The 110,724-nt window shown below is 67.6% G+C and carries 111 protein-coding genes and 1 other RNA gene (2 of these 112 only partly in view); 52 read left to right on the forward strand and 60 right to left on the reverse strand.

From position 1 onward, the window contains the following. The 4 genes in view from ABL843_RS09030 to ABL843_RS09045 are tightly spaced (at most 33 nt apart) and all read left to right on the forward strand, a layout consistent with a single transcriptional unit that may run on beyond the window. Positions 1-871, forward strand: partial view of an AAA family ATPase gene (locus tag ABL843_RS09030; RefSeq protein WP_126022900.1) — the 3' portion only. Its footprint begins 20 nt before the window's first position; the window shows 871 of its 891 coding nt (coding positions 21-891); its start codon lies off the left edge, out of view; the stop codon is at positions 869-871. Between the two features lie 7 nt (positions 872-878). Then, the gene (locus ABL843_RS09035) at positions 879-2,099 is read left to right on the forward strand and encodes a vWA domain-containing protein (protein ID WP_418119631.1); all 1,221 of its coding nucleotides are present in this window, start codon (positions 879-881) and stop codon (positions 2,097-2,099) included. Positions 2,100-2,132: 33 nt separating this feature from the next. Beyond that, positions 2,133-2,798 (forward strand): CoxG family protein, encoded by a 666-nt coding sequence (locus tag ABL843_RS09040; protein ID WP_418119632.1) that lies wholly within the window; start codon positions 2,133-2,135, stop codon positions 2,796-2,798. Between the two features lie 17 nt (positions 2,799-2,815). Then, on the forward strand, positions 2,816-3,838 hold the full coding sequence (locus ABL843_RS09045) for an XdhC family protein (protein WP_126022903.1): 1,023 nt from the start codon (positions 2,816-2,818) through the stop codon (positions 3,836-3,838). A gap of 22 nt (positions 3,839-3,860) precedes the next feature. Here ABL843_RS09045 and mnhG read toward each other — a convergent pair whose 3' ends face one another. From mnhG to gyrA, 21 genes are all read right to left on the reverse strand, one after another. Beyond that, on the reverse strand, positions 3,861-4,244 hold the full coding sequence (gene mnhG, locus ABL843_RS09050; protein WP_126022904.1) for a monovalent cation/H(+) antiporter subunit G: 384 nt from the start codon (positions 4,242-4,244) through the stop codon (positions 3,861-3,863). Beyond that, complete coding sequence (locus ABL843_RS09055; RefSeq protein ID WP_019654754.1) at positions 4,241-4,519, reverse strand: K+/H+ antiporter subunit F; 279 nt, start codon at positions 4,517-4,519, stop codon at positions 4,241-4,243. The genes mnhG and ABL843_RS09055 overlap by 4 nt, the downstream gene beginning before the upstream one ends. After that, the gene (locus tag ABL843_RS09060) at positions 4,516-5,007 is read right to left on the reverse strand and encodes a Na+/H+ antiporter subunit E (RefSeq protein ID WP_184635779.1); all 492 of its coding nucleotides are present in this window, start codon (positions 5,005-5,007) and stop codon (positions 4,516-4,518) included. The genes ABL843_RS09055 and ABL843_RS09060 overlap by 4 nt, the downstream gene beginning before the upstream one ends. Next, positions 5,004-6,689, reverse strand: coding sequence for a monovalent cation/H+ antiporter subunit D (locus ABL843_RS09065; protein WP_418120453.1), 1,686 nt, complete (start codon positions 6,687-6,689; stop codon positions 5,004-5,006). The genes ABL843_RS09060 and ABL843_RS09065 overlap by 4 nt, the downstream gene beginning before the upstream one ends. A 41-nt stretch (positions 6,690-6,730) precedes the next feature. Continuing rightward, entirely contained in the window at positions 6,731-7,081 is a 351-nt protein-coding gene (locus tag ABL843_RS09070) for a Na+/H+ antiporter subunit C (protein WP_093236787.1), read from the reverse strand. After that, positions 7,081-10,029 carry a monovalent cation/H+ antiporter subunit A gene (locus tag ABL843_RS09075; protein WP_418119633.1) on the reverse strand — a complete coding sequence of 983 codons (2,949 nt, stop codon included), beginning with the start codon at positions 10,027-10,029 and terminating at the stop codon, positions 7,081-7,083. Before ABL843_RS09075 ends, ABL843_RS09070 begins: the two co-directional genes overlap by 1 nt. An 87-nt stretch (positions 10,030-10,116) precedes the next feature. Continuing rightward, positions 10,117-10,494, reverse strand: a complete 378-nt coding sequence (crcB, locus tag ABL843_RS09080; RefSeq protein ID WP_369659046.1) for a fluoride efflux transporter CrcB — start codon at positions 10,492-10,494, stop codon at positions 10,117-10,119. Positions 10,495-10,534: 40 nt separating this feature from the next. Then, complete coding sequence (locus tag ABL843_RS09085) at positions 10,535-11,848, reverse strand: TRAP transporter large permease (RefSeq protein WP_369659045.1); 1,314 nt, start codon at positions 11,846-11,848, stop codon at positions 10,535-10,537. Between the two features lie 25 nt (positions 11,849-11,873). Then, positions 11,874-12,407 (reverse strand): TRAP transporter small permease, encoded by a 534-nt coding sequence (locus ABL843_RS09090; protein ID WP_369659044.1) that lies wholly within the window; start codon positions 12,405-12,407, stop codon positions 11,874-11,876. Positions 12,408-12,410: 3 nt separating this feature from the next. Further along, complete coding sequence (locus ABL843_RS09095) at positions 12,411-13,379, reverse strand: TRAP transporter substrate-binding protein (RefSeq protein ID WP_184635791.1); 969 nt, start codon at positions 13,377-13,379, stop codon at positions 12,411-12,413. A gap of 154 nt (positions 13,380-13,533) precedes the next feature. Further along, complete coding sequence (locus tag ABL843_RS09100; RefSeq protein WP_418119634.1) at positions 13,534-13,857, reverse strand: ComEA family DNA-binding protein; 324 nt, start codon at positions 13,855-13,857, stop codon at positions 13,534-13,536. A 137-nt stretch (positions 13,858-13,994) separates the two neighbouring features. Beyond that, positions 13,995-15,164 carry a lipopolysaccharide assembly protein LapB gene (lapB, locus tag ABL843_RS09105; protein WP_418119635.1) on the reverse strand — a complete coding sequence of 390 codons (1,170 nt, stop codon included), beginning with the start codon at positions 15,162-15,164 and terminating at the stop codon, positions 13,995-13,997. Then, a complete protein-coding gene (locus ABL843_RS09110) occupies positions 15,154-15,507 on the reverse strand; it encodes a LapA family protein (RefSeq protein ID WP_369659043.1) in 354 nt (117 codons plus the stop codon). Before ABL843_RS09110 ends, lapB begins: the two co-directional genes overlap by 11 nt. Positions 15,508-15,564: 57 nt before the next feature. Then, positions 15,565-15,891: an integration host factor subunit beta gene (locus tag ABL843_RS09115; protein ID WP_126022915.1), complete on the reverse strand. Its 327-nt coding sequence runs from the start codon at positions 15,889-15,891 to the stop codon at positions 15,565-15,567. Positions 15,892-15,969: 78 nt separating this feature from the next. Next, complete coding sequence (gene rpsA, locus ABL843_RS09120; protein ID WP_019654767.1) at positions 15,970-17,658, reverse strand: 30S ribosomal protein S1; 1,689 nt, start codon at positions 17,656-17,658, stop codon at positions 15,970-15,972. Between the two features lie 229 nt (positions 17,659-17,887). Beyond that, the gene (locus tag ABL843_RS09125) at positions 17,888-19,900 is read right to left on the reverse strand and encodes a bifunctional 3-phosphoshikimate 1-carboxyvinyltransferase/cytidylate kinase (protein WP_418119636.1); all 2,013 of its coding nucleotides are present in this window, start codon (positions 19,898-19,900) and stop codon (positions 17,888-17,890) included. A 1-nt stretch (position 19,901) separates the two neighbouring features. After that, a complete protein-coding gene (locus ABL843_RS09130; RefSeq protein ID WP_126022917.1) occupies positions 19,902-20,792 on the reverse strand; it encodes a prephenate dehydrogenase in 891 nt (296 codons plus the stop codon). A 26-nt stretch (positions 20,793-20,818) separates the two neighbouring features. Further along, positions 20,819-21,943: a prephenate dehydratase gene (gene pheA / locus ABL843_RS09135; RefSeq protein ID WP_418119637.1), complete on the reverse strand. Its 1,125-nt coding sequence runs from the start codon at positions 21,941-21,943 to the stop codon at positions 20,819-20,821. A 24-nt stretch (positions 21,944-21,967) separates the two neighbouring features. Continuing rightward, on the reverse strand, positions 21,968-23,035 hold the full coding sequence (gene serC / locus ABL843_RS09140) for a 3-phosphoserine/phosphohydroxythreonine transaminase (protein WP_418120454.1): 1,068 nt from the start codon (positions 23,033-23,035) through the stop codon (positions 21,968-21,970). 70 nt (positions 23,036-23,105) lie between these two features. Continuing rightward, a complete protein-coding gene (locus ABL843_RS09145) occupies positions 23,106-23,687 on the reverse strand; it encodes a DUF2059 domain-containing protein (RefSeq protein ID WP_126022920.1) in 582 nt (193 codons plus the stop codon). Further along, positions 23,684-26,329, reverse strand: a complete 2,646-nt coding sequence (gene gyrA / locus ABL843_RS09150; RefSeq protein WP_418119638.1) for a DNA gyrase subunit A — start codon at positions 26,327-26,329, stop codon at positions 23,684-23,686. The genes ABL843_RS09145 and gyrA overlap by 4 nt, the downstream gene beginning before the upstream one ends. 224 nt (positions 26,330-26,553) lie before the next feature. On the opposite strand from gyrA, the gene ompA reads away from it, so the two are divergent. From ompA to ssrA, 4 genes are all read left to right on the forward strand, one after another. Beyond that, on the forward strand, positions 26,554-27,204 hold the full coding sequence (ompA, locus tag ABL843_RS09155) for an outer membrane protein OmpA (protein ID WP_126022922.1): 651 nt from the start codon (positions 26,554-26,556) through the stop codon (positions 27,202-27,204). Between the two features lie 128 nt (positions 27,205-27,332). After that, a complete protein-coding gene (gene ubiG / locus ABL843_RS09160; protein WP_418119639.1) occupies positions 27,333-28,052 on the forward strand; it encodes a bifunctional 2-polyprenyl-6-hydroxyphenol methylase/3-demethylubiquinol 3-O-methyltransferase UbiG in 720 nt (239 codons plus the stop codon). Continuing rightward, entirely contained in the window at positions 28,049-28,717 is a 669-nt protein-coding gene (locus tag ABL843_RS09165) for an HAD family hydrolase (protein ID WP_418119640.1), read from the forward strand. Before ubiG ends, ABL843_RS09165 begins: the two co-directional genes overlap by 4 nt. A gap of 14 nt (positions 28,718-28,731) precedes the next feature. After that, positions 28,732-29,116: a transfer-messenger RNA gene (ssrA, locus tag ABL843_RS09170) on the forward strand. A gap of 207 nt (positions 29,117-29,323) precedes the next feature. Here ssrA and ABL843_RS09175 read toward each other — a convergent pair. After that, entirely contained in the window at positions 29,324-30,124 is an 801-nt protein-coding gene (locus ABL843_RS09175; RefSeq protein WP_418119641.1) for an IclR family transcriptional regulator, read from the reverse strand. 194 nt (positions 30,125-30,318) lie between these two features. On the opposite strand from ABL843_RS09175, the gene ABL843_RS09180 reads away from it, so the two are divergent. From ABL843_RS09180 to ABL843_RS09205, 6 genes are all read left to right on the forward strand, one after another. Then, entirely contained in the window at positions 30,319-31,278 is a 960-nt protein-coding gene (locus ABL843_RS09180) for a tripartite tricarboxylate transporter substrate binding protein (RefSeq protein ID WP_126024641.1), read from the forward strand. Positions 31,279-31,313: 35 nt separating this feature from the next. After that, a complete protein-coding gene (locus tag ABL843_RS09185) occupies positions 31,314-32,105 on the forward strand; it encodes an enoyl-CoA hydratase/isomerase family protein (protein WP_418119642.1) in 792 nt (263 codons plus the stop codon). Positions 32,106-32,109: 4 nt separating this feature from the next. After that, positions 32,110-34,218 (forward strand): acetate--CoA ligase family protein, encoded by a 2,109-nt coding sequence (locus tag ABL843_RS09190; RefSeq protein ID WP_418119643.1) that lies wholly within the window; start codon positions 32,110-32,112, stop codon positions 34,216-34,218. Positions 34,219-34,282: 64 nt separating this feature from the next. Next, positions 34,283-35,620 carry an MmgE/PrpD family protein gene (locus ABL843_RS09195; protein WP_418119644.1) on the forward strand — a complete coding sequence of 446 codons (1,338 nt, stop codon included), beginning with the start codon at positions 34,283-34,285 and terminating at the stop codon, positions 35,618-35,620. A gap of 244 nt (positions 35,621-35,864) precedes the next feature. Next, positions 35,865-36,734, forward strand: a complete 870-nt coding sequence (locus tag ABL843_RS09200; RefSeq protein ID WP_418119645.1) for an alpha/beta fold hydrolase — start codon at positions 35,865-35,867, stop codon at positions 36,732-36,734. A 67-nt stretch (positions 36,735-36,801) separates the two neighbouring features. Beyond that, positions 36,802-37,785, forward strand: a complete 984-nt coding sequence (locus ABL843_RS09205) for a Bug family tripartite tricarboxylate transporter substrate binding protein (RefSeq protein WP_418119646.1) — start codon at positions 36,802-36,804, stop codon at positions 37,783-37,785. A gap of 3 nt (positions 37,786-37,788) precedes the next feature. On the opposite strand, the gene ABL843_RS09210 is transcribed toward ABL843_RS09205, so the two are convergent. Beyond that, a complete protein-coding gene (locus ABL843_RS09210) occupies positions 37,789-38,709 on the reverse strand; it encodes a LysR substrate-binding domain-containing protein (RefSeq protein WP_369659034.1) in 921 nt (306 codons plus the stop codon). A gap of 102 nt (positions 38,710-38,811) precedes the next feature. Here ABL843_RS09210 and ABL843_RS09215 point away from each other — a divergent pair, with 102 nt between their 5' ends. The 5 genes from ABL843_RS09215 to ABL843_RS09235 all read left to right on the forward strand — a co-directional run bounded on the left by ABL843_RS09215 (position 38,812) and on the right by ABL843_RS09235 (position 42,717). Continuing rightward, positions 38,812-39,609: an SDR family NAD(P)-dependent oxidoreductase gene (locus ABL843_RS09215; RefSeq protein WP_418119647.1), complete on the forward strand. Its 798-nt coding sequence runs from the start codon at positions 38,812-38,814 to the stop codon at positions 39,607-39,609. Between the two features lie 31 nt (positions 39,610-39,640). Further along, entirely contained in the window at positions 39,641-40,603 is a 963-nt protein-coding gene (locus tag ABL843_RS09220) for a Bug family tripartite tricarboxylate transporter substrate binding protein (protein WP_418119648.1), read from the forward strand. Then, positions 40,603-41,142 carry a carboxymuconolactone decarboxylase family protein gene (locus ABL843_RS09225; RefSeq protein WP_184635819.1) on the forward strand — a complete coding sequence of 180 codons (540 nt, stop codon included), beginning with the start codon at positions 40,603-40,605 and terminating at the stop codon, positions 41,140-41,142. The genes ABL843_RS09220 and ABL843_RS09225 overlap by 1 nt, the downstream gene beginning before the upstream one ends. A gap of 8 nt (positions 41,143-41,150) precedes the next feature. Next, positions 41,151-42,050, forward strand: a complete 900-nt coding sequence (locus ABL843_RS09230) for an amidohydrolase family protein (RefSeq protein ID WP_369659031.1) — start codon at positions 41,151-41,153, stop codon at positions 42,048-42,050. 136 nt (positions 42,051-42,186) lie between these two features. After that, positions 42,187-42,717 (forward strand): hypothetical protein, encoded by a 531-nt coding sequence (locus ABL843_RS09235; protein WP_418119649.1) that lies wholly within the window; start codon positions 42,187-42,189, stop codon positions 42,715-42,717. Between the two features lie 147 nt (positions 42,718-42,864). Here ABL843_RS09235 and ABL843_RS09240 read toward each other — a convergent pair whose 3' ends face one another. The 7 genes from ABL843_RS09240 to ABL843_RS09270 all read right to left on the reverse strand — a co-directional run bounded on the left by ABL843_RS09240 (position 42,865) and on the right by ABL843_RS09270 (position 48,528). After that, on the reverse strand, positions 42,865-43,656 hold the full coding sequence (locus ABL843_RS09240; RefSeq protein ID WP_418119650.1) for an SDR family NAD(P)-dependent oxidoreductase: 792 nt from the start codon (positions 43,654-43,656) through the stop codon (positions 42,865-42,867). Then, complete coding sequence (locus ABL843_RS09245) at positions 43,653-44,162, reverse strand: nuclear transport factor 2 family protein (protein ID WP_184635827.1); 510 nt, start codon at positions 44,160-44,162, stop codon at positions 43,653-43,655. The genes ABL843_RS09240 and ABL843_RS09245 overlap by 4 nt, the downstream gene beginning before the upstream one ends. Positions 44,163-44,234: 72 nt before the next feature. Continuing rightward, the gene (locus ABL843_RS09250) at positions 44,235-45,092 is read right to left on the reverse strand and encodes an SDR family NAD(P)-dependent oxidoreductase (protein WP_418119651.1); all 858 of its coding nucleotides are present in this window, start codon (positions 45,090-45,092) and stop codon (positions 44,235-44,237) included. Continuing rightward, complete coding sequence (locus ABL843_RS09255) at positions 45,089-46,063, reverse strand: Bug family tripartite tricarboxylate transporter substrate binding protein (protein ID WP_369659026.1); 975 nt, start codon at positions 46,061-46,063, stop codon at positions 45,089-45,091. Before ABL843_RS09255 ends, ABL843_RS09250 begins: the two co-directional genes overlap by 4 nt. Positions 46,064-46,077: 14 nt before the next feature. After that, a complete protein-coding gene (locus ABL843_RS09260; RefSeq protein WP_418119652.1) occupies positions 46,078-46,650 on the reverse strand; it encodes a carboxymuconolactone decarboxylase family protein in 573 nt (190 codons plus the stop codon). 7 nt (positions 46,651-46,657) lie between these two features. Further along, positions 46,658-47,656, reverse strand: coding sequence for a Bug family tripartite tricarboxylate transporter substrate binding protein (locus ABL843_RS09265; protein ID WP_418119653.1), 999 nt, complete (start codon positions 47,654-47,656; stop codon positions 46,658-46,660). Positions 47,657-47,664: 8 nt separating this feature from the next. Then, a complete protein-coding gene (locus ABL843_RS09270; protein WP_418119654.1) occupies positions 47,665-48,528 on the reverse strand; it encodes an SDR family NAD(P)-dependent oxidoreductase in 864 nt (287 codons plus the stop codon). Between the two features lie 145 nt (positions 48,529-48,673). Here ABL843_RS09270 and ABL843_RS09275 point away from each other — a divergent pair, with 145 nt between their 5' ends. Further along, positions 48,674-49,696, forward strand: coding sequence for a substrate-binding domain-containing protein (locus ABL843_RS09275; RefSeq protein WP_418119655.1), 1,023 nt, complete (start codon positions 48,674-48,676; stop codon positions 49,694-49,696). Here the strand turns inward: ABL843_RS09275 and ABL843_RS09280 are convergent. The 6 genes from ABL843_RS09280 to ABL843_RS09305 form a co-directional block, all read right to left on the reverse strand. Next, entirely contained in the window at positions 49,651-50,616 is a 966-nt protein-coding gene (locus ABL843_RS09280) for an NAD(P)H-dependent flavin oxidoreductase (RefSeq protein ID WP_418119656.1), read from the reverse strand. The two genes, ABL843_RS09275 and ABL843_RS09280, sit on opposite strands and share 46 nt — an antisense overlap. After that, entirely contained in the window at positions 50,613-51,617 is a 1,005-nt protein-coding gene (locus ABL843_RS09285; RefSeq protein ID WP_418119657.1) for an NAD(P)H-dependent flavin oxidoreductase, read from the reverse strand. Before ABL843_RS09285 ends, ABL843_RS09280 begins: the two co-directional genes overlap by 4 nt. Continuing rightward, positions 51,614-52,720: a CaiB/BaiF CoA transferase family protein gene (locus ABL843_RS09290; protein WP_418119658.1), complete on the reverse strand. Its 1,107-nt coding sequence runs from the start codon at positions 52,718-52,720 to the stop codon at positions 51,614-51,616. Before ABL843_RS09290 ends, ABL843_RS09285 begins: the two co-directional genes overlap by 4 nt. Next, positions 52,717-54,840, reverse strand: coding sequence for an acetate--CoA ligase family protein (locus ABL843_RS09295; protein WP_418119659.1), 2,124 nt, complete (start codon positions 54,838-54,840; stop codon positions 52,717-52,719). Before ABL843_RS09295 ends, ABL843_RS09290 begins: the two co-directional genes overlap by 4 nt. Positions 54,841-54,861: 21 nt before the next feature. Beyond that, positions 54,862-55,980 carry an acyl-CoA dehydrogenase family protein gene (locus tag ABL843_RS09300; RefSeq protein ID WP_418120455.1) on the reverse strand — a complete coding sequence of 373 codons (1,119 nt, stop codon included), beginning with the start codon at positions 55,978-55,980 and terminating at the stop codon, positions 54,862-54,864. Positions 55,981-56,045: 65 nt separating this feature from the next. After that, entirely contained in the window at positions 56,046-56,906 is an 861-nt protein-coding gene (locus ABL843_RS09305; RefSeq protein WP_418119660.1) for an IclR family transcriptional regulator, read from the reverse strand. Positions 56,907-57,097: 191 nt separating this feature from the next. Between ABL843_RS09305 and ABL843_RS09310 the strand changes: the two genes are divergently transcribed. From ABL843_RS09310 to ABL843_RS09330, 5 genes are read left to right on the forward strand one after another with little or no spacing between them, the layout of a single operon-like run. Beyond that, positions 57,098-58,084, forward strand: coding sequence for a Bug family tripartite tricarboxylate transporter substrate binding protein (locus tag ABL843_RS09310; protein WP_184635847.1), 987 nt, complete (start codon positions 57,098-57,100; stop codon positions 58,082-58,084). 57 nt (positions 58,085-58,141) lie between these two features. Continuing rightward, entirely contained in the window at positions 58,142-58,570 is a 429-nt protein-coding gene (locus ABL843_RS09315) for a Zn-ribbon domain-containing OB-fold protein (protein ID WP_418119661.1), read from the forward strand. Continuing rightward, complete coding sequence (locus tag ABL843_RS09320) at positions 58,567-59,721, forward strand: thiolase family protein (RefSeq protein WP_418119662.1); 1,155 nt, start codon at positions 58,567-58,569, stop codon at positions 59,719-59,721. Before ABL843_RS09315 ends, ABL843_RS09320 begins: the two co-directional genes overlap by 4 nt. 27 nt (positions 59,722-59,748) lie before the next feature. After that, positions 59,749-60,570: an enoyl-CoA hydratase/isomerase family protein gene (locus ABL843_RS09325; RefSeq protein ID WP_418119663.1), complete on the forward strand. Its 822-nt coding sequence runs from the start codon at positions 59,749-59,751 to the stop codon at positions 60,568-60,570. Between the two features lie 57 nt (positions 60,571-60,627). Beyond that, positions 60,628-61,443 carry an SDR family NAD(P)-dependent oxidoreductase gene (locus ABL843_RS09330; RefSeq protein WP_418119664.1) on the forward strand — a complete coding sequence of 272 codons (816 nt, stop codon included), beginning with the start codon at positions 60,628-60,630 and terminating at the stop codon, positions 61,441-61,443. A 39-nt stretch (positions 61,444-61,482) separates the two neighbouring features. Here ABL843_RS09330 and ABL843_RS09335 read toward each other — a convergent pair whose 3' ends face one another. From ABL843_RS09335 to ABL843_RS09345, 3 genes are all read right to left on the reverse strand, one after another. Continuing rightward, complete coding sequence (locus tag ABL843_RS09335) at positions 61,483-62,739, reverse strand: serine hydrolase domain-containing protein (RefSeq protein ID WP_418119665.1); 1,257 nt, start codon at positions 62,737-62,739, stop codon at positions 61,483-61,485. 110 nt (positions 62,740-62,849) lie between these two features. Continuing rightward, positions 62,850-63,893 (reverse strand): helix-turn-helix transcriptional regulator, encoded by a 1,044-nt coding sequence (locus ABL843_RS09340; RefSeq protein ID WP_126024521.1) that lies wholly within the window; start codon positions 63,891-63,893, stop codon positions 62,850-62,852. A gap of 102 nt (positions 63,894-63,995) precedes the next feature. Then, the gene (locus ABL843_RS09345) at positions 63,996-64,655 is read right to left on the reverse strand and encodes a hypothetical protein (protein ID WP_418119666.1); all 660 of its coding nucleotides are present in this window, start codon (positions 64,653-64,655) and stop codon (positions 63,996-63,998) included. 154 nt (positions 64,656-64,809) lie between these two features. On the opposite strand from ABL843_RS09345, the gene ABL843_RS09350 reads away from it, so the two are divergent. After that, complete coding sequence (locus tag ABL843_RS09350; protein ID WP_418119667.1) at positions 64,810-67,203, forward strand: DNA polymerase II; 2,394 nt, start codon at positions 64,810-64,812, stop codon at positions 67,201-67,203. 90 nt (positions 67,204-67,293) lie between these two features. Here ABL843_RS09350 and ABL843_RS09355 read toward each other — a convergent pair whose 3' ends face one another. The 3 genes from ABL843_RS09355 to ABL843_RS09365 form a co-directional block, all read right to left on the reverse strand. Then, positions 67,294-67,545 (reverse strand): hypothetical protein, encoded by a 252-nt coding sequence (locus tag ABL843_RS09355; protein WP_126024524.1) that lies wholly within the window; start codon positions 67,543-67,545, stop codon positions 67,294-67,296. 39 nt (positions 67,546-67,584) lie between these two features. Further along, positions 67,585-67,719 carry a hypothetical protein gene (locus ABL843_RS09360; RefSeq protein WP_256228313.1) on the reverse strand — a complete coding sequence of 45 codons (135 nt, stop codon included), beginning with the start codon at positions 67,717-67,719 and terminating at the stop codon, positions 67,585-67,587. 81 nt (positions 67,720-67,800) lie between these two features. Then, positions 67,801-68,076 (reverse strand): hypothetical protein, encoded by a 276-nt coding sequence (locus ABL843_RS09365; RefSeq protein WP_126024525.1) that lies wholly within the window; start codon positions 68,074-68,076, stop codon positions 67,801-67,803. Positions 68,077-68,452: 376 nt separating this feature from the next. Here ABL843_RS09365 and ABL843_RS09370 point away from each other — a divergent pair, with 376 nt between their 5' ends. The 12 genes from ABL843_RS09370 (at position 68,453) to ntrC (ending at position 82,225) form a co-directional block, all read left to right on the forward strand. Then, positions 68,453-70,048, forward strand: a complete 1,596-nt coding sequence (locus ABL843_RS09370; protein WP_418119668.1) for a methyltransferase regulatory domain-containing protein — start codon at positions 68,453-68,455, stop codon at positions 70,046-70,048. Positions 70,049-70,110: 62 nt separating this feature from the next. Continuing rightward, positions 70,111-71,847, forward strand: coding sequence for a gamma-glutamyltransferase (gene ggt / locus ABL843_RS09375; RefSeq protein WP_418119669.1), 1,737 nt, complete (start codon positions 70,111-70,113; stop codon positions 71,845-71,847). A 60-nt stretch (positions 71,848-71,907) separates the two neighbouring features. Next, complete coding sequence (locus ABL843_RS09380) at positions 71,908-72,657, forward strand: pseudouridine synthase (protein WP_126024528.1); 750 nt, start codon at positions 71,908-71,910, stop codon at positions 72,655-72,657. Positions 72,658-72,769: 112 nt separating this feature from the next. Next, the gene (locus tag ABL843_RS09385) at positions 72,770-73,774 is read left to right on the forward strand and encodes a YncE family protein (protein ID WP_126024529.1); all 1,005 of its coding nucleotides are present in this window, start codon (positions 72,770-72,772) and stop codon (positions 73,772-73,774) included. Then, a complete protein-coding gene (locus tag ABL843_RS09390) occupies positions 73,758-74,579 on the forward strand; it encodes a polysaccharide deacetylase family protein (RefSeq protein ID WP_418119670.1) in 822 nt (273 codons plus the stop codon). The genes ABL843_RS09385 and ABL843_RS09390 overlap by 17 nt, the downstream gene beginning before the upstream one ends. A gap of 27 nt (positions 74,580-74,606) precedes the next feature. Beyond that, positions 74,607-75,581, forward strand: coding sequence for a sterol desaturase family protein (locus ABL843_RS09395; RefSeq protein ID WP_418119671.1), 975 nt, complete (start codon positions 74,607-74,609; stop codon positions 75,579-75,581). Positions 75,582-75,631: 50 nt separating this feature from the next. After that, positions 75,632-76,519, forward strand: a complete 888-nt coding sequence (locus tag ABL843_RS09400) for an EI24 domain-containing protein (protein WP_418119672.1) — start codon at positions 75,632-75,634, stop codon at positions 76,517-76,519. Then, positions 76,516-77,316: a competence/damage-inducible protein A gene (locus ABL843_RS09405; protein WP_369659004.1), complete on the forward strand. Its 801-nt coding sequence runs from the start codon at positions 76,516-76,518 to the stop codon at positions 77,314-77,316. The genes ABL843_RS09400 and ABL843_RS09405 overlap by 4 nt, the downstream gene beginning before the upstream one ends. A gap of 146 nt (positions 77,317-77,462) precedes the next feature. After that, entirely contained in the window at positions 77,463-78,878 is a 1,416-nt protein-coding gene (gene glnA, locus ABL843_RS09410; protein ID WP_126024534.1) for a type I glutamate--ammonia ligase, read from the forward strand. 164 nt (positions 78,879-79,042) lie between these two features. Next, on the forward strand, positions 79,043-79,558 hold the full coding sequence (locus tag ABL843_RS09415) for a hypothetical protein (protein ID WP_184635873.1): 516 nt from the start codon (positions 79,043-79,045) through the stop codon (positions 79,556-79,558). Positions 79,559-79,564: 6 nt separating this feature from the next. Further along, the gene (gene glnL / locus ABL843_RS09420) at positions 79,565-80,644 is read left to right on the forward strand and encodes a nitrogen regulation protein NR(II) (RefSeq protein ID WP_126024536.1); all 1,080 of its coding nucleotides are present in this window, start codon (positions 79,565-79,567) and stop codon (positions 80,642-80,644) included. Positions 80,645-80,671: 27 nt separating this feature from the next. Further along, positions 80,672-82,225 carry a nitrogen regulation protein NR(I) gene (gene ntrC, locus ABL843_RS09425; RefSeq protein ID WP_418119673.1) on the forward strand — a complete coding sequence of 518 codons (1,554 nt, stop codon included), beginning with the start codon at positions 80,672-80,674 and terminating at the stop codon, positions 82,223-82,225. A 45-nt stretch (positions 82,226-82,270) separates the two neighbouring features. On the opposite strand, the gene ABL843_RS09430 is transcribed toward ntrC, so the two are convergent. Further along, positions 82,271-82,786 carry a hypothetical protein gene (locus tag ABL843_RS09430; protein WP_184635877.1) on the reverse strand — a complete coding sequence of 172 codons (516 nt, stop codon included), beginning with the start codon at positions 82,784-82,786 and terminating at the stop codon, positions 82,271-82,273. A gap of 3 nt (positions 82,787-82,789) precedes the next feature. Then, positions 82,790-83,575: an exodeoxyribonuclease III gene (gene xth / locus ABL843_RS09435; protein WP_184635879.1), complete on the reverse strand. Its 786-nt coding sequence runs from the start codon at positions 83,573-83,575 to the stop codon at positions 82,790-82,792. Positions 83,576-83,883: 308 nt separating this feature from the next. Here xth and ABL843_RS09440 point away from each other — a divergent pair, with 308 nt between their 5' ends. Both ABL843_RS09440 and ABL843_RS09445 read left to right on the forward strand, forming a co-directional pair. Continuing rightward, positions 83,884-84,966, forward strand: coding sequence for a hypothetical protein (locus ABL843_RS09440; protein ID WP_418119674.1), 1,083 nt, complete (start codon positions 83,884-83,886; stop codon positions 84,964-84,966). Between the two features lie 279 nt (positions 84,967-85,245). Continuing rightward, entirely contained in the window at positions 85,246-86,343 is a 1,098-nt protein-coding gene (locus tag ABL843_RS09445; RefSeq protein WP_418119675.1) for an ABC transporter substrate-binding protein, read from the forward strand. A 9-nt stretch (positions 86,344-86,352) separates the two neighbouring features. On the opposite strand, the gene ABL843_RS09450 is transcribed toward ABL843_RS09445, so the two are convergent. After that, positions 86,353-87,246 carry a LysR family transcriptional regulator gene (locus ABL843_RS09450; protein WP_418119676.1) on the reverse strand — a complete coding sequence of 298 codons (894 nt, stop codon included), beginning with the start codon at positions 87,244-87,246 and terminating at the stop codon, positions 86,353-86,355. A 92-nt stretch (positions 87,247-87,338) separates the two neighbouring features. Between ABL843_RS09450 and ABL843_RS09455 the strand changes: the two genes are divergently transcribed. Both ABL843_RS09455 and ABL843_RS09460 read left to right on the forward strand, forming a co-directional pair. Further along, entirely contained in the window at positions 87,339-88,127 is a 789-nt protein-coding gene (locus tag ABL843_RS09455; protein ID WP_418119677.1) for a class II aldolase/adducin family protein, read from the forward strand. A 27-nt stretch (positions 88,128-88,154) separates the two neighbouring features. Further along, positions 88,155-89,132, forward strand: coding sequence for a Bug family tripartite tricarboxylate transporter substrate binding protein (locus ABL843_RS09460; RefSeq protein ID WP_369658949.1), 978 nt, complete (start codon positions 88,155-88,157; stop codon positions 89,130-89,132). A gap of 98 nt (positions 89,133-89,230) precedes the next feature. Here ABL843_RS09460 and ABL843_RS09465 read toward each other — a convergent pair whose 3' ends face one another. The 7 genes from ABL843_RS09465 to ABL843_RS09495 form a co-directional block, all read right to left on the reverse strand. After that, complete coding sequence (locus tag ABL843_RS09465; RefSeq protein WP_418119678.1) at positions 89,231-90,289, reverse strand: MBL fold metallo-hydrolase; 1,059 nt, start codon at positions 90,287-90,289, stop codon at positions 89,231-89,233. Positions 90,290-90,464: 175 nt separating this feature from the next. Next, a complete protein-coding gene (locus ABL843_RS09470; protein WP_418119679.1) occupies positions 90,465-91,457 on the reverse strand; it encodes a zinc-dependent alcohol dehydrogenase family protein in 993 nt (330 codons plus the stop codon). Between the two features lie 41 nt (positions 91,458-91,498). Further along, positions 91,499-92,077 carry an amino acid synthesis family protein gene (locus tag ABL843_RS09475; RefSeq protein WP_418119680.1) on the reverse strand — a complete coding sequence of 193 codons (579 nt, stop codon included), beginning with the start codon at positions 92,075-92,077 and terminating at the stop codon, positions 91,499-91,501. 7 nt (positions 92,078-92,084) lie between these two features. Continuing rightward, a complete protein-coding gene (locus tag ABL843_RS09480; RefSeq protein ID WP_418119681.1) occupies positions 92,085-93,053 on the reverse strand; it encodes a Bug family tripartite tricarboxylate transporter substrate binding protein in 969 nt (322 codons plus the stop codon). 149 nt (positions 93,054-93,202) lie between these two features. Beyond that, on the reverse strand, positions 93,203-94,066 hold the full coding sequence (locus ABL843_RS09485; protein ID WP_418119682.1) for a fumarylacetoacetate hydrolase family protein: 864 nt from the start codon (positions 94,064-94,066) through the stop codon (positions 93,203-93,205). Positions 94,067-94,119: 53 nt separating this feature from the next. Next, positions 94,120-94,671: a VOC family protein gene (locus tag ABL843_RS09490; protein ID WP_126024564.1), complete on the reverse strand. Its 552-nt coding sequence runs from the start codon at positions 94,669-94,671 to the stop codon at positions 94,120-94,122. Positions 94,672-94,731: 60 nt separating this feature from the next. Then, positions 94,732-95,448 (reverse strand): GntR family transcriptional regulator, encoded by a 717-nt coding sequence (locus ABL843_RS09495; protein ID WP_418119683.1) that lies wholly within the window; start codon positions 95,446-95,448, stop codon positions 94,732-94,734. A gap of 125 nt (positions 95,449-95,573) precedes the next feature. Between ABL843_RS09495 and ABL843_RS09500 the strand changes: the two genes are divergently transcribed. Together ABL843_RS09500 and ABL843_RS09505 are read left to right on the forward strand one after the other, a co-directional pair. Further along, on the forward strand, positions 95,574-96,083 hold the full coding sequence (locus tag ABL843_RS09500) for an NADPH-dependent FMN reductase (RefSeq protein WP_418119684.1): 510 nt from the start codon (positions 95,574-95,576) through the stop codon (positions 96,081-96,083). Positions 96,084-96,139: 56 nt separating this feature from the next. After that, on the forward strand, positions 96,140-97,786 hold the full coding sequence (locus tag ABL843_RS09505; protein WP_418119685.1) for a phospholipase D family protein: 1,647 nt from the start codon (positions 96,140-96,142) through the stop codon (positions 97,784-97,786). Here ABL843_RS09505 and ABL843_RS09510 read toward each other — a convergent pair. The 3 genes from ABL843_RS09510 to ABL843_RS09520 all read right to left on the reverse strand — a co-directional run bounded on the left by ABL843_RS09510 (position 97,783) and on the right by ABL843_RS09520 (position 99,538). Next, positions 97,783-98,202, reverse strand: a complete 420-nt coding sequence (locus ABL843_RS09510; RefSeq protein ID WP_418119686.1) for a low affinity iron permease family protein — start codon at positions 98,200-98,202, stop codon at positions 97,783-97,785. The genes ABL843_RS09505 and ABL843_RS09510 overlap by 4 nt on opposite strands. A 147-nt stretch (positions 98,203-98,349) precedes the next feature. Then, positions 98,350-98,919 carry a hemerythrin domain-containing protein gene (locus ABL843_RS09515; RefSeq protein ID WP_221297386.1) on the reverse strand — a complete coding sequence of 190 codons (570 nt, stop codon included), beginning with the start codon at positions 98,917-98,919 and terminating at the stop codon, positions 98,350-98,352. A 127-nt stretch (positions 98,920-99,046) separates the two neighbouring features. Beyond that, positions 99,047-99,538: a hemerythrin domain-containing protein gene (locus ABL843_RS09520; RefSeq protein ID WP_184635907.1), complete on the reverse strand. Its 492-nt coding sequence runs from the start codon at positions 99,536-99,538 to the stop codon at positions 99,047-99,049. Between the two features lie 317 nt (positions 99,539-99,855). Here ABL843_RS09520 and ABL843_RS09525 point away from each other — a divergent pair, with 317 nt between their 5' ends. The 4 genes from ABL843_RS09525 to ABL843_RS09540 all read left to right on the forward strand — a co-directional run bounded on the left by ABL843_RS09525 (position 99,856) and on the right by ABL843_RS09540 (position 101,815). Continuing rightward, a complete protein-coding gene (locus tag ABL843_RS09525; RefSeq protein WP_126024569.1) occupies positions 99,856-100,191 on the forward strand; it encodes a hypothetical protein in 336 nt (111 codons plus the stop codon). A gap of 53 nt (positions 100,192-100,244) precedes the next feature. After that, the gene (locus tag ABL843_RS09530) at positions 100,245-100,682 is read left to right on the forward strand and encodes an Hsp20/alpha crystallin family protein (protein WP_418119687.1); all 438 of its coding nucleotides are present in this window, start codon (positions 100,245-100,247) and stop codon (positions 100,680-100,682) included. Between the two features lie 19 nt (positions 100,683-100,701). Then, positions 100,702-101,112, forward strand: a complete 411-nt coding sequence (locus ABL843_RS09535; RefSeq protein WP_418119688.1) for an Hsp20/alpha crystallin family protein — start codon at positions 100,702-100,704, stop codon at positions 101,110-101,112. A 214-nt stretch (positions 101,113-101,326) separates the two neighbouring features. Then, positions 101,327-101,815, forward strand: a complete 489-nt coding sequence (locus ABL843_RS09540) for a ferritin-like domain-containing protein (protein WP_418119689.1) — start codon at positions 101,327-101,329, stop codon at positions 101,813-101,815. 69 nt (positions 101,816-101,884) lie between these two features. Here the strand turns inward: ABL843_RS09540 and ABL843_RS09545 are convergent, their stop codons facing one another. From ABL843_RS09545 to ABL843_RS09560, 4 genes are all read right to left on the reverse strand, one after another. Beyond that, positions 101,885-103,693, reverse strand: coding sequence for a thiamine pyrophosphate-requiring protein (locus tag ABL843_RS09545; protein ID WP_418119690.1), 1,809 nt, complete (start codon positions 103,691-103,693; stop codon positions 101,885-101,887). 9 nt (positions 103,694-103,702) lie between these two features. After that, positions 103,703-104,467 carry an SDR family NAD(P)-dependent oxidoreductase gene (locus tag ABL843_RS09550; RefSeq protein ID WP_126024574.1) on the reverse strand — a complete coding sequence of 255 codons (765 nt, stop codon included), beginning with the start codon at positions 104,465-104,467 and terminating at the stop codon, positions 103,703-103,705. Between the two features lie 185 nt (positions 104,468-104,652). Beyond that, positions 104,653-105,051 carry a VOC family protein gene (locus ABL843_RS09555; protein WP_418119691.1) on the reverse strand — a complete coding sequence of 133 codons (399 nt, stop codon included), beginning with the start codon at positions 105,049-105,051 and terminating at the stop codon, positions 104,653-104,655. A gap of 37 nt (positions 105,052-105,088) precedes the next feature. Then, positions 105,089-105,427, reverse strand: coding sequence for a PRC-barrel domain-containing protein (locus ABL843_RS09560; RefSeq protein ID WP_369658932.1), 339 nt, complete (start codon positions 105,425-105,427; stop codon positions 105,089-105,091). 294 nt (positions 105,428-105,721) lie between these two features. Between ABL843_RS09560 and ABL843_RS09565 the strand changes: the two genes are divergently transcribed. Genes ABL843_RS09565 through ABL843_RS09580 form a run of 4 tightly spaced genes read left to right on the forward strand, consistent with a single transcriptional unit; the run spans position 105,722 to position 108,814 of the window. Then, complete coding sequence (locus tag ABL843_RS09565) at positions 105,722-106,735, forward strand: acyl-CoA dehydrogenase (protein WP_418119692.1); 1,014 nt, start codon at positions 105,722-105,724, stop codon at positions 106,733-106,735. Further along, positions 106,723-107,481, forward strand: coding sequence for a PIG-L deacetylase family protein (locus tag ABL843_RS09570; protein WP_369658930.1), 759 nt, complete (start codon positions 106,723-106,725; stop codon positions 107,479-107,481). Before ABL843_RS09565 ends, ABL843_RS09570 begins: the two co-directional genes overlap by 13 nt. Further along, a complete protein-coding gene (locus ABL843_RS09575) occupies positions 107,478-108,083 on the forward strand; it encodes a class I SAM-dependent DNA methyltransferase (protein WP_418119693.1) in 606 nt (201 codons plus the stop codon). Before ABL843_RS09570 ends, ABL843_RS09575 begins: the two co-directional genes overlap by 4 nt. Beyond that, positions 108,080-108,814: a glycosyltransferase gene (locus ABL843_RS09580; protein WP_418119694.1), complete on the forward strand. Its 735-nt coding sequence runs from the start codon at positions 108,080-108,082 to the stop codon at positions 108,812-108,814. Before ABL843_RS09575 ends, ABL843_RS09580 begins: the two co-directional genes overlap by 4 nt. A gap of 38 nt (positions 108,815-108,852) precedes the next feature. Here ABL843_RS09580 and ABL843_RS09585 read toward each other — a convergent pair whose 3' ends face one another. Continuing rightward, a protein-coding gene (locus tag ABL843_RS09585) for a PAS domain S-box protein (RefSeq protein WP_418119695.1) crosses the window boundary here: on the reverse strand, positions 108,853-110,724 show its 3' portion. Its footprint extends 78 nt past the window's final position; 1,872 of the gene's 1,950 nt are visible here — the last part of the coding sequence; the start codon falls outside the window, past its right edge; its stop codon occupies positions 108,853-108,855.

A 110,724-nucleotide genomic window follows, 5' to 3' on the forward strand; every position in this document is an offset into this window, starting at 1 on the left:
CACCCTCTCCGCCGGACTCATGGAGGCCGGCTACTTCGCCGACCGGCGCCTGGCCACGGCCGTGTTCCTTGCGCTCAAGCTGCAGCGTCCGCTGCTGCTCGAAGGCGAGCCCGGCGTCGGCAAGACCGAGCTGGCGAAGGCGCTGTCGGTCGCGCTGGGCCGCGAACTGCTGCGCCTGCAGTGCTACGACGGCCTGGAGCAGCGCGAGGCGCTCTACGAATGGAACTACGCGGCGCAGCTGCTGCACATGCGCGCGGCCGAGGCCACTGGCGCGGCCCGTGACGTGGAAGCCGAGGTCTACCAGCCGCACTACCTGATCCGCCGCCCGCTGCTGCAGGCGCTGCAGACGCCGCTGCCCGGCGCCGTGCTGTTGATCGACGAGGTAGACCGCGCCGACGAGCCTTTCGAGGCCTTCCTGCTTGAGTATCTGGGCGAGTACCAGGTCAGCATTCCCGAGCTGGGCACCGTGCGCGCGGTGGTGCCGCCCGTCACCATCCTCACAAGCAATCGCACGCGCGAGCTCAACGACGCGGTCAAGCGCCGCTGCCTCTACCACTGGCTCGACTACCCCGAGCGCGAACGCGAACTGGCCATCGTGCGCGCGCAGGTGCCGCAAGCTGGCGAGAAGCTGTCGGCCCAGGTGGCGGCCTTCGTCGCACGGCTGCGCGAGACGCCCTTCGCCAATGCCTTCCAGCGTGCGCCGGGCATCGCCGAGAGCGTCGAATGGGCGAGGGCGCTGATCGCGCTCGACACGGTGGAGCTCGATCCCGAAGTGGTGGTCGACACCGCCGGCATCCTCTTCAAGCAGCGCGACGACGTGGCCGCGCTTACGCAGGAGCTGGCGTCGGACCTGCTCAAGCCCGAGGCGTGATCGACCGATGGCCAGCACCGGCGTCCAGCAACTCGGCGACGTCCGCAGCGGCAAGCTCGCGGGCAACATCGCCGCCTTCGGCCGGGCGCTGCGCCGGGCGGGTGTTCGCACCGACGCCATGCGCATTGCGCTGGCGGCAGAGGCCGCCACGCTGGTGGGCGTCGAAGACAAGCTCGACCTGAGCGCGGCCATGGAGGCGGTGATGGTCAGCCGCGAGCAGGACCGCATGGTGTTCCGCGAACTCTTCGACGCATGGTTCCGCGACCCGGAGCTGGCCAACAAGCTGCTCGCCCAGATGCTGCCGAGCGCCGAAGGCAAGGCCGAGCCGTCGAAGCGGCGCCCGCGCGTGCGCGAAGCCCTCAGTGCGCCGCGCGCACTCGCCAAGCCTGTGGAGCCGGCCAGGCCCGATCGCGAGATCGAATTCGATGCCGCCATGACGTCCAGCGACCGGCAGCGCCTGCAGCATGCCGACTTCAACGCGCTCGGCGCCGCCGAATACCGGCTGGTGGAGCGGCTCGCGCGCGACATCCGCCTGCCCATTCCCGAGCTGCCGTCGCGCCGCCTGCGGCCTGCCGGCGATGCGGGCCGCCAGCATGCGCGCATGCACTGGCCGGGCGTGCTGCACGAGGCGGCGCGCACGGGCGGTGAGATCCTGCGCCTGCCACGTCTGGCCCGGCGCGAGCGGCCGTTGCCGCTGCTGGTGCTGGTCGATGTCTCGGGCTCGATGGAGCGCTATGCGCGCCTGCTGCTGGCCTTTCTGCATGCCGCAACGCGGCGTGCCGGCCGCCGCGACGTGTTTGCCTTCGGCACCCGGCTGACCGACCTGACGCCTGCCTTCCGGCTGGCCGACACCGACGCGATGCTGGGCGCCGCCAGCCTCGCCATCGACGATTTCGCCGGCGGCACGCGCTTCGGCGCCTCGCTGGCCGAGCTGCGCCGCGCCCACGCCCGCCGGCTGACCGGCCGCCGCACGCTGGTGCTGGTGATCAGCGACGGCCTGGACACCGGCGAGCCCTCCGTGCTGGAGCATGAGCTGCTGTGGCTCAAGCGCCATTCGCGCCGCCTGCTGTGGCTCAACCCGCTGCTGCGCTTCGAGGGCTACGCCCCTCTGGCGCGTGGGGCCGCCGTATTGCACCGGCAAGCGGACGCGATGCTGGCGGTTCACAATCTCAGCGCACTCGAACAGCTCGCAGCGAGCCTGGCCGCCCTGATGCGGTCCGGCCGCTAGCGGCGCCGGGAAGGAAGACAAAGGAAACCCACCATGGAAATGCTCGGAAACCGACGCCTGGGCGTCACCCAACAACAGGCCTGGGACGCGCTCAACGACCCCGAAACGCTGAAGAAGTGCATCCCCGGCTGCGACAAGTTCGAGTTGGTGGGCGACAACCAGTACAGCGTCGCGCTCGCGGTCAAGATCGGCCCGGTCTCGGCCAAGTTCAACGGAAAGGTGCTGCTGTCCGACATCGTGGCGCCCGACGGCTACAAGCTCACCTTCGAGGGGCAGGGCGGCGTGGCAGGCTTCGCGAAGGGATCTTCGAGCGTCACGCTCAAGCCGCTCGCCACCGAAGCGGCGGCCTCCCCTGCGGGTGATGCCACCGCGCACGAGGCCGGTGCGGCAACTCCACCAGCCGCCACGTCCGCAGGCTGCGAACTCGACTACACCGTGCAGGCCCAGGTCGGCGGCAAGATCGCCCAATTGGGCCAGCGCCTGATCGATGGCGCTGCCAAGTCCACAGCCGACGATTTCTTCAAGCGCTTCGAAGCCGAGATGCAGAGCCGCTACGGTCCTCCCCCGGCGGCCGCCGCTGAAGGCACCGAGGCGCCTGCCGAGAAGAGCGGGATGATGTCCGGCCTCATGAAGAAGATCGGCCTCGGCAAGAAGGACGACAAGGACGCGCCCTCCGCACCCGGCGGCGACCCGGCCTGAACCCGGGCTGCAGCGACATGGAAAACCTCGACGTCATGGTGCTTCGCACGCTGCGCGACTGGCGGCGTGCCGGCAAGCGCGCGCTGCTGGCGACGGTGGTGCGCACCTGGGGCTCGTCGCCCCGGCCGGTGGGCTCGATCATGGCCCTGGCGGAAGACGGCGCGGTGGTGGGCTCGGTCTCCGGCGGCTGCATCGAGGACGACCTCATCGCGCGCTACAGCCATGCCCACGGCAAGGCCGAAGACGTGCCGCTGGGCGCGCCTCCGGCCCTGGTGAAGTACGGCATCACCGCCGACGAGGCGCACCGATTCGGGCTGCCCTGCGGCGGCACGCTGGAGCTGCTGCTCGAATACGCTCCCGACGCCGGCTCGCTCGAGCTGCTGGTGGCGCAGCTGGAGCAGGGCAAGCTCATGCAGCGCACCGTGACGCTCGCCACCGGCGCGGTGCGCATCGCCGAGGCGACCGCGCCCGACGAGCTCGCGGTGAACGACACCGAACTGACGAACACCTTCGGCCCCGAATACCGCATGCTGCTGATCGGCGCCGGCCAGCTCGCCGAGTACCTCGCCACCATGGCCAAGTTCAGCGGCTTCGCGGTGACCTTGTGCGACCCGCGCGCCGAGTACCGCACCGCATGGTCGCTGCCCGGCGTGCACATCACGACCGAGATGCCCGATGACGCCGTGATTGCCTTCAGGCCCGACCGCCGCAGTTGCGTGGTCGCGCTCACGCACGACCCGAAGCTCGACGACCTCGCGCTGCTGGAGGCGCTGCAAAGCGAGGCCTTCTATGTCGGCGCCATCGGCTCGCGGCGCAATGCCGACGCCCGGCGCGACCGCATGATCGAGCACTTCGACCAGACCGAGGAATCGCTCGCGCGGCTGCGCGGGCCCATCGGCATCTACATCGGCAGCAAGACGCCGCCGGAGATCGCGGTGAGCGTGATGGCGGAGATCCTCGCGGTGAAGAACGCGGTGACGCTGCCGCGCGAGGTCGAGGTGGCGCGCGCCAAGGAGATGCAGCAGCTGCTGCCGACCTGAGGCGTCCGGCCCGGCCAGCCGCTCAGCCGTGGTAAGGCGGGATCGGCCCCTGGTCCGAAGGCGCGGGCGGCGGCACCTCGCCGTGCTTCTGCCGCTCGCGGAACAGCGCGGCGCGCATCAGGAAGATGGTGGTGACCGGCGTGGTGAGCGCCACGAACAGCACGATCAGCACCGCGTGCATGAAGAGGCTGTGGCCCTGCGCCGAGAAGTAGACGATGGTGGCGACCGTCATCGACCACACGCCGCCGGTGGCGCCCAGCGTGGGCGCGTGGATGCGGCGGAAGAAAGTGGGCAGGCGCACCAGCCCGAAGGAGCCGATCGCGGCGAAGGCAGCGCCCAGCACCGCGAAGACCGCGGTGACGATCTCGGCCCAAAGCGGCAGCGGACCCGCGATGAAGTCGTTCATTCGATCACCTCCCCGCGCAGCAGGAACTTGGCCATCGCCGTGGAGCTGACGAAGCCGAAGAGCGCGATCAGCATCGCGGCGGCGAAGTAGACGTCGCTCGCGTAGACGATGCCCAGCACGAGCATCATCAGCATGCCGTTGATGTAGAGGCAGTCCAGCGCCATCACGCGGTCTTGCGCGGAAGGGCCGATCAAAAGGCGCGCGACGGCGCACAGCATCGCCACCGCCAGCAGGAACAGCGCGAACTTGAGCGACCAGAAAAGGATGGGCGTCATGATTCGAAGATCTCCATCAGCGGACGTTCGTAGCGGCTCTTGATCTGCGCGATGAAGGCGGCTTCGTCGTCGAGATCGAACACGTGGATCAGCAGGGTGCTGCGGTCGAAGGCCACCTCGCCCCAGGCGGTGCCGGGCGTCAGGCACATGATCATCGAGAGCACAGCGAGGCCGTTGGGGTCGCGCATGTCCAGCGGTATGCGCAGGAAGCTTGCCTGGATGTTCTCGCTGCGGCGCGTGAGCAGCGCACGCGCCACCGCGAACACCGACACCGACATGTCGTAGAGCACGACGCCGCACAGCCGCAGCGCCACCCCCGGCCGGCGCATGCGCACCGTGGCCGGCCGCAGGCCCTTGGTCAGCAGCGGCACGGCAATGGCGAGCAGCACGCCCGACAGCAGGGTGCTCGCCTCGAGCGACTGGTTGAGCAGCAGCCAGATGACGAACAGTGCGAGCGACAGCGGCGGGGAGGGGATCAGGCGTTTCATTGCGCGCCTGCCTTTCCTTCGGCATTTGCTTCGGTCTTTGCGGCGGGCGCCGGGTTCGGCACCTGCCGCGCCTCCATCACCGCTGCGCGGTAGGCCGTGGGCGTGCGCAGGCCCTCGGCGGTGGCCTGCGCGTGGCGCAGCACCGGCTCTGCCCAGACCGTGAGCGCGATGCAAGCGACGATGAGGCCGGCCACCGGCAGCACTTCGAGCGCGGGCAGCGATGGCAGGTTGCCGTGCGGCTGGGTCCAGAAATGGCGGATGCCGGTGCGGCTCAGCGCGATCAGCGCGAGGAAGCCCGAGGCGATCAGCAGCACCAGGAAGGTCCAGCCGGCGGTGCCGATGGCGCCGCCGCTGTTCATCAGGCCCGAGAGCATCGCGAACTTGCCGACGAAGCCCGACAGCGGCGGCAGGCCGGTGAGCAGCAGCGTGCAGATCATGAAGCTCAGGCCGAGGAAGGCAACGCCCGCCGGTATGGCGCGGCCGTAGAGCGCCTGCGCGTCGTCGTCGAGGTTCACGTCGCTCAGCGCGCTCAGGTCTTCGGCCAGGAAAGGCGCGGTGCCCGCGACCTCGTGCGGCGCCACGCTCATGCCGGCGTTGCGCCAGCGCTCGATCATGTCGGTCAGCAGGAAGAAGGCGCTCACCGCGAGCGTGGAGCTCAGCAGGTAGAAGAGCGCGCCGGCCCACACGGCCGGCTGCCCCAGGCCCACCGCGGCGAGAAGCGTGCCGGCCGACATCAGCACGCTGAAGCCCGCGAGGTTGGACAGCCGCTGCGTGCCGAGGATGCCCAGGGCCGCCACGAAGAGCGTGGCGATGCCCGCGCCCACCAGCACCGGCTGGCCGAAGGCGGCCGAGGCGCCGGTATCGGGCGCGAAGAGCACCGTCCAGAGGCGCAGCACGGTGTAGACGCCCAGCTTGGTCAGCAGCGCGAACACCGCGCCTACCGGCGACACCGCGGCGCTGTAGGCCGGCACCAGCCAGAAGTTCAGGGGCCAGGCGCCCGCCTTGGCGAAGAAGGCGGTGAAGAGGATGGCCGTGGCTGCGTGCACCAGCCCGCGGTCGCCCGGCGAGAGCTCGGCGATGCGCAGCCCCAGGTCGGCCATGTTGAGCGTGCCGGTCACGCCGTAGAGGATGGCCGCGCCGATCAGGAACAGCGAAGAGGCCGCGAGGTTGATTGCGATGTAGTGCAGCCCCGCCTGCACCCGCAGCCGCCCCGAGCCGTGCAGCAGCAGGCCGTAGGAGGCCGCGAGCATCACCTCGAAGAACACGAACAGGTTGAACAGGTCGCCCGTGAGGAAGGCACCGTTCAGGCCCATGAGCTGCAGCTGCAGCAGCGGATGGAAGTGCACGCCCGCGCGGTCCCAGCGCGAGGTGGAGTAGATCGACGCGGCGAAGGCGATCACGCCGGTGAGCGCCACCATCATGGTCGAGAGCCGGTCGGCCACCAGCACGATGCCGAAGGGCGCGCGCCAGTTGCCCGGCAGGTAGACGCCGATGGAGCCGGGGCCGCCGCCGGTGTCGGGCGCGTTCACCCAGCGCAGCAGCGCCAGCGCGGCCAGCAGGCCGACCAGGCCCGAGACCACGCTCAGCGCCGACTTGGCGCGCCGGCGGTTCTCGCCCAGCAGCAGCATGAGCGCGGCCGTGAGCATGGGCACGAGGATCGGCACCGCCACCAGGTGCGGCATGCTGAACTCCAGCAGCTGATCGAGCAGATGAAAGACCTCTTTCACTCCGCCTCCTGCCGTTCTTCACCGTCCACGTGGTCGGTGCCGGTGAGGCCGCGCGAGGCGAGCATCACGACGAGGAAGAGCGCCGTCATCGCGAAGCCGATCACGATTGCGGTGAGCACCAGCGCCTGCGGCATCGGGTCGGCCGTGTTGGCCAGCGTGGCAGTGAGGCCCTTGATGAGCACCGGCTCGCTGTCGACCTTGAGCCGGCCCATGCTGAAGATGAACAGGTTGACCGCGTAAGAGATCAGCGTCAAGCCCATGATGACCTGGAAGGTGCGCGGGCGCAGCAGCATGTAGACGCCCGAGCCGGTGAGCACGCCGATGGCGAGTGCGAGCACGATTTCCATCAGCCGGCTCCTCCCTCGGAGGTGGCGGCGGAGGTCGCCTCGGCCTCTTTTTCTTTTTGCTCGTCAGCCCAGCGGTGGCTTCGTATCGACTGGTGGGCCAGCGCGGTCAGGATCAGCATGGTGGCGCCGAGCACCAGCGCGAACACGCCGGTGTCGAAGAAGAGGGCGCTGGGCACGTGCACTTCGCCCAGCAGCGGCAGGTGCAGGTGCGCGGTGTGCGTGGTGAGGAAGGGGTAGCCGAAGAACACCGCCCCGGCACCCGTGGCCAGCGCCAGCAGCAGGCCGATGGCGATCCAGCGGCGCGGGTAGATGCGCAGGTGCTCTTCCACCCACTCGGTGCCCGAGACGATGAACTGCAGCACCAGCGCCACCGACATCACCAGCCCCGCGACGAAGCCGCCGCCCGGCGCGTTGTGCCCGCGCATGAAGAAGTAGACCGACACCAGCACCGAGACCGGCAGCAGCAGGCGCACCAGCACGGCCGGCACCATCAGGTAGCCGACGGCGGTGTCCTTGGCGCGGCGCGGGTTCAGCAGGTCGCTGCTGCCGTCGTCGGCCTGCAGCCGCTGCTGGATCGGCAGCGCCATCGATTCGATCGCCGGGCGGAAGCGCCGCAGCAGCGCATACACCGTGAGCGCGACGATGCCCAGCACGGTGATCTCGCCGAAGGTGTCGAAGCCGCGGAAGTCGACCAGCATCACGTTGACCACGTTGGTGCCGCCGCCCTCGGTGAGCGCGCGTTCTAGGAAGAAGGGCGAGATGCTCTGCGGGAAGGTGCGCGTCATCATGGCCCAGGCCAGCGCGGCCATGCCGCTGCCGGCGATGGCCGCGATCAGCAGGTCGCGCCCGCGCCGGCCCCAGGGCTTGAGCCGTGCGCGCGCGGGCTGCACCACGTCCTTGCTGCGCATCGGCAGCCAGCGCAGGCCCAGCAGGATCAGCACCGTGGTCACGGCCTCGACCACCAGCTGCGTCAGCGCGAGGTCGGGCGCCGAGAACCAGATGTAGGTGACGCACGAGACCAGCCCCGCTCCCGCGGCCAGCATCAGCGCCGCCAGCCGGTGGAACTTGGCCTGCCAGGCGGCGGCGACCGCGCAGGTGCCGCCGATGAGCCATGTCATCGCGAACATCGGCGAGAAGGGCAGCAGCTCGCGCGTGCCGGGCGCGGCGGGCGTGAGCTGCAGGGAGGCGGTCGCGCCCGCCACCGCCACGACCACCAGCAGCAGCAACTGCCACTGCATGCGCTTGGTGCCGAAGAGGCGGCGGCTGCGCCGGCCGGCCTCGCTCAGCAGCGCGATGATGTGCTCGAAGATGACCTGGCCGTCGAAGCGGTGCAGCAGCGGCGTGTGTTCGAGGCCACCGCGCGCGCGCTGGCGGCGATGCAGCAGGTACAGCGCGGCGCCGCCCGCCAGCGCCACGAAGCTCATCAAGAGCGGAAGATTGAAGCCGTGCCACACGGCCAGGCTGTACTCGGGCAGCGTGCCGCCGACCACCGGAGTGGCCGCGGCCGCGAGCATCGGGCCGACCGACCAGGCCGGCGCCACACCCACCACCAGGCAAAGCAGCACGAGCAGCTCGACCGGCACGCGCATCCAGTGCGGCGGCTCGTGCGGGTGCCTGGGCACCTCGTCGCCACAGGGCGGGCCGAAGAACACGTCGAACACGAAGCGCGCCGAGTACGCCACGCTGAAGATGCCCGCCAGCGTGGCGATCAGCGGCAGGCTGAAGTCGACCCACGGCGTGGCCTGGATGAACACAGTCTCCGCGAAGAACATCTCCTTCGAGAGGAAGCCGTTGAGCAGCGGCACGCCGGCCATCGAGGCGCTGGCGATGATGGCCAGCGTGCCGGTGATGGGCATGAGCCGCATCAGGCCGCTGAGCTTGCGGATGTCGCGCGTGCCGGTCTCGTGGTCGATGATGCCGGCCGCCATGAAGAGCGACGCCTTGAAGGTGGCGTGGTTCATCACATGGAAGACCGCCGCCACGGCAGCGAGCGGGCTGTTCAGGCCCAGCAGCAGCGTGATGAGCCCGAGGTGCGAGATGGTCGAGTAGGCCAGCAGCGCCTTCAGGTCGCGCTGGAACATCGCGATGAAGCCGCCGAGCAGCAGCGTGATGGCGCCTGCGCCGCCGACCATCCAGAACCACTGCTCGGTGCCCGAGAGCACGGGCCACAGCCGCGCCATCAGGAACACGCCCAGCTTCACCATGGTGGCCGAGTGCAGGTAGGCCGACACCGGCGTGGGCGCGGCCATGGCGCGCGGCAGCCAGAAGTGGAAGGGGAACTGCGCGCTCTTGGTGAAGGCGCCCAGCAATATCAGCGTGAGCGCGACGGGGTAGAGCGAGTGCGCGCGGATGAGATCACCCGAGGCGAGCACCTTGTCGAGCTCGTAGCTGCCGGTGATGCGCCCCAGCACCAGCACGCCGGCCAGCAGACACAGACCTCCCGCGCCGGTGACCGTGAGCGCCATGCGCGCGCCGCGTCGCGCGTCGCGGCGGTGGTGCCAGTAGCCGATCAGCAGGAAGGAGAACAGGCTGGTGAGCTCCCAGAACAGCACCATCTGGATCAGGTTGCCCGAGAGCACCACGCCCATCATCGCGCCCATGAATGCCAGGAAGAACGAGAAGAAGCGCGGCACCGGGTCGGAGGCCGACATGTAGTAGCGCGCGTACAGCACCACCAATGCGCCGATGCCCAGCACCAGCATGCAGAACAGCCATGCGAAGCCGTCCATGCGGAACACGAGGTTCAGGCCCAGGGCCGGCAGCCATTCGATCTGCTGGCGCAGCACGCCGCCGTGCGCGATCTGCGGGAAGAACCATGCGGCCTGGATGGCGCAGCCCAGCGCGACCAGCCCCGCGAGTGTCGACTCCCTGTTGCGCGCGTTGGAAGGCATCAACGCGGCCAGCACGCTGGCGATGAAGGGGAGGGCGACGAGAAAGACCAGGGGCATTGGGGTCGATTCTATCGGCGGGCCCTATGGAAAGCCTTATCTATAACCGCAAGACATAAGGCTGATTTAGCGCAGTTTTCATCTGGTTCAGGATGAAAGCGCCTGCACCGTGCGAAGGCCGAGCCAGGTCATGCACAGCGAGCCGCCCAGGTGCAGCGCGATCGTGCCTATCGCGAGGCCGAAGCGGCCGGTGGTCAGCATGCCCACGACTTCGGCCGAGAAGCTGGAGAAGGTGGTGAGCGTGCCGAGGAAGCCGGTGATCACCATCAGCCGCCAGGCCGGGTTGATGTCCGGAAGGGCGCTGAAGACGGCGATGGCCACGCCGATGAGGTAGCCGCCGATCAGGTTCACCGCCAGCGTGCCCCAGGGCAGGATGCCGCCGGGGCTGAGCCAGAGGGCGAAGCCCCAGCGCATGAGGGCGCCGACGCAGGCGGCGAGGCAGATGACGATGACGTTCAGCAGCATGGCAGCGATTATCCGCACGCTGCCGGCGGGGCCGGCAAGGCTACTTCTCGCGGCCCATCACGAGGTCGGGCAGGATCGTCACGATGCTCGGGAACAGCGTGATCAGCACGATGCACAGCACCAGGCAGAAGAAGAACGGGATCGCCGCCTTCGCGATCACGTTGCTGTCCTTGCCCGTCATGTTCTGCAGCACGAAGAGGTTGAAGCCCACCGGCGGCGTGACCTCGGCGATCTCGACCAGCAGTACGATGAAGATGCCGAACCAGATCAGGTCGAAGCCCGCCTTCTGGATCATCGGCAGCACCACCGCGCTGGTGAGCACGATCATCGAGATGCCGTCCAGCGCGGTACCCAGCACCAGATACACCAGCACCAGCGCGCCGATCAACGCGTAGGGCGAAAGGTGCATGCTGTCGACCCATTCCGCCAGCTCGCGCGGGATGCCGGTGAAGGCCATCGTCTTGGTGAGGAAGGCCGCGCCGGCCAGGATGAACATGATCATGCAGCTGGTGCGCGTGGCGCCCATGATGCCGTCCTTGAAGTTCTTCCATGTGAGGCTGCGGCCCCAGGCCGCGATGGCCAGCGAGCCCAGCACGCCGAAGGCCGCGCACTCGGTGGCGGTGGCCCAGCCGGCCACCAGCACCCAGACGATGAAGACGATCAGCAGCGAGCAGGGAATGAGGTTGCCCGAGAGGCGGATCTTCTCCATGAAGGTGGTCGGCGGATCGGCTGGCGGCACCTGGCCCGGATTGCGCAGGCTCCACCAGCCGATGTAGCCCGAGAACAGCAGCATCAGCAGGAAGCCCGGCAGGAAGCCGGCCAGGAAGATGCGAATGATCGACGCGTCGGCCGCCACCGCGTACACCACCATGGTGATCGACGGCGGAATCAGGATTCCCAGCGTGCCGGCGGTCGCCAGCGAGCCGATGGCCAGCTTCTCGTTGTAGCCGCGGCGCTTGAGCTCGGGCAGCGCCACCTTGGCGATGGTCGCGCAGGTGGCGGCCGACGAGCCCGAGACAGAGCCGAACACGCCGCATCCGAGGATGGTGGTGTGCATCAGCCGGCCGGGCACGCGATTGAGCCAGGGGCGCAGGCCCTCGAACATCTCCTCGCTGAGCTTGGTGCGAAACAGGATCTCGCCCATCCATATGAAAAGCGGCAGCGCCGCCAGCTCCCAGCTCGCGTTGCTCTCCCAGAAGGCCGAGAACAGGTTCTTGCCCGGCAGCGTGTTGGTGAAGAAGGCCTGGCCGACCCAGCCGACGATGGCCAGTGTCATCGCGATCCACACCCCGCCCGCCAGGAGCAGCAGCATGATCGCGAGCAGCAGCGCGCCCATCCAGAGGTTTTCGAACATCGGGTGTCTTTGTTGCTGTTGTCGTTCAGACGTCGGAGGAGAAGTCGCCCGCCGCGTGGCGCTCCTCGATGGCGCGCTGGTAGCTGGGCTTGTCGCCGCGCACCACGCCGACCAGTTCGTCGATCATGGCGATCAGCAGCAACCAGCAGCCGATCACGAAGGTCGACTGCGGAATCCAGATCGGAATGACCACGAGGCCGGTCGCCATCTCGGCGAACTCGTAGCTCTCGTAGGTGAAGCTGGTGGCCCAGTAGGTGAGATAGGCCACCGACACCGCGGCCACCAGCAGGCAGCTCACGTCGAGCACCCGCCGCATCTTCGGCGACACCGCTTCGAGCAGCAGCGTCACGCGCACGAAGTCGCCGTGGCGGAAGGCGTGCGCCATCGCGAAGAACGCGGCGGCGGCGCACAGCCAGGCCACCACGTCATTGAGCCCGCTCACGTGCCAGTTCATCTGCCGGCCCACGCCGGCCAGGATCATCAGCACGAAGATCAGGAACACGCAGAGCGCGCCGAGCGCGCCTGCACCGTCGTACAGGCGGTCTAGAAAGCGCCGCATGGTCTACTTTTTCTTGTAGGCATCGACGATCGCGGCGCCGTCCGCGCCAGCCACCTTCAGCCAGTCGGCCTGCATGATGCCGCCGACCTGGCGCATGTCGGCGTCGAGCTTGGGCGAAGGCTTGTGGATCTTCATGCCGCGCTCGGCGAGCAGGCGCTTGTATTCCTCGTTCTTCTCCTGCGCCACCTTCCACCCGCGGGCTTCGGCATCGGCCGCGGCCTTGGCGACGGCGGCCTTGGTAGCGGCGTCGAGCGCGTCGTAGGCCTTGGCGTTCACCAGGATCGCGTTCTTGGGGATCCAGGCCTGCGTGTCGTAGAAGTTCTTGATGTGCTCGTAGGTCTTGGTGTCGTAGCCGGTGGAGCCCGAACTCATGTAGCTCTCGATCACGCCGGTGGCCATGGCTGCACTGAGCTCGGCCTGCTGGATCTGCACCGGCTGGGCGCCGATGAGCTCGGCGATCTTGGCAGTGGCGGGGCTGTAGGCGCGCCACTTGATGCCGCGCAGGTCGGCCACCGAGCCGATCTCCTTCTTGGTGTAGATGCCCTGCGGCGCCCACGGCACCACGAACAGCACCTTGATGCCCTGGGCCGAGAGCAGCTTCTCCATGGCGGGCTTCGATGCGTCGTAGAGCTTGCGGGCCTCGGGGTAGGTGGTGGCGAGGAAGGGCACGCCGTCGAGCGCGTAGATCGGGTTCTCGTTGGCGAAGTTGGCCAGCAGGATCTCGCCGGCCTGCGCCTGGCCGCTCTGCACCGCGCGCTTGATTTCGGGCGCCTTGAACAGCGAAGCGTTGGCATGCACCGTGATCTTCACCTTGCCGCCCGTGGCCGCGTCCACGTCCTTTGCGAACTGCGTGATGTTTTCCGTGTGGTAGTTGGTGGCCGGGTAGGCCGTGGGCAGGTCCCACTTGGTCTGGGCGAAGGCCGCGGCGCCGAGGGTGAGGCCCGCGAGGGCAATGCCGAACTTGTGATTCATTGACTCTCTCCGGAATGTGTTGAAAGCAAAACGAAAGGAAGCTTACGTGCAAATTCCGGACCACTTCCTGAGGCATTTCCCTGCCATCTCCTTGCCATGGCACCCATGAAAAAGCCGCCCGTAGGCGGCTTTGCATATTGCTACCGAAGCGGAATCAGGGCTTGGCGGCCTTGGTCGGAGCCTTCGCATCCTTCGATGCGGCGGGTGCCGCATCGCCGAAGCTCTTGCCGTTGACCGTGAGACCGTCGGCCGACAGCTTGGCCGCCTTCTTCTCCTTCACGCCCTTCACACGCTGCATGAAGTCGGGCCAGTCCTTGAATTCGCCCTCCTTGCGCGCCTCGAGGATGCGCTTGGACATCGACGGGCCGACGCCCTTGATACCATCGAGATCGGCTTCGGTGCCCTTGTTGACATCGACGGCCGCGGACGCGGCGATCGCGAACAGCATGGCGGTGGTGGCCAGGATCTTCTTGAACATGATTTGAGAACTCCCTCTATTCGTTGATGAATGACAGCCGACGGAATCGTCGGCCCGCGCTCAACGAGGTATGTGAAGAGGGCGTTGACGCATGAAGGCTCGACAAGCCTCCATGTGACCATTGTTCAGAAACGTGATCAGAGTTCTTCGACGCGGCGCGGCGGATAGCTGTCCCATGCCTGGCAGCCGGGGCAGTGCCAGAAGTACTGGTGCGCCTCGAAGCCGCAGGCCGCGCAGCGGTAGCGCATGAGCGGCCGCGTGGCCTGGTCGAGCGCGCGCTGCACCTGTGGATGGAACTGCTCGTGCTCGAAGCGTTCGCCCGCGAGCCAGCGCGAGGCCGCCACCAGCGAGGGCTGCTGCGCGAGGTGCGCGATATAGCCGTCGCGCGGCGTAGGGTTCGGTTCTTCGGCGGAGGCGCTCGGCTTGCCGCCGAGCGCCATCAGCGCTTCGAGCACGTCGATGGAGGGCGACTCGACATAGCGACGCTGCAGCAGTTCGAGCGCGTCGGCTTCGCGGTGCGCGGCCATGGCGGCTTGCTGCAGCGTGGCGGCGTACAGCGGCAGCGCCAGCGGCGAGGTCTCGCTCAGGGCCGCGAGCGTGTCGAAGGCTGCGTTCGCCTCGCCCTTGCGCAGTTGCAGGTTGGCGGTGTCGATGGCCGGGCGCGGTGCCTGCGGTGCCAGTTCGACGGCCTGCGCCAGCAGCTTTCCAGCGCCGGGCAGGTCGCCTGCTGCCACGCGCTCGGTCGCCTGCTCGCAGAGGTGATGCGCGCGGCGCGTGCTGTAGCTGGCCTGGTCGGACTCGTCGAGCTTCTGCGCCACATCGGCTGCCTGGGCCCATTCGCGCGAGCGTTCGTAGATGGCCAGCAGCGCGAGCCGGGCCTCGTTCTCGTAGCGCGTGCCCTCGAGCTTCTGCAGCGCGGCCTCTGCGCGGTCGAGCAGGCCGGCGCGAAGGAAGTCCTGCGCGAGCGCGTGCTGCGCGCGTTCGCGGTCGCTGCGGCTCAGGTCGCCGCGGCCCAGCAGGTGCTCGTGCACGCGCACCGCGCGCTGGTACTCGCCGCGGCGGCGGAACAGGTTGCCGAGCGCGAAGTGCAGTTCCTGGGTGTCGGGGTCGTTCTGCACGGCCTCGATGAAGGCGTCGATGGCCTGGTCCTGCTGCTCGTTGAGCAGGAAGTTGAGGCCGCGGAAATAGGCCTTGGGTGCCTGGCGGTTCTCGAGCTTGAGTTGCCGGATGTCGAAGCGCGATGCGAGCCAGCCCAGCACGAAGGCGACGGGCAGGCTGATCAGCAGCCAGCTGGGATCAAAGTCCATGTTGACGTGCGGCGGGAAGGTCGGTGGTGGCGATGGCCGGAGCGGCAGACGTTGCCATGGCTGCGGTCGTTGCAACGGTGGCCGGTGTCGAGGGGGGCTGGACGGCTTCGCCCGCGGAAGGCGCCTGGGCCGCTGCGACCCGGTGCTTCCACCAGCCTGGCAGCATGCCCAGCGCCCCTACCACGAGGCCGCCCGCGAAGGCTGCGAGCACGACCAGCACCAGCGGCGCGCGCCAGTAGGTACCGAAGAAGAAGTAGACGGTCGCGTCGTGCTGGTTGTTCAGCGCGAAGGCGAAGAGCGTAAAAAAAATGGCTGCCTTGAGCAGCCACAGGAGGTATTTCATAGCCGTTCCCGTTGCCGGGAGCATTCTACGTTTGCGGGCATTCCGATGGTCCGCGCGTCAGGCCTTTCGGCTCTTGGCTTCCTTGCCCGCGTCGAGTTCGGCCGTCTTTGCGTCGACGGCTTCGCGCAGCGCCTTGCCGGGCTTGAAGTGCGGCACCCGCTTCTCGGGGATCTGCACGCTCTCGCCCGAGCGCGGGTTGCGGCCGATGCGCGGCGGGCGCCGGTTGACCGAGAAGCTGCCGAAGCCGCGGATCTCGATGCGGTGGCCGCGTACCAGCGCGTCGCTCATGGCGTCGAGGATGGTCTTGACGGCGTATTCGGCGTCGCGGTGCGTGAGCTGTGCAAAGCGGGCTGCGAGTTCTTCGACGAGGTCCGAGCGTGTCATAGGCCAAACATAAACGAAAAACGTGGGCGAAAAAAAAGACAGAGCGGCCCCAGGGCCTGCTCTGTCTTCCGGCTCAGCTTACTTGCTGTCGTTGTTGTCCAGCTTGGCGCGCAGCAGTGCGCCCAGGCTGGTCGTGCCCGCGTTCTCGCGTGCCGACTGCTGGCTCAGGCTGGCCATGGCGCCTTGCTCGTCGACCATGTCCTTCTGCTTGATGGACAGCTGGATGTTGCGGGTCTTGCGATCCACGTTCACGACGATGGCCGTGACTTCGTCGCCTTCCTTCAGCACGTTGCGGGCATCTTCGACGCGGTCGCGCGAGATTTCCGAAGCACGCAGGTAGCCGACGATGTCTTCGCCGAGGTCGATCTCAGCGCCGCGGGCGTCGACCGTCTTGACCTTGCCGGTCACGATCTGGCCCTTGTCGTTCACCGTGGTGAAGGTGGTGAACGGGTCGCTGTCGAGCTGCTTGATGCCCAGCGAGATGCGCTCGCGGTCGACGTCGACAGCCAGCACGATCGCTTCGACTTCCTGGCCCTTCTTGTAGTTGCGAACGGCGGTTTCGCCGGCTTCGTTCCACGAGAGGTCGGACAGGTGAACCAGGCCGTCGATGCCGGCAGCCAGACCCACGAACACGCCGAAGTCGGTGATCGACTTGATCGGGCCCTTGACGCGGTCGCCGCGCTTGGTGTTCTGCGCGAATTCCTGCCACGGGTTGGCCTTGCATTGCTTCATGCCCAGGCTGATGCGGCGCTTGTCTTCGTCGATTTCCAGGACCATGACTTCGACTTCGTCGCCCAGCGAGACGATCTTGTTCGGAGCGATGTTCTTGTTGGTCCAGTCCATTTCGGAGACGTGCACCAGGCCTTCGATGCCGGGCTCGAGCTCGACGAACGCGCCGTAGTCGGCGATGTTCGTGACCTTGCCGAACAGGCGGGTGCCTTGCGGGTAGCGGCGCGAAACGCCCATCCACGGGTCGTCGCCCATCTGCTTCAGACCCAGCGACACGCGGTTCTTCTCGGTGTCGAACTTGAGGATCTTGGCGGTGATTTCCTGGCCGGCCTGAACGACTTCGCTCGGGTGGCGCACGCGACGCCATGCCATGTCGGTGATGTGCAGCAGGCCGTCGATGCCGCCGAGGTCCACGAACGCACCGTATTCGGTGATGTTCTTGACCACGCCGCGCACCACTGCGCCTTCCTTCAGCGTTTCCATCAGCTTGGCGCGTTCTTCGCCCATGCTGGCTTCGACCACGGCGCGGCGCGACAGCACGACGTTGTTGCGCTTGCGGTCCAGCTTGATGACCTTGAATTCGAGGGTCTTGTTCTCGTAGGGGGTCAGGTCCTTGATCGGACGCGTGTCGATCAGCGAGCCCGGCAGGAATGCGCGGATGCCGTTGACCAGGACGGTCAGGCCGCCCTTGACCTTGCCGCTGGTGGTGCCGGTGACGAAGTCGCCCGATTCCAGCGCCTTCTCGAGGGCCAGCCACGAAGCCAGACGCTTGGCGGTGTCGCGCGAGAGGATGGTGTCGCCGTAGCCGTTTTCAACGCTGCCGATGGCAACGGAAACGAAGTCGCCGGCCTGCACTTCGAGTTCGCCCTTGTCGTTCTTGAACTCTTCGATCGGCACGTACGCTTCGGACTTCAGGCCGGCGTTGACGACGACGTGGTTGTGTTCCACGCGAACGACTTCGGCGGTGATGACCTCGCCCGTGCGCATTTCGGAACGCTTCAGGGACTCTTCGAACAGATCGGCAAAAGATTCAGACATTTATGTTTCCTTCCGTCAGGCAGGGTTGGCAGGCGTTCTTGCGAAATTGCGTGCGGCTGCTGTGGGTCTGTAGACGGCGGTTGGGTGGGCGTGAGCCCGGTTGGTTGAACAACCAGCAGGCCGGTGCGCTGTCGCGCGGAAGGAGCCTGCTGGAGCGGTATGCGCCTACGGATATTCCGTCGGGCGCCAGCTTTTCAAGCGGACCTGAAAGGCTGTGACTTCAGGCCGATCAAGCGTGCTTGAACGGCTGAATCTGCTGCCACCAGTCCAACACCGTGTCGATCGATTGCTCGATGGACAACTGCGAGTTGTCGAGGTGGCGGGCGTCCTGCGCCGGCTTCAGGGGGGCGACGCTGCGGGACGAATCCCTGGCGTCACGGGCCTCCAAGTCGGAGCGAAGACTGTCGAGTGTAGTCGAAATTCCCTTTGAAATCAACTGCTTATGCCGCCGTTCGGCGCGCTGGGCGGCGCTGGCGGTCAGGAAGACCTTGAGCGCGGCGTCGGGGAAGATCACCGTGCCCATGTCGCGGCCGTCGGCCACCAGACCCGGCAGCTGGCGGAAACGCTGCTGCAGGGCCAGCAGCGCCTCGCGCACGGCCGGCAGCGCGGAGACGCGGGAGGCGTCCATGCCGGCGGCTTCGGTGCGGATCTCGTCGCTCACGTCCTCGCCATCCAGAAGCACCTTGCCTTCGGTGAACTGCAGGGGCAGGGCGGCGGCCAGGGCCGCAACTTCGGCCTCGTGCTGCGCGTCGGCGCTCAGGCCGGCGCGGCGCACCGCGAGGCCTGTCACCCGGTAGAGCGAGCCCGAATCGAGGTAGTGGTAGCCCAGCAGGCGCGCCACCTCGGCGGCCAGCGTGCCCTTGCCGGAGGCGGTCGGGCCGTCGATGCAGATCACCGGCACCTCGGCGGCCTCGGCCACGGAGAACAGCGTCTCGAAGTAGTCGGGAAAGGTCTTGGCGACGCAGTGCGGATCGAGGATGCGCACCGGCACGCCCGCCGGATTGAACGCCGCCAGCGAGAAGCACATGGCCACCCGGTGGTCGTCGTAGGTCCGGATGCTCGCCGGGAGCCAGCCGGCCTGCGCCAGCGGATGCACCCGGATGAAATCGGGCCCCGCCTCGACCGTGGCGCCGAGCTTGCGCAGCTCGTTGGCCATGGCGTCGATGCGGTCGGTTTCCTTCACGCGCCAGCTCGCGATGTTGCGCAGCGTGGTCGGGCCGTCGGCGTAGAGCGCCATCACGGCCAGCGTCATCGCGGCGTCCGGAATGTGGTTGGCGTCGATGTCGATGGCCTTGAGCGGCCAGGCGCCGCGACGGATCTCGAGCCAGTTCGGCCCGCTGTCGACCAGCGCGCCCATCTGGCGGGCGGCGTCGATGAAGCGGATGTCGCCCTGGATCGAATCGGCGCCCACGCCTTCGATGCGGATGCCGTCCTTGCCGGAAACGCCGGTGGCGATGGCGCCAAGCGCGATGAAGTAGCTGGCGGACGAGGCATCCGCCTCCACGTGGATCTCGCCCGGCGAGCTGTAACGGCTGCCGGCCGGGATGGTGAAGCGCTCCCAGCCGTCGCGATGGACCTGGATGCCGAAGCGCGCCAGCAGGTTCAGCGTGATCTCGATGTACGGCTTGGAGATCAGCTCGCCGACCACCTCGATCACGATGTCGTTGGCCGCGGCCAACGGCAACCCCAGCAGCAGGGCGGTGAGGAACTGGCTCGACACGTCGCCGCGCACGCGGATCGGAGCGTCGAGCGCCAGGTCGCCGTGCGGCACTGGATGGATGCGCAGCGGCGGATAGCCGGGGTTGCCGAGGTAGTCGATGCGGCAGCCGAGCTGCGTTAGCGCGTCGACGAGGTCGCCGATGGGGCGCTCGTGCATGCGCGGAACGCCGCTGAGTTCGAATTCGCCGCCCAGCAGCGACAGCGCGGCCGTCAGCGGGCGCATCGCCGTGCCGGCATTGCCGAGGAAAAGGGGCAGCAGCGCCTCGCTGGGCTTCAGCTGTCCGCCGAGGCCGGTGATGCGCAGCGTACTGCCGGCCGGATCGACGCCGCAGCCCAGGGCGCGCAGCGCGTCGAGCATCACGCGGGTGTCGTCGGAATCCAGCAGGTCGTGGATGGTGGTGGTGCCGCTGGCCAGTGCTGCCAGCAGCAGCACGCGGTTCGAAATGCTCTTGGAACCCGGCAGCTGGACCGTGCCGGCCGCGCCCGCGAGGGGAGGGAGGTCGAGGAAAGCCGTCGAGAACATCTCAGTTGTCCTGCTGCTGCGACGAGGTGTCGGTGGCCGGTTTCCAGGCCGCCCGGGTCTTGCTGGCGGCGGCGATCGACAGTTCGAGGCCCTGCAGATCGCTAGCGGTCATCATCGCCTCGAAGTCGTCCAGGGCCTTGCGGAAGGCGCGCGACTGTTCGAGCACATGCTCCCGGTTGGCCAGCAGCACGTCGCGCCACATGACCGGATCGCTCGCGGCGATGCGCGAGAAGTCGCGAAAACCCGGACCGGCAAGGCTCAGGAAGCGCTCGCCCTGCGGCTGCGCGGCCAGGCCGTTGATGTACGCGAAGGCCAGCAGGTGCGGCAGATGGCTCACGGCGGCGAAGGCGCCGTCGTGCTCCTCGTGCGTCATCGTGACGACATTGGCGCCGATGCCGCTCCACACCTGCGTGGCCCGCTGCACGTTGGAGCGCAGCGTGGTCTTCACCGGGGTCAGCACGACCTGGCGGCCGGCGAAGAGCGATGCCTCGGCATGCTCGATGCCCGAAAGCTCCTTGCCGGCGATGGGGTGCGCCGGCACGAAGCTCGCGAACTGGCGCTGCAGGCCGTTGCGCGCAGCCTCGATCACGTCGCCCTTGGTCGAGCCCACGTCCATCACCAGCGTTTCGCTCGAGATGCCATGGCGGATGGCCTTGAAGGTGGCTTCGGAAGCAGCCACCGGCACCGCCAGCAGCACGATGTCGGCACCCGACACCGCCAGCAGCGCCGAGGGCGCCGCCACGTCGATCACGCCGAGCTGGCGCGCCCGCTCGGTGGTGGAGGGCGACTTGCTGTAGCCCACCACCCGTTTCACCAGTTTCGCGCGCTTGAGTGCGAGCGCGAAGGAGCCGCCCATCAGGCCGCAGCCGATCAGTCCCAGTTGTTCGAACATGCTGTCTCTGTGTGTCCGCCTGCCGCTCAGGCCTTGACGGGGTAGGCGCCGAGCACCTTGTAGAAGGCGCAGAGGCCGCGCAGCTCGGCCAGCGCGGCAGCCACGTTGGGCTGCGAGGGGTGGCCGTCGAGGTCGATGTAGAAGTAGTACTCCCACTGGCCCGTGCGCGCGGGGCGCGACTCGAAGCGCGTCATCGAGACGTTGTTGAGCTTCAGCGGCACAAGCAGGTCGTGCACCGCGCCGGGCCGGTTCGGCACCGAGACGATCAGGCTCGTGCAGTCGCGGCCCGATGCCGGCGGCATGGCCAGCGTCTGCGGCAGGCAGATCACCGAGAAGCGGGTGCGGTTGTACGAGTCGTCCTGGATCGCGTGCGCCACGATGTGCAGGCCGAAGCGCGTGGAGGCGCGTTCGCCGGCCAGCGCGGCCCACTTGGGATTGGTGGCCGCCAGACGCGCGCCCTCGGCGTTGCTCGACACGGCGCGGCGCTCGGCGTTGGGCAGATGCTTGGACAGCCAGGTCTGGCACTGCGCCAGCGCCTGCGGATGGGCCAGCACCGCCTCCACGCCTTCGAGCGAGTTGCTGCTGCGCAGCAGGTGGTGGCGAATCAGCAGGCTGACCTCGCCGACGACGTGCGTGGGCGAATGCAGGAACAGGTCGAGCGAGCGGGTGACCACGCCCTCGGTCGAGTTCTCGACGCCGACCACGCCGTACTGGGCGCTGCCCGCGGCGGTGGCGTGGAACACCTCGTCGAAGCTGGCGCAGTAGATCAGGTCTGCGGCGCCCCCGAAGTACTCGATGGCGGCCTGTTCGCAGAAGGTGCCTTCGGGGCCGAGCACGGCCACGCGCTGCGGCGATTCGAGCGCCAGGCAGGCCGACATGATCTCGCGCCAGATGGCGGCCACGTGGATGTCCTTGAGCGGGCCGCCATTGCTCTTCTGCATCTTGTCGATGACCTGCGCCACGCGGTCGGGGCGGAAGTACGGCGTGCCCTCGCGCTTCTTGACCTCGCCGACCAGCTCGGCCACGTGGGCCCGCTCGTTGAGCAGGCTCAGCAGGCGCTGGTCGAGCGAGTCGATCTGCATGCGCAGATCGGCGAGGCTTTCGGAATTGTCGGGAGAAGAGGAGGGTGGGGTGGGTGCGGAGGCGGTCATCGGTGCGAGCGGCTGGGCATGCGCCTAGGCATGCGATCGCTCGAATTCTCGCATGTAGGCCACCAGAGCCTGCACCCCTGCCAGCGGCATGGCGTTGTAAATGCTCGCGCGCATGCCCCCGACCGACTTGTGCCCCTTCAGCTGCAGCAGCCCGGCTTCGCGCGCGCCGGCCAGGAAGGCCTCGTTGCGGCTTTCGTCGGCCAGGAAGAAGGGCACGTTCATGCGCGAACGGCAGCCCGGGTCGATGCGATTGGCGTAGAAGTCGGAGCCGTCGATGAAGTCGTACAGCAGCTTCGCCTTGGCGATGTTGCGCTGCTCCATGGCGGCGACACCGGTGTACTCGCCCTCGGTCTGCTCCAGCAGCCACTTGAACGTGAGCCCCGCCATGTAGATGCCCCAGGTCGGCGGGGTGTTGTACATGGACTGGTTGTCGGCCACGGTCTTGTAGTTGAAGGCGCTCGGGCAGATCTCGAGTGCATGGCCCAGCAGGTCGTCGCGCACGACCACGATGGTCAGCCCGGCGGGCCCGAGGTTCTTCTGGGCGCCGCCGAAGGCCAGGCCCACGCGGCTCCAGTCGACGCTGCGCGAGGCGACGTGCGAGGAGAAATCGATGACCAGCGGCGCGCTGCTGCCGAGCGCGGCCAGGTCGGGCAGCTGCTGGAATTCGATGCCGTTGATGGTCTCGTTCGAGCACACGTGCACGTACGAGGCATCCTTGGAGAGCTGCCAGGTCGCGGGATCGGGCAGCTTCGTGTGCTGGTTGTCGGCATTGCTGGCGGCCACGCGCGCGTCGCAGTAGCGCTGGGCCTCCTTGTGCGACTTGGTGCTCCAGCTGCCGGTGATGACGAAGTCCGCGGCCTTGCCGCGCGACAGGTTCAGCGGAACGATGGCGTTCTCGCCCAGCCCGCCGCCCTGCATGAACAGGATGTGGAAGTTCGGGGGAATCGCCAGCAGCGCGCGGAGGTCGGCTTCGGCCTGCGTACAGATCGAGCCGAACTCCTTGCCGCGATGGCTCATCTCCATCACGCTCATGCCGCTGCCCTGCCAGTCGAGCATTTCGGCGGCGGCGCGCTGCAGCACCGCCTCCGGCATGGCAGCCGGACCGGCCGAGAAGTTGTAGGGGCGCTTGCCGGCCGGCGTCTGCTGCTGGGTCACGTTTCTCTTACTTTTTGGCTGGGGCCTTGGCAGGTGCCTTGGCGGGGGCTGCGCCACCGTCGGTGGGGGCGCCGAGTGCCTTGGCGACGGCGGTGTCGAGCGCCTGCATCTTGGGCTCGACCGAAGAGCGCGTTTCGGACACGAGCTTTTCCGTCAGGGCGGTCTGCATCTTGGGGTTCAGTTCCTGGTACTTCTTGCTCAGGGGCGAGTTGATCCAGGCCAGCAGCTGCTTGAGCTCGTCTTCGCTGAAGTTCTGCTCCATCAGCGGGGTCAGGGCGCCCGGTGCCAGCTGCACGGCCTTGTCGCGCACGATGGGGTAGGTCTCGTCGAAGTACTTCTTCAGCTCGGCGTCGGCTGCCTTGGCGGCTGCTTCGCGCTTGGCTTCAGGCACCTGCGTCTGCAGGTACTGCGAACCCGCCTGTGCGATCGGGGCGCTCGATTGCTCGACCAGGCCACGAGCCAGCGATTCGATGCCGGGGCGCTGGATGTCGATGAACTGCTTGATGAGCGTGGCCTTGTCCTGGGCCATGGCGGCCATCGAGCTGCTTGCCAGGGCGACCGTCAGAAGTGCGAGTTTGATTTTTTTCACTGAGGATTCTCCGTTGAAGATGAGGAAGTATCGTCTGCGTCAGGCTCGGTTTCGCCGTTCGCGTCGTTTTCGACGATACGTTGTAGCCCGCTGAGTTTGGCGCCTTCGTCGAGACCGATCAGCGTAACGCCTTGCGTCGCGCGACCCATTTCACGAATCTCGGCCACCCGGGTGCGCACCAGCACGCCCTTGTCGGTGATGAGCATGATCTCATCATCCGCATGCACGAGAGTGGCGGCAACGACCTTGCCGTTGCGCTCACTCTGTTGAATCGCGATCATGCCCTTGGTTCCCCGCCCATGACGGGTGTACTCGGTAATGCTTGTTCGCTTTCCGTAACCATTTTCCGTGGCCGTGAGCACGCTCTGCTGCTCGTCCTCGGCCACCAGCATCGCGATCACGCCCTGTCCGGCCTCGAGCGACATGCCGCGCACGCCGCGCGCATTGCGACCCAGCGGACGGACGTCTTCCTCGTCGAAGCGCACCGCCTTGCCGCCGTCGCTGAAGAGCATCACGTCGTGCTTGCCGTCGGTGAGCGCAGCGCCGATCAGGTAGTCGCCCTCGTCGAGGTTGACCGCGATGATGCCGCCCTTGCGCGGGTTGCTGAACTCGTCGAGCGCCGTCTTCTTGACCGTGCCCATCGACGTCGCCATGAACACGTACTGGTCGGCCGGGAAGTTGCGCTTCTCGCCGGTCAGCGGCAGAACCACGTTGATCTTCTCGCCTTCCTGCAGCGGGAACATGTTGACGATCGGTCGGCCGCGGGAGCCGCGCGATCCCACCGGCACCTCCCAGACCTTGAGCCAATAGAGTCGGCCGCGATTCGAGAAGCAGAGGATGTAGTCGTGCGTGTTGGCGATGAAGAGCTGGTCGATCCAGTCATCGTCCTTGGTGGCGGTGGCCTGCTTGCCGCGGCCTCCGCGCTTCTGTGCCCGGTATTCGCCAAGGGGCTGGCTCTTGATGTAGCCGCTGTGCGAGAGCGTGACCACCATGTCGGTCGGCGTGATCAGGTCCTCGGTGGACAGGTCATAGGCACTGTGCTCCACCTGGCTGCGGCGTGCGCCGATCTTCGATTGGCCGAACTCCTGCTTGAGGGTGCCGAGCTCATCGCCGATGATGGTCGAGACGCGCTCGGGCTTGGCCAGGATGTCGAGCAGGTCGTCGATCTCGGCCATCACTTCCTTGTACTCGGCGACGATCTTGTCCTGCTCCAGGCCGGTCAGGCGCTGCAGGCGCATCTGCAGGATTTCCTGGGCCTGCGTCTCCGACAGGCGGTAAAGGCCGTCGCTGCCCATGCCGAACTCGCGCTCGAGGCCCTCGGGTCGGTAGTCGTCGGCATTGACCACGCCGCCGTCGGCGCGCGTGCGCGTGAGCATCTCGCGCACCAGCTTGCTGTCCCAGCTGCGCGTCATGAGTTCGGCCTTGGCCACGGGCGGCGTTGGCGACTCGCGGATGATGCGGATGAACTCGTCGATGTTCGCCAGCGCCACCGCCAGGCCTTCGAGCACATGGCCGCGCTCGCGGGCCTTGCGCAGGTTGAAGACCGTGCGGCGGGTGACCACCTCGCGGCGGTGCTGCAGGAAGACCTCGATCAGGTCCTTCAGGTTGCACAGCTTCGGCTGGCCGTCGACCAGCGCGACCATGTTGATGCCGAAGGTGTCCTGCAACTGGGTCTGCTTGTAGAGGTTGTTGAGCACCACCTCGGGCACTTCGCCGCGCTTGAGCTCGATGACCAGGCGCATGCCCGACTTGTCGGACTCGTCCTGGATGTGGCTGATGCCCTCGATCTTCTTCTCGTGCACCAGCTCGGCCATGCGCTCCTGCAGCGTCTTCTTGTTGACCTGGTAGGGGAGCTCGTCGACGATGATTGCCTGGCGCTGGCCGCGGTCGATATCCTCGAAGTGGCACTTGGCGCGCATCACGACCTTGCCGCGGCCGGTGCGGTAGCCGTCCTTCACGCCGTTGATGCCGTAGATGATGCCGGCGGTGGGAAAGTCGGGCGCGGGGACGATCTCCATCAGCTCGTCGATGCTGGCCTGCGGGTTGCGCAGCAGGTACAGGCAGGCGTCGACCACCTCGTTCAGGTTGTGCGGCGGGATATTCGTGGCCATGCCGACCGCAATACCGCCGGAGCCGTTGACCAGCAAATTCGGCAGCTGGCTCGGCAACACCTTGGGCTCTTTTTCGGAGCCGTCGTAATTGTCCTGGAAGTCGACAGTTTCCTTGTCGATATCGGCCAGCATTTCGTGCGCAATTTTGGCCAGCCGGATTTCCGTATACCGCATTGCGGCCGCGTTGTCTCCATCGACGGACCCGAAGTTGCCCTGGCCGTCGACCAGCATGTGGCGCATCGAGAAGTCCTGGGCCAGGCGGACGATGGTGTCGTAGACCGACTGGTCGCCGTGCGGGTGGTACTTACCGATCACGTCGCCGACGATACGGGCGGACTTCTTGTACGGGCGGTTCCAGTCGTTGTTGAGCTCGTGCATCGCGTAGAGCACGCGGCGGTGCACCGGCTTGAGGCCGTCACGGGCATCGGGAAGCGCTCGGCCCACGATCACGCTCATGGCGTAATCGAGATAGCTGCTGCGCATTTCCTCTTCGAGACTGATGGGCAGGGTTTCTTTTGCGAACGAGGTCATGAGCAAGGGGCTGGCGGCAGGAAGGCGAAATTTTACGCTGTGAGGGGTGTCGCACCGCCGCAACACAAGGCGCCTATTCCGCCTCCGTCCTACGCTTCCGGGCCGTCCTGCGGGCTGTTTGCCAAAGACCCTATGGCACAATCGCCTCAACGTTTTGGGTGGTGGTCACTTAAAGCGTCCTTGATTCGCAGCGCGGCTGCGGCTTTTTCCCCAAGAGGAGAACCATGAAGAAACTGAATAAAGTGGCGATGATGTTTGCAGTCGCTGCGCTCGCCACTGCCGCCGGCGCGCAGACCCGTGTCACCGCTGCGGACGGCGGTCCTACGATCGACAACTGGCAAAACGGCACCGGCGAACTGGTTTGGAAGAACGGCACGAATGAACTGTGCTGGCGCGATGCCAACTGGACGCCTGCTACGGCTGCCGCCGGTTGCGACGGTGCTCTGGTTCCTGCGGCTCCCGCTGCCGTGGCTCCGACCCCCGGCGCCCCGACCCCCCCGCCCGCTGCACAAGTCGCCGCTTCGAAGGTGACTTTCGCTGCTGACGCCTTCTTCGACTTCGACAAGTCGGTTCTGAAGCCCGAAGGCCGCGCCAAGCTGACCGACCTGGTCGAGAAGATCCGTGGCGTCAACCTGGAAGTCATCATCGCTGTCGGCCACACCGACTCGATCGGTACCGACGCCTACAACCAGCGTCTGTCGGTGCGCCGCGCCGAAGCCGTCAAGGCCTTCCTGGTCTCGAAGGGCATCGAACGCAACCGCGTCTACACCGAAGGCAAGGGCAAGAAGCAGCCTGTGGCTGACAACCGCACCAAGGAAGGCCGCGCCAAGAACCGTCGCGTGGAAATCGAAGTGGTCGGCACCCGCGCCAACTAATCGATCGATTCCCATCGACAATGAAACCCCGCTTCGGCGGGGTTTTTTTATGGCTGCCGAATTCACGATTGATCTTCGGTAAAGGCTGACCGATGTTTAACGGACATCGCTCGTTTCATAATCGCTTCATGACAGAAAACCTGAATGCGGATCCGGCCGAACTGGCCAAGTTTTCAGAGCTCGCTCACCGCTGGTGGGATTTGGAAAGCGAATTTCGCCCGCTGCACGAAATCAATCCATTGCGCTTGGAATGGATTGACGGTATTGCTCCAATTTCGCAACGTCGCGTACTGGATATTGGTTGCGGCGGCGGCATTCTGGCCGATTCGATGGCCCGCAAGGGGGCCGAGGTCCTGGGAATCGACCTCGCAGGCAGGGCGCTCAAGGTGGCGCAGCTGCACGCCCTCGAGGCCGGCACCAAGGGCGTGAAGTACCGCGAGATCAGCGCCGAAGCACTGGCTGCGGAACAGCCCGGGAGTTTCGACGTCGTCACCTGCATGGAAATGCTCGAGCATGTGCCGCAGCCGGCCTCGGTGATCCAGGCCTGCGCCTCTCTTGTGAAGCCGGGCGGATGGGTGTTCTTCTCGACGATCAACCGCAACCTGAAGGCCTTCATGCTGGCGATCGTGGGCGCGGAGTACGTGCTCGGCATGCTGCCGCGTGGTACCCATGAATATGCAAAACTGATCCGGCCCAGCGAACTGGCCGGCTACTGCCGTGCGGCCGGCCTCGATCTGCGGCACACCCGCGGGCTGGAGCACAACCCCCTGACCCGGCGCTACTGGCTCAGCGACGACACGAGCGTCAACTACATGTTCGCCACGCAGAAGCCGGGACCGCGAGGATGATGGGCGTCGACACAAAGGCCGTGCTGTTCGACCTCGACGGCACGTTGATCGACAGCGCCCCCGACCTGGGGGCCGCTGCCGACAAGATGCGCACCGATCGCGGCCTCGACTCTCTTCCGCTGGAGCGCTACCGTCCCATGGCCGGGGCGGGCGCGCGCGGCATGCTTGGCGTGGCGTTCGGCATTACGCCGGAGTCGCCGGAGTTCCCCGGGTTGCGCGAAGAGTTCTTCGTGGCCTATGAGCGCCGCATGCTGCTCAATACCCAGGTGTTCGACGGCATCCAGGCGCTGATCGAGGCACTGCGCGAGCGCGGGCTCCTGTGGGGTGTCGTCACCAACAAGTCGATGCGCTTCACCGATCCGCTGACGCGGGCCATTCCGCTCTTCGGGAGCGCGGGCGCCGTGGTGAGCGGCGACACCACGCCGTTCGCCAAGCCGCATCCCGAGCCCCTGCATGAGGCGGCGCGTCGGCTCGGGGTGCCTTCCGAATCGTGCATCTACGTGGGCGACGACGAGCGCGACATCATCGCGGGCCGTGCAGCGGGCATGCGCACGGTCGCTGCGACATACGGCTACATGGGCACCCAGGCCGATTCGACGCTCTGGGAAGCCGATGCTTCGATAACTTCACCCCTCGAGCTCTTGAAGTTGCTCGATAGCGCCTAAAATACCCTTTCCTTGGGGCTGCACTGGTTTCGACGTGGGTTCGGAGTCGCAGCGGGGCATGTCGAGCTGAATGCGCTCGTAAAACAGATTCAAACAAACTAACTGCAAACGACGAACGTTTCGCACTCGCTGCTTAATTGCCAGTGAGCCTTGCAACAGTTGGCCGATGGGCTGGGCAAGGGGGTCTGGAGCAATCCTGACCTCCCGGCTGCAAGGATAACTACATGGGCTGGCTCCGATCCGGGTACCTTGGGTCGGGGCGAGAAAATAGGGTGCTGGCGTCCGGTTTAGCGTGTGACTGCGCGACTCCGGAAGCGAGATTCAAAACAGATCACTAAACATGTAGAACTGCGCGATGAAGGCTTGCGGACGGGGGTTCAAATCCCCCCAGCTCCACCAACATAACGTCCGAGGGCGTTCACTGAAATCGGTGAACGCCCTTTTTCATTGGGAAATCGCCTGCTGGCACCCCAGTGGCACCCGGCGGAGTCCTCAGGGTATTGGTCATTCCGACCAGCGCAAACAGCCGTTGCGCACCCATGTTTCTATCTGCTTTCCCGATTGTTCCGAATCGATCCGGGATGGCTCGGTCCACGAATGGTCAGTTCACTCGGACCTGGGCTCTCGCATCGCGAGTTCGTGGCGTACAGCCTGCGCCAGGGCGAGCAGCGACGGTCCGAGGTCCTGCGCGATTGCCTCGATCGACTCCTGTGTCGAAAGGCTGATATTCAACACGTAGATGCTGCCTTCCACCTCCAGCGGTGTAGCCAGCGCAACCACCTCGGGCTGCCAGGCCGCGGCGCAGAAGCCTCGCGTGCGGACGTCGGTGCACGCTTTCCTGATCTCGGACTCGATGCCTTTCCACTTGACGCGTCGTTTTGAAAGAAGCTGCATGAGCTGGGTCCGGTGCTGCGGCGTGAGTGCGGCCAGGTATGCGCGCCCCAGCGAGGTGAGCTCCATCGGTACGCGCTGGCCGGAAACCACGTGGCGAAGCGCGGCGCGCCTGGCGTAGCGAATCGACTCCAGGTAGACCATCTCGTCCCGGTCGGGTGCCGCCAGCCCCACGTTGATATGGCGCTGCCGGGCCAACTCGAGCATGCGCGGAGCCGCTGCCTGCAGCACGCGCGATGCGGTGCGCATCGCATGGGAGAGGCTCAGGACCGCGGGCGCCAGCCGATACGCACGCTCGGCCTTGTCGAGCTGCAGCATCCCGCTGCCGACCAGGGTTTGCGTGAGCCTGCTCACCGTGGCCTTGGACAGGCCCGTGCGCTCGGCCAGTTCGCCGTTGCCCAGCAGCTCCGAGCCGGGGCGGAACGCGCGAAGAATCTCCATGCCCCGTTCCAGCGAGCGGTTCGCGGGCGACCGTCCTGGCTTGTGATCGAGGAAGAAGCGGGCTTGATCAGTCATGGCACTGGATGAGAGAAGAGCCTGGATCATCGCAGGGAAATTCCAAGCAGTGGAATTGCATCCCCCGAACCGGAGTGCTTCCTCCTAAAGTCCGTGCACCCACTTGCGGCGTAGCCAAGAACGTCCGCGATCACCAGGGATTCACTACTTGGTTCTGGAGACATCAGATCATGACTGCTCATGGCTTGCGCAGGATGCGCGCGCTTTTCCTTCTCTTCCTCGGCTTCACTGCTTTCTTCGCCTTCGGCACGGCATTCGCCGCCTACCCCGACAAGCCCATTCGCTTCGTGGTGCCGTTCGCTCCCGGCGGGGGTACTGACATCATCGCCCGCACTTTGGGCGTCGAAATGTCCAAGGATCTCGGCCAGCCCGTGATCGTCGACAACAAGCCGGGTGCCGGAACGCTGATCGGCACCGACAACGTGGCCAAGAGCGCGCCGGACGGCTACAGCGTGGTGGTCGCCTCGTTCGCCCATGCCGTCAACCCGGCGCTGCAGCCCAAGCTTCCGTACGGCAGCAACAAGGCTTTCGCGCCGGTCATCCTCATCGGGCGCGGCCCCAACGTGCTGGTGGTGCGGCCCGACAGCCCCTACAAGTCGGTGGCCGACCTGGTCGCCGCGGCCAAGGCCAATCCGGCCAAGCTGACCTTCGCGTCGCAGGGCGCGGGCACCTCCGCCCACCTGGCCGGCGAGATGTTCGCCAACCTCGCGAAGGTCAAGCTCTCGCATATTCCCTACCGCGGCGCCGGTCCGGCGCTCACCGACCTGCTCGGCGGCCAGGTCGACATGATGTTCGCCACCGCCGCGGCGGTGTCCACCTTCGTCGACAGCGGCAAGCTGCGCGCGCTCGGCGTGACCACGGCGCAGCCTTCACCCGCGTTCAAGGGCGTGCCGGCCATCGCCGCCAGCGTGCCGGGCTATGTGGTGGAGAGCTGGTACGGCCTGTACGTGCCCGCCGGCACGCCGGCGGCAGTCATCGACCGGCTCAACGCCGCGGCCCGCAAGGCGGCGCGCGCGCCCGACTTCGTGCGAAAGATCGAGCACGAAGGCCTCGTCATCAATGCCGGCCCGCCGGCGGAACTCGACACCTACGTGCGGGCCGAGGAAGAACGCTGGGCGCGCGTGATCAAGGAAAACGGCATCAAGGCCGATTGAACGGCAGCCACCGGCCAGCCCCCAGGAAGAAGAACATGACCTACACCCTCATCGACTATCAGGTGACGGACGCCATCGCGACCGTGACATTCAACCGCCCGGACAAGCGCAACGCCATGAGCGACGACATGCGCACCGAGTTCATCGACGTGCTGGAGCGCGTGACCGCCGACAAGGGCATCCGGGCGATGGTGCTCACCGGAGCGGGCAAGGGCTTCTGCGCGGGCGGCGACATCAGCGGCATGCAAAAGCGCATGAACGCGCCGGCGGGGGAGGTCGGCTTCAACGGCTGGCACCGCCAGCAGCGCGTGCACCACGTGCAGGCCCTGCTGCACACCATGCCCAAGCCGGTGATCGCGGCCGTCAACGGCGCTGCCTCGGGGCTGGGCGCCGACACCGCGATGGCATGCGACTTCGTCATCGCGAGCGAGTGGGCCAGCTTCACCTGGAGCTACGTGCTGCGCGGCATCATTCCCGACGGCGGCGGCATGTATTTCCTGCCGCGCCGCGTGGGCCTGCCCAAGGCCAAGGAACTGATCTTCACCGGCCGCCAGGTCAAGGTGGACGAAGCCCTCGCGCTGGGCATCGTCGATCGCAAGGCGAGTGCCGAAACGCTCCTGGCCGACGCCCAGGCATGGGCGCGCGAGCTGTCGTCCGCGTCTTCGACCGCGCTGGCGCTGACGAAGACCATCCTTAACCAGAGCTTCGAGCTCTCCTCGCACGACGTGTTCTCGCAGGGCAGCCAGGCCCAGGGCATCTGCTACACCAGCAGCGAGCACCGCGCGTCGGTGGAGGCCTTCCTGGCCAAGACGGCTTCGAAGGAGTGAGGCCATGAACGAAGCCATCGCCAAACTGCTCTCCCCGCGCAGCGTCGCCGTCATCGGCGCCTCGGCCGACCTGAAGAAGACCACGGGCCGGCCGGTGGCCTACCTGCAGAAGCACGGCTTCGCGGGGCGCATCATGCCGGTGAACCCGAAGGTCGAGCGCATCGGCGAGCTGCCGTGCTATCCCGACATCGCCTCGCTGCCCGAGGTGCCCGACGTCGCAGTCGTGCTGCTGGGCGCCGAGCGCGCCCACCTGGCCGTGAAGGAGCTCTCGCAGCGCGGCTGCGCCGCCGCCATCGTGCTGGCCAGCGGCTACACCGAGACCGGCGAGGAGGGCGCGCGGCGCCAGCAGCAGCTGGTGGAGGCCGCCGGTGCGATGCGCATCCTGGGGCCGAACACCATCGGGCTCGTCAACCTGACCGACAACATCGTGCTGTCGCCGTCGGGTGCGCTGGAGATGGACGAGTTCCAGGCCGGCGGCATCGGCGTGGTCTCGCAGAGCGGGGGCATCCTGGGCTCGCTGCTGTCGCGCGCCGCGGCGCGCGGCATCGGCCTGTCGAAGCTGATCTCCACCAGCAACGAGGTCGACCTGGAGCTGGCCGATTTCATCGACCACCTCGCCGAAGATCCGGCCACCAAGGTGATCGCGCTTTACGTCGAGACCGTGCGCAACCCCGCCAGCTTCCGTGCCGCCTGCCTGAAGGCCGCGCGCATGGGCAAGCCGGTGGTGGCCTTCAAGATCGGCCGCTCCGAGGCCGGCGCGAAGGCCGCCGTGTCGCACACCGGCGCGATGGCCGGCGCCGACAGCATGTACGACGCGCTGTTCAGGCAGGTTGGCGTGATCCGCGCGCAGAGCTTCTCCGACCTGCTCGACATTCCGGCAGCGCTGTGCACCGGCCGCAAGCTGCGCGGCGCGCGCGTCGCGATCCTCACCTCCACCGGCGGCGCCGGCACGCTGGTGTCCGACGACCTGGGCGTGGCAGGCTTCGACACGCCCGCGCCCGACGCGGCCACCGCCGATGCGCTGCGCGCGCTGCAGACCGGCAGCGAAGCCGTGCTCGACCGAAACCCCATCGACGTGACGCTCGCGGGCCTGCGCCCCGACCTGCTGCGCGGTGCCATCAATGCGCTGCTGGCGAGCCCGGCCTACGACGCGCTGGTGATCATCGTCGGCTCCTCCAGCCTCGCAATGCCCGAGCTGCTGGCCGGCGCCATCCAGGAATGCCTGCCGAACTCCGACAAGCCGGTGATGGCCTATGTGAGCCCGCATGCGCCTGAAGTGGGCGCGCTGCTCACGCGCCGCGGCGTGCCGGCCTTCACCGCCGCCGAGAGCTGCACGGCTGCGCTGGCCGGGATGCTGCGCGTACAGCGCTTCGTGGCGCCTGCCCAAGACGAGGCGGCACCGCCGCTGGTCGAGGCCGGCGACCTGCCATCCGGCTCGCTCGACGAGGCGCAGGCCAAGCAGCTGTTCTCGCGTTTCGGCGTGCCCTGCGCCGCGGAACGCGTGGTCGCGTCGCCCGCCGAGGCCGAAGCCGCCGCGCGCGAGCTTGGCGGGCGAGTGGTACTCAAGATCCTGTCGTCGCAGATCACGCACAAGAGCGACGTGGGCGGCGTCGCCGTCGGCCTGGGCGCCGACACCATCGGCGAGCGCATCGGCCGCATGGCGGCCGAGGTGAAGAGCCGCACCGGCACGGATGCGCAGCGCTTCCTGGTGCAGGAGATGGTGGCGGGCGGCACGGAGCTGATCCTGGGCATGCACCGCGACGCACTGGGCACGGCCATCTTGCTGGGCATGGGCGGCGTGACGGCCGAGCTCTTCAAGGACACCACCATGCGCCTGCTGGCGCAGGACGCACAACACGGGCAGAGCCTGAAGCCGCTGAGCCGCGCCGAGGCGCTGTCGATGGCGCGCGACCTCAAGACCTGGCCGCTGCTCGATGGTTTCCGCGGCCGGCCGAAGGCCGACGTCGAGGCGCTGGTCGATGCGATCGTCGCGTTCTCGGGCATGGCGGCGCAGCTCGGCGAGCGCCTGGTCGAGGCCGAGATCAACCCCGTCTTCGTGCTGCCGCAGGGGCAGGGCGTGCGTGCCGCCGATGGGGTGGTGGTGCTGGCCTGAGCGGCGCGCCGGCAGCGTTCGCCGCTGCTTAACTTTTTTCTTTTCTCGAACCGATCGGACACCCATGCACGCCACCGAGACATTCGCCCGTTACGCCACCGAATTCCGCCAGGCCCGGCTCGACGACGAGGTGCTTCACCACGCCAAGCGCGCGGTGATCGACTGGCATGCCGCGCTGTTCCCGGGGCTCGATGTCGCACCGATGCCGCAGTTGCGCGCACTGCTGGCCGACGACCTAGGCCGCGGCCGTGCACGCCTGCCCGATGGAGGCCTCGCACCTGCCCGCGCAGCCGCGCTGCTCAACGGCACCGCGGCCCATGCGGCCGAGGTGGACGACAGCTTCCGCGACGCCATGTACCACCCGGGCGCGGCCACCGTGGCGGCGGCGCTCGCCATCGCTCAGGAGCGCGGCGCCAGCGGGCTGGACTTCCTGCGTGGCGTGGTGCTCGGCTACGAGGTCTCCACGCGCATCGGCGTGACGATGGGGCGGGCCCACTATCGCCACTGGCATAACACCGGCACCGTGGGCACCTTCGGCGCGGCTGCATCCGCCGCCGGCCTCCTCGGGCTGCACGGCGCGTCCTTCGCCCATGCGCTCGCCACGGCCGCGACCTTCGCGGCGGGGCTGCAGCAGGCCTTCCGAATGGATTCGATGTCCAAGCCGCTGCATGCGGGCCGGGCCGCCGAGGGCGGCGTGCTGGCCGCGCAGCTGGCCGCGCAGGGCGTGACCGGTTCGCTCGACGTGCTCGACGGCGAGGCAGGCTTCGGCAGCGCCATGAGCGACGGCCCCGACTGGTCGGCGGTGGGCGACACGCTCGGGCGCGACTTCCACATCAAGCGGCTGACCTTCAAGAACCACATCGGTTGCGGCCACACCTTCGCGGCCATCGACGGGGCCCTGGAGCTGGCGCGCCGGCACGGTCTGCGGGCCGCGGACATCCGCCGCGTCCACGTGGCCACCTACGGCCCGGCGCTGGACATCGCCTGCTACGAGGATCCGCGCACCGAGAACGAGGCCCGCTTCAGCATGCGCTTCGTGGTGGCGACCGCGCTCGTGCACGGCAGCGTCCGCCTTGCGGCCTACATGCCCGAGCGGCTGGCCGATGCCGACGTGCGCGCGATGATGGCGCGCATCACGGCCGTGGTCGACCCGGAGATCGATGCGGCCTTCCCGGGCCGGCGCTCGGCCCGCGTCGAGATCGAGACGAACGACGGCCAGCGCCACGCCTGGCTGCAGCCCGACCGCAAGGGCGACCCCGAGCTGCCGCTGTCGGACGCGGAGCTCGACGACAAATTCCTGGAGCTCTCTGCGCCGGTGATCGGCGCCGAGCGTGCGCAGGCCCTGCTGCGCAACATCTGGTCGCTCGACAAGGCCGATGGGCTGCAGGGGCTGACGGCCTGAGGGGCTGCCAGCGTACGACACCGCCTTCGCGCGTTCGGTATCGACGGTCCGCGCCTGCAGGCATGCAGCGCGGAGAACCGTCGCGCCTGCGCGCTCGATTTCCACGCACGAGACCCAGACGGCGGGGAGCGACGCGGTGGCCCGCAGACTTTCTTCGCCATCGCACGGCTAGATAGCAGAAAAACATATCTGCTATAGGAGCCATGTGCTTACCCTTGATGTCGGCCCCTGAAAGACTCCAGGCATGGAGACAAAAGATTCAACCGCACAGGCCGCGACGCATGCCCCCGTATCGCGCAAGCTGATCACCTATCCCTCGGCGCGCGACGGTGCGCAGATCCGCATCGAGTACGCCGACGAAGGCGAGGGGCCCGCGATCTGCATCCTTCCTTCGCTCGCGCGGTCCGGGCGCGACTACGACGAGGTCGCGGCCATGCTGGCTCGCGAGGGCTTCCGAGTGCTGCGTCCGGAGCCGCGCGGCATCGGCCGCAGCCAGGGGCCGATGCAGTCGCTGGACATGCACGACTTCGCTGCCGACGTGGCGGCAGTGCTGGACCACGAGTGCACCGGCCCGCTCGTGGTGGTGGGTCACGCATGGGGCAGCCAGCCAGCACGCACGCTGGCCGCGGACCGCCCGGACCTCGTGCGCGGCGTGGTGATGGCAGCCGCATCGGCGGGAAAGCTGCCGCCCGGGTCGCAGGAGAAGCCGTACGGCCGCCTGCGCGATGCGATCGACGGCGCGGGCGACCCGAGCCTGTCCGAAGCGCAGCGCATCGACTGCCTGCGGCGCGCCTTCTTCGCCCCGGGCCATGACCCGCGCGTCTGGCTGGACGGCTGGAGTGCCGAGGCGCACGAGGCGCAAAGCCACGCCCGGCGCGTGACGCCGGTCGACGACTACTTCTCCGCGGGCCAGCACGTGCCCATCCTCGATCTGCAGGCCGAGCACGACGCGGTGGTGATTCCCGGCGTGATGAAGCCCTACCTGGGCGACCGGGTCACGGTGCAGGTGGTCCGTGACGCGGGCCACGCGATGGCGCCGGAACAGCCTCGCGCGATGGCCGACGCGATCGCAGCGTTTGCGCAGCGCGTCTACGGCTCGCGCGCTGGCGCATAGCGCAACGAGGCGGCCGGCTCAGCCATGGCGGCGTCACTCGAATCACATCAATACACCAGGAGACAACATGGTCAAGAAATCCAGCCTTTCCGGCCTGAAGCTGGCGCTCGCCGGCGCGGCGCTGCTCGTGGGCGCCTTCGCTCATGCGCAGGGCTATCCGAACAAGCCGATAAGAATGGTCATTCCCTACACGCCGGGCGGCTCGATCGACACCGTCGGGCGCCTCGTGGCCGACCAGCTGCAGCGACAGCTCGGACAACCCATCGTGATCGACAACGCGCCGGGCGCCTCGGGCTTCGTGGGGGCGATGCATGTGAAGAAAGCCAAGCCCGACGGCTACACGCTGCTGTTCAACGCATCGAGCCAGGCCTACCTGCCGCTGGTCGTCGCGAAGAAGACCTACGACGCGCAGCGCGACTTCACCCCAGTGGGGCAGATCGGCTACGTGCCGCTGATCGTCGCCGTCAACAACGACGTGCCGGCCAAGACCATCGGCGAGTTCGTGCGGCTGGCCAAGGCCAATCCGAACAAGTACACCTGGGCGACCTCCGGGCTCGGCACCACCAGCCACCTGAGCGAGGAGATGGTCAACCGCGCACTGGGCCTGCAGATGGAGATCGTTGCCTACAAGGGCGCCGTGCCGCAGCTGACCGACGTGATCGGCGGCCACGTCTCGGCCGCGATCTCGCCGATGCCCGGCGTCGCGCCCTTCGTGCAGGGAGGACGCCTGCGTCCGCTTGCGGTGACCAGCAAGGTGCGTGTTCCGTCCATGCCGGATGTGCCGACGCTGTCCGAGGCGGGCATGCCCGGCTTCGAGCTGCTGTCGTGGTACGGCATCTGGGGCCCCGCGGACCTTCCCGCGGACATCGCGAACCGGCTCAACAGCGAGATCGCCAAGGCAGTCGATGCGCCTTCACTGAAGGCCAAGTTCGCCGAGCTCTCCTTCATACCCGTGAAGTCCAGCCCGGCGCAGTTCAGGCAGCTGATCGCGGACGACCTCGCCAAGATCGGCAAGGCGGTGAAGGATGCGGGCATCCGTATCGACTTCTGAGATTCACTCTTCGCCGGCTGGCATCGGCGCCGCCGGCCGATACGCGCGAAAGTCCAGCGCCCGCAGCAGCCTCGCGGTCTCCTGGATGAGGCGGCTGGCGGGCCGCGCGGTCGGCATTGCCAGCACCAGGCTGTTCCACATGGCCGGAGGCCCGATGGGGGCTGCCCGCACCTTCGCGCGGCGCGCGCTGAGATTGAGCGCGCTCTCGGGCAGGATGGAGCAGGCCATTCCTTCCTCGACCACCGTCAGCGCCGTGTGCACGGCACCTACTTCGGCCACGATGTTCAGGTTGATCTTGCGCGGCAGCATCACCGCGTCGACCAGGCTTCGGATGGGGTTCGGCACGGCGGGCAGGATCAGCGGGAAATCGGCAAGGGATGCCAGCGAGACGCGCTCGGGCAGCCGATAGCCTTCTGGCGTGACGAGCAGCAGCCGCTCGCGCATCAGGGGCTCGTAGCTCAGCAACGGCGTTGGCGGAGGGTCGAAGAGCACGCCGACGTCGATGCGCCCGGCCAGCAAGCCCTCGCGCAGCGAGAGGCTCAGCCCTTCCACCACCGACAGCATCGCATTGGGCAGCCGTTCGCGGAACTCCCGCACGAGCGGCACGCACAGGCCGCTGGCTACCCGGTTCGGCAGCCCTACCACCACCTTGCCGGCGGGCTCGTCGCTCATCTCCTTGATCTCGAACAGGGCCTGCGCGGCTGCGTTGAGCATGACGCGGGCATGGGCTTGCAGCGCATGGCCCGCCTGCGTCGGTGTGACGCCGCGGCCGGTGCGTTCCAGCAGGCGCTGGCCGAGCTCCTGTTCAAGCAATGCGACCTGTCGGCTGATGCTCGGTTGCGCCAGGTTCAGGGCGGCCGCGGCGCGGCTGAAGCTGCCTTTCTCGACCACGACGACGAAGTACTCAAGCTGTTTGAGATCCATAGCGCAAAGACATATCTGATATAGGCCTCATTCGATTTAACTTTGCTTGCGTTCGGCCCAGACTCAAGGTTTTCCCGGGGAAGCCGGGCTCGAGGAGCAATGATGAAGAGATTCGAATCGAAGGTCGCGATCGTGACCGGCGCGGGCTGCGTGGGCGCAGGCTGGGGCAACGGTCGCGCGATGGCCGTGCGGCTCGCGGAAGAGGGCGCCAGGGTGCTCGCGGTCGACCGCGACGCCGAGCGCCTGGCCGAGACTCTGTCGCTCGCTGACAGCGCCGCGGCATCCATCACCACCTGCATCTGCGACGTGACAAGCTCCGCAAGCGTGCAAGCGATGGTCGAGGCCTGCATCGAGACCTATGGCGCGCCCGACATCCTGATCAACAACGTCGGCGGCTCGGCCGCGGGCGGCCCGGTGCAGCTCAGCGAGGAGGCCTGGGACACGCAGATCGACGTCAACCTCAAGAGCGTGTTCCTCACCTGCAAGCACGTGCTGCCGCACATGATCGAGCGCAAGCGCGGCGCCATCGTCAACGTGGCCTCGACCTCGGGCCTGCGCTGGACCGGCAGCGCGCAGGTGGCCTATGCGGCCAGCAAGGCCGGCGTGATCCATCTGTCGCGCGTGGTGGCGGTCCAGCATGCGGCCGACGGGGTGCGCGTCAACACGGTGGTGCCGGGACAGCTGCACACCCCGATGGTCGAGGCACGCCTGGCCAGGCAGCGCACCGGTGGCGACATCGAAGCGCTGCTGGCGTCGCGCGTCAAGCGCATCCCGCTGGGCTTCATGGGCGACGGCCGCGACACTGCGAACGCGGCGCTCTACCTCGCCAGCGACGAAGCCCGCTTCGTGACCGGCACCGAACTGGTCGTGGACGGCGGCATGACGGCGCGCTGCGACTGAGCGGCCCGCAAGGCAAGCAAGGAGACAAGCGATGAAGAGAAGACAAGTCCTGGCCGCGGCCGCGATGCTTTCGCTGGCATCCGCCGCATTCGCGCAGGCCGGCGGGAAGCCGGTCCGCATCGTCACCTCGTTCAGCCCGGGCGGCCCGGTCGACTTCGTGGCGCGCACGCTGGCCGAGCAGCTCGGGCGCGAGCTCAAGCGCCCGGTCATCGTCGACAACAAGCCCGGCGCCAACGGCGCGCTCGGTGCATTGGAAACCCTGCGCTCCGAAGCGGACGGCAGCACGATCTGGATCACCAGCGTGGGCGCGGCCGCCATCAATCCCTCGCTGGTCGAGAAATCGCTCTATGACACCCAGCGCGACTTCGCGCCGGTCTCGCTCGTGGCGAACAACGTGGAAGTGCTCGTGGTCGGCGCGAAGGACCCTGCAGCGGATGCCGCGGAGTTCGTGAAGACGGCCAAGGCCAGCAAGGAGTCCGCGCCGATGGCTTCGTCGGGCTCGGGCAGCATTCCGCACCTGGCGCTGATCCAGCTGGAGGAATCGACCGGCGCGCGCTTTCTTCACGTGCCCTACAAAGGCATGGCGCCGGCCTTCACCGATCTGATGGGCGGTCAGGTCAAGGGCGTGTTCGCAGACGTCGCGGCGATCATGCCGCACGTGCAGGGCGGCCGGCTCAAGGCGATCGGTATCGCGGCGGGCAAGCGCCATCCGTCGCTGCCGCAGGTCAAGACCTTCGACGAGCAGGGCATCAAGGCCGTGGACACGAACAACTGGTATGCGCTGTTCGTCTCGGCGAAGACGTCTCCGGCGGTGGTGCAGGAGCTGAACAAGGCCGTGCGCAGCGCGATCGCCAACCCCGATGTCAGCGCCCGGCTGCTGCGTGGTGGCGCCGAGCCGAAGACATCCACGCCGCAGGAGCTTGCAGCGCTGCTGAAGGCCGACGCGGCCAAGTGGGCCGCATTGATCAAGTCACGCAACATCAAGGCCGAATGATGAGCACGAGCCATATACGCGTTCCATTGGTGGTGCCGGGCACGGTTCCCGAGCTCGCCGGCATCGAGGCCCGCATCCTCTCGGAGCGCGGCCGGATCTCGCTGCTCTACCAGGTGCTGCTCAACAGCCCGAGCATCGCCAGTGGCTGGGAGTCGATGCTGACGGCCGTGCGCAACCGCACATCGGTGCCTGCCGACCTGCGCGAGATGATCATCCTGCGCGTCGCCGTGCTCAACGAGGCGGCCTTCGAGTTCGAGGCGCATGTGCCGCATGCGTTGAAGGCCGGATTCGCGCAGGAGAAGATCGATGCGCTGCGCGCGCCCGATCCCGCAGGCGCCTTTGAAGGGGTCTTCACGCAGGATGAGCTTCTGCTGCTGGCGCTGACCGACCGGATGACGCGCGATGTCAAGGTGCCCACCGAGCTGATGGACCGCCTGAACGCGCGCTTCGAGCCTTCGGCCGTGGTCGAAGTGGTCGCCACCGTGGCGGCCTACAACATGGTGTCGCGATTCCTCGTGGCGCTGAACATTTCGCACTAGACACCGCCATGACAGATGCAACCACCGAGGCCGGCGTTCCCGCGAGGACCTACCTGGAGCGACCCTCGCAACCGAGCCTGCGCCTGCCACCCGGGGCCTGCGACAGCCATGTGCACGTCTTCGGGCCGACCGCGCGCTTTCCTTATGCGCCTGGCCGCCCGGCCACGCCGCTGGAAGCGCCCAAGGAGACGCTGTTCGCGCTGCATCGCGCCCTGGGCATCGAGCGCTGCGTGATCGTGCAGTCGATCACGCACGGCACCGACAACCGCGTGGTCGAGGACGCCATCGCGGCGGGGCAGGGCCGCTATCTCGGCATCGCCCTGGTCGAGGCCGACGTGCCCGATGCCGAACTCCAGCGCCTGGCGCAAGCGGGCATGCGCGGCGTGCGCTTCAACTTCATGCGGCACATCGCGACCACCGCGGGCGTCGAGGCGGTGCTCGCGCTGACGCCGCGTCTGGCGGCGGTCGGCATGCATTTGCAGGTGCACTTCGAGAGCGAGCTGGTCCACGAACTCTCCGCGCCGCTGCAGCGCAGCCAGGTTCAGGTGGTGATCGACCACATGGGGCGCGTGGATGCCACGCGCGGGCCGGATGCTTCCGACTTCCAGGCGCTGCTGAAACTGCTGGAGAACCCGCGTTTCCACGTGAAGGTCAGCGGCATCGATCGCGTCGACGCGCATGCACCGCCGGCCGAGCGCTATGCCCATGGCGAGGCGCTGGCCCGCATCCTGGTGGAGCGCTTTCCCGAGCGCTGCGTGTGGGGCACCGACTGGCCGCATCCCAACCACACCCACATTCCCGACGACGGCGTGCTCGTGGATGCGCTGGGCCGTATCGCGCCGGATGCGAGGCATCTGGAGCAGTTGCTCGTGCACAACCCCCAGGCCCTGTACCGGTTTCCAACCTGAGCCGCGGCTTCGACGCCACACGGTTCCATCCGAGGTGCACATGTCAACAACTGGCCGGATTCCAACCGACGTCGTACTCCTGCGATGCCATGGCCCGCTCTCGGCTTCGGCTGGGTTCGGCGAGGGAGTGGCGACCTTGCCTTGCTGGAAGGAAATCGGTGGCCGCATCGTCCGGCATGTTCATTCGCAGGCGCTGCAACTCTCGTACGTCTACCTGGGATTGCCCCACCGCACGGCGCTGTCGAGGCACTGCCTGATCGAGCTCGCCACGGAGGCGGGCAAGGTCTGGCCCGGCACACGGGTGGCGGCCTCCCGCCTGACGCTGATGCACGACATCGCCGGCGCCAGCGCGGACTCGCCAGCGCGCTCTCACTACGTCGTCGAGATGAAACCCGAACCCGGCTGGGGCATCGAGCTGCAACGCTGGTACGACCAGGAGCACCTGCCCGCGCTGGCCGCGGTGCCGGGCTGCATACGCGCCCAGCGCTTCTGGAACAACGACGACGAGCAGGAGTCGCTGGCGTGCTACGACCTCGTCTCGGACCGGACCACGGCCTCCGCCGAATGGCTGGCGGTCCGCGAGACGAGCTGGAGCGCTCGCGTGCGGCCCCATTTCATGAAGCCCGTGCGAACCATGTTCGCCCTGGCCGACGCCGCTCTGCCTTAGCTGATCGTCCGGCCCGCCGGCAGGAACTGCTGCGGTCGGCACGGACGGCGACCAGTTCGCGCGCCCCCCTTGGCGCGATGCGGCGCGATACGGCGCGATGCGTCGCGCGAGGCAGCCCTGCGTCGAAGCAGCAGTCCTGCACCCTCGCTACCGCGCCGAGGCGCCGCCATCGACCGGAATGATCGCCCCGGTCATGTAGCTGGAAGCAGGCGAGGCCAGCAGCAGGGCCAGTCCCTTGATCTCGTCGGCCTGGGCCACGCGGCCGAGGGGAATGTGGGTTCGCATGCGCTCGGCGGATTCGGGAAGGCGCAGGCGCCCGCCGTTGATGTTGGTGGCGAAGGGGCCGGGCGCGATGGCGTTCACCAGCACGTTGTGCGGTGCCAGCTCCATGGCGGCCTGCCTCACCAGGTTGTTCGCCGCCGCCTTCGAGGTGACGTAGGCGTATCCCGAGAGCGACTCGGAGCGCACGCCCGCGATCGATGTGGTCACGACGATGCGTCCCTCCCGGCGCGGCTTCATGTGCCGCGCCGCGGCGCGCACGGTGTGCAGCACGCCGTCGAGGTTGATGCGCAGGACCTTGTCCCAGTGCGCGAGGTCGATGTTCTCCAGCTGGCCCGCCTCCACGACGAAGCCGCGTCCCGCGCTGATGCCCGCGTTCGCGAACACGCAGTCGATGGCGCCGTGGCGCGCAGCCATGCTGTCCACCAGCGCGTCAACGGCCGTGGCGTCGGCCACGTCCAGCGTCGCACCTTCAACGAGCGGATAGCGCGATTTCAGGCGCTGCACCTCGGTGTCCAGCGCCTGCGCATCCATGTCGGTCATGAGCGTGCGTGCGCCGGCCTCCAGCATGGTCTCGGCGTATGCCAGGCCGAGGCCGCTGGCGGCGCCGGTGACCAGCACGCTGCGCCCGGTGAGGTCGAAAAGCGAAGCGATGCTCATGCGGCCTCCGCCTTCTTCGTCATTGGCAGCAGGGTCTCCCAGTGCTCCGCCGCCTCGATCATGTAGTGGACCGTGAGCACCACCTTCTTGAAGTACCACCGGCCGTCGATGCGCACGTAGGCGTCGTCGAAGCGGCCCACCACGTAGAAGCTCTTGCCGCCGTGCACCGGGCGGCCGTCGAGGTAGGACTGGCCGGTGCCCGTGTCGCCGTCGACGCTCACCTCGTGCTGGTGGATGAACTGCCGCGCGTACTGCACGGGGAAGTTCTCGAAGAAGGTGCGGATGGCCTCGCGGCCGAAGACCTCGGGTCGGCCGTTGTAGATGATGCTGGCGTCCGGCGCGAACAGTTCGTACAGGCGCGGGCCCTGGTCCTCGTTGACCAGCGTGTGGTAGCGCGCACGAAGGGCGCGGATCGCCTCCACGCTCTCCAACTGGTCGACGCGGCGCTGAAGGGCCTGAAGTTGCTGTGCGACCTGCGCGAGCGTGTTGCCGGATTCCGTGTTCATTCGAAGTCTCCTGTAGAAAGTGCTCGGCCCTGGCAGCGCAGGGCCGTCGTGTGGAAGGAAGAAAGCGCCGTCTCACCCCGCGTCGGGGTGCTCCCTGCCGAAGTCGGAAAGGATCGCGCGCATGCGCTTCTCGACCGACGCGCCCGTGTGGGCGTGCGGGATGACATAGAAACGCCCCGCGCGCACGGCCGCCAGCGTGGCCGAGGCGACGTCCGTCGCGTCGATGGGGGATGCCGCCATGCCTTGGCGCACCCTCTCGTCATAGGCTGCGGCGGGCGCGACGGTATCGGCGAGGTTGTCGGGCCGGTTGCGCTGGGACACGTGAATGCCGGTGGGCAGCAGCGAAGGGCAGACCACGGTCACGCCGATCGGCGAGCCGGCCTGCTCCAGGTCGCGCGCGAGGCATTCCGAGAAGGCGACCACCGCGTGCTTGCTCGCGCTGTACACGGCGGAGCCCGCCAGCGTCGCGAGCCCGGCGGCCGACGCCGTGTTGATCACATGGGCCGGGCGGCCGCGTGCGCGCATGCGCGGAACGAAGCTGCGCACGCCGTTGGCGACGCCCAGCACGTTCACGCCCAGCACCCACTGCCAGTCTGCATCGGTCGCGGCCCAGGCGGGCCCGAGCACGGCGACGCCGGCATTGTTGAAGAGCCAGTCGACGCCGCCGAAGCGCTCGTCGCAGGCTTGTGCGAAAGCCTCGACGTCGGCGGCGCGGCTCACGTCGCAGCGCTGCGCCAGCGTGGGCACGCCCATCGATCGAACCAGCGCCTCGGTGGCTGCGAGCGCCTCGACCTCCACGTCGGCGAGCGCCACGGCCATGCCCTCGCTCGCGCAGGCCAGGGCCAGCGCGCGGCCGATGCCGCTGCCCGCGCCGGTGACGGCGGCCACGGCGGGTGCAGCGAGCGTGCGCGGTGTGGAGGCAGCAGTCATTCCAGCGTCACTCCCGCCGTGCGAAGGACTTCCGTCCACTTGGCGGCTTCCTTGGCCACATAGACCTGGAACTCCGCATGCGGCATGTCGATGATGAAGCCGCCCGCCGATTCGAGCGTGTTCTTCACCTCCTGCGAGCGCAGGGCTTCTGAGGTCTCCACCGACAGGCGCTTGACGATGTGCTCCGGCGTCTTCGCGGGCGCGAAGAACCCGCCCCAGGTCAGCGACTCGACGCCTGGGTAGCCGGCCTCCGCCATGGTCGGCACCTCCGGCAGCATCGGCATGCGCTGTCCGCGCGTGACTGCCAGTGCGCGCAGCTTGCCGCTGCGGATGTGCGGGGCGGCGGTCTGGAGGAAGTCGAACATCGCATCGACGTTGCCCGAGACGAGGTCGACCAGTGCCGCCGAAGTCGCCTTGTAAGGCACGTGCGTGAAGCGCGCGCCGGTGCGCGTCTGCAGCAGCTCCAGGCACAGGTGCCCGCCGGTGCCGTTGCCGCCCGAGCCGAAGTTGAGCTTGCCCGGATTCTTCTTCGCGAGCTCGACCAGTTCACTCACCGAACCGACGCCGAGCCTGGGGTTCACCACCAGCACGTTCGGGTTGCCCGAGAGTCCGTGGATGGCCACGAAGTCCTTCACCGGGTCGTAGCGGATCGTCTTGTACAGCGCGCTGTTGGTGCCCTGGGTGCCCTGCGTGCCCAGCAGCAGCGTGTAGCCGTCAGGCGGTGCGCGCGAGACGAATTCCGCGCCGATCGAGCCGCTCACGCCCACCTTGTTGTCGATCACGATGGGCTGGCCCAGTCGCGCGGCGAGCACGCGCGCGATCACGCGGGCCTGCAGGTCGACGACGCTGCCCGCCGAAAAGGGCACCACCAGCGTGATGGGCCGGCTGGGGTAGGTCTCCTGGGCGCGCAGCACCGGCGCAAGAGGAAGCAGGCCGGTGGCGAGCGCGAATTGGCGTCGGGTGAGGCTCATGTGTGTCTACCGGATCAGTTCTGCCTGAGGATCTCGGCCCACGGGGCGTGGCCCGCGAGCACGTCGCTGCCTTCCAGGTCGACCTCGAAGTTCTCGAGCACGCGGCACACCAGCATGTAGTAGCCGATGGTCATCACGACCTCCATCAGCTGCTGGTGCGGCAGCTCGGCGGCCAGCGCATCGAACATCTCGCGCGGCGCCTTGACCTGGCGCACCACGGCATCGGTGAAGTCGAGCACGCGGCATTCGAGTTCGCTGAACGGGGCCCTGTCGACGCTGCCCTGCGGATGGTCGAGCACCGCCTCGACCTGGGTGGCTGGCACGCCGGCCTGCGCGGCCACGCGGCGGTGCTGTGTCACCTCGTAGCTGGAGCCGCACAGCGCGCCCACGCGCAGGATCACCAGCTCGCGCAGCGACACCGGCAGCGAGGCGTTCCGCAGGATGCTGGAGCCCAGGGCCAGGAAGCCCTGCGCGGTGGCGCCGCCGTGAGCCACCATGCGGTAGATGTTGAGTGGAGGGCGCCCGCCCAGCAGTGCGTGGAGTTCGGCGGGCGCCTCGGCGAGGTCGAAGTAGGGGATGCGGGCCATGGTTCTTTCAGTCGAGTCGGATGGCGGCGGCGCGGATCACCTCGCGCCACCGGAGGGTTTCGCTGCGCGCGAAGTCGGCCAGCGCCTGGGGCGTGCCGCCCTGTGGCTCGATCGTCAGTTCGCGCATGCGATCGGCCACCGCCGCGGTCTGCAGCGCGCGGTTCACTTCCTGGTTGAGCCTGTCGATGACGGGCGGCGGCGTGCCGCTGGGCGCCCACAGTCCGCCCCAGGCCGCGATCTCGCAGTCCGGCAGTCCCAGTTCCTCGAAGGTCGGCACCTGCGGCAGCAGGGGCAGCCGGGCGCGCGAGGTGACGGCCAGCGGGCGGATCTTCTCGCTGCGGATGTAGGCGAGGTTGCCCGCCACGTTGTCGAAGATCGCTGGCACCTGCCCACCGAGCACGTCTGTAAGCGCCGGAGCGCTGCCCTTGTACGGGATGTGTGCGAGCTGCACCTTGGCCGCGCGGTTGAGCAGCACCAGCGAAAGATGGCCGCTGGTGGCGTTGCCGGGCGTGGCGACGGCGATGCGCTCGGGCTTGGCCCTGGCCATGGCCATGGCCAGAAAGCTCTTGAGGTCGCGCGCCTCGAAGGCCGGGTTGACGCACAGCACGTTGTAGACCTTGCCTTCGAGCGCGATGGGCGCGAAGTCCTTCACCGGGTCGTAGTCCAGCTTCGGATAGAGGCTGACGTTCATCGCGTGGGTCGCGTTGCTGCCGTAGAAGAGCGTGTAGCCGTCGGGCGCACTGCGCGCTGCTGCCGCGGCCGCGATGTTTCCGGAGGCGCCCGGACGGTTGTCGACGATCACCGGCTGGCCCAGCTGGCGGCCCAGTTGTTCGGCCAGGCGCCGCGAGGACTGGTCGGCCGAGCCGCCCGCCGGAAAGCCGACGATCAGGCGTATGGGGTGGCTGGGGTAGGCATCGTCGCGCGCCGCCATCGCGGCGCCCAGGTGCGGCGCCGCGACCGTGCAGGCGGCTGCCTGGAGGAATCGGCGTCTCTGAAGCGGCTGCATGGTCTTGCTCAGGCCGAGGCGCGCGGCGCGGCGATGCCGCCGGTCAGGCCGCCATCGACGACCAGCGCGTGGCCGTTCACGTAGGAGGCTTCGTGCGACATCAGGAACAGGGCCGCATAGGCCACTTCCCAGCCGGTTCCCTGGCGGCCGAAGGGCAGCGGCATCGCGAGGCGGTCGGACCTGCGGCGCGTCGCCGCGCGGCCGATGGGCGTGTCCATCAGGCCGGGCAGGATGCTGTTGCAGCGCACGCCCCTGGCCTGACCCGCCATCGCGATGGAGCGGGCGAGCGACACCTGCGCCGCCTTGGTCGTCTCGTAGGCCGGGTTGAAGCTGGAGTTGCGCAGCGCCGCGATCGACGACAGCAGCACGATGGAGCCGCCGGGCGCCATGTGCCGCAGCGCCTGCTGCCCGAACAGCATGCACGAGCGCACGTTGGTGGCGTGCTCTCGGTCCCAGGCCTCGGCGGTCTGGTTGTCCAGCGACAGCCCGCTGGCCACGCCCACCACCATCACGAGGCCGTCGAGGCCGCCCATCTTCTGCACCGCGCGCTCCACCGTCGATGCGGCGGCCTCGGGCTGCGAGACGTCGGCCACCTCGGCGTGGACCGTCGCGCCCGATGCGCGCACCAGCTCGCAGGTCTGCTGCAGCGAGGCGGGGTTGATGTCGACGCAGGTCAGCGTCGCGCCCTCGTGCGCGAACAGCAGCGAGATCGCCCGGCCGTTGCCCACGGGCGGATCGGGGTCGTCGATGTCGCGCTGGCCTGCGCCCACCACCAGGATGCGCCGCTGCGCGAGGCGGTGCGCGGAGGGTCGGAGGTCGCCGAGCGCTTCGGCGAAAAGCTGCTGCTCGGGCTGGATGGCTTGCGAGGGCATGAACGTCTCCTTCTTCGTCTTTCAATGCGTTCATGGTTTGATTTTGGAAACGTTTCCGAAATGGTGGAAACCCTTGCCCGCTGTCACCTAAGATTCACCCCGTCCCAGTCCCCGTCTCCTTGCTCGCAAGGGAATCTCCATCCGAATGAATGCAGGAAAACAGAAGATCGATCTGCGCGACGTGGCGCGCCTGGCGGGCGTCTCGCTGGGCAGCGCATCGCGCGCGATGAACGGCGCCGGCGCCTCGGCGGCCACGCAGGAGAAGGTCAACCAGGCGGCTGCGGCGCTGGGCTACCGGCCCAACCACGCGGCGCGCGTGCTGCGCTCGAGGCTCAGCCGCACCGTCGGGTGCCTGCTGCCCGACATCTCGAACCCGCTGTATGCGCAGGTGTTCCGCGCGCTGGAAGACGAGTTCCTGCGCCACGACTACCTGCTGCTGCTGGCCAACGGCGCCAACGACGTCGATCGTGAGACGAAGGCATTGGGAACGTTCACGCAGCGCGGCATGGACGGCGTGATCCTCGCGCCCGGCAACGAGCGCAACGCGGCGCTGGTGGAGGCGCTGCGCGTGCTGCCGATGCCGGCCGTCGTGTTCGACCGCGAGGTCAGCGGCGCCCACGACGCCGTGCTCATCGACCACGCGGGCGGCGTGCGGCGCGTGGTCGAGCACCTGCTGGGCCTGGGGCACCGCGACATCGCCCTCGTGCTCTGGCAGGGCGACACGCGGCCGGTGCGCCGCCGCGTGCAGGGCTTTCGCACCGCGTTCCAGGCCGCGGGCCTGCCGGTGCCCGACCTGCTGGTGCAGGCGCGCAGCGTCACGGCCTCGGTCAAGGCGGAAGTCACGGAGCTGCTTGCGCGACCCGACCGGCCGACCGCGCTGATCGTGCAGGGCACGCACATGCTCAACAGCGCGCTGCGCGCCGTCGCCGCGCGCGGGCTCCAGGTGCCGCGCGACATCTCGGTGGTCGCCATCGGCGACACGCCTTTCGCGGCCGAGCACGACCCCGCGGTGAGCGTGCTCGACATCGACCAGGCCGAGACCGCGCGCTGCCTTGTCGACCTGCTGCTCACGCGGATCGCCGACAACGGCCTGCCGCAGCGCAAGGCGCGCGTCGGGCTGCGCTACGTGGAGCGCGATTCGGTGACCGCGCCGCCGCGGTATTCCTGAACGAGCGCATCCACCAGTTCGGCGACCGTCGGCACGGCGCGTACGCCCGACACCGAGTGGCCCGCGCTCCAGATGTCCGTCCAGCGCTGGCTGGGCGCCGCATTGGCGCCGCCGCCGTAGCGTCTTCTCGCTTCTTCCACCGAGATGCTTTCGTCGAGCGTCGAGATGTCGATGCCCAGCCGCCGTGCCGAGGGCGCCAGGAAACTGGCGGGCAGGCCGGTGAAGCCGCGGGTGAGGAGCACGTCGTCGATCGAGCTGTCGACCAGCATGCGCCGGTACTCGTCGCTCGCCAGGCTCTCCTGCGTGGCGATGAAGCGGGTGCCCATGATGCCGAGGTCGCAGCCGAGCTCCTTCGCGGCGCGCAGGGCCACACCGTCCGACAGTCCGCCTGCCAGCACGATGGGGCCGTCGAACACGCCGCGCACCGCGCGTACGAAGGCGAAGGGATTCGCCCAGCCGGTGTGGCCGCCCGCGCCCGCGGTAAGCAGCACGAGGCCGTCCACGCCCGACTCGATGGCACGCACCGCATGGTGCAGCGAGGCCACGTCGGCGAACACGCGGCAGCCGCCTTCGTGCAGGCGCGGCACCACCGCGGCGGGCGAGCCCACGCTGGTGATGACGATCTGCGCGCGGTGCCGCGTGATCAGCTCGACCTCGGCCATCACGCGCGCGGGGTCGCGCCGCATGATGAGGTTGGGGCAGTAGGGCGCCGTGGTGCCGGGCGCGGCGGCTGCCTCTTCGTCCAGGCGCGTGAGCCAGGCGTCGAATTCCTCGAGCGTCTGGCAGTTGGCCGTCGGGAAGGCGCCGATCACGCCCGCCGCGCAGACGGCGGACACCCAGTCGATGCCCGAGACCCGCAGCATGGGTGCGGCGATGAGGGGAAGGGCCAGGCGGTCGAGGAAGGGAAGTGCTTGGGTCATTGCGGTGCGGTGGATTCGTTCAGGTGCGCCACGGCAGCGCGTGCCTGGCGGATGAGGTCTTCGACGATCGCGGCCAGCGGCTCGGTGCGCGTGGCGAAGCCGATGGCGGGCCCGAGCGAGAGCATGCCGCCGCGCCAGTCGCCGTCGCCGTAGCAGCGGTCGCGCGCCACGCGGCTGTCGAGCAGGGTGCCGAAGGCGGCGTGGTCCGCCGCGCCGGCGCGTTCGATGGCGTCGACCTGCGCGGCGGTGTCGTTGCGCAGCACGCGCCAGGTGTTGCCCAGCGTGTGCAGCAGGCGCACGGTGCTGTGCTCGTCGCAGCCCAGCAGGTGGTTCTTGTAGGCGGCGTGGGCAGACACCTCGTCGCTCACGAGGAAGCGGCTTCCCATCAGCACGCCGTCGGCGCCCAGCGCGAGCGCGGCGGCGATCTGGCTGCCATGGCCTATGCCGCCGCCAAGCACCAGCGGAACGTGGAACTGCTCGCGCGCCGTGGCCAGCGCGCCCATCAGCATGGTCGGCAGCTCGTTGGCGCCGGGGTGCCCGCCTTCCTCCATGCCGACCAGTGCGACCGCATCGGCGCCGGCCGCCTGGGCGGCGAGGGCATGCCGCACGCTCGATGCCTTGTGGATCACGATGCCGCCGGCTTCGTGGATCGCCCGGATCAGCGCATCGGGCGCGTAGCCCGCGGTCTCGAAGTGCCGCACGCCATGTTCGAGCGCGGTCTCCAGCGAAGCCCGCACACCGGCGTTGGCCTGCGGGCGTGCCGACAGCGTGAGGTTGACGCCGAAAGGGCGGCCTGCGGTGATCTCGCTGCAACGCCGCAGCTGCTCGCGCAGCGCGGCCTCGCCGTCGAAGGAGCGCGGTGTGATGAAGCCCATGCAGCCTGCGTTGGTCAGCGCGCCCACATAGCGCGCGTCCGAGAGCCACATCAGCCCGCCGCCGAGGATCGGATAGGCCAGGCCGAAGAGCCGCGTCAGCCGCGTGGGCAGCGGTGGCTGGCTCACTGCAGCAGCTGCCGTGCGTTGTCGAGGCCGGGCGCGGCGCCCAACGCCGACGGATCGACGCCCGCGAGCGGCACCGGAAAGCGCACCAGCGACAGCGCCTCGGCGCCGTTGAGCAGGCCGCGCTGCGCGAACTGAGGCAGCGCAGCGAGATCTGCGGGCGACACCACGGGCGCGACGGGCAGGTCGTTGCGGGCCATCGTCTCGAAGGCTTCGGCCGAATCGCGCGTGGCAAGCTGCTGCGCGATGCGGTCGTTGATGGCCTGTGCCTGCTTCTTGCGCGCGCCCAGCGAGCGGTAGGACTCGTGCGCGAACTCGCCCATGTCGAGCACGCCGCACAGGCGCACCCAGAAATGGTCTTCGAGCGCCGCGACGCTCAGGTGCTGCCCGTCGCGGCAGCGGAAGCTGCCGTACGCGGGCTTCAGCTGCGTGGACGCGCGCTGGCGCTCGAGGCTGTCCGCGCCGTCGGCGCGGTAGGCGCCCAGGCGTGGGTTCATCCAGTGCAGCACGCAGTCGGCCAGGGCCACGTCCAGGTGCTGGCCCCGGCCCGTGCGTTCGCGCTGCAGCAGCGCCGCCAGCGTGGACGACAGCGCATACATCGAGCCGCACAGGTCCGCCACCGGCAGGCCGAAGTTCTGCGTGGGCGGGCCGCCGGGTTCGCCCGAGACCGCGAGCGCGCCCGACGCGGCGAGGTAGTTGATGTCGTGGCCCGGCAGCTGCGCCCAGGGCCCCTGCTGGCCGTAGCCGCTGAGGGAGACGTACACCAGGCGCGGGAAGCGCTCGCAAAGGCTCGCGTAGTCCAGGCCCAGGCGCGCCATCACGCCGGGGCGGTACGACTCCACCAGCACGTCGGCCTGCGCCACGAGCTCGTGCACGCGGGCGCGCTGCGCCTCGTCCTTCAGGTCCGCGAGCAGGCTGAGCTTGCCCCGGTTGACCGCCTCGAAGCCGCCCGGCCCCATGCGCCGCGCGTTGTCGCCGCCGGGCGGGCGCTCGATCTTGATGACGCGCGCGCCCATCTCCGCGAGGTTCTGCGTGAAGAAGGGGCCGGGCAGCAGTTCGCTGAAGTCGAGAACGGTGACGCCCGCGAGCGGGCCGCCGGCGCTCACGCTGCCCCTCGCTCGACGATCACCGCGTCCAGCGGCAGGGCGCCTTCGCCCCGGGCGCCGACCCAGATCGGGTTGAGGTCCATCTCCTCGATGCGCTCGGCGTTCGCCGTCACGAACTCGGACACACCCAGCAGCAGCCGCTCCAGCGCGGGCACGTCGGCCACGGGGCGGCCGCGCGCGCCGTCGAGCACGGGGAAGCAGCGCATCTCGCGCACCATCGAAGCGGCATCCTCGGGGCTCAGCGGGAGCAGCCGGCGCGTGACGTCGCGCAGGATCTCCACGTAGACCCCGCCCAGGCCGAATGTCATCACATGCCCGAACACCGGATCGCGCGTGACGCCCGCCATCAGCTCCACGCCGCCGCCCGGCGCCATCTTCTCGATCAGCAGGCCGTCGATGGCCGCATCGGGCTTGTGATGCCGGGCCGAGGCCATGATGTCGTCCCATGCCAGCGCCAGCTGCGCGCCGTCGGCGATGCCGACGCGCACGCCGCCGATGTCCGACTTGTGCAGGATGTCGGGGCTCGCGATCTTCGCGACCACCGGATAGCCCATGCCGTCGGCGATACGGCGCGCTTCTTCACGCGTGCGCGCCACGGCCACGGGCAGCAGCGGGATGCCGGCCTTCTCCAGCAGGGCCTTGGCCTGCAGTTCCGAGAGGTTGCGCACCTCGTCCTGCGCCGCTGGCACTGCGGCCGGAAGGCGGCGCGCCGGGCGGCCCGCCGCGCTGCGGTGCCAGCGGCCCCATTCGGTCCAGCGCCGGATCGCGGCGATCGCCTTGCCGACCGAGCGCGGCGGCGCGAAGCCGGCTTCCACCAGCATGCGGTAGCCCTCGCCGAGCCGGTCGCTCATCCAGATCGGCACGATGGGGCTGCGCACGCGCTGCTGCGCGGCGATGATGGTCTGCGCCATGCGGATGGTGGTTTCGCCGTAGTCCAGCGCGATCGGCGTGACCACGCAGCCCGTGTTGGGGTCCGCCGCCACCGCGCCGAGCGTGCTCTCGACGAGGTCGGCGTCGCTGAGCACGGCGGCCGTGGTGTCGACCGGGTTGTTGATGGCCGCGTAGTCGGGCAGCTTGCTGCGAAGCAGCTCCGTGGTCTCGGGCGCGAACTCGGCCAGCGTGAGGCCGGCGGTGCCCACCGCATCGGCGGTCAGCGCGGTGGTGCCGCCCGAGGAGCAGTACACGCCGATCGCTTCGCGCTCGCCGGGCATGGCGCGCGCGAAGAGCCAGGCCGTGTCGACCAGTTCGTCGATGTCGTCGACCTCGATCACGCCGTACTGGCGGAACACCGCGCTGTTGACCTCGGCCGAGCCTGTCAATGAGGCGGTGTGCGACTGCGCGGCGCGCTGGCCGTACTCCGACTTGCCGACCTTCAGCGCGATCACCGGCTTGCCGTTGTCCGCCGCGCACTGGAGCGCGGCCAGGAAGCGCGGGCCGTCCTTGATGCCTTCGAGCAAGGTCACGATCACCTTGATGTCCGGCGCGGTCGCCATGTAGTGGATGAAGTCGGCCACCTGCAGGTCCACCTCGTTGCCGGTGGAGGCCCACAGGCCGATGCCGATGCCGCGCTCCATGGCCTGCATCACGTTGCGCCCCAGGCCGCCGCCCTGCGTGGCCAGGCCGATCGGGCCCTTGACCAGGTCATGCGGGAACGATGGCGAGAAGGTCATGCCCAGGCGGGCGTTGACGTTGGTCAGGCCCGGGCAGTTGGGGCCGTAGATGCGCATGCCTGCCTGATCGGCGATCTCCTTGAGCCGGGCCTGGGCGCGTTGGCCCTCGGCACCGGCCTCGCCGAAGCCCGAGGTGAGGATGATCGCGAAGGGCACGCGCCGGGCCGCGCATTCCTCCATCACCGCGATGACGCCCGAAGCGGGCACGGCGATCACGGCGACGTCGGGTGTCTGCGGCAGCGAGGCGATGCTGGGCCAGCAGCGATGGCCGCGCAGTTCGCTCTTGGTGGGGTTGACCAGGTAGAGCTCGCCGTCGATCTGCGAATGGTCGAGCAGGTTGCTCAGGGTGCGCCCGCCGATGCTCTGCGGACGCTCGGAGGCGCCGACGAGGGCGATGGCGCGCGGATTGATGAGGCGAGACAGGTCTGTGCTGAAGGCCGGATGGGTCATGCTGTGCGACTCCCGCGGCGTTCAGGCGATGGCCGAGATGCCGAGGATCTCGCGCCCGACGATCAGCGTCTGCACTTCGGTCGTGCCTTCCGGAATGGTCCCGCCGCGGGTGTCGCGGAAGATCCGCTCGATCGGGTAGTCGGTGGCGTAGCCCAGCCCGCCGTGTACCTGCAGCGCCATGCTGGCCACCTCGTGGGCGGCTTCTGTGGCGTAGAGCTTGGCGATGGACGCGGCGGTGCGTGCGTCGTGGCCCGAGTCGAGCGCGGCGGCGGCGCGCAGGCCCAGGGCGCGCGCGGCCTCCACGCGGATCGTCATGTCGACGATCAGCTTCTGCACCAGCTGGAAGCTGCCGATGGGCTTGCCGAACTGCGTGCGCGTGCGCGCGTAGTCGATGGAAAGGTCGAGCGCCGACTGCGCGGCGCCCACGGCACCCATGGCGATTTTCACGCGCGCGCTGTCCAGGCCGATCAGCATCTTCTTGAGCGCGCCGCCTTCCTCGCCCAGCAGGTTCTCGCGCGGCACCTTGACGTTGTCGAAGCCCAGCTCGGCCGTGCCGGTGCTGCGCAGCACCATCGTGTCGACGCGTCGCATCTCGTAAGGCGACACGTCGCGCTCGACGAGGAAAGTGGAGAGCTGGCCCTGGCAGTCGGGGCTGAAGGTGCGGGCCACCACGATGCCGAAGTCGCCGAAGGCGCCGTTGGTGATCCACAGCTTGCGGCCGTTGAGCACGTAGTGGTCGCCCTGCAGGTCGGCGCGGGTCTGCACCTGCGCGATGTTGGAGCCCGTGCCCGGTTCGCTGATGGCGCTGAAGCAGCGGCGCTCGTTGTTCAGCAGCGGCTTGAGGAAGCGCTCCTTCTGCGCGGGCGTGGCCTCGGCCGCGAGCTTGTTGATGGCCGCGTTGGTGATGTTGAGCATGGTGCGCAGCGAAAGCCAGGCATAGCCCGCTTCCTCCATCAGCATCGCCCAGGTGAGCTGGTCCAGGCCCATGCCGCCTTCTTCTTCCGACAGCCTTCCGCCCAGGTAGCCGAACTCCGACAGGGGCTTGAGCAGCTCGAAGGGAAAGGTCTTCTCCTGGTCGTGGCGCGCGACGATGGGGGCGACCTCGCTCTTCATGAAGCGGCGGATGCTGTCGCGCAGCATGGCTTGTTCTGCAGTCTGGGTGTACACGTTGTCTCCTGTTTGATGGTGATGAAGGTGGGCCGCGCTCAAGGCTCTGCGGGAGGCGAGGCCTTGGCGCCGCGGCGGGAAGATGAAGAGGCCGGCGAAGAAGCCGTTGAAGAAGAGGCCGCTGCCGTCGCCGGCTGCTCGCGCGTCGCGCCTTCGGCGGCCTGCTTGCGGAAGACGATGGCCTTGACCTCCTGCAGCGCCTCGAGGCAGCGCTCGCGCTGGTCGCGCATGCGATGGGTGAGCCCGGCGATCGACAGCGCCAGCGTTTCGCCGCCGATCTGGCCGGCCACGGCCACCGCGGTCAGACCTTCGCTGCCTTCGTTCTCGACCCAGATCCAGCCCTGCTCGCGCGCGCGTTCCACCTGCGCCTCGAGTTCGGACAGATCGGTGATCGTGCCGGAGGCCAGCACGCGCAAGGGCTTCAGCCGCAGCTGCCGCGCGGCTTCTTCGGGCGTGCCGACCGCGAGGATCGCCTTGCCGAGGGCGGAGACGTGCAGCGCGAGCTTGTCGCCCACGTGCTGCATGTAGCGCAGCGCGTGGCGGCCTTCGCTCAGCGCGATGACTTTCACGACGCCGTTCTCCAGCCGGCCGCACAGGCCAGTCTCGCCGGTGCGGTCGCGCAGCAGCTCGCAGGCCTCGGCACCCACGGCGTACAGCGGGTCGCTCGCGGAGATTTCCTTGGCAACGGTGAGCAGGCGCGCGGTTGGATAGAAGCGCCGGCTGCGCGCGGTGCGCAGCAGGTAGCCCAGTTCATGCAGCGTGTGCAGCAGGTCGGAGCAGCTGCTCTCGGGCAGGTCCATGAGACGGGCCAGGTCCGAGTTGGACAGCTCGCGTTTTTCGCGCGCAAAGACTTCGAGCAGGGTCATCGTGCGGGCGGCTGCAGGGACGATGGTTGGCATGAATCCTCCGATAGGTCGTAGAAGTTATCGATCATAGCTACGGGAGTCATGCATTTACCGGCGATCTCAGATGAATAATTTCCTGGAAGGGGCAGAAAACACGGTTGTCAAACAACGATGGGTTGAAGTAGTCTACGTCTATTCGTAGAAAAAACGCAATCGAATAGCGTCACAAAACCCGGAGACAACCCTTGAAAACCTTCCTCAAAGCTCTCGTCGCTGCCAGCAGCGCGCTCCTCCTCGCCACTGCAGTGCATGCGGCTGGCGAAGCCGACGGCTGGCCTTCGAAGCCGCTGACCTTCGTCGTGCCGTTTCCACCCGGCGGCATTACCGACAACACTTCCCGCCTGCTTGCGCTGAAGCTGGGCGAGAAGCTCGGCCAGCAGGTGGTCGTCGACAACCGCCCCGGTGCCGGCGGCTCCATCGGCGTGGAGTACGCGGTGCGCCAACCGGCGGACGGCTACACGCTGATCTACGGCACGCAGGGCACGCACGCGGCCAACCTCGCGCTCTACAAGAACGTGCGCTACGACCCGGTCAAGGACTTCACGCCCGTGCACGGCATGTCGGAGTCGCCGCTGATCCTGGTCATCAACCCGAACAAGCCGTTCAAGACGGTGCCCGAACTGGTGGCGTACGCCAAACAGAACCCCGGCAAGCTCAACTTCGGCTCGGCGGGCGCGGGCACGGCCACGCACCTGACGGCGGAGCTCTTCCAGACGACCGCGGGCATCAAGATGACGCACGTGCCCTACAAGGGCAGCAGCCCCGCGTTGACCGACCTGATCGCCGGCAACCTCGATCTGGCCTTCGACTACGCGGCCGTGGTGCTGCCCTTCGTGCAGTCGGGCAAGCTCAAGGCGCTGGCCGTGACCGGCAAGTCGCGCCTGGGCAGCGCGCCCGACCTGCCGACCGTCGCCGAACTGGGCTACCCCGGCGCCGAGTCGAGCGCATGGGGCGCCATGTTCGTCTCGTCGAAGACGCCCGCACCCATCGTCAAGCGCCTTGCCGACGCCATGGCGGAAGTCATCGTGAATCCGGAAGTCCTGGCCGCCACCGAGAAGTTCGGCAGCGTGCCGATGCGCGGCATGCGCGGCGAGAAGCTCGACGCCTTCGTCAAGTCCGAGATGACGCGCTGGCGCGAAGTGGTGCAGAACTCCGGCGCCAGGCTGGAGTAGCACGCGCGCCGCACCCCCCAACTCCTCTTTTTTTCGACAACCGGGAAATCCGTTTCTATGACCACTGACCTGCGTGGCCTGCAGCCACAGCATCCGACGCTCTACCAGCTCGCGCCCGACGGCGAGTCGCTGGAGTTCCTCTATGCGCAATGTCCGGCGTGCCGAAAGCTCGTCTTTCCCGCCAACGTGCCCGGCTGCAGCCATTGCGGCGATCCGCTGCAGGGCGCCGAGAAAGTGGCGCGTCCCGGCGGCGGCAAGCTGCTGGAGTACATCACTTTGCACGTGCCACTGCTGGCTGGCATGGAGGTGCCGCGCATCGCCGCCGACATCCTCATCGAGGACGGGCTCGTCGAGGAGGGCGTGATCGCCGGCTCCGACGAGTCGGCCCTGCATGTCGGCATGGCGTTGCGTGCCGTCGCGGTGGCGCAGCCGGGCGGCGAGACTTTCGCCTGCCGCTTCGTTCCGGCTGAAGGAGCGGCGCGATGAGCAACTGGATCGACGACAACGAAGGCGTGTACGTGGCCGGCATCGGCATGCACGCGTACCAGTTCCCGAGCGAGACGCCCTACACGCACCTGGGCCTGACCGCGGTGCGCGCCGCGCTGGCGGACGCGGGCCTGGCCTGGCCGCAGGTGAACAGCGCCTACGTGGGCACCACCTCCATCGGCATGGCGGCCGGGCGCGTGATGCTGCGGCACCTCGGCTCCAGCGGGCTCGCGGTCACGCAGGTCGAGAACGCATCGGCATCGGGCTCGTTCGCTTTCCGGCAGGCGTGCATGGAGGTGGCGCGCGGCGTCAGCGACGTGGTGCTGGCGGTGGGCGTGGACAAGCACGGCGACGCCCGGCGCGCGGCCGACAAGGAAGGCCTCGCCCGGCTGAGCGAGACGGCCAACGTGCCTGCCGTGAAGTTCGCGATGATGGCCCGCACCTACCTGCGCGAACGCGGTGCGGACGCGGCCTCCATGGCGCAGGTCGCGGTGAAGAACCATGGCAACGCCGCCCGCAACCCCTTCGCGCAGTTCCGCAAGCCGCGCACCCTCGAACAGGTGCTTGCCTCGCCGGCCGTGGCGGGCGACCTGACCGTGCAGCAATGCTGCCCGCGCGGCGAAGGCGCCGCGGCCGTCATCGTCGTCTCGGGCCGCGCGCTGCGCCGTCTGGGCCTGGACGCTGCCCGCTGCGTGCGCGTGCGCGCCTCGACCGCGTGCAGCGAAACACCCGAGACCTCCTACGGCGCCGCGGCGGTCGACCTCGTGCGTGCCAGCGCCCGCGCGGCGCTCGAACAGGCGGCGATTCCCGCAAGCCGGCTGGACCTGCTGGAACTGCACGACGCCTTCTCGGTGGAGGAGTTGCTCTACAGCGAAGCCATCGGCGTGTGCGAGCAGGGCGAGGGCGCCGCATACCTGCTGCGCGGCGACTCGCGCATCGGCGGGCGCTGCGCGATCAACGCATCGGGCGGCCTCATCGGCATGGGCCATCCGCTGGGCCCCACCGGCATCGGCCAGATCGCGGAGATCACGCGGCAGCTTCGCGGCGAGGCCGGCGACCGGCAGCACGCAGGTGCCGGCTGGGGCATGGCCCACATGATCGGGCTCGGGTCGGTGGCCATCGCGCACGTGCTCTCCCGCGCCACGGCATGACAGCGCAAGAACTCGCAAGGAAACACCATGCCTGAAGAAAAAAACCGCCCCGACCTCGTCGAACTCTCGACGCTCACCTACCGCGTCGAGGGGCATGTGGCCGTCGTGACGCTCAACCGGCCCGACCGCATGAACACGCTGGGCGGCACGATGAAGCCCGACCTCGCCCACGCCTTCTTCGACCTGGCGCGTGCCGACCAGCGCGTGCGCGCGGTGGTGGTCACCGGCGCCGGCGAGCGCGCCTTCTGCGCCGGCGCCGATATCAAGGAACGCGCCGACCACCAGATCTGCGCCACCGACTTCTTCGTCGCCCAGAAGGCGACGCACGACCTGTTCCGCGGCATCGAGGAATTCGAGAAGCCCACGCTCGCGGCGATCAACGGCGTCGCGCTCGGCGGCGGCCTCGAACTGGCGCTGTGCTGCGACCTGCGGCTGGCGGCCGACCATGCACGGCTGGGCCTTCCCGAAGTGAAGCTCGGCGTGCTTCCCGCAGCGGGCGGCACGCAGCGGCTGCCGCGGCTGATCGGCGAGGCGCGCGCCAAGGCGCTGATGTTCACGGCCGCGCAGATCGATGCGGCCAAGGCCCTCGACTACGGCCTGGTCACGCAGGTGCTGCCCGGCGCCGAACTGCTGCCGGCCGCCATCGCCCTCGCGCAGCAGATCGGCGAGATGCCGCCGCTGGCGGTGCGCTTCGTCAAGCGGGCCGTCAACCGCGGCATGCAGACCGACCTGGACAGCGGCCTCGAGTACGAGCGCTATGCCGCGGCCATGCTGGTGGACAGCGAGGACCGCAAGGAAGGCATGCGCGCCTTCGTCGAGAAGCGCAAGCCCGTGTTCCAGGGGCGCTGAGCCCCGTCCGCATTCCCCATCCATTCAAAGCAAGCAAGCAATCAAGGAAACACACATATGAAACTCGGTTTGGACTCACAGGTCGCGCTGGTGACCGGCGGCGGCCAGGGCGTCGGCCGGCAGATCTGCATCGAACTCGCCCGCGAAGGCGCGCGCGTCGTGGTCAACGACCTGTTCCCCGAGCGGGCGCAGGCCGTGGCGCGCGAAATCGAGGCGCAGGGCGGCAAGGCGCTGGCAGCGCCCGCCGACATCACGCAGGCCGAGCAGGTGCAGGCCATGGTCGATGCCGCCGCGCAGCACTTCGACGCGCCTGTGCAGATCCTCGTGAACAACGCCGGCATCATTCCCGAGCGCCGCGAGAAGGGCGGTCGCACGCCGGCCTTCGTCGACATGCCGGTGGCCGACTGGGCCAAGATCGTCAACCTCAACGTGTACGGCACCTTCCACTGCTGCCACGCGGTACTGCCCGGCATGGTGGCGGCCAAGCGTGGGCGCATCGTGAACATCATCTCGGAGGCCGGCCGGATCGGCGAGGCCAACATGGCCGTGTACTCCGGCGCGAAGGCCGCCATCGCGGGCTTCGCCAAGGCTTTGGCGCGCGAGCACGGCCGCCACGCGGTCACGGTCAATTCGATCGCCCTCGGCGCGGTCTCGCACGAAGGCATCAAGGACGGTCCGCTGCATCCGGACGCAACAGTTCAGAACAACGAACTGCTCGCAAAGATGGTGAACCTCTATCCGATCTCAAAGGGCGTCGGACGGCTGTCCAGGCCGGACGACGTCTCCGGCCTGGTCGCGTTCCTGGCATCCGATCGCGCGTTGTTCGTCACTGGCCAGACGATCGGGGCATCGGGCGGCTTCGCGATGATTTGAAGTGGTTGCCGCAAACAGCGCTCATCCCTATGCGGTCCTCTATCTGGATGGCTTCCAGGCCGAGACCGCCTGCAGGAAGGCGCGCGTTTCGGCATAGGGCTCGTCGCGGCCCGGCGGCATGTAGCTGAGCTTCACGACCACCGTGCGGGTGGCCGGGTCGACGTACGTGTACTGGCCTTGCAGCCCAAGGGCGTAGTACGCGCCGGTGCTCGGAAAGGTCCACCACTGGTAGCCATATCCGCCGTTCGGCGAGTCGCTGCCGGGCACCGAAGCCGTCGCCGCCTTGACCCACTTCTCGGGAATGATCTGCTTTCCGTTCGCCCGGCCGTTGTTCAGGAAAAGCAGTCCCAGGCGCGCCCAGTCCCTCGCGGTTGCATTGAATCCCGCCCCGGTGAACTCGCGCCCCACGCCCGGGCCGCCGTCCATGATGAAGAAGCCGTTGCTCTCCGCGCCCAGAGGCTCCCACAGTTTCTCGCTCATGTAGCCCGCAAAGGTGGTGCCGCTGACGCGTTCGACCAGCCAGCCGAGCACGGCCGTGTCGATCGTCTTGTAGGCGAAGTGGCTGCCCGGCGGATGCGCACGCCCGATGGTCGTGGCGACATCCGCGAAGCGCGAGGTGTTTCGCACGAGCGACGACATGTGGTTGCTCGCCGCGATGCCGGGGTTCTGGAAGTCGTACCGCTCCTCGTAGTCCACTCCGGACCGCATCTCCAGCACCTGCCGGATCGACACGTCCCTGTAGGCGCCGCGCGCGAGCTCGGGGAGGTACTTGACGATCGGATCCTCGATCGAGGCGATGCGTTTCTCCTCCAGCGCGATGCCGACCAGGGTGGAGACGATGGATTTCGTCATGGACCAGCCCATGAACCGCGTGCTGTCGTCGCAAAGGTTGCGGTAGTTCTCGTAGACGATGGCGCCGTCCTTGATGACCACAAGGGCGTTGGTGTAGGTGCGGTCGAGGAAGTCCTCCGGGGTGCGGGCGGCGCCTGCGAACTCGTAGCGGAAGTTCAGCGGCGCGTCGTTGCGCGGAATGGCCCATGTCGCGCGCCGGTGGGTGACTTCCCGGGTGTCGAAGATCCGGTCCATCGAGCGGAAGGTCAGCGCGTTGATGCCCGGGTTCAGCATCTGCCAGCGCACTTCCTGGAGCGCGACGGGAACAGAAGAAGCCGGCGCGCCCGCGGGCGGGGGCGGCATCGGTTGCGAATGGGCGGCGCAGGCAAGCAGTGCCAGGCCGCATGCGGTTGCGAGTCCGCGCGCTCGCAGGCTGGCGGCCATGGTTTGGAAGCCGAGTCTCATTGGGGAATTCCTTGGGTGTAGTGCCCGCTCTCGCAGGCTGAGCTTTGGAGCCGGCAGCGTAGCGAGCGGCCTTCGCGGTCAGGCCTCTGCAAATGAGGAGGGGCGGGAAACTACGGGGCCTCGCGAGTACCAGAGCCCAGGGCGGACAGAAGCTCGATCTTGTTGCGCACGCCCAGGGCGGCGTACACGTTGCGCAGGTAGGTGCGCACTGTCGCGGGGCTCAGATCGAGCCGCTCGGCAATCTCCTTGTAGGAGCGGCCCTCGGCGTACAGGGTGGCGGCCCGGCGTTCACGCGGGGCGAGTGGATCCCCGGGGCTTCGGTCTTCGAGCACCAGCGCGAGCAGGCGACCGCAGGGCGCGATCGACACGCGATCCGAGCGGCCCATCGCGACGGAGCACGGCGCCTGGCGGGCCAGGTCCGCGATGTCGGGAGGCAGCATCGTTCCCTGCCAGTCTGGATGGGCCCGATGGAGGACCTGGCCCAGCCTTGCGCCCAGGTAGAGCAGGCGGCCTGCGCCATCGGCGAACGCATACGCGCTCCACGCGCGGCCCGGCACGGCGCCTTGCAGGCCGTCGAGCACATCGCGCCAGTGCTGCACGAGGTGGCGCGTGAACTCGCCGAAGATGACGGCCTCTTCATCGCGGAAAGCCGAGTCGGCACCGCGGCGGTAGATCGATACGAAGAACAGCAGCCCGCTCGCCGGCAACTCCAGCGTGATCGCCATGGCGTGATGGAGGCCGTGCCGCTTGCAGAACGTGTCGACCGTGCTCCCCGGCGCATGCCTGCCGTCGCCCGAGCCGCCGCGCAGCACCACGCCGCAGTGTGCAATGGATGCACTTGCGAACTCGTCCGCGTCGGCGAGCGCATTCCACTCCTGCGCGAAGCTGGCGCTCAGCCCGATGCTGCCGTGCAGCCAGTTCCTGGGCGGGCTGCCGTCAGAGCCGGGCGAGACTTCTCCCCACCATGCCGAGTCGAAGGGAACCAGGCTTTTCAGCACCAGAAGGGCCTCGCGGTGCATGTCCTGCGCATTGCCGGAACGAGCGAGGGTGACCAGGGCCAGAAGGCACATCCCGAAATCCCTCAGGGTGGCCAGGCCGGACTCCGCCGGTACGCTCTCCAGCGTGCGCATGGTGGATGGGGCTTGCGCGGTCATGCGGGCGAAACCGGGTGTTGGTCGGAAAAAGTGTATCTGCCAAGACTGCGGGGCTTCTTGCCGGATACGTCGAGCGCGCGGCCAGCCGGCGGCCTCGGCCGGTCAGGGCGCGAACACCTCCGGATGGGTATGGCGCCAGGCGCCGATGCAGCCGATCAGGCAGACGGTGTGGCTGATCATCGTGCGCTCGCGCTCCTGGCCGGCGAACGTGATCACCAGGTTCAGGTGTTCTTTGCGCCAGGCCAGCACCCTGCCGGAGAACCCGGGCCGCTCATGCTCCTCGTCCAGGTCGGGTGGGCCGTGCGCGTCGATGCAATCCTGCGGCGTCGAGCCGATGGTGAGGCCCATAGGAAGAGGGCCGGAAAACGGCGCCTTGATCCTGTCGTCCGATCCGGGCGCGAGAAGCTCCACGGAGCCGACGATCCATGCTTCGTCCTCGGGGTGGTTCGATCCCGTCAGTCCGTTCAGTTTTTGCGCCTGGTAGATGTCGATGCGCACGGACGCCCTGGGTATCCAGATGATCTCCTCGCTCGAGGAGAAGGCACCCGGACCGGAAACCCTCTTGACGCCCAAGGAGCCCAGTACCTCGCGAACCTTCTTGCTGTCGAAAGGCTGGCCGATCATTGCGACCAGCCGTTCTGATATTTCTTTCACTCGAGAGACCTCTGCTTCGTACGTTGCGATGGGCCGATGCCCAAGAGACGGCGCGGCATGATAGGTGATCGAGCCATGCGGAAGCTTCGGGGTCGGGCGCAAAGCCATGACAAGATGGCCGCGGCCTGGCCGACATCGGCGGATCCAGTCTTTGCCAAAGGTCGAGGCAGGCGCGCAGCCCCGGCCAAGGTTCCGCGGAACGTGGCGATGACTGCGCAAGAATCGGGCGTGACCGAGTCCGCCCTTCTTTCTTCGCACCCCCATGTCTCAGCCTCCCGCGGCGTCCACCGAACTCAAGGGATTCATCCTCACCCGCCACTGGCGTGACGCACCCGCCGGCACCGAGATCGAGTACTGGCTGGCCACGGATGCAGGACCGGTGAAGGTGCTCCTGACCTCCCAGGCCTGCGTCGCGTTCGTCGCCGCCCGGCACCGCGCGGCAGTGGAGGCGCAGCTTGCCGCCATGCCAGGGATGGAGATTCGCGAGCTCGACCTGAAGACCTTCGGGCAGGAACCCGTCGTCGGTGTCTATGCGAGGCACTTCCGGCAGCTGGGCCGGTTGGCGCGTGCGCTGCAGCCGCAAGGCGTTCCTGTGCTCGAAGCGGACGTGCGTCCGCACGACCGCCATCTCATGGAGCGCTTCATTACCGCCGGCGTGCTCGTGGAAGGAGGGCGGGCAGGCCGCGCCACCGTCGTCGACGGCAAGCTCAGGCCCGCGCCAGAGTTCCGCCCGGCGCTGAAGGTGGTGTCGCTGGACATCGAAACCAGCCAGCACGAAGCGCTCTATTCCATTGCACTGGACGGCCTTCCGCAGCGCGTGGTCTTCATGCTTGGCGAGCCGCCATCCGGGCGGGATGAGCCTGCGGACTTCTCTCTCGTCTATTGCCCGACCCGCAAGGCCATGATCGAGAAGCTCAACGAATGGTTCGAGAGGAACGATCCGGACGTCATCGTCGGCTGGAGCGTCATCCAGTTCGACCTGCGGGTGCTGCAGAAGACGGCCAACGACTGCGGGACGCAACTGCTTCCGGGACGGGAGCGAGGCGCCATCGACTGGCGCACCCATCCGGGCAAGCAGGGCTATCTGTTCGCGTCAGTGGCCGGGCGGGTGATCGTCGATGGCATCGAGGCACTACGGGCCGCGATGTGGAGCTTTCCTTCCTTCAGCCTGGAGAGCGTCTCGCAGGCGCTGCTCGGCGAAGGCAAGGCCATCGGCGACGAATACGACAAGATGGCCGAGATCGAGCGGCGCTACCAGGAGGACAAGCCCGCGCTCGCGCACTACAACATCCGTGATTGCGAGCTCGTCCTGCGCATCTTCGAGAAGGCGAAGTTGCTGCAGTTCGTGCTGGAACGAGCGCAGACCACCGGCCTGCAGATCGACCACTTCGGCGGCTCCATCGCGGCGTTCAGCCACCACTACCTGCCTCGCATGCATCGCCTGGGCTACGTGGCGCCGAACGTGGGCGAGATCCCGAGCAAGGCCTTTCCCGGGGGCTACGTGATGGACTCGAAGCCGGGGTTCTACGACTCCGTCGTGGTGCTGGACTACAAGAGCCTCTATCCCTCGATCATCCGCACCTTCCTCGTCGATCCCGTGGGCCTGGTGGAAGGCACCGGTGCCGGCGCCGCCGACCCGGCCGCGGTCGTGCAGGGCCCCCAGGGAACGACCTTCTCGCGCACGAAGCACTGCCTGCCGGAGATCGTGACCACGCTCTGGCGCGCGCGTGACGAGGCCAAGCGGGCCGGGAACGAACCGCTGTCGCAGGCGCTGAAGCTGCTGATGAACTCGTTCGCCGGCGTGCTGGGCGCGTCGGAGTGCCGCTTCTTCAATCCCAAGCTGGTGTCGGCCATCACTCTTCGGGGCCACGAGATGATGAAGCTCACGCGCGAGTTCGTGGAACGCCGGGGCTACGAGGCCATCTACGGCGACACCGACTCCATCTTCATCTGGCTCGGGCGCACCCACACCAACGAGGAGGCGCATGCCGTCGCGGCGGGCCTCGTGAAGGACATCAACGACTGGTGGACGCGCACCCTGCGCGAGACGCACGGACTCGAGAACTTCCTCGAGATCGAGTTCGACACCCACTACAGCAAGTTCTTCATGCCCACCATCCGCGGCTCCGACGTGGGCAGCAAGAAGCGCTATGCCGGCCTGGGCAAGGACGCCGCGGGCAAGGAGGAAATGATCTACCGCGGCCTGGAGATGGCTCGCAGCGACTGGACCCCGCTGGCGCGGCAGTTCCAGGAGGGGCTGCTATCGCGCATCTTCCGCGGCGAGCCCTACGAGGAGTTCGTGAGGGAGTACGTGCGCTCGACGCTGTCGGGCGGCCAGGACGAGCTGCTCGTCTACAGGAAGCGCCTGCGCCATCGCCTGGATGCCTACCTCGTCAACGTGCCGCCGCAGGTGCGCGCCGCGCGCCTGGCCGACGAGCACAACGACCGGCTTCATCGGCCCAGGCAGTACCAGAACGGCGGCTGGATCCGGTACGTCATGACGCGCAACGGTCCGGAACCGATGGAGGCCCTCCACTCCCGGATCGACTACGACCACTACCTGAGCCGGCAGCTGCAGCCGATCGCGGATGCCATCCTGCAGCCCATGGGAGAGAGCTTCGCGGCGCTGACGAGCTCGCAGCAGCATCTTTTCTAGCCCCTCAGAGGGGGCAGTCGCCGGGTCTTCTCAGGTTTTCAGCAGCGAGCCCCGAAAGCAGACGTGCTTGCGGACGTCTGCAGCCTGCCGCTACCGCAGTGCGACCTCGGCTCCATCGGCGGCCACCATGACGCCGGGCGAAGCTTCGTCGATCTCGATGCGCACGCCCATGTGTTTCGTCGCGCTCATGTCCCGCTCGCCCGGAATGGTCATGAGCTCCAGGCAATGGACGTATTCGGCGCGCAGTGCCGGGCTCAGCACGAACTTCTGGGGATAGGCGTTGTTGTTGGCTCTCCAGTGCTCGGAGAGCTTTTCGGTCATCTGCAGGTAGAGGGTGGTCATCCGGGGATTGTCGCGGCGCCGCGGCCACCCGGATTCAGCTCAATAGCACTGGAACAGCACGCCCTGCTCCGCAGGTGCCCTGCCAAGCCAGCGCGGCGTCTTGTCGCGCGCGTCGCAGTAGTCGGAGGCCTGGACATAGGTCATGGCGCGCAGCACGCCTTCGCGGACTTGCATCACTTCGTTGGGTGGGGTCGAGCAGCCGGCCAGGACCAGGAGGGCAAGCGGAAGCAGTGTGCGCCAATTCATCGGGGCATTCTAAGACCGCGGATCGTTGGAGCTGCGCCCGCGCTCGGGGTAGAGATACTTGAAGTATTCGCCGGAGCGGCCGAACAGCTGCCGCGCCAGCTGGACCGGATCTTCACCCTTGTGCTTCTCGTAGAGCACGGGCCCCCAGATGATGAAGCCGTCGATGCTCAGGCTCTTCGGGGAGGGCTCGATGGCCTTCCACGCATGCGCGAACTTCGAGATCCAGGCCAGCGCATCCTTGAGCGCATGGTTGGGTGGGGCGGGTGTTTCTTCGGTTGGGGGCATGGCGTGCATCCTTGCTGAAAAGACTGTACAAATATACAGTAAACTACGCCCACGGAAAACAAGCTGTTCACAAACGGGCCTGGCGGCTCGACGACTGTCCGGCATGTCCATCCGGTTTTTCTGATTTCTCCTTGACGGGTAAACCGTCCCCCGCCGGTCAACCTGAGCGGGGGCCTTGATGCATTGCCAAGCAGATAGGCATTTCAAGCCCAGCCTCGTGCTGGGCTTTTTTTTGCAGGCGGCACCCGTGTGCGGCCCCGTGAAGCCGCGCTTCTTTTTGCCTGGGCGCAAGGCTATAGTCGGCAGGCACTGTCACATTGCAGTCACTGCAATCTCCCGCTCTCGCCCGCCTGCCCAGATCCCGAAAAGGACGCCCGTGCCGGATTCCCTGACCTCCGAGTTGACCAGCTACTACGACACGGTGCCCTATGACTCGCATCCGTTCCCGCAATCGGCGATGGAGCACCTGGAAGCGCTGGCCTTTCTCTTCGGTCTCGACGTTCCTCCTCCCGCAACGGCCCGCGTGCTCGAACTCGGCTGCGCCGCCGGCGGCAACCTGATTCCCTTCGCGGCACGCCATCCCCAGGCGCGCGCGGTCGGCGTCGACCTGTCGACCGTGCAGGTGGCGCAGGGCATGGCGGCCATCGCGCGCGCGGGGCTCTCGAACATCGAGCTCAGGGCTTTCAATCTCGCGGACATCGATGCCTCGTTCGGCCAGTTCGACTACATCGTCTGCCACGGCGTCTACAGCTGGGTGCCGGGCCCGGTGCAGGAGGCGATCCTGCGCATCTGCAGCGAGAACCTCGCACCGGACGGCGTTGCCTACGTCAGCTACAACGTGTACCCCGGCTGGAAGGCCCGCGAGATCGTGCGCGACGCGATGATCCTGCGCGGCGGCCCCCGCGACTCTCCCGACGAAAAGCTCTCCTATGCCCGCGGCATGCTCGACTTCCTCGAGCAGTCGGCCCGCGCCGACAGCGTGCTCAAGAAGACGCTCGAAGAGGCTATGCCCATCGTGCGCAACGCCAACAGCTCCTACCTGCTGCACGAGTTCCTCGAGCCCTGCAACGCGCCGTGCTATTTCAAGGAGTTCGTCGCGCGCGCGGAGGCCTGTGGCCTTGCCTATCTTTGCGATGCCGAGCCCTCGACGATGTTCGTGCAGAACTACGGCGAGAAGGTGCGCGATCCGCTGCTGCGCGAATGCGGCGGCAGCCAGGTGCTCATGGAGCAGTACCTCGACTTCCTGGTCAACCGCACGTTCCGGCAGACGCTGCTGGTGGGGCAGTCGCATGCCAGGGACATCCGCTACAAGCTGCAGCCCGGGCGCATCCGCCAGCTCGAACTCGCCGGCATGTTCAAGACCGAGGACGGCACCGCGCTCTCGCTCGACGCGCGCGAGCAGCCCTGCAATGCGCAGCGCGGCCTCAAGGTCACGATGCGGCTGCCGGTGCACAAGGCGGTGGCGCATCTGCTCGACACGCGCTATCCGGCCTCGATGTCCGCCGGGGCGCTCATCGGGGCCGTGGCCGGGCTGGTGGGACAGCCCGTAGCGGCGGTCGAGCCGGCTGTGATGGCCATGGTCGAGGAGCTGCTGATCCTCGGCGCCTTGCGCTTCAGGCGCTCGCCGGTGCTCACGGCCGATGCGATTTCCAGCCTGCCCCAGGCGCTTTCCGCGGTGCGGGGCTCGGTGGCCCTGGTGGCGGGCGCCAGCGTCACGGCCAGCACCTGCAACCAGTGGCACGAGCACGTGACGGTGTCGCTGCTCGAACGCAGCCTGCTGCCGCTGCTCGACGGCACCCATTCGCACGAGGCGCTGGCAGAGCATCTCGAAGCCGAGGTGCGCAGCGACCGGCTGCGCTTCGTCAAGGACGACAAGCCGCTGACCGACCCGGCGGCCGTCCGGGAGTTCGCGCGCCAGCAGGTCGCGATCGCGCTCGACGCATTGCGCCGCAAGGCGCTGCTGACGGCCTGACCTTATCGATCGGCAAGACACACACATCAGATTCTTCAACACGCTCTAGAGGAGACTTCAACATGCAACAAATCCACTGGACTCCCAGGCTGAGGGGCGCCGTCGCGGCGGTGCTCGCGCTGGCCGCGGCCGGCGCGTCGAACGCCGCTTCTGTGGCGCCCGTCGCGGCCGAGAACGGCATGGTCGTGAGTGCCCAGCACCTGGCCACCAAGGTCGGCGTCGACGTGCTCAAGCGCGGCGGCAACGCGGTCGATGCGGCGGTGGCCGTGGGCTATGCGCTGGCGGTGGTCTACCCCGCGGCCGGCAACCTCGGCGGCGGCGGTTTCATGACCGTGCAACTGGCCGACGGCCGCAAGACCTTCCTCGACTTCCGCGAGAAGGCACCTCTGGCCGCCACGGCCAACATGTACCTCGACAAGGACGGCAACGTCATCAAGGGCCTGAGCACCAAGGGCCACCTTGCCGTGGGCGTGCCGGGCAGCGTCTCGGGTATGGAATACGCGCGCGAGAAGTACGGCACCATGAAGCGCGGCGACCTGCTCGCCCCGTCGATCCAGCTGGCAGACAAGGGCTTCGCGCTGCAGCAGGGCGACATCGACCTGCTCGCCACCGCCACGGCCGACTTCAAGGAAGACCCGGCCACGGCCGCCATCTTCCTGAACAAGGGCGAGCCCTACAAGGTGGGCGACAAGCTGGTGCAGAAGGACCTGGCCAGGACCCTGCGCGAGATCAGCGCCAAGGGCACCGACGGCTTCTACAAGGGCTGGGTCGGCAATGCCATCGTGGCCTCCAGCCAGGCCGGCAAGGGCCTGATCACGCAGGCCGACCTCGACCAGTACAAGACGCGCGAAATGGCTCCGGTGGAGTGCGATTACCGCGGCTACCGCGTGGTGTCGGCGCCCCCCCCGAGCTCGGGCGGCGTGATCATCTGCGAGATGCTCAACATCCTCGAGGGCTATCCGCTCAAGGACCTGGGCTACCACTCGGCACAGGCGGTGCACTACCAGATCGAAGCCATGCGCCACGCCTACGTGGACCGCAACAGCTACCTGGGCGACCCCGACTTCGTGAAGAACCCGCTCGAGCGCCTGCTCGACAAGGGCTACGCCGAGAAGATCCGTGCCGTCATCGATCCGAAGAAGGCCGGCGTCTCCAAGGACATCAAGCCCGGCGTCGCGCCGCACGAAGGCAGCAACACCACCCACTACTCGATCGCCGACAAGTGGGGCAACGCGGTCTCGGTGACCTACACGCTGAACGACTGGTTCGGCGCCAAGGTCACGGCCGCCAAGACCGGCGTGCTGCTGAACGACGAGATGGACGACTTCACCTCGAAGGTGGGCGTGCCCAACCTCTACGGCCTGGTGCAGGGCGAGGCCAACAAGATCGAGCCGGGCAAGCGCCCGCTGAGCTCCATGAGCCCGACCATCGTGTCCAAGGACGGCAAGCCGGTGATGGTGGTCGGGACCCCGGGCGGCAGCCGCATCATCACTGCGGTGATGCTGACCATGATCAACGCCATCGACTACGGCATGAACGTGCAGGAGGCCGTGGACGCGCCGCGCTTCCACCAGCAGTGGCTGCCCGACGTCACCAATGTCGAGGCCTACGCGCTGAGCCCCGACACGCGCAAGATCCTGACCGACATGGGCCACAACCTGGGCGTGCCGCAGCCGGCCAACCACCTGGCGGCGATCATCGTCGGCGCGCCTTCGCTGGGCGGCAAGCCGGTGGGCAACAACCGCTTCTACGGCGCCAACGACCCCCGCCGCAACACGGGCCTGGCGGCAGGGTACTGATCCTGCGGCAAACTCGAAGGCGGTCGTGCCCTGGCGGCGCGGCCGCTTTTTTCTTTTCCCATGCATCTGCAAGACATCCTCTACACCCAGGGCTTCGGCACGCGCCGCGTGTGCGCGGGGCTGGTCCAGCAAGGCCACGTGAGCATCGGCGGCGAAGTGGTGGACGACCCGTTCGCCGACCTGGAACCCGAAGGACTCCACTACATCGTCCAGGGCACCCCGTGGGAGTACCACGAGAAGGCCTACCTGATGCTGCACAAGCCCGCCGGCACCGAGTGCTCGCAGAAGCCCTCGACCTATCCGAGCATCTACACGCTGCTGCCGTCACCGCTGCGGCTGCGGCCCAACAAGGGCGCGGTGCAGGGTGTGCAGGCCATCGGCCGGCTCGACCAGGACACCACCGGCCTGCTGCTTCTGACCGACGACGGCCAGTTCATCCACAAGATGGGCTCGCCCAAGCACCACGTGCCCAAGGTCTACGAGGTGACGGCCAAGCACCCGGTGGACGAGGCGCAGATTGCGAAACTGCTGGCCGGCGTGGTGCTCGACGACGATCCGAAGCCGGTACGCGCCGCCGCCTGCGAATCCGACGGCCCGCTGCACCTGCGGCTCACCCTCACCGAGGGCAAGTACCACCAGGTCAAGCGCATGCTGGCCGCGGTCGGCAACCGGGTGGAGGGGCTGCACCGCTCGCGCATCGGCGAGCTGGCGCTGCCTGCCGAACTCGCGCCCGGGCAGTGGCGTTGGCTGACCGCCGACGAGGTGGCGGGCCTGCGTGCGCCGGCCAAACCCGCCAAGGCGTTGAAATAGAAGGGAAAAACGCGAGGAAAACGCTGAGAAACAGGGGAAAAGGGCACGGTCCCGGTCAGCCAGTCTTAAGGGCCGGCCGTTAACATTCCGAACTCTCTCCCGGAACATTCCCTTGCGACTCCCAGCCCGACCGAATGGCCGCCTCGCGGCTTTCCTGCTTGCCTGCATGACGGCCTTCGCGGCCCATACCGCCGCCGCAGCGCCAGAACCCCCTCCGATCTTCGTGCTCAACTCGCTGGACGCGAACGTGAGCGTGATCAATCCCGTCGACTGGACGGAAAAGCAGCGCATTCCCACCGGCAAGGAGCCGCACCACATCTACATGACGCCAGACGAGAAGTCGGTCATCGTGGCCAATTCGGCGGGCGACTCGCTGACCTTCCTGAACCCCCGCACGGCGGAAGTGCAGCGCGTGGTCTACGGCATCATCGATCCGTACCAGCTGCAGTTCTCGCGCGACATGAAGTGGTTCGTCACGGCGGGCAACCGGCTGAACCACGTCGACGTCTACCGCTGGGACGGCAAGGACCTGAAGCTGGCCAAGCGCATCGCCAGCGGCAAGACGCCCAGCCACATCTGGATCGACAACACCAGCACCATCGCCTACGTGACGATGCAGGACAGCGACGAGATGATCGCCGTCGACCTGCCCACCCAGACCATCAAGTGGCGCACCGCCACCGGCGCCATGCCGGCCGACATCTTCGGCGTGCACAACGACAAGACCCTGCTCGTGGGCCTCACCGGCAGCGACGGCGTGCAGGTGTTCGACGTGGCCGGCGCCGAGCCGAAACTGGTCGGCAAGATCCCCACCGGCAAGGGCGCCCACGCCTTCCGCTCGGCCGGCGACGGCAAGAGCGTGTTCGTGAGCAACCGCGTGGCCAACAGCATCAGCCGCATCGACCTGGCGACGCTGAAGGTGGTCGCCACCTACCCGGTGCCCGGCGGTCCCGACTGCATGGACGTCTCGGCCGACGGCAAGACGCTCTACGTGACGTCGCGCTGGGCCAAGAAGCTGAGCGTGGTCGACCTGGCCAGCAACAAGGTCGTGCGGCAGGTCAACGTCGGCCGTTCGCCTCACGGCGTGTGGACGCTGGACCATGCCAGGCGCATCTAGGCGCGCCGGCCTGGCCGTCGCGGCTTCCATGGTCGCGCTGGCGGCGGTGCCGTCTCCCGGCGCCTGGGCGGCGCAGGAGCCGCCCGCCTGCGAAAAGCCCGTCTACCTGACCTTCGACACCGGCCACATGGGCATCGCGCCGCTGGTGGCCGACGTGCTCAAGCGGCAGGAGGTTCGCGTCACCTTCTTCGCCGCCGCCGAGCGCACCCAGACCGACGGCGACAGCCTCGACGACCACTGGGCGCCGTGGTGGAAGGCGAGGGCGGCCGAGGGCAACGAATTCGGCTCCCACACGTACGACCACGCCTATTGGCGCGCCGACGTGAAGGGCGCGCCGCCGTCCTTCCGCATCAAGCCCTCGGCCGGTCCGCAGAACGGCAGGGAATCGACCTGGAGCGCGGCCGAGTACTGCGCCAACATAAAAAAGGCTTCCGACCGGCTGGCGGCCGTCACCGGCAAGAAGCCGCTGCCGCTGTACCGCGCGCCGGGCGGCAAGACCTCGCCCGCGCTGCTGGCTGCGGCCGAAGGCTGCGGCTACAAGTACGTGGGCTGGGCGCCCGCCGGCTTTCTCGGCGACGAGCTGCCGAGCGAGAAATTCAGCAACGCGAAGCTGCTCACGCAGGCGCTGGACACCATCCGCCCCGGCGACATCCTGCTGGCGCACCTGGGCATCTGGTCGCGCAAGGACCCGTGGGCGCCGGCCAACCTCGAGCCGCTGATCGTCGGCCTGAAGGCCAAGGGTTTCTGCTTCCGCACGCTGCGCCAGCATCCGGACTTCAAGGCCTGGATCGCCTCCCATCCCTGAACGACTGAACGACGAGTTTTCCTGACCGTGATCGACTGGCTGACAGACGCCTTTTCCGCCATGCAGGGCTGGTTCTTCGAAACCGCCGTGCAGCCGCTGGTCTACGCCGTGGGACTGGGCGGCTGGACGGAGGATGCCTTCGACGCCACCGGCTGGCTGCTGGTGGGCGTGATCCAGATCCTGGTGCTGCTGGCCATCATCGGGCCGCTGCAGCGCTGGCGTTCGGCGGAGCCGGTGGTCGACCGCCACGCGATCCGCATCGACGTGCTCTACACGCTGATCCACCGGCTGGGGCTGTTCCGGCTGGCGATGTTCTTCACGCTGCAGCCTTTCTTCGACGACGCCATGGGCGTGCTGCGCACGGCGGGGTGGGGCACTTTCCACCTCGACGAGGTGTGGCCGGGCGTCACCGACATTCCCTGGGTTGCCTTCGCCATCTACCTCGTGGTGCTCGATTTCGTGGGCTACTGGATCCACCGGGGCCAGCACCAGTTCAACTGGTGGTGGGGGCTGCATTCGCTGCATCACTCGCAGCGCCAGATGACGATGTGGAGCGACGACCGCAATCACCTGCTCGACGACATCATCCACGACGCGCTGATCGTCATCGTCGCGCAGCTCATCGGCGTGGCGCCGGGGCAGTTCATCGCCTTCGTCGCCTTCACCCAGCTCAGCGAGAGCCTGCAGCACGCCAACCTGCGGCTGAGCTTCGGCGCCATCGGCGAGCGGCTGTGGATCAGCCCGCGCTTCCACCGGCTGCACCACAGCATCGGGCTTGGCCACGAATCGAACGGCCCCACCACCCTCGGCGGCCACAACTTCGGCGTGCTGCTGCCTTGGTGGGACATGCTCTTTCGCACCGCCAACTTCGATAACCGCTACGACCCGACCGGCATCCGCGACCAGGTGGAGCCCCGTGCCGACGGCCGCGTGCGCGACTACGGCCGCGGCTTCTGGGCGCAGCAATGGCTGGGACTGAAGCGAATGGTCGGTCGCGGTTGAGGGGCTCCGGGCCCTGAACCGCGTGCCCGAGGCGTTATCCTCGCTGCCTCATGCGCCTGCTCCTCGACTCCTTCTGGCGCGCGGTCGCCTATTGCATGCTGCCGCGCGTGATCGTGCTGTCGCTGCTGCCGCTGGGGCTCATGATCGTGCTGGCCGCGGCGCTGGGCTACTTATACTGGGACGCGGCCGTGGTCTGGACGCGCGGCGCGCTCGACGCCTGGCCGCTGCTGTCGAGCTTCTGGTCGTGGCTCGGCCGCCTCTTCTCCGGCGACGTCACTTCCGTGCTGGCATCGCTGGTCGTGGTGTTCGCCGCCACGCCGGTGATCGTGGTGGTCTGCCTGCTGATCGTGGCCGGTTTCATGGCTCCCGCGTTGACGAAGCTGGTCGGCGAACGGCGTTTTCCGGGGCTGGAGCAGAAGAAGGGCGCTTCCTTCCTCGGTAGCGTGGCGCGCTCGCTGGCCGCCACCGTGCTGGCGGTGATCGCGCTGGTGGTGTCGATGCCGCTGTGGCTAATTCCTCCGCTGGTGCTGATATTGCCGCCGCTGATCTGGGGCTGGCTCACCTACCGCGTGATGAGCTTCGACGCGCTGGCCGAGCATGCCAGCCCCGAGGAGCGCGCCGCGCTCATCCGAGCGCACCGGGTGCCGCTCTTGTGCATCGGCGTGCTGTGCGGCTACCTGGGCGCCGCACCCAGCATCGTCTGGGCGTCGGGCCTGCTGTTCGCCGCCGCCTTCTTCGTGCTTGTGCCGATCGCCATCTGGATCTACACACTGGTTTTCGCCTTCTCGGCGCTCTGGTTCGCCCACTACTGCCTCGACGCGCTCGCGCAGCTGCGCGCCCGGCGCGCGGCGGCGGAAGCATCCGCGGCCGGCGGCACGCCCGCCATCGAGGCCGATGAAGCCAGCAAGGCCGCTCTTTCCCAATGGGGTTCTCCATGACTCGCGCATTCGGTCTCATCGTCGTCGGCGACGAGATCCTCTCCGGCAAGCGTGCCGACAAGCACATGTCCAAGGTCATCGAGCTGCTCGCCGCCCGCGGCCTGCAGCTGGGCTGGGCCGAATACGTGGGCGACGAGCCCGCCCGCATCACGGCGGCGCTGCAGCGCGCCTTCGCCTCGGGCGACGTCGTCTTCTCGACCGGCGGCATCGGCGCCACGCCCGACGACCACACCCGCCAGTGCGCGGCCAGGGCGCTGGGCGTGCCGCTGGCGCTGCACCCCGAGGCCGAGCTGCTGATCCGCGAGCGCATGCAGGACACCGCGCGCGAGCAGGGCGTGCCCTACGAGCCCGACCGGGCCGACAACGTGCACCGGCTCAACATGGGCGTGTTTCCACAGGGGGCCACGCTCATCTACAACCCGTACAACAAGATTCCGGGCTTCAGCGTGGGCGACGTGCACTTCGTGCCGGGCTTTCCCGTCATGGCCTGGCCGATGATCGAATCGGTGCTCGACGGGCGCTACGCCAGCCTGTTCGCCAGCAACGCGGTCGCCGAGAAGTCCGTGATCGTTTTCGGTGCCATGGAGGCCACGCTGACCCCCCTCATGGAAGCCATCGAGGCCACCCATGCCGGCGTCAAGGTGTTCAGCCTGCCCAGCGTCGATCACCCGACCTACGGCCGCCACATCGAACTGGGCGTCAAGGGCGACGCGGGCCGGCTCGACGCCGCCTATGCCCAGCTCATCGAAGGTCTGCACACTTTTGACGCCAAGCTTGGCCCTGAATTGGTGCGATAAAAATCAATGCACCAAAATAGTGAATTTCCGCCTTCATTTGGGTTCCACGGCGGTCATCGAAGCCTCATCCGGCGAGGCGACAATGGCACAGAAACTGCATCCCACGTCCCTGTATTCCTAACCACCATCCAACTCAGGAGAAACTGATGGCAAAGACCGTCGCCGATGTACTCAAGCTCGTCAAGGAAAACGAGGTCAAGTTCGTCGACTTCCGCTTCACCGATACCCGCGGCAAAGAGCAGCACGTGACCGTGCCGGTCTCGGCTTTCGACGAAGACAAATTCACCTCGGGCCACGCATTCGACGGCTCGTCCATCGCCGGCTGGAAGGGGATCGAAGCTTCGGACATGCAGCTCATGCCCGACCCGAACACCGCCAACATCGATCCGTTCTTCGAAGAGACGACGATGATCCTGACCTGCGACGTGATCGACCCCGCCGACGGCAAGGCCTACGAGCGCGATCCGCGCTCGCTCGCCAAGCGCGCCGAGGCGTACATGAAGGCATCGGGCCTGGGCGACACCGCCTATTTCGGTCCGGAACCCGAATTCTTCGTGTTCGACGGCGTGCGCTGGAAGAACGACATGTCGGGTTGCTTCGTGAAGATCGAATCCGAAGAAGCCTCGTGGAACACCGACAAGGAGTTCGAGCACGGCAACAGCGGCCACCGTCCCGCGGTCAAGGGCGGCTACTTCCCGGTTCCCCCGGTCGACAGCTTCCAGGACATGCGCTCGGAAATGTGCCTGGTGCTCGAATCGCTGGGCATCCCGGTCGAAGTGCATCACCATGAAGTGGCCAACGCCGGCCAGCTCGAGATCGGCACCAAGTTCAGCACGCTGGTGCAGCGCGCCGACTGGGTCCAGCTGCAGAAGTACGTGATCCACAACGTTGCCCACGCCTACGGCAAGACCGCCACCTTCATGCCCAAGCCCGTCGTCGGCGACAACGGCTCCGGCATGCACGTGCACCAGTCGGTCTGGAAGGACGGCAAGAACCTGTTCGCCGGCGACGGCTATGCAGGCCTCTCGGACTTCGCCCTGCACTACATCGGCGGCATCATCAAGCACGCCCGTGCCCTGAACGCCATCACGAACCCCGGCACCAACAGCTACAAGCGCCTGGTCCCCGGCTTCGAGGCCCCGGTGAAGCTGGCCTACTCGGCCAAGAACCGCTCGGCATCGATCCGCATTCCGTTCGTGGCCAACCCGAAGGGCCGCCGTGTCGAAGCGCGCTTCCCCGATCCGCTGATGAACCCGTACCTCGGTTTCGCGGCCCTGCTGATGGCAGGCCTCGACGGCGTGGAAAACAAGATCCATCCGGGCGAAGCCGCCAGCAAGGACCTGTACCACCTGCCGCCGGAAGAAGACGCGCTGATCCCGACCGTCTGCCACAGCCTCGACCAGGCCCTGGAAAACCTGGACAAGGACCGTGCGTTCCTGACCAAGGGCGGCGTGTTCACCGATGCCTACATCGACGCGTACATCGACCTGAAGATGCAGGAAGTCACGCGCTTCCGCATGGCGACCCATCCGGTCGAGTTCGACATGTACTACTCCCTGTAATCGGTTCCCCCCAGACTGCATGCGCCTTCCTCACGGGAGGTGCAGGCCTGATGGGTCATGAAGGACGGCTCGGCCGTCCTTTTTCTTTTGGGTGGAACATCTGGTCACTTTTGCCGTCGAATTGCACGAAAATGCGCCTTTGTCGCCGCTCTCCACCGATACACATGAAGACTGCTTCCCTCATTTTCCTGGCTGGTTCATTGGTCGCGTTGCCGGCGCTTTCGCAGGAGCGCGTCTGGCGCTGCGGCAACGAATACACGAACAACTCCACCATCGCGCAGCAGAAGGGCTGCAAGGTGATGGAAGGCGGCAACGTCACGGTGGTGCAGGGCACGAGGGCTTCGGGCGGCGGTTCCGCATCTTCCTCTTCGGGCGGTGGCTCTTCGGCGGCGCGTTCACCGGCCGGCAGCCCCCGCGTGGAAGGCGTCGACCAGCGTGCCCGTGACGGCGAGGCGCGCGCGGTGCTCGAGGCCGAGCTCAAGAAGGCCGAGGCGCGGCAGGCCGAGCTGCAGAAGGAATACAACAACGGCGAGCCCGAGAAGCAGGGCAGCGAAGGCCGCAATTACCAGAAATACCTGGACCGCGTCGCCGAGATGAAGGCCGAGCTGGCGCGCAACGAGAGCGACATCGCCGGCATCCGCCGCGAGATCGCCCGGCTGCCCGCCAAGCAGCCTCAGTAAGACGCCATGGTGTTCGGGAAGAAGGCGGCCGGCGCCAATTCGCGCTTCCAGTCCTTCGACCTGCTGTCCACGCTGATCGCGGTGGTCGACAGCAAGGGCTCGGTACTGTTCGCCAACGCGGGGCTCGAGGACGCGCTCGGCACATCGCGCCGCACGCTCGAAGGCTCCCAGTTCGGCGCGTGCTTCCACGAGCCGCAGGTGCTGCGCACGGCCATCGACGGCGCGAGCAGCAACGACTTCGCCACGCTGCGCTACGAAGCCTTCCTGCGCCGCGTGAACCACGAGCTGATGCCGGTGCAGGTTTCGCTCGCGCACGGCGAGAAGAAGGGCGAGCTCATCATCGAAATGTCGCCGCTGGAGCAGCAGGTGCGGCAGGACCGGGAGGAGCGGCTCATCGACCAGGCGCAGGCGAACAAGGAGCTCATCCGCAACCTTGCGCACGAGATCAAGAACCCGCTGGGCGGCATCCGCGGCGCCGCGCAGCTGCTGCAGATGGAGGTCGAATCGCGCGACCTCGTCGAATACACCCAGGTCATCATCCACGAGGCCGACCGGCTGCAGACGCTGGTCGACCGGCTGCTGGCGCCGCACCGCCGCCCTCACGTGGTGGGAGACGTCAACATCCACGAAGTCTGCGAGCGGGTGCGCTCGGTCATCCTCGCGGAGTTTCCGCGCGACCTGCACATCGAGCGCGATTTCGACGTTTCCATTCCCGAGTTCCGCGGCGATCGTGAGCAGCTCATCCAGGCCACGCTGAACATCGCGCACAACGCGGCGCAGGCGCTGGCGGAGCGCCGCGCCGCCGGTGACGCGCAGATCACTTTCAAGACGCGGGTGGCCCGCCAGGTGATCTTCAACAAGCAGTGGTATCGACTGGCACTGGAATTGCATGTAATCGACAATGGACCGGGTGTGCCGGACACGATCAAGGACCGCATCTTCTATCCGCTCGTATCGGGCAGGGAAGGCGGGACCGGGCTGGGATTGACGCTCGCGCAGACTTTTGTGCAACAGCATCACGGCGTGATCGAGTGCGACAGCGTCCCGGGCCGAACCGATTTCAAGATATTGATACCGCTGCCCTAGCGCAGCCACCGGCAACAGAGGAGATGCATGAAGCCGATCTGGATAGTTGATGACGACCAATCGATTCGCTTCGTGCTCGAGAAGGCTCTGCTGCGCGAAGACCTGCCCACGCGCAGCTTCACCAACACGCGCGAAGTTCTGGCGGCACTCGAGCAGGCCGCCGACGACGACCAGCTCGCGCCCCAGGTCCTGGTGAGCGACATCCGCATGCCCGGCGGTTCCGGGCTCGACCTGCTCGACAAGATCAAGGCCCTGCACCCGGGCCTGCCGGTCATCATCATGACGGCGTTCTCCGACCTCGACAGCGCCGTCTCGGCGTTCCAGGGCGGCGCCTTCGAATACCTGCCCAAGCCCTTCGACCTGCCGCGCGCGGTCGAGCTCATCCGCCGCGCGGTCGACGAAAGCCAGCGCGAGGAAGTGGCCGAGGAGCGCATGGTCGCCGCGCCAGAGATGCTCGGCCAGGCGCCCGCCATGCAGGACGTGTTCCGCGCCATCGGGCGTCTTTCGCAGAGCAACGTCACGGTGCTCATCACCGGTGAATCGGGCTCGGGCAAGGAACTGGTGGCGCGCGCGCTGCACAAGCACTCGCCGCGCGCCAACGGCCCCTTCGTGGCCATCAACACCGCCGCCATCCCCAAGGACCTCTTGGAGAGCGAACTCTTCGGCCACGAGCGCGGCGCCTTCACCGGCGCGCAGACCATGCGCCGCGGCCGCTTCGAGCAGGCCGAGGGCGGCACGCTCTTCCTCGACGAAATCGGCGACATGCCCTTCGACCTGCAGACGCGCCTGCTGCGCGTGCTGAGCGACGGCCATTTCTACCGCGTGGGCGGCCACAACTCGGTGAAGGCCAACGTGCGCGTCATCGCGGCGACCCACCAGGACCTGGAGCAGCGCGTCAAGCTCGGCGGCTTCCGCGAAGACTTGTTCCACCGCCTCAACGTGATCCGCCTGCGCCTGCCGGCCCTGCGCGAGCGCGGCGAGGACGTGCCCGCGCTCACGCGCCACTTCCTGCAGGTGAGCGCGCGCCAGCTCGGCGTGGAGCCCAAGCGCATCTCTGATGCTGCATTGGCGAAGCTCGCGGCATTCAATTTCCCGGGCAACGTGCGCCAGCTGGAGAACATCTGCCACTGGCTGACGGTGATGGCACCGGCCCAGCTGATCGAGGCGAAGGACCTGCCGCCCGAAGTGATGATGGCGGGCGGCACAGGTGCAGAAGCGCATGCCGTGGCCGACGCGCCGTTCGTCGCATCGACGCCCGTGGCGGCACAGCCTGCGCCCTCGCTGCCGGTGACCGGCGGCGAGGCGGTGTCCTCCGCGCTTGCCGTCTCCGAACACGTCGAGACTCATGCTCCAGCAGCGAGCACCACCAGCAGCTGGGAAGGCGGCCTGGAGGCCGAGGCGCAGGCCCTGCTGGCTGCCGGCCGCACCGACGTGTGGGACGTGCTTTCGCGCCGATTCGAGTCGAGGCTGATCCTCACCGCGCTGGCCAACACGCGCGGCCGCCGCATCGAGGCGGCGCAGAAACTCGGCATCGGGCGCAACACCATCACCCGAAAGATCCAGGAACTCGGCATCGAATGAAAAAGGCCCCTTCAGGGCCTTTTTTCTTTCTTCCGCTTCGCTCTTTCAGCGGCTGCGCTGCCCCTGCGTCAGCGAATCGATCTGGAACTTGTCGCTGCGGTCCCAGAGCCAGGTGTCCACGTAGGTGTGGCCTCCGAGCTTGCCCGGGTTGGGCAGGGGAGAGGCGGCCTTGATCATCTCCGCGATCATCGGCGCCACCTCCGGCGCATGGCTCGGCGTTCGGCTGAAGGTGACGTTCACCACCTTGCCCGTCGCGTCGATGTCGGTCTCGACCACCACCACCGCATACACCAGCGGCGGCAGCTTGCCCTTGTAGATGCGGCTCGCGTACTTGTTGTAGATGTGTCGCGCGCCGATCTTGCGGTAGGCGCGCACCGCGGGCGTCTGCGCGGTGATGAGCCGCACGGTCGGCACCTCGCGGCCGTCGGTCGTGGTCTCGCCGGTGGAAGAGGGCGGGGTGCCCTTGTTGTCGCCTTCCTCCGCCTTGTCGGCCGGCTTCAGCAGCGAACAGGCCGAGAGCATCAGCGCGACGGCGGCCACTGCCAGTTTGCGCGCGGCCATGGCCTAGGCCCCCAGGTCCAGGTCGAGCACCACCGGGGCATGGTCGCTCGGTTTTTCCCACTTGCGCGGCACGCGGTCGATGATGCAGCCCTTCACGCGCGGCACCAGCGGCTCGCTCACCAGGATGTGGTCGATGCGCAGGCCGCGGTTCTTCTGGTAGCCCAGCATGCGGTAGTCCCACCACGAGTAGCTCTTCTCGGGCTGCTCGAACATGCGGAAGCTGTCCTTCAGGCCGAGATCGAGCAGCGCCTTGAAGTGGTTGCGTTCTTCGGTCGTGTGGTGGATGGTTTCCTTCAGGCCCACGGGGTCGAAGCTGTCGCGGTCTTCGGGCGTGATGTTGAAGTCACCCAGCAGCACGAGGTTCGGGTTGGCCGCCAGTTCCTGCCGCAGCGCGTCGCGCAGCGCGTCGAGCCACTTCATCTTGTATTCGAACTTGTCCGTACCCGGCGCCTGGCCGTTGACGAAGTAACCGTTGACCACGCGCAGCGGACCCGACGCTGTCTCCACCGTGGCCGCGATCACGCGCGACTGGTCGTCGCTGAAGCCGGTGATGTTCTTCACCACGTCGCCCACCGGCGCGAGGCTGAGGATGGCAACGCCGTTGTAGGTCTTCTGGCCGAACACCGCGGCCTCGTAGCCGGCCGACTTGAGCACGTCGAGCGGGAATTTGTCGTCCGTCATCTTCAGCTCCTGCAGGCACAGCACGTCGACAGGGTTGGCGATGAGCCAGTCGAGCACGTGCTGCAGGCGCGCGGTGAGGGAGTTGACGTTCCAGGTGGCTATTTTCATGAAATTCGCTAAGTTATTGAGTGCATTTGGCGGTTCGTACCCTTTGGCATACCCGTTTTTTGAACCGCTGCCCCTGGGCCGCGGGTACACCGACCCAGCCAGCTTAGCAAAAGCCCCGGGCGAAGCTGGTAGCAAAAAGCACCGGACGGCATCGGCGTTGTCGCCGTGAGCGTGTTCTGGCTTCCGGGCTGACGGCTCCACGTCGTTCCGGCGCAAACAAAATGCCGATGACTTTCTGCACTGGGATCTTTGCGCCCCTCACAGAGAGACTTCGAAGACTCAAATCCTTGGTCTCAGGAGGGCACGTCGTGAAGAGAAACGTTTTGCACGCATCGGTCGCGATGACCGCTTCGAATGGTGGCTGCAAGGAGCGGTCACGAACGAAAAGCCGGATTGTCGCGGCGTCGGCATCCGTACTTGTTCTGGGCGTGCTTCAAGGCTGCGGGGGCGGAGGCGGCAGCGGTGGCGGCGGACTCGCCCTGTCTCCGGCCGCGTCGTCCGGCGACAAGCCGGCAATGGCATCCGATACCGCACCGTCATCCAAATCCGAGACGCTTCCTGTATCCGATCCGGGCGAGTGCCTGACGGCACCGCAGCCCGGTTCGATCGCGGATGTGGGCAACGGGATCGAGGGTGTCTGGGAGGCGCCACCGCTCGCCGGAGGCTTCAGTGGCGGAAGCATGCAGATCGACAGCGCTGCCAGGGTGCAAGGCTCAACCTTTGAACTCATGACCTTGAGCGGAGCGCAGTTCCCCAGGCTCGATGCGTCGTTCTACGGCGACATCGTTTTCAGCGCCGCCAACTCGAGCTGGCAGTTCAACCTCGGCTCAGGAGTGCTCTATCCGGAGATAGGCAACCCGAAGCCTCTGTCGGGCAACGGAAGCTTCAGCGCCAACAGCACCCTGAGCGGCAACTACACCGTCGGAGCTTCCGCCTCCAGGACTTTCGGCCCCTGGGCCTATTCGCCCGGCAATTCGCTCGCCGTGGATTCGACGGTGCTTGCCAAGCGCTGGGGCGATCTGAACGCGGCAACTGCGGGCGAGCTCGTCGTGGCGCCGGATGGCTCGTTCACCGGCGCGATCTCGCCGATGATGGCTTACGGCCTTGGCATGTGCGCGTTCTCCGGCAGCTTCCGGCATCGCGATGCCGGCACATTGAAGAACGACCTCGTTTTCGACTTCGTGGCCACCGATGTCGCCCAGCCCGGCCAGACGCCTTGCAGGATGCTCGACTACAGGGCCGGCTCGGCCCACGTTCACGTCACCCAGGCCACCGCCGCGGATGTTTGCAAGCGCTCGATGTCCCTGTGGATGGTCTTCGAGGATGCCGCTAGGAAGCCTTTGGCCAGTATCAACTTCTACGGGATGCGGCCTGCTCCGGCCTCCCTGTGAGGCGGGGCGCCTTCCGGATACGGGGTTCGACGGGCTCGTGCTAGGCAGCGGAGGAGACAGCGGCGTCGGGCAGATCCATTCGCATGCCAGCAGCGACTCACGGCCGCATGATCCCTGACAGTCGAAAGCAAGTCGACCACCTTGCAACTGGCGGGTACCGCGGAGAAGGTATCTGTCGTGAAGTGTGCGTTGGCGCACATCCTCGGTCGAAGGGAGGGCCTACGCTGGGTGCTTTCCATTCTTCCCGACGCGATCATGAAGCTGTTCCGCTCCTTTCCCATGACTGTCCTGGCGGCCGTGCTGGCAGCCGGAACTGTCAACCTCTCGGCTCATGCCCAGCAAGCACCGGCGGTGGCTCCCCCGACGGCCACCGCAGCAGAGCGCGACGGTGGCGGCCTGAGCCTGAACGATCTCTACCAGGCGGCCCTGAAGGAAGGCGGAACGCTGACCGTCTACGCCGGCGGCGACGAGGTGACGCAGGGGTTCGGCATCAAGTCCGCCTTCGAGCGGCAGTTCCCGGGCATGAAGCTGGACCTGGTCGTCGACCTGAGCAAGTACCACGACGCGCGCATCGAGGAACAATTGCTGCGCAAGGACCTGCAGGTGGACCTCGCCCATCTGCAGACGCTGCATGACTTCGACGATTGGGCGGCCCGCGGCCTGCTGCTTGCGTACAAGCCCATCGGCTGGGAGCAGATCCCCCCGGCCTACAAGGACCCCCAGGGCCGCTTCACCGGCCTGTTCATGCTGACCTTCGCCAACAGCTACAACAAGAACTACGTCTCGGCCGAGAACGCGCCTCGCGACTACGTGGATTTCCTCAAGCCGGAGTTCAAGAACCGCATCATCATCACGTACCCCAACGACGACGACGCGGTGCTGTATGTGTTCGACAAGATCATCCAGAAGTACGGCATCGGCTTCATCGATCAGCTGAAGGCCAACGGCGTGCAGTGGGTGCGCGGCACGCAGACGCCGCGCGACGCCGTCGAGGCCGGCAAGTACGCCGTCTCCACGGGAACCTCCGGCAGCTTCATTCCGGTCGAGTCGTCGTCGCTGCGCTTCGTGCTGCCCAGGACCGATCCTTTCCTGACCTGGGCCCAGACCGGCGCGATCTTCAAGGACGCCAAACATCCTGCGGCGGCGAAGCTCTACATGAGCTGGACGCTGTCGCTGCCCGTGGCTTCCAACCCTCGGCAGTTCCCTATCCGCAAGGACGTGCAGCCCCTGCCGGGCTTCAAGGGCATCGAGCAGTACAACACCAGCCCCGAGGACTTTCATGCCTTCATGAAAGACCGCGCACGCGTGGAGCGCCTCAAGAGCCTGTTCGAACGCCTGATCGGGCCGGTGCAGGGCATCTCGCCGCTGAAGGACTGACAGCAAGCGTCAGGGCTGGTATTGGAAGAGCGCCTGGCCGTCGCCTTCCAGCAACTCCAGCGTCCTGCGTACGGCGGGCGAAAGGTAGCCTTCCCTGCGCAGCGCGACGCCGAACTCCCGGGGCATGGCGAGTTCGGGCACCGCCAGCGCGACCAGTCCTTCTGGCAGCATGCTGTGCGAGGTGAACACGATCACGTCGTGGAGCCTGGCGATGCCCAGCAGCAATGCCGGCGAGTTGGACTGCATCTGGATGGCTGGCGCGGCCAGCTGCAAGTCCTGCAGGCGGCGGTCCCACCACTGGCGGCTCGGGATCTCGCGCGTCGGCATGGCCCAGGGCCACGCCATCAATTCAGCGGCGGTCACGTATCCGCGAGCTGCGAGCGGATGGCCTGCACGTACCGCCGGGCCGACCATGTCGTCCGCCAGCGGCACCGTGCGCAGATCGGGGTCCGGCGGCAGCAGGCCGAGCAGCAGGTCGATACGGCCCTCCCGCAGTTCGCGGCGCATGCCCACGTTGGTGCCGAGCAGCACCTGGAGCCGGACGCCGCTTTGCTGCAGCAGTCGCGCGCAAATCTGCGGCAGCACGTGCGCCGCCGTGCTGAGGCCGCTGCCGATGCGCACGTCGCCGATCGCACCGGTCGAGAAGTCGCGCAGTTCCTGCTGCACCTGGCTCGCATGCTGCAGCAGCGGCCGTGCGCGTTCGAGCAGCAGCAAGCCGGAGGGTGTCAGCGTCACGCCCTGGCCGTCGCGCTCGATGAGCCGCTCGCCTACCGCGGCTTCGAGGCGGCGGATGCACTTGGTGATGGCAGGCTGGCTGCGCCCGAGGAGTTCGGCGGCGCGGCTGACGTGGCCCAGGGTCGCCACCGTCTCGAAGAATTTGAGGTCGCGGAGGTTGTAGTCCATGAAAAAAGGATATGGCGTCCGCACCATTAGCGATTGGACCTCGCCAGGGCGACGCCGGACGATATCGCCATTTTCAGGAAGGATGGCATTTCATGCTTGTGCAAGACGGAAGGGTTCGGATCGCCTCGATGCGCGACCGCTGTTCGGAAGCGGAATGGCAGGCGAGGGTGGACCTGGCAGCCTGCTATCGCTTGATCGACTTCTACGGCATGGCCGACATGATGGCCAACCACATCTCCATGCGCGTGCCGGGCGAGGAGGCGTTCCTCATCAACCCGTACGGCATGATGTACGAGGAGATCACCGCCTCGTGCCTGATCAAGGTGGACCACGCCGGCACCATCCTCGCCAGCCCCGATTTCGGCGCGCTGGGCTATGGCGTCAACAAGGCCGGCTACGTGATCCACAGCGCCGTGCACGAAGCACGGCCCGAGGTGGCCTGCGTGATCCACACGCACAGCTGGGCTTCGATGGCGGTGTCCGCGCTCGATTGCGGCCTGTTGCCCATCACCCAGACCGCCATGCGCTTCCTGAAGATCGGCTATCACGACTACCAGGGCGTCGTGCTCGATACGAAGGAGCAGGCCTCGCTCATCGAGGACCTCGGCCAGGGTGAGGCCCTGATCCTGCGCAACCACGGTGTGCTGACAGTAGGGCGCACCGTCGGCGAGGCGTTCAACTGGATGCACCGCCTGGAACTGGCCTGCCGGGCGCAGCTTGGCGCGATGGCCTGCAACGTGCCATTGCGGCCGGTATCCGCCCAGGTGCTGCAGGAAACCTGGAACCAGTACCAGCCCGGCACTCGCCGACCCTACGGCGTGATGGAGTGGCCGGCCCTGCTTCGCAAGCTCGACCGGCTGGACCCCAGCTACGCGCTCTGACCACGACCAGAACATATGGAGACATCGATGAACATCCCCAATCCCTCGAGAAGGCGCGCACTGCTGCTGGCGGGCGCCGCGGCGTTCAGCTTCTGCACGGCGGCTACGGCCCAGACCTACCCGTCCAAACCCGTGCGGGTCATCGTGGCGTTCACTGCCGGCGGAACCACCGACATCCTGGCGCGCGCCGTGACGCAGAAGCTCTCGGAGAAGCTCGGCCAGCCCTTCGTCATCGACAACAAGCCCGGCGCCGGCGGCAACATCGGCACCGAGATGGCCGTGCGTGCCGCGCCCGACGGCTACACGCTGATCGTCAACTCGGTGGGGCCCATGGCCGTGAACCAGACGCTCTACAAGAGCTTGCCCTACGACCCGCTGAAGGACCTGGTGCCGATCGTGCAGATCGCCGACGTGCCCAACGTGCTGGTGGTGCACCCCAGCGTCCCGGCGAAGACGCTGGAGCAATTCATCGAGTACGCGAAGGCTCATCCCGGCAAGCTGTCCTACGGCTCCACCGGCGTCGGCACTTCGTCGCACCTGTCGAGCTACATGCTGGGCCAGCGCAGCGGCATGAACACGGTGCATGTGCCCTACAAGGGCGCCAACGTGCTCAACGACCTGCTGGCGGGGCGGCTTCAGTTCATGTTCGCCACGGTACCGTCGGTGATCCAGCACATCCGCGCGGGCAAGCTGCGGGCGCTGGCCGTCTCCAGCGAGGGGCCCTCGCGCTCCTTGCCCGGCGTTCCGACGGTCGCCGAGAAAGGCTTCCCGGGTTTTTCCGCCGGTTCATGGTTCGGTTTCTTCGCGCCCAAGGGCACGCCGGCGTCCGTCATCCAGCTGGTGAACAAGACCGTGAACGATGTGCTGCCATCGCTGCAGGAGCAGATGGTGCGGGAAGGTGCCGATCCGGTGGGAGGCACCCCCGAGCAGTTCGGGCAGTTCGCTCAGCGCGAGCACGAGAAGTGGAAGGCGATCGTGCGGGATTCCGGCGCCTCCATCGATTGAGCGGCGCCTTGCCCACGTTCCGCGGAGCGCTGTGCTACCTGCCAATTCGATTGCCGGAGACGACTTCATGGGCGCTCGAGGCGCATCGCACCGAGTGCCTACGCGCTCCACACCACCTGTGTGGCCCGCGCGCATTCGTTCATGACCGTCAGTGCCCGCACGACGTTGGCCGTACCCATGACGAAGGGGTTGCGGCTGCTGCCGCCCTGTTGGCGGGCCTGCAGCTTCTTCACCGCCTCGTCGAAGAGGTCGTGATTGGAGATGAACACGTCCACGCCCTGCGCCTCGACCAGGCGGCGCACGCGCTCCGTCTGGTCGATGTAGGCCTGCAGCCTCTGCATGCGGTCGGGGCTGCGCTGGAAGTTGAACGCGGTGCCTCCCCACAGCAGCGCACGGTGGCGTTTCGCGCCTTCGCGCACGTCGAAGAGCAGCGAGACCGTGCCCATCGTGTGGCCGGGAGTGAGCAGCACGTCTATGCGCGTATCGCCCGAGCGCAGCGTCTCGCCTTCCTTGAGCACCAGGTCGCGCTTGGGCGGACGGCCCCAGTCGGGGCGGTCGAATTCCAGCTTCGTTTCCGTCATCGTCCAGTCCGCCTCGCTCATGGCGGCGCGGGCACCGGAAATCGACTTGAGATGACCGAAGCCGCCGTAGTGGTCGCCATGGCCGTGCGTGATCAGCACCGTGCGGATGGTGGCCGGGTCCTGTCCCAGTGTGCGCAGGCCGGCGGCCACCAGGGTGCGGGCTTCGTCGTCGTTGTCCATCGCGTCGATCACGACCAGGCCTTCCGAGGTGGACAGGCCCCAGGCGCTCACCCATTTGTTGCCGACGAAGCACAGGTTGTCGAAGGCCCAGCCCGGGGCCGGCGCGGGCAGTGCCATCAGCGCTTCCGGCGACACCGGTGGCGCGCTGGGCGTGGGCGAGATGCCGTCGCCCAGGCGCATGTACGCGAGCAGATCGTCGCCGGCGGCTCGCCGGGCCGCGTCCAGGTGGGCCTGGGCCTTGGCCGGAAGAGGTCCGGTGGTCTGCGCCCCGGCCAGCGGGAACGCGCAGCACAGGCAGCCTGCGGCCAGCAGGCGCCGGCGGTTGAGCGCCACGCCCTCGGGCGTAGGGGACGCCCCCGATGGGGTGCGCAGGAACGCGAACAGCGAAGAAGCCATGGTCGATCTCCTCAGGGTTGAACGTATGCAGTCTTGACGGTGGTGTGGAACGCGGACGATGGCATCCCGCATTTCGATGCGGTCAAGGCAAGCGCCTGAAGCACGGGGCTGCAAATGCGGGCAAGGAGGGAGAGAGCTGATTCATGGACTGCCGGCATGGCCGTCGGTGGCGCTCTCAGGGCTTCAGAACGATCTTGCCCAAGGTAGCGCCCACGTCCAGCAGCTCATGGACCTTGCGGGCCTCGCCGAGGCCATAGATGCTCGTGGGCGGGGCCTTCACCGCACCCTGGCGCATCAGCTCGATGGCCTTGACCATGAGGCCGCGGCGCTGCTCTCGATCCGCATCGAAGGTGTGGATGGAGAAGGTCCGAACGGCCAGGCTCTTGGTCAGCAGGGCCCGCAATTCCTGGAACACGTCGTTGGAGGGAGGGCCCCCTGCGATGTTGTAGGAGACCGCGGTGCCCATCGGCGCGAGCGAGCGGATGCAGGCCACCAGCAGGCGGTCGCCCACGTGGTCGAAGGCCAGGTCGACGCCCCGGCCATCGGTCGCTTCCATCACGCGCTGCGCAAGGCCTTCGGGATCGGGGTCGACCAGGATGCTGACGCCATGCTTGAGCGCATGCGCCTGCTTGGCGGGGGTCGAGGCCGTGCCGATGACGGTGATTCCGTGGAAGGCCGCGAGCTGGGTGAGTGCCGTGGCCACGCCGCCGGCAGCGCCGGGGACGAGAATGGAGCGCAGGGGCTGAACGGCCGGCACGCCGAGCAACAGGGCCTGTGCCAACTGCACGTTGCCCAGGCTGCAGGCGTCGGCGTCCGGGATCTCGTCGGGCAGCAGGAACGGCGCTTCGGCGGGAACGCTGATGTATTCCGCGTAGCAACCTCCGCGTTCGGGCAGCTCGCGCGAGCTCACGAGCACGCGGCGGCCGAGCAGGCTCGATGCCACGCCTTCCCCCACGGTCTCGATCACGCCGACCATCTCGTTGCCCGGGATGGCGGGAAGCGGAGGCATCCACTTGTAGATGCCCTTTCGAATGAGGACATCGGGGCCGCCCGCGCCGATCGCCGATGCCTTGACGCGCACCTGCCCCGGCCCGCAGGCCGGAATCGCGAGTTCCACCGTCTCCAGCGCATCGGGGCCGCCGGGCGTGCGGACCTGGATCGCTCTCATCGTTTCAGCCATTGCTCGTTCGCTCCTGTCCGTCCAAGGGTTCAGCGTTGCCCGTCATTCACGGAAACCTGCTCTTTGGTCAGCCCGCCGAGGCGTGAATGCACGCGTCCGCCGGTGCCCATGACCAGCGCGAACAGGATCTCGTTGGGCCGCGGCGCGTCCTGGATGCCGATCTCCATGCTGTTGAAGTGGCTGCGCACGTAGCAGGCATGGATGTAGTGCAGCGGCACCATCAGGCGGTAGCCCGTGGCGGCCACGGCCTTGGCGGCCGGCACGATCGCCTTGGGCTCGTTGAGCACGGCGCGCATGGCCCAGCCGCCTGCTTCGTGCCAGACCGCACCATGCTCCATCTCGCCATTCACGCCGACGATGGCGGCCTTGCTGTAGACCTCGACCTTATCCCTGCCCAGCGTATCGACCAGCTCCGTCGCCAGCAGGGTGCCGAGCGAGCGCAACTCGGCCATGAAGGGCATCAGGTCGGGCTCGTATCGACCGGCGTAGGGGTTCTGGATGACGGCGCAGCTGGCCGCGAGTCTGAGCGGCGTGTCGACCGCCGGGCCGCCTTCATGGAAGACGGTCTCGATGGTCAGGCTGCGCTTGCGGATCTGGATCAGGGACATGGGGACCTCACTGTTTGGGGATATGGGCTTCGTTCACCACCGTCGTCCACTTGCGCAGCTCGTTCTGGACCAGCTGCCGCATTTCTTCGGGAGTGCTGCCGCGCGCTTCGCCGCCGATGTCTTCGAGGCGAGCGCGCACTTGAGCGGATTCCAGCGACTTCTGCACGGCGGCGTTGAGTTGTTCGACGATGGGGCGGGGCGTCCCGGCAGGCGCCATCAGGCCCGCCCAGGACGTGACTTCATAGCCGGCGACGCCTTGCTCCTGCACTGTGGGCAGTTGCGGCATCTGGGACCAGCGGCGCGGGCCGGTGGTGGCCAGTGCGCGCAGCTTGCCCGCCTTGAGGTTGCCCATGACCGCCGTCGGCGGCGAAATGATGAAGGGTACCTCTCCCGAGAGGATCGCGGTGATCGACGCCGCATCGCCGCGGTACGGCACATGGAGCATGGGCACGCCCGCGGTCTTGACCAGCAGCTCGCCCGCCAGGTGGTGCGTGCTGCCGATGCCTGCCGTGCCGTAGGAGATGTTGCCGCCGGGCGCGCGCGCCGCTTTCAGCAGATCCTGCAGCGAGGCATAGGGCGAGTCGGCACGCACCACGATCAGGAAGGGGAAGAAGGTGATCGTGGAGATCATCTCGAAGTCCGAGACGGTCTGGTAGCTGAGCTTGCCGTAGAGCGCGCCGGCCACCGCATGGCCGCCGGTGGCCAGCAGCAGGGTGTAGCCGTCGGGCTTGGCGCGGGCCACCGCGGCCGAGGCGATCGTGCCGCCGGCGCCGGTCTGCGCCTCCACCACCATGGGCTGGCCCAGGGTCTTCGTCATTTCGTTGCCCACCACACGAGCGATGGTGTCCGCGTTGCCGCCTGCGGCGAAGCCCTGCAGGATCCGAACGGGCCTGTCGGGATAGCCCTGGGCCCGCGAGATCGAAGGGATGGCGCAGGCCAGGCTCAGGCCTGCGGCGAGAAAGTCTCTGCGCTGCATGATGTTGTCTCCGTCGTTTTGAATGAGGGTCCGCCTGCAAGGCGGAGGGCAGACGGCGCCCCTGCAGGCGTGCCGCTGCCAGCGCCGGCGGGGTCAGCTCCGCAGGCGGCAGGAAAGGCGCCGACGGTGTCGGCGCGCAGCAAGGGGCCTCAGGCCTGCTGGACGATCGGGTTGCGCAGCACGCCGATGCCTTCGATCTCGACTTCGCACACGTCGCCCGGCTTCATGTACTGCGGCGGCTTCTTGCTCCAGCCCACGCCGGCGGGCGTGCCGGTGATGATCACGTCGCCCGGGCTGAGCGTGAAGATGGTGGAGGCATAGTTGATGAGCCTGGGCACGCTGAAGATCATGTGCCCCGTGTGGCTGGACTGCACCACCTGGCCGTTCAGCCGCGTCTCGAGCTTGAGCTCGCGGCCCGGCGCGATCTCGTCGGCCGTCACCATCCAGGGACCGAAGCCGCCGGTCGACTCGAAGTTCTTGCCCGAGGCGATCTGCTTGGCGTGGAACTGCCATTCGCGCACGCTGCCGTCGTTGTAGCAGGAGTAGCCGGCGATGTGGTCGTATGCATCCGCTTCCGCGATGTTGCGGCCACCCTTGCCGATGATGACGGCGAGTTCGCCTTCCCAGTCGAGCGAGTCGGACACGTTCGGCCGCACTATGGGCTGGTTGTGGGCCGTCTGCGAGCGCCATACGCGCAGGAAGATGGGCGGCTCCGCGGACAGCTCGCGCTGCATGCCCGCGGCCAGGACCTCCTGGTGGTGATCCATGTAGTTGCGCACCGCGCAGACGATCTTCTCGGGGCGCGTGATCACCGGCAGGTAGGTGATGTCCGCCAGCTTGGCGACCGCCGGCAGGCCTTCCACATGTTGCGCGGCGTACAGGTAGTCGCCAGACGCGATGTAGTCGAGCAGCGTGGGCTGCTGCGGGCGGGACTGGGCGAGTTCGACGACGCCGTCGCCGACGACGGCGCCCCAGGTTTCGCGACCTTGGTGCAGGAAAGAAAGCAGCTTCATGGAATCTCCGTGGAATGGGAAGGGTGGATGCGGTTACTGAACGGCGCCGGCGCTCAGGGCGCGGCAGGTGAACGGGCCTGGAACTGGGCCTGCCACTGCTCCAGCGGCATGAAGGTCGGGTCGCTGCGGCAGATGGCCTCGGTCTCGCGCATCAGGGTCTCGTCGTCCTTGCTCAGGTCCAGCGGATCGCCGTGCGGCTGCGACACGTAGAAGGGCATGTCCACGTAGATCTCGACCGTGTTGCCTTCGGGGTCCTTCAGGTAGATCGATAGCGCGTTGCCGTGGTTGAGGCCGCGCAGGTCTGTGGCCCCGCGTTCCAGGGCCCGCTGCGAGACGTCGCGCAGGTGCTGGATGCTGGGCACCACGAAGGAGATCTGCATCACCGTGCTGAAGGTCGCATCCGCCGGGCGGCCGGAGGCGAGCACCAGCTGATGGTGTTGATCGGGGCTCGCGCTGGTGAAGACCAGCTGGTTCTTGAAAGTCCTTCCCACGCCACGGTCGGTGACGGTCAGCTCGAAGGTCTCTGTGTAGAAGGCGACCATCTTCTCCAGGTCGGTCACGAAGATGCCGAAATGGGAAGGCGTGGGTCTGAGGACCTTGAGCATGCTGTCTTGTCTCCGACGAAAGCGGTGTTGTTATGGAAAACGGGGCGATCCGGGGAAGGGTCAGGGGACCGGCGGCACCCCGTCCTTGAGGATGGCCTCGACGTTGCGCAGCGTGCCGAGCATGTGCTCCTCCAGCAATGCGCACGCGGTGTCGGCATCGCGCTTGAGCGCTGCATCGAGGATGCGGCGGTGCTCGTTGGTCTTGCGCTTGAGCGTCTTGCGGAAGCGTCCGCTGAATCGGCGGTACCTTTCGGCCTGGTCGAACAGGCTCTCGCTCCAGCGGAGCTGGCGCTGCGATGCGCAGGCCGCCAGAAGAGAGAGGTGAAAGCCGCGGTGCAGATCGGCCCAGGTGTCGTCCAGGATCACGGGACCGTCGGACAGGCGCGACTCCACCAGTTCCAGCCGGTGAAAGGCCGCGACCACATTGCCTTCCCATGCGTCGTCGCCGCGCTGGATCGAATCGCGCAGCGCCTGCACGTCGAGCATCAACCGCATGTGCGTGATGTCGGCCATGTCGGCCGCCGACAGGAGCGCCACGCGGAACCCGCGCCGCTCGTCGGCGGTGACCAGCCCTTCCTGCGACAGCCGGCTGAGGGCCTCGCGCAGCGGGCTGCTGGAAAACCCATAGGCGTTCTGCAGATCGTCGACCTTGAGCTTGGTGCCGGCCGCGAAGGTGCCACTGAGCACGTCATGCCGCAGCCGCGCCAAGGCCTGGTCGACCAAGGTGGGCTCTCGCTGGGTTGTCTGCATTTTCTGCATGGATTGCATTTTGTGCATAAAATTGGTTTTGTCAATATTTTGTTGGGATCCTGATGATGACTGCTTCCCGTTTGGATGTCGTTCCTTCCGCTGTTCGCCTTCTCGGCATTTCCGGCAGCCTGCGCCGGGGCTCGTACAGCACCATGCTGTTGCGCCACCTCGCGGCGCGGCTGCCCGCCGAAGTGAAGCTGCAGGTGGTCACCCTGGAGGAAGTGCCTCTGTACGACGCCGATCTGGACGGCGCAAACCCGCCGGCAGGCGTGGCCGCACTGAAGGCCGCCATCGCAGAGGCCGACGGCCTGGTGCTGTGCTCGCCCGAATACAACTACGGCATGCCGGGCGTGCTCAAGAACGCCATCGACTGGGCTTCGCGTCCGGCATTTGCTTCGCCGTTGAAGGGCAAGCCATCGCTGGTCGTCACGTCCTCGCCCGGCGCACTCGGCGGCGTGCGGGCGCAGGCGCAAGTCAGGGATGCGCTGGCCGCCACCCTGGCTCGGCCGCTGTCGCGCCCGCACGTGGCCATTCCCGTCATCGGCTCGCGCTTTCGCGACGGCGAACTCGTGGATGCCACCGCCCTGGAAATGCTCGACGGCGCCGTGGCCGATCTTCTTCAGGAAGTGCGGTTGATACGCGCCGCGACGGAAGCGGCGTGACGAGCCCCTCGCGACAAAGCTCGCCTGGAACTGCCTTCACTCGATCGTTCATCGTCATGAAGAAGACCTGCTGGACGCCACTGTTGATCGCCGCGCTGCTGATGCTGCTCCTCCAGGGCTGCGCGTCGTTGCCGCCACCTTCGCAGAGTCGGCAGGCCGATACATCCATCGCGGCCAGTACCGGCACCGCGCTTGGGCGCATCGCAGCGCAGAGCGTTCCTGCAGGAGAGTCGTCGGCCTTTCGACCGCTGCCCTTGAGCGCCTACTCGATGGATGCACGGCTGGCCTTGGCACGCCACGCCCAAGGCTCGCTGGATCTGCAGTATTACCTCCTGCAGAACGACGTGACGGGGCACGTGCTGCTGCAAGCCGTGAAAGATGCGGCGCTTCGCGGCGTGAGGGTGCGGGTCTTGGTGGACGACATGTACACGGCCGACAGCGACGGCATGTTGCTTGCGCTGGCGGCCTATCCCAATGTGCAGGTTCGCCTGTTCAACCCGTTCCCGGCAGGTAGGGCCTTCGCGTCGACGCGCTGGGCATTCTCATTGCTCGACTTCTCGCGCTTGAACCATCGGATGCACAACAAGATGTTCATCGCCGACGGTGCCTTCGCGGTCGCGGGCGGGCGCAACATCGCGAACGAGTATTTCTTTCACGACAAGGAAGGAAATTTCCTCGACTTCGATCTGCTGCTGGCGGGAGCCGCGGTGCCGAAGATGCAGGCCATCTTCGACACCTACTGGAACAGCCCGCACGTCTATCCGCTCCATGAGATCGAAGTCAGCCGAGAGACGCCGCAAGCCCTGCGGGATTCCTTCGACAAGCTGGTGGCCGACGGCGAAGCGGCTTACCCAACGCCGCCGCCGGACTCGCCAGACCTGCTCGGCTACAGGCCACTGTCGGGCGACCTCTCGAGGCCCGTGCCGCTCAAGATGCTGTATGGGCATGTCGACGTGTTTGCCGACAACCCCGAGAAGGTGAGCGGTCGTGCCGAGCAGGGCGACGACGCGAGCACCGTCACGTCGCGGGTGATCGAGGCGATGCGTGCAGCCCGGTCGGACATCGCGCTGTCCACTCCCTATTTCATTCCTGGGCAGCGGGGTCTCGCGCTGTTTGGAGAACTGCGCCAGGCAGGACGGCGCATTTCGCTGCTGACCAATTCGCTTTCGTCGAACGATGAACCGTTCGCGAGCGCAGCCTACGCCAGATACCGTGTCCCGATGCTCAAGCTGGGGGTGGAGATCGACGAAGTCGACGCGGGCCAACTCAAGCAGCTTGCGATGCGCACCACAGGCGTGCCTGACGATGAGGCCGGCGCGGGCGACGCCAGGGCGGCATCCGGAATCACGGCCTCGTCGCTGAAGAATGCGGTGGGACGTTCGCATGCCAAGCTGCTGGTGATCGACCGTCGCAGCAGCTTTGTCGGGTCCATGAACATGGATCTGCGCTCCTCGCGCCTGAACACCGAGCTCGGCCTGATCATCGATTCGCCAGCACTTGCCAAGGACATATTCGGGCTGATCGACGGGGCGCGCGCATCGGGTACCTATCACCTGCGCCTGCTGGAACCAGGCGATCGGCTGCAGTGGATCAGCACCCGGAACGGCACCGAAGAAATCCACGACCATGAGCCTGAAGTGGGACTGGGAACGCGCCTGCAGCTGCTGTTTTTCTTTCCATTCGTCAGTGAAGGTCTGCTCTAGTCTCCTTCGGGGGGCTCGTGCCCGCGCCTGCGGCGTTCGGCCCGCGTCTGCTCGAGCGCGGCATGGCCTTTCCTGGCCGCTGCTTCGCATCTTTCATGCAGAGCCGTCAGTTCCTGGTCGGTGAGCTTCTCGATCCCCATGAATTCGTTCTGCGCGTCGGACGAGCGAATGAGTTCGTCGAGCTTGGTCTGCAGCGCCACGCCGTCGCGGTTCTGGGTGTTCTGGATCAGGAACACCATGAGGAAGGTCACGATGGTCGTGCCGGTATTGATGAGGAGTTGCCACGTTTCCGAGTACCCGAAGAACGGTCCGGCGATGGCCCATGCAATCACCACAGCCACACAGGCCAGGAAGGTGAGGGGGCTGCCCGCGATATGGGCGATCCGGTTGGCGAAGCGGGCGAAGACGTGGTCCATGGGGTGAAACTCTCCTGCGGCGGAGAGCGAGATTGGCCGGTGCCTCGGTGCCCGAACGTCGGCCATTGCCGCAAGAAGCCTGCAGGAAAGATCCGGAAATGCGTCAGCGCCGGCCGGACGATTCGATGCCGATAGGCCTTTCGCCGCTCAAGCCGCCTTGCCACGCTTGTCGCGAGCTGGCATCCCCCTATGCCCCGTGCGCTGGGCCATCAACAAGCCCACGGCGCCGATGCCGAGCGCGGTGAGCGCAAGGACGTTGCCCGATGCGGCCCGCCCCATGTCGAGCGCGATTTCGCCGCTGCGCGGACCCACCAGCTGGAGGCGACGTTTGGTCATGCGCATGCCGAGTTCGCCCAGCTCGTCGGCCAGGAGGCGCTCGGCCTCGGGAATCACGAGCGTTTCCTCGTCCGCCACGTGGTGCATCACGTCGCGCATCAGGTTCGCCACGGTTTCGTCGTAGTCGCGCGCTTCGGGCTCCATCTGCCGCAGCAGGCCGATCAGCCGCCGCATCTCCTGGTGCTCCTCCAGCGACTTGGCGATGAGCTCGTTCTGCGTGACCGCGCGCACCGCCGGGTAGAAGATCTCTTCCTCCAGCTGCGCGTGGATCTCCAGCGCCGTGCACATGGTGTTGACCAGGCCTTTTTTCACGCGCCTGGGCGCGCCCGCCTTGTACTGATGGAAGGTGGAAAGCACGTGCGTGTGATCCAGCCGGATCATGTTCGTCGCGCTCGGGAAAAGTCGGGAAAGAAGTCCGGTCACGAGGGCCTCCAGAACAGTAAGGCAGCGTGATGCTGGGTGAATAGGCCCGAAGTCGCCCGCCGGCGTCTTCGGGGAGCGGGCGAACTCAGGCGACGGCGCCGAGTTCCTCCATCAGTTCTTCCTTGCGGGCGGCCAGTTGCTCGCGCATGGCGACCAGGTCCAGCCCACGGGCGGCGCGCGCCTTCACGAAGATCTCGTTGCGCTCCTCCTTCACATGGTGATCGATGTACTCGCCCAGCACGATGACCTTGGCGTCGAACATCTCGTCGACCGCCGTGGCTCCCTGGATCTGCGCTATCAGGTCCTTGGCGCTCGCATGTTCCACCGCGGCTTCGTCGAGCAGGTCGGTCTCCTTGAGTGCCTTGCGGAGGGCGGGATAGAAAATCTCTTCCTCGATCTGCGTGTGGACCGTGAGCTCCATGCAGATCTCGTTGGCAAGCTCGCGCTTCTTCTGTTCGGCCGAAGCGGCGCGCGAATGGGTGAGTTCCTCGTATTCCTTGAACATCTTTTTGACTTTGCGGTGGTCGGCGTCCAGAAGGCTGCAGGCATCGGGTTCTGCGCGTCGGGAAGTTGGCATCGTGGGCTCCATCGGTTGGGTTGTCGAAGGCCGAACCATGGGGTGGCGATCGAAGCACCGGCGTAGGAAGGCGCCGTATCCGCGTAGCGGAGGGCGTGAGACGCGGCTTCCTGCGGTCCCTTCCCCGCAGGCTTGCGGCAGACCTCAGCCCGGCCCTCGTGGCCGAGCTTTTTACTCGGCTTTGTGAACGCACCGCGATGCCTTTCCCGGCATGCCGCGCAGGTTCGGGGTGCCGAAAATTTCCCTCTTGAAATTCGCGGCACGTCGCCTATCTTCACCTCCGTCGGAAATTGGTCGACCGAAAAGGAGGTATCGAAATGACCATGAACTTGCTCAAGCAAATCGCCGGCTCTCGCCTGCCTGTCACGTTCTACCGCACGGAGGACATCGATCAGGTCAGGGTGTTGCGCGCCGCCGGGCTCGTCGTCGCGCTGGTGCCATCGCCTTCGGACCCGCTGTCCCTTTCCGGTTCCGCCCTGGCCGCGCAAGTGCTGGCCGTCACCCAGAAGGGGCGCGAGGAACTGGCGAAATTCAACTATCCGGAATCACGACCTCCGCGCTGGCGAAACCGTTTGCCGCGCATCACCGCACGGCTTCGCCCCTATGCGAACGGCTCCTCGCAGCCGACCCGTGCGCATCACCTGCCCCAGTAAGGGCTGCGGCCCATTCCAGGTTTTGTCCGTTCCAGCTTTTTGGAGGTTCAGCCATGTACCGGTCTTTCTTTCCCCGCGACATGCTCGCGGAAATGGATCGCCTGCAGCGGGACATGCAGCAGGCGTTCGATCTGGCCCCCACCATCCGGGGCTTCGGCAGCAACGGTTTTCCGGCGCTGAACGTCGGCACGACCGCGCAGGCGGTGGAAATCTATGCCTTTGCGCCCGGCGTCGACCCGGCCACGCTGGAGGTCCACCTCGAGCGCGGCCTGCTGACGATCGCCGGGGAGCGCAAGAGCGTGCTGCCTGAGGCGGGCGCTAAGGCTGCGGTGCACATCAACGAGCGCTTCGAGGGAGCGTTCCGCCGCATGCTCACGCTGCCCGACGATGCGGATCCCGAAGCGGTCGACGCCAAGCTGCGCGACGGCGTGCTGCGCATCACCGTTCGCCGCCGCGCGTCGGCCCAGCCGCGCCGCATCGCCGTCCAGTGAACCCAAGGAGATGAACACCATGAGCAACGACATCCAGACCCGTTCTTCCGGTGCTGCGGACAGCACCGATTCCAGGCAGAAGGCGTCGCGCTATGGCAGCGCGGCACTCACGCCCCCGGTCGACGTGATCGAGGACGCGGCCGGTATCACCCTCTACGCCGATCTTCCGGGGGTCTCGCGCGAGAACCTGAACCTGCATGTGGAAGCGGAGACCCTGACCATCGAAGCGCAGTCGAGCCTGAGCGTGCCCGATGGTCTGAAGACCAGCCACACGGAGGTCGGGCTCGGGCGCTTCCAGCGCGTATTCACGCTCAGCAAGGAGCTGGACACCGAGAAGGTTTCCGCCGAGCTCGCGCAGGGCGTGCTGAAGCTGCGCATACCCAAGGCCGAGCACGCGAAGCCGAGGCGCATCGACGTCGAAGTGAGCTGAGCGGCGAGCCGGCACGCGGGACGGCTGCCCCCGCGGCTGTCCTGCGCCGGCTTGCACGCGGCGGGAAATGACTGACAGTGCTCCTGCGGGGTGGACGACACCGTCCCCGCGGCGTGTGCGCACCATGGACTGCAGCGGGCCATTCCGGTCCGTCGGTCGAATGCAGACGCAAGCCGCCTGTTTCGGCCTTTGCCTCAACTTGAAGGAGCTTTCCATGCCTGACTACACAACCGCCGGCAACCCCGGCGCCACTGGATCCGATGAGGTGGTCGACGTACTCGACGACCTTCTCGAGAACGCGCGCGACGGCGAATACGGCTTCAAGGCCTGTGCCGACGAAGTCAACTCCACTCAGCTCAAGCAGGTCTTCCAGGACCGGGCTTCGCAGTGCGCCGCGGCTGCCTCGGAACTGGCGCAGCTGATCCGCCGGCTGGGCGGAAAGGTCGACGACGGCGGGACTGTGAGCGGCGCAATGCACCGAGGCTGGGTGCACGTGAAGGGGTCCCTCGGCGCCGACAGCGCACTGTCGATGCTGGAGGAGTGCGAGCGCGGCGAGGATGCCGCGGTGGCCCGCTACCGCAAGGCGCTGAAGGCGCCGATCCCGGCGGATGTGCGCTCCGTGGTGGAGCGTCAGGCCCAGGGGGCCCAGCGCAACCACGACCAGATCAAGGCCTTGCGCGACCAGATGCGCGCCAAAGCGTGAAGGGGCCGCGAAGCCCGACGCATCTGAAAATACGTCCCGGCGACCGCCGCAGCGGTCGCCGGGCGCACATCAAGAGGAAGTCTTTTCCACCCGGCCAGCCTTGAAGCTCGCCCAGTATTCCCGTATCACCGCCTTCAGCGTGCGCATGCCCTCTGGGTCGCCCTGCCACAGCGCGGAGAAGTACGCCTTGGTCTGCGCCAGCGAAACATCCGGCGGCAACGGCGGAACCGCCGCATCGGTCACCATCTCGAGCAGCACGGGCCTGTCGGCCGCGAAGGCCGCGTCCCATGCGTCGCCGATGGCTTCGGGCGTGTCCACGCGGATGCCTTCCAGTCCCAGCATCTGTGCGAAGCGCGAATAGGGAAAGTCGGGCAGCTCCTGCGATGCCTCGAACTTCGGATCGCCGCCCAGCACGCGCTGCTCCCAGCTCACGAGGTTCAGGTCGCGGTTGTTCAGCACCATCACCACGAGCCGCGGATCGATCCAGTCGCGCCACAGCCGCGCGATGGTGACGAGGCCGTTGATCCCGTTCATCTGCATTGCGCCGTCGCCCAGCAGGGCGACCACCGGCCTTTCGGGGTGAACGTGCTTCGACGCGATCGCGTACGGAATGGCCGGCCCCATGGTCGCCAGCCCGCCGGAGAGGCTGGCCTTCATGCCGCGGCGCAGCTTCACGTCGCGCGCATACCAGTTGGCGGCCGAGCCGCTGTCGCAGGTGATCACCGCGAAGTCGGGCAGGCGTGGCGAGAGTTCCCAGAACACCCGCTGCGGATTGACCGGAGAAGCCGGCACATGGGCGCGCGCCTCGAGCACACGCCACCATTGCGCGACCTGACTCTCGAGGGCTTCGCGCCACGAGGTGTCCTCCTTCTGAGCAAGCAGCGGCAGCAGGGCCGACAGCGTGGCGCGACTGTCGCCCGCCAGGCCCAGCTCGACTGGATAGCGCAGGCCCAGCGCGCGTGCGTCGGTGTCGATCTGCACACAGAGCGCCTGTCCCTCTTCGGGCAGGAACTCTGCATACGGAAAGGAAGAGCCCACGATCAGCAGCGTGTCGCACTCTTCCATCATCCACGAACTGGGCCGCGTGCCGAGCACGCCGATGGCGCCCGTCACGAAGGAAAGATCGTCGGGCACCGCGGCCTTGCCGAGCAGTGCCTTGGCAATGCCCGCGCCCAGCCGTTCGGCCACAGCGATGAGTTCGTCGACCGCATGCAGCGCACCCGCGCCGGCGAGGATCGCCACCTTGCGCCCGGCGTTCAGGATGTCCGCCGCGTACTGCAGCGCATCGGGCGGCGGCACCACCGATTGCGCCGTGGTGCCGATGCCGCTGTGCACCGTGCCGTGCTCGCGCGGCGGCACTGGCACGGCGGGAAGCTCCTGCACGTCGTTCGGGAAGATCACACAGGTCACGGTGCGGCGGTCGCGCGCGATGCGCATCGCGCGGTCGATCAGGTGGCGCACCTGCTCGGCGCTGGTGGCCATCTGCACGAACTCGTGGGCCACGTCCTTGAAGAGCGAGACGAGGTCCACCTCCTGCTGGTAGTCGCCCCCCAGCGCGCTGCGCTTCTGCTGGCCGACCAGCGCCACCACCGGCTGGTGGTCGAGCTTCGCGTCGTAGAGGCCGCTCAGCAGATGGATCGCGCCAGGCCCCGAGGTCGCGAGACACACGCCCACCTCGCCCGAGAACTTGGCGTGCGCGCAGGCCATGAACGCGGCCAGCTCCTCGTGGCGGGCCTGCACGAACTCGATGGCGTCGCCCGCGCGGTCGAGCGCGCCCACGATGCCGTTGATGCCATCGCCCGGATAGCCGTAGATGCGGCGAACGCCCCATTCGTACATGCGCTCGACGACGAAGTCGCCGACTGTCTTTGCTGCCATGGCGTGCCGCTAGCCCATGTCGGGCTGGCCGTTGGAGGCCATCAGCCCGCCGTCCACCGGCATCGCGATGCCCGAGACGAAGCTCGCGTCGTCGCTCGCCAGGAAGGCGACCACGGCCGCGATCTCCGAAGGATCGGCGCCGCGCCCCAGCGGAATGCGTTCGGCGAACTTCGCCATCAGCGCGCTGTCGTCCTTCATGTCCTGCGTCATGGGCGTGAAGGTGAGGCTGGGGCACACCGCGTTCACGCGCACGCCGTCCTTGCCGTGGTCGAGCGCAAGGGCCTTGGTGAAGTTGACGATGGCGCCCTTAGACGCGTTGTAGAAGCCCATCGCCCAGTCGCCGCCCAAGCCCGAAACCGAGGCCGTGTTGACGATGCAGCCCTTGCTGCGCACCAGGTGCGGCATGGCCGCCCGGCAGCCGTGGAACACGCCGCCGGCGTTGACGGCCATGATCCTGTTCCAGTCTTCCAGCGGCGGCTGCGTGACCGTGCCTTCGACCGCGATGCCAGCATTGTTGAAAAGCACGTGCAGCGCGCCAAAGCGTTCGACGGTTGCGTCCACCAGCGCCTGCACCTGGCCGAAGCTGGAAACGTCGGCCACCTTCACCAGCGTGCGTTCTTCCGGCAGATCGCGCGCCACGCGCTGCAGCTTGGCGAGCGTGTCGCCCGCGAGCACCACGCTCGCGCCTTCCTGCGAAAAGCGGCGCGCCGTGGCTTCGCCGATGCCGCTGCCTGCGCCGGTCACGATGACGACGCGATCCTTGAAACGTTGCATATCGTCCTCTCGATCATCAGGGTCGGGTGGGTGAAGGAAACGCGCTTCCTGAATCTCCGAATCCTTCGGGAACGTTGACGATCACGCTGTGTGCACTGCGTAGGAGAGCGACGTGCGTGATTGGCAGTCCCGGTCTTCCGCGGCAACGGGGCGCAGCAACCCTGTGCGTGTGGATGCGCGCGCAGCTAGGAGCCGTCCGTATGTACGAAGCAGAGCTTGTTCCCCTCGGGGTCGCGGCAGTAGGCTGCGTAGAAGTCCGGCGCGTAGCGCGCCCGCAGGCCGGGAGCGCCTTCATCGCGCCCGCCGTGGGCGAGGGCGGCTGCCCACATCGCGTCCACCGTGCCGCGTCGATCGGCCAGGAAGCTGACCTGCGTGCCGTTTCCGACGCCGGCTTCCAGCCCATCGAACGGGCGATTGATCACGAACTGCGGCCAGCGCCGTCGCGGCCGTCGCCAGTAGAGGCCGGCAGGTCCGATGTTCTCCAGTGCCACCACCCGCTCGAGCCCGAGGTGCGCAAGCACCTGGTCATAGAAGGCGCACATGAGGGGCAGGTTCCGGGCGCCGAGCTGGATGTGCGCGTACATGGGCTTTCAAGAATCTGGCGAGGGGGAGCATCCGGACTCAGAGGCCGTAGTACTTGTTGATGCTCGCGGTGTAGCTTTCGTCGTAGTCGGGAACGCTGTTGTCCGCGTAGCGGGGCGCGCCTTCGAGCGTCTCCTTCTGAAGGGGAACCACGTAGCCTTCCTGTGCGGTGTCGTACTTCAGCATGCTCCAGGGGATGGGATAGCGATCCTTGCCCATGCCGAGGAAACCGCCGAACTCGAGCACGGCGTAACGCACCTGCCCGGAGAGCTTGTCGATCATGAGGTCGTCGATGCTGCCGAGCTTTTCGCCCCCGGCGTTGTAGACGGTGGTTCCTTCCACCCGGTCGGACGAGATGACGTTTGTGACCATGGCCATGACTTTCTCCTTGCCGACGCATCTGGGAGACGCCGACGCTCGCTTCAAAGCCCAGGCAACTGGTCTCCCTCCGATCGGCGGCGCGTCTCATCGGGAATGCTCGGGTCGGGGTGTAGGACTACTTGCCCACGATGGCCCACGATGGCCCGCGATGCTCCGGCAGCCCGGCCCTCGCGGTTCCTCCTACAGGTGCGAGCGCAGCCCACCGACGAACCGCGAGGCGCGGCCTGCCTAATTTCGCTCCAACGAAGTCCTTTCTGATCTTTCCCTTCCTTCGCTTCATTTCATATTTCCATGTACGACCAGCCCTCCGACGACGACTTGCGGCACCTGCAGCTTCGGCACGGCAGCCGCCTGGCGCTCAGGCACCTTGTCGAGGCAGGGCTCGACATGCTGCCCATGCCGGGCGCCGGCCAGACACTCGCGCGTTGGCGCGCGCTGGCGGAAGTGGCGGCCCACGATCTCTCGCTGGTCAAGCTCTTCGAAGGCCATACGGATGCACTCGCGATCCAGGCCGAACTCGGTGGTGGACTGTCCGCATCCGAAGGAGCGCGATGGGCGACCTGGTGTGCCGAGCCGCCGGATGCCCGGGTGATCGCCGAGGAGGAAAGAGGCACGGCCATCCGGTTGAGCGGCACCAAGGCCTGGTGCTCCGGCGCCGCCAGCGTCACGCACGCGGTCGTGAGCTGCTGGAACCGCGACGGCGAGCCCTGGCTTGCCGCCGTCGCCATGGACCAGCCCGGGGTTCGCGTCACGGACGGGGGGTGGCACGCGGTCGGCATGGCGGACAGCGCCAGCGTGGACGTCCGCTTCGACCACGCGGCGGCCACTGCGATCGGCCGCCCCGGCGACTACACGCGGCGCCCCGGCTTCTGGCAGGGCGGTGCGGGCATCGCCGCATGCTGGTTCGGCGGCGCCCTGGGCATCTCCCGGGCGGCTCACGCGCTCATGGGCAAGGCGCCGGACCCGCACCGGCTCGCGCATCTAGGCGCCATCGACGCGGCATTGACGCCCGCGGCCGCGCTGCTGCGCGAGGCGGCCGCGTGGATCGACCGGCATCCGCGCGACGACGCCAGGCAGGTCGCCCTGCGCGCCCGCCTTGCCGTGGAGCAGGCCGCCAACGAGGTCATGCGCCATGCGGGCAGGGCGCTGGGCGCGGGCCCGCTGTGCCGCGACCGGGGCTTCGCCCGGGCGATGGCCGATCTGCCGGTGTTTCTTCGCCAGAGCCACGCCGAACGCGATCTCGCCGCCCTGGGCCTGCTCGCCGCGCAGGACGTCGGAAAGGAGCCTTCTTCATGGATGCTGTAGCCCGTCCCGCCATCCGCGGAGAAGGCACGGCCGAGACCGAATGGAACGGCTGGCCGGTTCTGGCCGCGTTGCCCCGCATCGATGCGCGCACGCTGGTTCCGCGAAACGCCCGCGCGGTGGTGGTGGCTCCGCATCCCGACGACGAAGTGCTGTCGGTGGGCGGGCTGCTTGCACAACTGGCGGATGCCGGTGCGCGGATCGAAGTCATCGCGGTGACCGACGGCACGGCAAGCCACGGCGGCTCGACGGAGTGGCCTGTCGAGCGGCTGGCGACGGAGCGCCCGCTCGAATCCCGGCTCGCGCTCGAGCGCCTTGGGCTGCCTGTCGAACCCGTGCGGCTGGGCCTGCCCGATGGCGGCCTGGCGGCTGTACGCGGCACGCTGGCTGCACGGCTCGTATCGCTGCTGCGGCCGCGCGACGTGGTGTTCACGACCTGGCGCCGCGACGGCCATCCCGATCACGAAGCCACGGGCCAGGCCTGCGCGCTCGCCTGCGCTGCTGCCGGTGCGAGGCTGGCGGAAGTGCCCGTCTGGGGCTGGCACTGGTCGCACCCCGGCGACACGCGCATGCCCTGGCGGCACGCGGTCCGCATCGACCTGGACGAAGAAGCCATGAGGCGCAAGCGCGCCGCGGTGCAGGCATTCACGAGCCAGCTGCGGCGCGATGCATCCACCGGCGCCGGCCCCGTGCTGCGCGCCACCACCGTCGCGCGGGCGCGGCGTCCCTACGAGGTGGTGTTCCTGTGAGCGGCGGGCGCAGGTCTTACTTCGACGCGCTCTATGCAGGCAGCGAGGACCCCTACGCAGTGCGCCATCGCTGGTACGAGATCCGCAAGCGCGCGGTGCTGCTGGCCGCGTTGCCCCGGGCCCAGTACAGGCGTGCCTACGAGCCCGGCTGCGGCACCGGTGAACTCACGCAGGCGCTGTCGCAGCGCTGCGACCACGTGCTGGCGAGCGACTTCTCGCCGCATGCGCTGGAGATCGCCCGCAGGCGCACCGGTTCGCTCGCCAACGTACGCCTGGAGCGGCACGCCTTGCCCGCGGAGTGGCCGCGCGATGCAGGCGGCTTCGACCTGATCGTCCTGAGCGAGCTGGGCTACTTCCTCGAGCGCGACGAGATGCGGCGCGTGGCCGGATGCTGCGGCGAATCGCTCGACGCGGACGGCACGCTGGTCGCCTGCGACTGGCGCGCGGATTTCGCGCAGCGCAGTCTGTCCACGCACGAGGTGCATGCGGCGCTTTCTGCGCTCGGCCTGCCGCGCCTAGTGTTCCATGAGGAAGACGACTTCGTGCTGCAGGTGTGGGCACGCGATGGCCGCTCGGTGGCCGAACGGGAGGGCATCCGGTGATCGGCGTCGTCATTCCCGCGCACAACGAAGGCGAACGCATCGGCGCGTCGCTGGCATCGGTCCTGCGCGCGGCGGCCCATCCTGGGTTGGCTGGCGAGCCGGTGGAGGTTCTCGTCGTGCTCGACAGCTGCAGCGACGCGACCGCAGCCGTGGCCGAGCGTCACGGCGTTGCGCGCATCGCCATCGAGGCCCGCAACGTGGGCCTCGCCCGCGCTACCGGCGCCGGGCTCTTCGTCGATGCCGGAGCCCGCTGGCTCGCGTTCACCGACGCCGATACCGAGGTCTCGCCGGACTGGCTGGTCAGGCAGCTGGCCGAGAACGCCGACGCGGTCTGCGGCTCGGTCGGCGTCGACGACTGGAGCGCGCACGGCACAGACGGCCATCTGCTGCAGGAGCACTTCTCGCGCGCTTACGTCGATGCCGACGGACACAGGCACGTGCACGGCGCCAACCTCGGCGTTTCGGCCGATGCCTATCGCCGTGCGGGAGGCTTCGAGCCACTGGCTTGCGACGAGGACGTGATGCTGGTGCGGGCCCTGCAGGCCAGCGGTGCCCGCATCGCCTGGAGCGCGCAGCCGCGGGTGACGACCAGCGCCAGGACCGATGCGCGGGCACGCGGCGGCTTCGGCGATGCGTTGCTTGCGATGGTCGGGAATCTCGCCGGCGCGGTGAATGCGCGGGAGGGTTCTCGAACTCCTCCCGCGATGCAGGAGTCCCCGGGTCAGGCTTGACGCCGGTGATCCGCGCCCGGCTGGCGCGTGCGCAAGTTTCAGAAGCTCAGGTGCGCCGCCGGCCGCAGCAGATGCATGAGGATGTCGTCCAGCCGATCGACGTCCACCGGCTTGGTCAGGTGGCTGTGGAAGCCGGCCTCGTAGCTGGTCTCGCGGTCGCTGGCCTGTCCATAGCCCGTCACGGCGATCGCCGTGGGCGGATCGACCAGCTCGGCGCGCAGCCGCCGAACCACGGCGTGGCCGTCGAGGTCGGGCATGCCGATGTCGATCAGCATCACGTCGGGCCGCAGTTCCTTCGCCGCCTCGACGGCGGCGAGCCCGCCGTGGACCACCTTGGTCGCGTAGCCGAGGGCTTCCACCAGCAGGGAGAGCGTTTCGGCCGCGTCCTTGTTGTCGTCCACCACCAGCACCAGCCTGTCTCCGGCCGACCGGGGCGTACCGCTGCCCGGCTCGGGCGGCGGCGATGCGGGCAGCTGCACCAGGAACTCGCTGCCTTCGCCAGGCCGTCCGCTGGAGAACACGCTCACGCGGCCGCCATGCAGCGACACCAGCTGCTGCACCAGGCTCAGGCCAAGGCCGAGCCCGCCGCTGCTGTGCGAGGCGTCCTGCTCGCCCTGCACGAAGAGATCGAAGATCCTCTGCAGGTCCTGCGGATGCACGCCCACGCCGCTGTCGCGAACGGCGATCTCCGCCTCGGGCAGGCCGGTGACGGCATCGACCGCGCCGAGGCTCACCGCGACGCTCACCTGCCCGCCCACGGGCGTGAACTTGCAGGCGTTGTGCAGCAGGTTGCTCACCACCTGCACGATGCGCGCCCGGTCTCCGGTGATCCAGGGGTCCGCGGCGTCGACCCGCACGTCGAACTGCTGGTCCTTCTGCGCGGCCAGCACGCGCACCGCATCGGCCGCATCCTGCACCGCTTCGCGCAGCCGCACGGGCTTGGCCTCGAGCTGGATCTTTCCGCTGGTGATGCGGCCGACGTCGAGCAGGTCGTCGATCAGCCGCGTCATCTGCTTGAGCTGGCGGTCGATGATGTCGCGGGTGCTGCGCAGCACCCGCGACTCGCTCTGTTCGCGCTTGAGCAGCTCCACCGCGTTGGAGATCGGCGCGAGCGGGTTGCGCAGCTCGTGCCCGAGCATGGCCAGGAACGTGGTCATGCGCCGGCCCTCGTCCTCCAGCGCCGTGATGCGGCGCCGCTCGGTGAGGTCGCGCGTGACCTTGGCGAATCCCTTGTGGCGGCCCGCCCGGTCGTAGACCGCGGTGATGACCACGCTGGCCCAGAAGCGGCTGCCGTCCTTGCGCACCCGCCAGCCTTCGTCCTCGAAGCGCCCGTCGCGCAGCGCGTTGCGAAGTTCCTCCGCCGGCCAGCCGCGCGCCGCGACTTCCGGCGGGTAGAACTTCGAGAAATGCTGGCCGATGATCTCCTCGGCGGCGTAGCCTTTCGTCTGTTGCGCGCCGAGGTTCCAGCTCGCCACGTGGCCGCCGGGGTCGAGCATGAAGATCGCGTAGTCCTTCACGCCCTCGACCATGAGGCGGAAGCGTTCCTCGCTCGCGCGCAGAAGCTCTTCCTGCTGGCGCCGCTCGGTGAAGTCGCGCGTGATCTGCGCGAAGCCGCGCAGCGCGCCGTTCGCATCGTCGAGCCGCGTGAGGGTGGTTTCCGCCCAGAAGCGGGTGGCGTCATGGCGCACGAGCCAGCCTTCGCCATGCGCCCGGCCGTTCTCGCGCGCCAGCTGCAGATCCCTGGCGGGCAAGCCCTCCTCGAGCGCCTCGGGCGGATGGAAGCGCGAGAAGTGCTGCCCCACGGCGCCACCGCGTTCGCAGCCGCACAGCACCTGGGCCGCCGGATTGCAGTCGACGATCAAGCCGTCCGGATCGAGCAGGAAGACTGCGTAGTCCCGCAGCGCCTCCAC

The organism is Variovorax sp. 350MFTsu5.1 (assembly GCF_048302515.1).
GTDB classification, from domain to species: domain Bacteria; phylum Pseudomonadota; class Gammaproteobacteria; order Burkholderiales; family Burkholderiaceae_C; genus Variovorax; species Variovorax guangxiensis.

Bases quoted from the DNA above. Each gene is read 5' to 3' on its own strand.
- ABL843_RS09390 (WP_418119670.1), top strand. From the start codon at position 73,758: ATGCCAGGCGCATCTAGGCGCGCCGGCCTGGCCGTCGCGGCTTCCATG.
- ABL843_RS09350 (WP_418119667.1), top strand. From the start codon at position 64,810: ATGTCTCAGCCTCCCGCGGCGTCCACCGAACTCAAGGGATTCATCCTC.
- ABL843_RS09110 (WP_369659043.1), bottom strand. From the start codon at position 15,507: ATGAAATACCTCCTGTGGCTGCTCAAGGCAGCCATTTTTTTTACGCTC.
- ABL843_RS09275 (WP_418119655.1), top strand. From the start codon at position 48,674: ATGAATGCAGGAAAACAGAAGATCGATCTGCGCGACGTGGCGCGCCTG.
- ABL843_RS09125 (WP_418119636.1), bottom strand. From the start codon at position 19,900: ATGTTCTCGACGGCTTTCCTCGACCTCCCTCCCCTCGCGGGCGCGGCC.
- ABL843_RS09200 (WP_418119645.1), top strand. From the start codon at position 35,865: ATGGAGACAAAAGATTCAACCGCACAGGCCGCGACGCATGCCCCCGTA.
- ABL843_RS09325 (WP_418119663.1), top strand. From the start codon at position 59,749: ATGCCTGAAGAAAAAAACCGCCCCGACCTCGTCGAACTCTCGACGCTC.
- ABL843_RS09365 (WP_126024525.1), bottom strand. From the start codon at position 68,076: ATGCCCCCAACCGAAGAAACACCCGCCCCACCCAACCATGCGCTCAAG.
- ggt (WP_418119669.1), top strand. From the start codon at position 70,111: ATGCAACAAATCCACTGGACTCCCAGGCTGAGGGGCGCCGTCGCGGCG.
- ABL843_RS09165 (WP_418119640.1), top strand. From the start codon at position 28,049: ATGATGGGCGTCGACACAAAGGCCGTGCTGTTCGACCTCGACGGCACG.
- glnL (WP_126024536.1), top strand. From the start codon at position 79,565: ATGGTGTTCGGGAAGAAGGCGGCCGGCGCCAATTCGCGCTTCCAGTCC.
- ABL843_RS09060 (WP_184635779.1), bottom strand. From the start codon at position 5,007: ATGAAACGCCTGATCCCCTCCCCGCCGCTGTCGCTCGCACTGTTCGTC.
- ABL843_RS09380 (WP_126024528.1), top strand. From the start codon at position 71,908: ATGCATCTGCAAGACATCCTCTACACCCAGGGCTTCGGCACGCGCCGC.
- ABL843_RS09245 (WP_184635827.1), bottom strand. From the start codon at position 44,162: ATGAACACGGAATCCGGCAACACGCTCGCGCAGGTCGCACAGCAACTT.
- ABL843_RS09505 (WP_418119685.1), top strand. From the start codon at position 96,140: ATGAAGAAGACCTGCTGGACGCCACTGTTGATCGCCGCGCTGCTGATG.
- ABL843_RS09255 (WP_369659026.1), bottom strand. From the start codon at position 46,063: ATGAGCCTCACCCGACGCCAATTCGCGCTCGCCACCGGCCTGCTTCCT.
- pheA (WP_418119637.1), bottom strand. From the start codon at position 21,943: ATGACCGCCTCCGCACCCACCCCACCCTCCTCTTCTCCCGACAATTCC.
- ABL843_RS09315 (WP_418119661.1), top strand. From the start codon at position 58,142: ATGACCACTGACCTGCGTGGCCTGCAGCCACAGCATCCGACGCTCTAC.
- ABL843_RS09295 (WP_418119659.1), bottom strand. From the start codon at position 54,840: ATGACCCATCCGGCCTTCAGCACAGACCTGTCTCGCCTCATCAATCCG.
- ABL843_RS09065 (WP_418120453.1), bottom strand. From the start codon at position 6,689: ATGCCGCACCTGGTGGCGGTGCCGATCCTCGTGCCCATGCTCACGGCC.
- ABL843_RS09445 (WP_418119675.1), top strand. From the start codon at position 85,246: ATGACTGTCCTGGCGGCCGTGCTGGCAGCCGGAACTGTCAACCTCTCG.
- ABL843_RS09565 (WP_418119692.1), top strand. From the start codon at position 105,722: ATGTACGACCAGCCCTCCGACGACGACTTGCGGCACCTGCAGCTTCGG.
- ABL843_RS09465 (WP_418119678.1), bottom strand. From the start codon at position 90,289: ATGGCTTCTTCGCTGTTCGCGTTCCTGCGCACCCCATCGGGGGCGTCC.
- ABL843_RS09470 (WP_418119679.1), bottom strand. From the start codon at position 91,457: ATGAGAGCGATCCAGGTCCGCACGCCCGGCGGCCCCGATGCGCTGGAG.
- ABL843_RS09230 (WP_369659031.1), top strand. From the start codon at position 41,151: ATGACAGATGCAACCACCGAGGCCGGCGTTCCCGCGAGGACCTACCTG.
- ABL843_RS09540 (WP_418119689.1), top strand. From the start codon at position 101,327: ATGCCTGACTACACAACCGCCGGCAACCCCGGCGCCACTGGATCCGAT.
- rpsA (WP_019654767.1), bottom strand. From the start codon at position 17,658: ATGTCTGAATCTTTTGCCGATCTGTTCGAAGAGTCCCTGAAGCGTTCC.
- ABL843_RS09535 (WP_418119688.1), top strand. From the start codon at position 100,702: ATGAGCAACGACATCCAGACCCGTTCTTCCGGTGCTGCGGACAGCACC.
- ABL843_RS09530 (WP_418119687.1), top strand. From the start codon at position 100,245: ATGTACCGGTCTTTCTTTCCCCGCGACATGCTCGCGGAAATGGATCGC.
- ompA (WP_126022922.1), top strand. From the start codon at position 26,554: ATGAAGAAACTGAATAAAGTGGCGATGATGTTTGCAGTCGCTGCGCTC.
- ABL843_RS09525 (WP_126024569.1), top strand. From the start codon at position 99,856: ATGACCATGAACTTGCTCAAGCAAATCGCCGGCTCTCGCCTGCCTGTC.
- ABL843_RS09360 (WP_256228313.1), bottom strand. From the start codon at position 67,719: ATGCAAGTCCGCGAAGGCGTGCTGCGCGCCATGACCTATGTCCAGGCC.
- ABL843_RS09495 (WP_418119683.1), bottom strand. From the start codon at position 95,448: ATGCACAAAATGCAATCCATGCAGAAAATGCAGACAACCCAGCGAGAG.
- ABL843_RS09450 (WP_418119676.1), bottom strand. From the start codon at position 87,246: ATGGACTACAACCTCCGCGACCTCAAATTCTTCGAGACGGTGGCGACC.
- ABL843_RS09085 (WP_369659045.1), bottom strand. From the start codon at position 11,848: ATGTTCGAAAACCTCTGGATGGGCGCGCTGCTGCTCGCGATCATGCTG.
- ABL843_RS09205 (WP_418119646.1), top strand. From the start codon at position 36,802: ATGGTCAAGAAATCCAGCCTTTCCGGCCTGAAGCTGGCGCTCGCCGGC.
- ABL843_RS09190 (WP_418119643.1), top strand. From the start codon at position 32,110: ATGAACGAAGCCATCGCCAAACTGCTCTCCCCGCGCAGCGTCGCCGTC.
- ABL843_RS09280 (WP_418119656.1), bottom strand. From the start codon at position 50,616: ATGACCCAAGCACTTCCCTTCCTCGACCGCCTGGCCCTTCCCCTCATC.
- ABL843_RS09045 (WP_126022903.1), top strand. From the start codon at position 2,816: ATGGAAAACCTCGACGTCATGGTGCTTCGCACGCTGCGCGACTGGCGG.
- ABL843_RS09265 (WP_418119653.1), bottom strand. From the start codon at position 47,656: ATGCAGCCGCTTCAGAGACGCCGATTCCTCCAGGCAGCCGCCTGCACG.
- gyrA (WP_418119638.1), bottom strand. From the start codon at position 26,329: ATGACCTCGTTCGCAAAAGAAACCCTGCCCATCAGTCTCGAAGAGGAA.
- ABL843_RS09330 (WP_418119664.1), top strand. From the start codon at position 60,628: ATGAAACTCGGTTTGGACTCACAGGTCGCGCTGGTGACCGGCGGCGGC.
- glnA (WP_126024534.1), top strand. From the start codon at position 77,463: ATGGCAAAGACCGTCGCCGATGTACTCAAGCTCGTCAAGGAAAACGAG.
- ABL843_RS09405 (WP_369659004.1), top strand. From the start codon at position 76,516: ATGACTCGCGCATTCGGTCTCATCGTCGTCGGCGACGAGATCCTCTCC.
- ABL843_RS09300 (WP_418120455.1), bottom strand. From the start codon at position 55,980: ATGCTGCGCGACAGCATCCGCCGCTTCATGAAGAGCGAGGTCGCCCCC.
- ABL843_RS09225 (WP_184635819.1), top strand. From the start codon at position 40,603: ATGAGCACGAGCCATATACGCGTTCCATTGGTGGTGCCGGGCACGGTT.
- ABL843_RS09550 (WP_126024574.1), bottom strand. From the start codon at position 104,467: ATGCAACGTTTCAAGGATCGCGTCGTCATCGTGACCGGCGCAGGCAGC.
- ABL843_RS09475 (WP_418119680.1), bottom strand. From the start codon at position 92,077: ATGTCCCTGATCCAGATCCGCAAGCGCAGCCTGACCATCGAGACCGTC.
- ABL843_RS09355 (WP_126024524.1), bottom strand. From the start codon at position 67,545: ATGACCACCCTCTACCTGCAGATGACCGAAAAGCTCTCCGAGCACTGG.
- ABL843_RS09320 (WP_418119662.1), top strand. From the start codon at position 58,567: ATGAGCAACTGGATCGACGACAACGAAGGCGTGTACGTGGCCGGCATC.
- ABL843_RS09520 (WP_184635907.1), bottom strand. From the start codon at position 99,538: ATGCCAACTTCCCGACGCGCAGAACCCGATGCCTGCAGCCTTCTGGAC.
- ABL843_RS09515 (WP_221297386.1), bottom strand. From the start codon at position 98,919: ATGATCCGGCTGGATCACACGCACGTGCTTTCCACCTTCCATCAGTAC.
- ABL843_RS09240 (WP_418119650.1), bottom strand. From the start codon at position 43,656: ATGAGCATCGCTTCGCTTTTCGACCTCACCGGGCGCAGCGTGCTGGTC.
- ABL843_RS09500 (WP_418119684.1), top strand. From the start codon at position 95,574: ATGCTGTTGCGCCACCTCGCGGCGCGGCTGCCCGCCGAAGTGAAGCTG.
- ABL843_RS09100 (WP_418119634.1), bottom strand. From the start codon at position 13,857: ATGTTCAAGAAGATCCTGGCCACCACCGCCATGCTGTTCGCGATCGCC.
- ABL843_RS09090 (WP_369659044.1), bottom strand. From the start codon at position 12,407: ATGCGGCGCTTTCTAGACCGCCTGTACGACGGTGCAGGCGCGCTCGGC.
- ubiG (WP_418119639.1), top strand. From the start codon at position 27,333: ATGACAGAAAACCTGAATGCGGATCCGGCCGAACTGGCCAAGTTTTCA.
- ABL843_RS09430 (WP_184635877.1), bottom strand. From the start codon at position 82,786: ATGGCCGCGCGCAAACTGGCAGTGGCCGCCGTCGCGCTGATGCTCTCG.
- ABL843_RS09555 (WP_418119691.1), bottom strand. From the start codon at position 105,051: ATGTACGCGCACATCCAGCTCGGCGCCCGGAACCTGCCCCTCATGTGC.
- ABL843_RS09040 (WP_418119632.1), top strand. From the start codon at position 2,133: ATGGAAATGCTCGGAAACCGACGCCTGGGCGTCACCCAACAACAGGCC.
- ABL843_RS09335 (WP_418119665.1), bottom strand. From the start codon at position 62,739: ATGAGACTCGGCTTCCAAACCATGGCCGCCAGCCTGCGAGCGCGCGGA.
- ABL843_RS09075 (WP_418119633.1), bottom strand. From the start codon at position 10,029: ATGCCCCTGGTCTTTCTCGTCGCCCTCCCCTTCATCGCCAGCGTGCTG.
- ABL843_RS09460 (WP_369658949.1), top strand. From the start codon at position 88,155: ATGAACATCCCCAATCCCTCGAGAAGGCGCGCACTGCTGCTGGCGGGC.
- ABL843_RS09305 (WP_418119660.1), bottom strand. From the start codon at position 56,906: ATGCCAACCATCGTCCCTGCAGCCGCCCGCACGATGACCCTGCTCGAA.
- ABL843_RS09510 (WP_418119686.1), bottom strand. From the start codon at position 98,202: ATGGACCACGTCTTCGCCCGCTTCGCCAACCGGATCGCCCATATCGCG.
- ABL843_RS09195 (WP_418119644.1), top strand. From the start codon at position 34,283: ATGCACGCCACCGAGACATTCGCCCGTTACGCCACCGAATTCCGCCAG.
- ntrC (WP_418119673.1), top strand. From the start codon at position 80,672: ATGAAGCCGATCTGGATAGTTGATGACGACCAATCGATTCGCTTCGTG.
- mnhG (WP_126022904.1), bottom strand. From the start codon at position 4,244: ATGAACGACTTCATCGCGGGTCCGCTGCCGCTTTGGGCCGAGATCGTC.
- lapB (WP_418119635.1), bottom strand. From the start codon at position 15,164: ATGGACTTTGATCCCAGCTGGCTGCTGATCAGCCTGCCCGTCGCCTTC.
- ABL843_RS09185 (WP_418119642.1), top strand. From the start codon at position 31,314: ATGACCTACACCCTCATCGACTATCAGGTGACGGACGCCATCGCGACC.
- ABL843_RS09400 (WP_418119672.1), top strand. From the start codon at position 75,632: ATGCGCCTGCTCCTCGACTCCTTCTGGCGCGCGGTCGCCTATTGCATG.
- ABL843_RS09055 (WP_019654754.1), bottom strand. From the start codon at position 4,519: ATGACGCCCATCCTTTTCTGGTCGCTCAAGTTCGCGCTGTTCCTGCTG.
- ABL843_RS09560 (WP_369658932.1), bottom strand. From the start codon at position 105,427: ATGGCCATGGTCACAAACGTCATCTCGTCCGACCGGGTGGAAGGAACC.
- xth (WP_184635879.1), bottom strand. From the start codon at position 83,575: ATGAAAATAGCCACCTGGAACGTCAACTCCCTCACCGCGCGCCTGCAG.
- ABL843_RS09545 (WP_418119690.1), bottom strand. From the start codon at position 103,693: ATGGCAGCAAAGACAGTCGGCGACTTCGTCGTCGAGCGCATGTACGAA.
- serC (WP_418120454.1), bottom strand. From the start codon at position 23,035: ATGCCGGAGGCGGTGCTGCAGCGCGCCGCCGCCGAAATGCTCGACTGG.
- ABL843_RS09115 (WP_126022915.1), bottom strand. From the start codon at position 15,891: ATGACACGCTCGGACCTCGTCGAAGAACTCGCAGCCCGCTTTGCACAG.
- ABL843_RS09490 (WP_126024564.1), bottom strand. From the start codon at position 94,671: ATGCTCAAGGTCCTCAGACCCACGCCTTCCCATTTCGGCATCTTCGTG.
- ABL843_RS09415 (WP_184635873.1), top strand. From the start codon at position 79,043: ATGAAGACTGCTTCCCTCATTTTCCTGGCTGGTTCATTGGTCGCGTTG.
- ABL843_RS09070 (WP_093236787.1), bottom strand. From the start codon at position 7,081: ATGGAAATCGTGCTCGCACTCGCCATCGGCGTGCTCACCGGCTCGGGC.
- ABL843_RS09480 (WP_418119681.1), bottom strand. From the start codon at position 93,053: ATGCAGCGCAGAGACTTTCTCGCCGCAGGCCTGAGCCTGGCCTGCGCC.
- ABL843_RS09250 (WP_418119651.1), bottom strand. From the start codon at position 45,092: ATGACTGCTGCCTCCACACCGCGCACGCTCGCTGCACCCGCCGTGGCC.
- ABL843_RS09035 (WP_418119631.1), top strand. From the start codon at position 879: ATGGCCAGCACCGGCGTCCAGCAACTCGGCGACGTCCGCAGCGGCAAG.
- ABL843_RS09260 (WP_418119652.1), bottom strand. From the start codon at position 46,650: ATGGCCCGCATCCCCTACTTCGACCTCGCCGAGGCGCCCGCCGAACTC.
- ABL843_RS09340 (WP_126024521.1), bottom strand. From the start codon at position 63,893: ATGACCGCGCAAGCCCCATCCACCATGCGCACGCTGGAGAGCGTACCG.
- ABL843_RS09270 (WP_418119654.1), bottom strand. From the start codon at position 48,528: ATGCCCTCGCAAGCCATCCAGCCCGAGCAGCAGCTTTTCGCCGAAGCG.
- ABL843_RS09345 (WP_418119666.1), bottom strand. From the start codon at position 64,655: ATGGCTTTGCGCCCGACCCCGAAGCTTCCGCATGGCTCGATCACCTAT.
- crcB (WP_369659046.1), bottom strand. From the start codon at position 10,494: ATGCTGCTGAACGTCATCGTCATCTGCCTCGCCGCCTGCGTCGGCGCC.
- ABL843_RS09485 (WP_418119682.1), bottom strand. From the start codon at position 94,066: ATGAAGCTGCTTTCTTTCCTGCACCAAGGTCGCGAAACCTGGGGCGCC.
- ABL843_RS09215 (WP_418119647.1), top strand. From the start codon at position 38,812: ATGAAGAGATTCGAATCGAAGGTCGCGATCGTGACCGGCGCGGGCTGC.
- ABL843_RS09455 (WP_418119677.1), top strand. From the start codon at position 87,339: ATGCTTGTGCAAGACGGAAGGGTTCGGATCGCCTCGATGCGCGACCGC.
- ABL843_RS09130 (WP_126022917.1), bottom strand. From the start codon at position 20,792: ATGTTCGAACAACTGGGACTGATCGGCTGCGGCCTGATGGGCGGCTCC.
- ABL843_RS09180 (WP_126024641.1), top strand. From the start codon at position 30,319: ATGCGCGCGCTTTTCCTTCTCTTCCTCGGCTTCACTGCTTTCTTCGCC.
- ABL843_RS09570 (WP_369658930.1), top strand. From the start codon at position 106,723: ATGGATGCTGTAGCCCGTCCCGCCATCCGCGGAGAAGGCACGGCCGAG.
- ABL843_RS09175 (WP_418119641.1), bottom strand. From the start codon at position 30,124: ATGACTGATCAAGCCCGCTTCTTCCTCGATCACAAGCCAGGACGGTCG.
- ABL843_RS09210 (WP_369659034.1), bottom strand. From the start codon at position 38,709: ATGGATCTCAAACAGCTTGAGTACTTCGTCGTCGTGGTCGAGAAAGGC.
- ABL843_RS09095 (WP_184635791.1), bottom strand. From the start codon at position 13,379: ATGAATCACAAGTTCGGCATTGCCCTCGCGGGCCTCACCCTCGGCGCC.
- ABL843_RS09220 (WP_418119648.1), top strand. From the start codon at position 39,641: ATGAAGAGAAGACAAGTCCTGGCCGCGGCCGCGATGCTTTCGCTGGCA.